The sequence below is a fragment of the Telluribacter humicola genome (assembly GCF_017355935.1).
Taxonomy (GTDB): domain Bacteria; phylum Bacteroidota; class Bacteroidia; order Cytophagales; family Spirosomataceae; genus Telluribacter; species Telluribacter humicola.
In genome coordinates, this window is sequence record NZ_JAFIQT010000001.1 from 2,303,584 (window position 1) to 2,418,926 (window position 115,343).

100 protein-coding genes (2 of these 100 only partly in view) are annotated in these 115,343 nt (G+C 49.3%); 35 read left to right on the forward strand and 65 right to left on the reverse strand.

Annotated elements, in window-relative coordinates; translation table 11 throughout:
• On the reverse strand, positions 1-490 hold the 5' portion of the coding sequence (locus JUB14_RS09845; RefSeq protein WP_207505683.1) for an MgtC/SapB family protein. The gene continues 140 nt to the left of window position 1, outside the view; the window shows 490 of its 630 coding nt (coding positions 1-490); the start codon lies at positions 488-490; its stop codon lies off the left edge, out of view.
• Positions 491-589: 99 nt separating this feature from the next.
• Positions 590-1,879 carry an aminopeptidase P family protein gene (locus JUB14_RS09850; protein WP_207505684.1) on the reverse strand — a complete coding sequence of 430 codons (1,290 nt, stop codon included), beginning with the start codon at positions 1,877-1,879 and terminating at the stop codon, positions 590-592.
• Positions 1,880-2,075: 196 nt separating this feature from the next.
• On the opposite strand from JUB14_RS09850, the gene JUB14_RS09855 reads away from it, so the two are divergent.
• Together JUB14_RS09855 and JUB14_RS09860 are read left to right on the forward strand one after the other, a co-directional pair.
• Positions 2,076-3,602, forward strand: a complete 1,527-nt coding sequence (locus tag JUB14_RS09855) for a S8 family serine peptidase (protein WP_207505685.1) — start codon at positions 2,076-2,078, stop codon at positions 3,600-3,602.
• An 84-nt stretch (positions 3,603-3,686) separates the two neighbouring features.
• Positions 3,687-4,343 (forward strand): HAD family hydrolase, encoded by a 657-nt coding sequence (locus JUB14_RS09860; protein WP_207505686.1) that lies wholly within the window; start codon positions 3,687-3,689, stop codon positions 4,341-4,343.
• A gap of 246 nt (positions 4,344-4,589) precedes the next feature.
• On the opposite strand, the gene JUB14_RS09865 is transcribed toward JUB14_RS09860, so the two are convergent.
• From JUB14_RS09865 to JUB14_RS09935, 15 genes are all read right to left on the reverse strand, one after another.
• A complete protein-coding gene (locus JUB14_RS09865; RefSeq protein WP_207505687.1) occupies positions 4,590-5,501 on the reverse strand; it encodes an NAD(P)/FAD-dependent oxidoreductase in 912 nt (303 codons plus the stop codon).
• A gap of 193 nt (positions 5,502-5,694) precedes the next feature.
• The gene (locus JUB14_RS09870) at positions 5,695-6,117 is read right to left on the reverse strand and encodes a hypothetical protein (protein ID WP_207505688.1); all 423 of its coding nucleotides are present in this window, start codon (positions 6,115-6,117) and stop codon (positions 5,695-5,697) included.
• An 82-nt stretch (positions 6,118-6,199) separates the two neighbouring features.
• Positions 6,200-6,598: a GNAT family N-acetyltransferase gene (locus JUB14_RS09875; protein WP_207505689.1), complete on the reverse strand. Its 399-nt coding sequence runs from the start codon at positions 6,596-6,598 to the stop codon at positions 6,200-6,202.
• A gap of 18 nt (positions 6,599-6,616) precedes the next feature.
• Positions 6,617-7,861 (reverse strand): hypothetical protein, encoded by a 1,245-nt coding sequence (locus tag JUB14_RS09880; RefSeq protein ID WP_207505690.1) that lies wholly within the window; start codon positions 7,859-7,861, stop codon positions 6,617-6,619.
• A gap of 67 nt (positions 7,862-7,928) precedes the next feature.
• Complete coding sequence (locus JUB14_RS09885) at positions 7,929-8,219, reverse strand: hypothetical protein (RefSeq protein WP_207505691.1); 291 nt, start codon at positions 8,217-8,219, stop codon at positions 7,929-7,931.
• A gap of 36 nt (positions 8,220-8,255) precedes the next feature.
• Positions 8,256-11,912, reverse strand: coding sequence for an ABC transporter permease/M1 family aminopeptidase (locus JUB14_RS09890; RefSeq protein WP_207505692.1), 3,657 nt, complete (start codon positions 11,910-11,912; stop codon positions 8,256-8,258).
• Positions 11,909-15,550, reverse strand: coding sequence for an ABC transporter permease/M1 family aminopeptidase (locus JUB14_RS09895; RefSeq protein WP_207505693.1), 3,642 nt, complete (start codon positions 15,548-15,550; stop codon positions 11,909-11,911). The genes JUB14_RS09890 and JUB14_RS09895 overlap by 4 nt, the downstream gene beginning before the upstream one ends.
• A complete protein-coding gene (locus JUB14_RS09900; RefSeq protein ID WP_207505694.1) occupies positions 15,547-16,479 on the reverse strand; it encodes an ABC transporter ATP-binding protein in 933 nt (310 codons plus the stop codon). Before JUB14_RS09900 ends, JUB14_RS09895 begins: the two co-directional genes overlap by 4 nt.
• 81 nt (positions 16,480-16,560) lie before the next feature.
• Positions 16,561-16,890, reverse strand: a complete 330-nt coding sequence (locus tag JUB14_RS09905) for a potassium transporter KefB (protein WP_207505695.1) — start codon at positions 16,888-16,890, stop codon at positions 16,561-16,563.
• A 78-nt stretch (positions 16,891-16,968) separates the two neighbouring features.
• Positions 16,969-17,274 (reverse strand): winged helix-turn-helix domain-containing protein, encoded by a 306-nt coding sequence (locus tag JUB14_RS09910; protein ID WP_310586124.1) that lies wholly within the window; start codon positions 17,272-17,274, stop codon positions 16,969-16,971.
• 54 nt (positions 17,275-17,328) lie between these two features.
• Complete coding sequence (locus tag JUB14_RS09915) at positions 17,329-17,973, reverse strand: hypothetical protein (RefSeq protein WP_207505697.1); 645 nt, start codon at positions 17,971-17,973, stop codon at positions 17,329-17,331.
• 74 nt (positions 17,974-18,047) lie between these two features.
• A complete protein-coding gene (locus tag JUB14_RS09920; RefSeq protein WP_207505698.1) occupies positions 18,048-18,482 on the reverse strand; it encodes a DUF1810 domain-containing protein in 435 nt (144 codons plus the stop codon).
• A 79-nt stretch (positions 18,483-18,561) separates the two neighbouring features.
• Entirely contained in the window at positions 18,562-18,948 is a 387-nt protein-coding gene (locus JUB14_RS09925; RefSeq protein WP_207505699.1) for a ribosomal maturation YjgA family protein, read from the reverse strand.
• Between the two features lie 31 nt (positions 18,949-18,979).
• Complete coding sequence (locus tag JUB14_RS09930) at positions 18,980-19,771, reverse strand: hypothetical protein (RefSeq protein ID WP_207505700.1); 792 nt, start codon at positions 19,769-19,771, stop codon at positions 18,980-18,982.
• A 113-nt stretch (positions 19,772-19,884) separates the two neighbouring features.
• A complete protein-coding gene (locus JUB14_RS09935) occupies positions 19,885-22,092 on the reverse strand; it encodes an FG-GAP repeat domain-containing protein (RefSeq protein ID WP_207505701.1) in 2,208 nt (735 codons plus the stop codon).
• A gap of 314 nt (positions 22,093-22,406) precedes the next feature.
• Here JUB14_RS09935 and JUB14_RS09940 point away from each other — a divergent pair, with 314 nt between their 5' ends.
• Complete coding sequence (locus tag JUB14_RS09940) at positions 22,407-22,886, forward strand: hypothetical protein (protein ID WP_207505702.1); 480 nt, start codon at positions 22,407-22,409, stop codon at positions 22,884-22,886.
• Between the two features lie 190 nt (positions 22,887-23,076).
• On the opposite strand, the gene JUB14_RS09945 is transcribed toward JUB14_RS09940, so the two are convergent.
• The 5 genes from JUB14_RS09945 to JUB14_RS09965 form a co-directional block, all read right to left on the reverse strand.
• Positions 23,077-23,433, reverse strand: coding sequence for a DUF3471 domain-containing protein (locus JUB14_RS09945; protein ID WP_207505703.1), 357 nt, complete (start codon positions 23,431-23,433; stop codon positions 23,077-23,079).
• 39 nt (positions 23,434-23,472) lie between these two features.
• Positions 23,473-25,125 carry a DUF8832 domain-containing protein gene (locus JUB14_RS09950; protein ID WP_207505704.1) on the reverse strand — a complete coding sequence of 551 codons (1,653 nt, stop codon included), beginning with the start codon at positions 25,123-25,125 and terminating at the stop codon, positions 23,473-23,475.
• Positions 25,122-26,345 (reverse strand): hypothetical protein, encoded by a 1,224-nt coding sequence (locus JUB14_RS09955; protein ID WP_229367614.1) that lies wholly within the window; start codon positions 26,343-26,345, stop codon positions 25,122-25,124. Before JUB14_RS09955 ends, JUB14_RS09950 begins: the two co-directional genes overlap by 4 nt.
• 277 nt (positions 26,346-26,622) lie before the next feature.
• A complete protein-coding gene (locus JUB14_RS09960) occupies positions 26,623-27,216 on the reverse strand; it encodes a C40 family peptidase (protein WP_207505705.1) in 594 nt (197 codons plus the stop codon).
• Positions 27,217-27,348: 132 nt separating this feature from the next.
• Positions 27,349-28,185 (reverse strand): M48 family metallopeptidase, encoded by an 837-nt coding sequence (locus JUB14_RS09965; RefSeq protein WP_207505706.1) that lies wholly within the window; start codon positions 28,183-28,185, stop codon positions 27,349-27,351.
• A gap of 175 nt (positions 28,186-28,360) precedes the next feature.
• Here JUB14_RS09965 and JUB14_RS09970 point away from each other — a divergent pair, with 175 nt between their 5' ends.
• The 8 genes from JUB14_RS09970 to JUB14_RS10005 all read left to right on the forward strand — a co-directional run bounded on the left by JUB14_RS09970 (position 28,361) and on the right by JUB14_RS10005 (position 35,134).
• Positions 28,361-28,972, forward strand: a complete 612-nt coding sequence (locus JUB14_RS09970) for a fumarylacetoacetate hydrolase family protein (protein WP_207505707.1) — start codon at positions 28,361-28,363, stop codon at positions 28,970-28,972.
• 156 nt (positions 28,973-29,128) lie between these two features.
• Positions 29,129-30,976, forward strand: coding sequence for a M23 family metallopeptidase (locus tag JUB14_RS09975; protein ID WP_207505708.1), 1,848 nt, complete (start codon positions 29,129-29,131; stop codon positions 30,974-30,976).
• A gap of 2 nt (positions 30,977-30,978) precedes the next feature.
• On the forward strand, positions 30,979-31,431 hold the full coding sequence (bcp, locus tag JUB14_RS09980; RefSeq protein WP_207505709.1) for a thioredoxin-dependent thiol peroxidase: 453 nt from the start codon (positions 30,979-30,981) through the stop codon (positions 31,429-31,431).
• A 72-nt stretch (positions 31,432-31,503) separates the two neighbouring features.
• Positions 31,504-32,361 carry a transketolase gene (locus JUB14_RS09985; protein ID WP_207505710.1) on the forward strand — a complete coding sequence of 286 codons (858 nt, stop codon included), beginning with the start codon at positions 31,504-31,506 and terminating at the stop codon, positions 32,359-32,361.
• A gap of 75 nt (positions 32,362-32,436) precedes the next feature.
• Positions 32,437-33,390 carry a transketolase family protein gene (locus JUB14_RS09990; RefSeq protein ID WP_207505711.1) on the forward strand — a complete coding sequence of 318 codons (954 nt, stop codon included), beginning with the start codon at positions 32,437-32,439 and terminating at the stop codon, positions 33,388-33,390.
• A gap of 211 nt (positions 33,391-33,601) precedes the next feature.
• Positions 33,602-34,144: an RNA polymerase sigma factor gene (locus JUB14_RS09995; RefSeq protein ID WP_207505712.1), complete on the forward strand. Its 543-nt coding sequence runs from the start codon at positions 33,602-33,604 to the stop codon at positions 34,142-34,144.
• Positions 34,145-34,199: 55 nt separating this feature from the next.
• Entirely contained in the window at positions 34,200-34,643 is a 444-nt protein-coding gene (locus JUB14_RS10000; RefSeq protein ID WP_207505713.1) for a hypothetical protein, read from the forward strand.
• Positions 34,644-34,666: 23 nt separating this feature from the next.
• Positions 34,667-35,134 (forward strand): hypothetical protein, encoded by a 468-nt coding sequence (locus tag JUB14_RS10005; protein ID WP_229367615.1) that lies wholly within the window; start codon positions 34,667-34,669, stop codon positions 35,132-35,134.
• Positions 35,135-35,153: 19 nt separating this feature from the next.
• Here the strand turns inward: JUB14_RS10005 and JUB14_RS10010 are convergent, their stop codons facing one another.
• A complete protein-coding gene (locus JUB14_RS10010; protein ID WP_207505714.1) occupies positions 35,154-35,783 on the reverse strand; it encodes a hypothetical protein in 630 nt (209 codons plus the stop codon).
• 176 nt (positions 35,784-35,959) lie between these two features.
• On the opposite strand from JUB14_RS10010, the gene JUB14_RS10015 reads away from it, so the two are divergent.
• Complete coding sequence (locus JUB14_RS10015; protein ID WP_207505715.1) at positions 35,960-39,364, forward strand: methylmalonyl-CoA mutase family protein; 3,405 nt, start codon at positions 35,960-35,962, stop codon at positions 39,362-39,364.
• A gap of 70 nt (positions 39,365-39,434) precedes the next feature.
• Here the strand turns inward: JUB14_RS10015 and JUB14_RS10020 are convergent, their stop codons facing one another.
• The 4 genes from JUB14_RS10020 to hisB form a co-directional block, all read right to left on the reverse strand.
• Positions 39,435-41,012 carry a SulP family inorganic anion transporter gene (locus JUB14_RS10020; RefSeq protein ID WP_207505716.1) on the reverse strand — a complete coding sequence of 526 codons (1,578 nt, stop codon included), beginning with the start codon at positions 41,010-41,012 and terminating at the stop codon, positions 39,435-39,437.
• Between the two features lie 35 nt (positions 41,013-41,047).
• Positions 41,048-41,695 carry a carbonate dehydratase gene (can, locus tag JUB14_RS10025; RefSeq protein WP_207505717.1) on the reverse strand — a complete coding sequence of 216 codons (648 nt, stop codon included), beginning with the start codon at positions 41,693-41,695 and terminating at the stop codon, positions 41,048-41,050.
• Positions 41,696-41,901: 206 nt separating this feature from the next.
• Positions 41,902-42,198, reverse strand: a complete 297-nt coding sequence (locus JUB14_RS10030; RefSeq protein WP_207505718.1) for a hypothetical protein — start codon at positions 42,196-42,198, stop codon at positions 41,902-41,904.
• Between the two features lie 472 nt (positions 42,199-42,670).
• The gene (gene hisB / locus JUB14_RS10035; RefSeq protein ID WP_207505719.1) at positions 42,671-43,795 is read right to left on the reverse strand and encodes a bifunctional histidinol-phosphatase/imidazoleglycerol-phosphate dehydratase HisB; all 1,125 of its coding nucleotides are present in this window, start codon (positions 43,793-43,795) and stop codon (positions 42,671-42,673) included.
• Positions 43,796-44,048: 253 nt separating this feature from the next.
• On the opposite strand from hisB, the gene JUB14_RS10040 reads away from it, so the two are divergent.
• On the forward strand, positions 44,049-45,506 hold the full coding sequence (locus JUB14_RS10040) for a glycoside hydrolase family 28 protein (RefSeq protein ID WP_310586125.1): 1,458 nt from the start codon (positions 44,049-44,051) through the stop codon (positions 45,504-45,506).
• 128 nt (positions 45,507-45,634) lie between these two features.
• On the opposite strand, the gene JUB14_RS10045 is transcribed toward JUB14_RS10040, so the two are convergent.
• From JUB14_RS10045 to JUB14_RS10090, 10 genes are all read right to left on the reverse strand, one after another.
• Complete coding sequence (locus JUB14_RS10045) at positions 45,635-46,114, reverse strand: GyrI-like domain-containing protein (RefSeq protein WP_207505720.1); 480 nt, start codon at positions 46,112-46,114, stop codon at positions 45,635-45,637.
• A gap of 97 nt (positions 46,115-46,211) precedes the next feature.
• A complete protein-coding gene (locus JUB14_RS10050; RefSeq protein ID WP_207505721.1) occupies positions 46,212-46,898 on the reverse strand; it encodes a formylglycine-generating enzyme family protein in 687 nt (228 codons plus the stop codon).
• Between the two features lie 289 nt (positions 46,899-47,187).
• Positions 47,188-47,853, reverse strand: a complete 666-nt coding sequence (locus JUB14_RS10055) for a DUF5412 family protein (RefSeq protein ID WP_207505722.1) — start codon at positions 47,851-47,853, stop codon at positions 47,188-47,190.
• Positions 47,854-47,958: 105 nt separating this feature from the next.
• Positions 47,959-48,705 (reverse strand): energy transducer TonB, encoded by a 747-nt coding sequence (locus JUB14_RS10060; protein ID WP_207505723.1) that lies wholly within the window; start codon positions 48,703-48,705, stop codon positions 47,959-47,961.
• 205 nt (positions 48,706-48,910) lie between these two features.
• Complete coding sequence (locus tag JUB14_RS10065; RefSeq protein ID WP_207505724.1) at positions 48,911-49,249, reverse strand: TfoX/Sxy family protein; 339 nt, start codon at positions 49,247-49,249, stop codon at positions 48,911-48,913.
• A gap of 138 nt (positions 49,250-49,387) precedes the next feature.
• On the reverse strand, positions 49,388-53,476 hold the full coding sequence (locus tag JUB14_RS10070; protein ID WP_207505725.1) for a PIN domain-containing protein: 4,089 nt from the start codon (positions 53,474-53,476) through the stop codon (positions 49,388-49,390).
• Positions 53,469-54,524, reverse strand: a complete 1,056-nt coding sequence (locus JUB14_RS10075) for a ComEC/Rec2 family competence protein (RefSeq protein WP_207505726.1) — start codon at positions 54,522-54,524, stop codon at positions 53,469-53,471. The genes JUB14_RS10070 and JUB14_RS10075 overlap by 8 nt, the downstream gene beginning before the upstream one ends.
• A gap of 115 nt (positions 54,525-54,639) precedes the next feature.
• A complete protein-coding gene (locus tag JUB14_RS10080; RefSeq protein ID WP_207505727.1) occupies positions 54,640-58,035 on the reverse strand; it encodes an amidohydrolase family protein in 3,396 nt (1,131 codons plus the stop codon).
• Between the two features lie 147 nt (positions 58,036-58,182).
• Entirely contained in the window at positions 58,183-58,680 is a 498-nt protein-coding gene (locus JUB14_RS10085) for a GNAT family N-acetyltransferase (protein WP_207505728.1), read from the reverse strand.
• A gap of 10 nt (positions 58,681-58,690) precedes the next feature.
• Positions 58,691-59,905 carry a bifunctional alpha/beta hydrolase/OsmC family protein gene (locus tag JUB14_RS10090; RefSeq protein WP_207505729.1) on the reverse strand — a complete coding sequence of 405 codons (1,215 nt, stop codon included), beginning with the start codon at positions 59,903-59,905 and terminating at the stop codon, positions 58,691-58,693.
• Between the two features lie 476 nt (positions 59,906-60,381).
• Here JUB14_RS10090 and JUB14_RS10095 point away from each other — a divergent pair, with 476 nt between their 5' ends.
• Together JUB14_RS10095 and JUB14_RS10100 are read left to right on the forward strand one after the other, a co-directional pair.
• Complete coding sequence (locus JUB14_RS10095; RefSeq protein ID WP_207505730.1) at positions 60,382-62,583, forward strand: catalase; 2,202 nt, start codon at positions 60,382-60,384, stop codon at positions 62,581-62,583.
• A gap of 242 nt (positions 62,584-62,825) precedes the next feature.
• Positions 62,826-63,287 carry an Hsp20/alpha crystallin family protein gene (locus JUB14_RS10100; RefSeq protein ID WP_207505731.1) on the forward strand — a complete coding sequence of 154 codons (462 nt, stop codon included), beginning with the start codon at positions 62,826-62,828 and terminating at the stop codon, positions 63,285-63,287.
• 66 nt (positions 63,288-63,353) lie between these two features.
• Here JUB14_RS10100 and JUB14_RS10105 read toward each other — a convergent pair whose 3' ends face one another.
• The 3 genes from JUB14_RS10105 to JUB14_RS10115 all read right to left on the reverse strand — a co-directional run bounded on the left by JUB14_RS10105 (position 63,354) and on the right by JUB14_RS10115 (position 66,618).
• Positions 63,354-64,271: a mechanosensitive ion channel family protein gene (locus JUB14_RS10105; protein ID WP_207505732.1), complete on the reverse strand. Its 918-nt coding sequence runs from the start codon at positions 64,269-64,271 to the stop codon at positions 63,354-63,356.
• 133 nt (positions 64,272-64,404) lie between these two features.
• Positions 64,405-65,910: an HsdM family class I SAM-dependent methyltransferase gene (locus JUB14_RS10110; RefSeq protein ID WP_207505733.1), complete on the reverse strand. Its 1,506-nt coding sequence runs from the start codon at positions 65,908-65,910 to the stop codon at positions 64,405-64,407.
• A gap of 48 nt (positions 65,911-65,958) precedes the next feature.
• Positions 65,959-66,618, reverse strand: coding sequence for a hypothetical protein (locus JUB14_RS10115; protein WP_229367616.1), 660 nt, complete (start codon positions 66,616-66,618; stop codon positions 65,959-65,961).
• A 154-nt stretch (positions 66,619-66,772) separates the two neighbouring features.
• Here JUB14_RS10115 and JUB14_RS10120 point away from each other — a divergent pair, with 154 nt between their 5' ends.
• The gene (locus JUB14_RS10120) at positions 66,773-67,696 is read left to right on the forward strand and encodes a sugar phosphate isomerase/epimerase family protein (RefSeq protein ID WP_207505735.1); all 924 of its coding nucleotides are present in this window, start codon (positions 66,773-66,775) and stop codon (positions 67,694-67,696) included.
• A gap of 56 nt (positions 67,697-67,752) precedes the next feature.
• On the opposite strand, the gene JUB14_RS10125 is transcribed toward JUB14_RS10120, so the two are convergent.
• Complete coding sequence (locus tag JUB14_RS10125) at positions 67,753-68,178, reverse strand: hypothetical protein (RefSeq protein ID WP_207505736.1); 426 nt, start codon at positions 68,176-68,178, stop codon at positions 67,753-67,755.
• Positions 68,179-68,398: 220 nt separating this feature from the next.
• On the opposite strand from JUB14_RS10125, the gene JUB14_RS10130 reads away from it, so the two are divergent.
• Complete coding sequence (locus JUB14_RS10130) at positions 68,399-69,487, forward strand: glycoside hydrolase family 113 (RefSeq protein WP_229367617.1); 1,089 nt, start codon at positions 68,399-68,401, stop codon at positions 69,485-69,487.
• Positions 69,488-69,509: 22 nt separating this feature from the next.
• Here the strand turns inward: JUB14_RS10130 and JUB14_RS10135 are convergent, their stop codons facing one another.
• Both JUB14_RS10135 and JUB14_RS10140 read right to left on the reverse strand, forming a co-directional pair.
• Positions 69,510-70,412 carry a bestrophin family protein gene (locus JUB14_RS10135; protein ID WP_207505737.1) on the reverse strand — a complete coding sequence of 301 codons (903 nt, stop codon included), beginning with the start codon at positions 70,410-70,412 and terminating at the stop codon, positions 69,510-69,512.
• Positions 70,409-71,017, reverse strand: a complete 609-nt coding sequence (locus JUB14_RS10140) for a 3'-5' exonuclease (protein ID WP_207505738.1) — start codon at positions 71,015-71,017, stop codon at positions 70,409-70,411. The genes JUB14_RS10135 and JUB14_RS10140 overlap by 4 nt, the downstream gene beginning before the upstream one ends.
• Positions 71,018-71,107: 90 nt before the next feature.
• On the opposite strand from JUB14_RS10140, the gene nspC reads away from it, so the two are divergent.
• From nspC to JUB14_RS10170, 6 genes are all read left to right on the forward strand, one after another.
• Complete coding sequence (gene nspC, locus JUB14_RS10145) at positions 71,108-72,265, forward strand: carboxynorspermidine decarboxylase (protein ID WP_207505739.1); 1,158 nt, start codon at positions 71,108-71,110, stop codon at positions 72,263-72,265.
• A 122-nt stretch (positions 72,266-72,387) separates the two neighbouring features.
• Complete coding sequence (pyrG, locus tag JUB14_RS10150; RefSeq protein WP_207505740.1) at positions 72,388-74,034, forward strand: CTP synthase; 1,647 nt, start codon at positions 72,388-72,390, stop codon at positions 74,032-74,034.
• A gap of 113 nt (positions 74,035-74,147) precedes the next feature.
• A complete protein-coding gene (gene yidC, locus JUB14_RS10155) occupies positions 74,148-75,977 on the forward strand; it encodes a membrane protein insertase YidC (RefSeq protein ID WP_207505741.1) in 1,830 nt (609 codons plus the stop codon).
• Between the two features lie 129 nt (positions 75,978-76,106).
• Complete coding sequence (locus JUB14_RS10160; protein ID WP_207505742.1) at positions 76,107-77,807, forward strand: ABC transporter substrate-binding protein; 1,701 nt, start codon at positions 76,107-76,109, stop codon at positions 77,805-77,807.
• 60 nt (positions 77,808-77,867) lie between these two features.
• Positions 77,868-79,166: a glutamate-1-semialdehyde 2,1-aminomutase gene (hemL, locus tag JUB14_RS10165; RefSeq protein ID WP_207505743.1), complete on the forward strand. Its 1,299-nt coding sequence runs from the start codon at positions 77,868-77,870 to the stop codon at positions 79,164-79,166.
• Positions 79,167-79,318: 152 nt separating this feature from the next.
• Positions 79,319-80,293: a glycosyltransferase family 2 protein gene (locus tag JUB14_RS10170; protein WP_207505744.1), complete on the forward strand. Its 975-nt coding sequence runs from the start codon at positions 79,319-79,321 to the stop codon at positions 80,291-80,293.
• Positions 80,294-80,321: 28 nt separating this feature from the next.
• Here the strand turns inward: JUB14_RS10170 and JUB14_RS10175 are convergent, their stop codons facing one another.
• Together JUB14_RS10175 and JUB14_RS10180 are read right to left on the reverse strand one after the other, a co-directional pair.
• Positions 80,322-81,386: a phosphotransferase gene (locus JUB14_RS10175; protein ID WP_207505745.1), complete on the reverse strand. Its 1,065-nt coding sequence runs from the start codon at positions 81,384-81,386 to the stop codon at positions 80,322-80,324.
• Positions 81,387-81,646: 260 nt separating this feature from the next.
• Entirely contained in the window at positions 81,647-82,414 is a 768-nt protein-coding gene (locus JUB14_RS10180) for a class I SAM-dependent methyltransferase (RefSeq protein WP_207505746.1), read from the reverse strand.
• A gap of 173 nt (positions 82,415-82,587) precedes the next feature.
• Here JUB14_RS10180 and JUB14_RS10185 point away from each other — a divergent pair, with 173 nt between their 5' ends.
• Positions 82,588-82,953, forward strand: a complete 366-nt coding sequence (locus JUB14_RS10185; RefSeq protein ID WP_207505747.1) for a hypothetical protein — start codon at positions 82,588-82,590, stop codon at positions 82,951-82,953.
• Between the two features lie 49 nt (positions 82,954-83,002).
• Here the strand turns inward: JUB14_RS10185 and JUB14_RS10190 are convergent, their stop codons facing one another.
• On the reverse strand, positions 83,003-83,155 hold the full coding sequence (locus JUB14_RS10190; RefSeq protein WP_207505748.1) for a hypothetical protein: 153 nt from the start codon (positions 83,153-83,155) through the stop codon (positions 83,003-83,005).
• Between the two features lie 252 nt (positions 83,156-83,407).
• Here JUB14_RS10190 and hisS point away from each other — a divergent pair, with 252 nt between their 5' ends.
• From hisS to JUB14_RS10220, 6 genes are all read left to right on the forward strand, one after another.
• Positions 83,408-84,769: a histidine--tRNA ligase gene (gene hisS / locus JUB14_RS10195; protein WP_207505749.1), complete on the forward strand. Its 1,362-nt coding sequence runs from the start codon at positions 83,408-83,410 to the stop codon at positions 84,767-84,769.
• 23 nt (positions 84,770-84,792) lie between these two features.
• The gene (gene hisG, locus JUB14_RS10200; RefSeq protein ID WP_207505750.1) at positions 84,793-85,653 is read left to right on the forward strand and encodes an ATP phosphoribosyltransferase; all 861 of its coding nucleotides are present in this window, start codon (positions 84,793-84,795) and stop codon (positions 85,651-85,653) included.
• 61 nt (positions 85,654-85,714) lie between these two features.
• Positions 85,715-86,989: a histidinol dehydrogenase gene (hisD, locus tag JUB14_RS10205; RefSeq protein ID WP_207505751.1), complete on the forward strand. Its 1,275-nt coding sequence runs from the start codon at positions 85,715-85,717 to the stop codon at positions 86,987-86,989.
• 27 nt (positions 86,990-87,016) lie between these two features.
• Positions 87,017-87,469: an RES family NAD+ phosphorylase gene (locus JUB14_RS10210; RefSeq protein ID WP_207505752.1), complete on the forward strand. Its 453-nt coding sequence runs from the start codon at positions 87,017-87,019 to the stop codon at positions 87,467-87,469.
• Positions 87,462-88,535, forward strand: coding sequence for a histidinol-phosphate transaminase (gene hisC / locus JUB14_RS10215; protein WP_207505753.1), 1,074 nt, complete (start codon positions 87,462-87,464; stop codon positions 88,533-88,535). The genes JUB14_RS10210 and hisC overlap by 8 nt, the downstream gene beginning before the upstream one ends.
• 54 nt (positions 88,536-88,589) lie before the next feature.
• Positions 88,590-89,105, forward strand: a complete 516-nt coding sequence (locus JUB14_RS10220) for a hypothetical protein (protein WP_207505754.1) — start codon at positions 88,590-88,592, stop codon at positions 89,103-89,105.
• Positions 89,106-89,180: 75 nt separating this feature from the next.
• Here JUB14_RS10220 and JUB14_RS10225 read toward each other — a convergent pair whose 3' ends face one another.
• The 5 genes from JUB14_RS10225 to JUB14_RS10245 all read right to left on the reverse strand — a co-directional run bounded on the left by JUB14_RS10225 (position 89,181) and on the right by JUB14_RS10245 (position 93,648).
• Positions 89,181-89,669, reverse strand: a complete 489-nt coding sequence (locus tag JUB14_RS10225; RefSeq protein ID WP_207505755.1) for a VOC family protein — start codon at positions 89,667-89,669, stop codon at positions 89,181-89,183.
• A gap of 413 nt (positions 89,670-90,082) precedes the next feature.
• A complete protein-coding gene (locus JUB14_RS10230; protein WP_229367618.1) occupies positions 90,083-90,850 on the reverse strand; it encodes a DUF8692 domain-containing protein in 768 nt (255 codons plus the stop codon).
• A gap of 652 nt (positions 90,851-91,502) precedes the next feature.
• Positions 91,503-92,030, reverse strand: coding sequence for a DUF4385 domain-containing protein (locus tag JUB14_RS10235; RefSeq protein WP_207505756.1), 528 nt, complete (start codon positions 92,028-92,030; stop codon positions 91,503-91,505).
• Positions 92,031-92,140: 110 nt separating this feature from the next.
• Positions 92,141-92,656 (reverse strand): VOC family protein, encoded by a 516-nt coding sequence (locus JUB14_RS10240; protein ID WP_207505757.1) that lies wholly within the window; start codon positions 92,654-92,656, stop codon positions 92,141-92,143.
• Between the two features lie 110 nt (positions 92,657-92,766).
• Positions 92,767-93,648, reverse strand: coding sequence for an MOSC domain-containing protein (locus tag JUB14_RS10245; protein WP_207505758.1), 882 nt, complete (start codon positions 93,646-93,648; stop codon positions 92,767-92,769).
• 399 nt (positions 93,649-94,047) lie between these two features.
• Here JUB14_RS10245 and JUB14_RS10250 point away from each other — a divergent pair, with 399 nt between their 5' ends.
• Positions 94,048-94,419 (forward strand): hypothetical protein, encoded by a 372-nt coding sequence (locus tag JUB14_RS10250; protein ID WP_207505759.1) that lies wholly within the window; start codon positions 94,048-94,050, stop codon positions 94,417-94,419.
• 106 nt (positions 94,420-94,525) lie between these two features.
• Here the strand turns inward: JUB14_RS10250 and JUB14_RS10255 are convergent, their stop codons facing one another.
• The 7 genes from JUB14_RS10255 to bla form a co-directional block, all read right to left on the reverse strand.
• Entirely contained in the window at positions 94,526-95,545 is a 1,020-nt protein-coding gene (locus JUB14_RS10255) for an NAD(P)H-dependent flavin oxidoreductase (RefSeq protein ID WP_207505760.1), read from the reverse strand.
• Between the two features lie 140 nt (positions 95,546-95,685).
• A complete protein-coding gene (locus tag JUB14_RS10260) occupies positions 95,686-96,219 on the reverse strand; it encodes a dihydrofolate reductase family protein (protein ID WP_207505761.1) in 534 nt (177 codons plus the stop codon).
• Between the two features lie 68 nt (positions 96,220-96,287).
• Positions 96,288-97,076, reverse strand: a complete 789-nt coding sequence (locus tag JUB14_RS10265) for a helix-turn-helix domain-containing protein (protein WP_207505762.1) — start codon at positions 97,074-97,076, stop codon at positions 96,288-96,290.
• A 199-nt stretch (positions 97,077-97,275) separates the two neighbouring features.
• Positions 97,276-98,319: a cupin domain-containing protein gene (locus JUB14_RS10270; protein WP_207505763.1), complete on the reverse strand. Its 1,044-nt coding sequence runs from the start codon at positions 98,317-98,319 to the stop codon at positions 97,276-97,278.
• 97 nt (positions 98,320-98,416) lie between these two features.
• Complete coding sequence (locus JUB14_RS10275; RefSeq protein WP_207505764.1) at positions 98,417-98,830, reverse strand: hypothetical protein; 414 nt, start codon at positions 98,828-98,830, stop codon at positions 98,417-98,419.
• A 237-nt stretch (positions 98,831-99,067) separates the two neighbouring features.
• Positions 99,068-100,537, reverse strand: a complete 1,470-nt coding sequence (locus JUB14_RS10280; RefSeq protein ID WP_207505765.1) for a serine hydrolase — start codon at positions 100,535-100,537, stop codon at positions 99,068-99,070.
• 617 nt (positions 100,538-101,154) lie between these two features.
• Positions 101,155-101,895, reverse strand: coding sequence for a subclass B1 metallo-beta-lactamase (gene bla / locus JUB14_RS10285; RefSeq protein WP_207505766.1), 741 nt, complete (start codon positions 101,893-101,895; stop codon positions 101,155-101,157).
• A 267-nt stretch (positions 101,896-102,162) separates the two neighbouring features.
• Here bla and JUB14_RS10290 point away from each other — a divergent pair, with 267 nt between their 5' ends.
• Complete coding sequence (locus tag JUB14_RS10290; RefSeq protein WP_207505767.1) at positions 102,163-103,569, forward strand: alkaline phosphatase PhoX; 1,407 nt, start codon at positions 102,163-102,165, stop codon at positions 103,567-103,569.
• A 32-nt stretch (positions 103,570-103,601) separates the two neighbouring features.
• On the opposite strand, the gene JUB14_RS10295 is transcribed toward JUB14_RS10290, so the two are convergent.
• The 5 genes from JUB14_RS10295 to JUB14_RS10315 form a co-directional block, all read right to left on the reverse strand.
• Positions 103,602-103,949: a nuclear transport factor 2 family protein gene (locus tag JUB14_RS10295; RefSeq protein WP_207505768.1), complete on the reverse strand. Its 348-nt coding sequence runs from the start codon at positions 103,947-103,949 to the stop codon at positions 103,602-103,604.
• A 205-nt stretch (positions 103,950-104,154) separates the two neighbouring features.
• A complete protein-coding gene (locus JUB14_RS10300) occupies positions 104,155-104,904 on the reverse strand; it encodes an SDR family oxidoreductase (protein WP_207505769.1) in 750 nt (249 codons plus the stop codon).
• Positions 104,905-104,986: 82 nt separating this feature from the next.
• Positions 104,987-105,727, reverse strand: a complete 741-nt coding sequence (locus JUB14_RS10305; RefSeq protein ID WP_207505770.1) for an SDR family oxidoreductase — start codon at positions 105,725-105,727, stop codon at positions 104,987-104,989.
• Between the two features lie 96 nt (positions 105,728-105,823).
• Positions 105,824-106,744, reverse strand: coding sequence for a helix-turn-helix domain-containing protein (locus JUB14_RS10310; protein ID WP_310586126.1), 921 nt, complete (start codon positions 106,742-106,744; stop codon positions 105,824-105,826).
• 158 nt (positions 106,745-106,902) lie between these two features.
• The gene (locus JUB14_RS10315; protein ID WP_207505771.1) at positions 106,903-107,298 is read right to left on the reverse strand and encodes a DoxX family protein; all 396 of its coding nucleotides are present in this window, start codon (positions 107,296-107,298) and stop codon (positions 106,903-106,905) included.
• A 47-nt stretch (positions 107,299-107,345) separates the two neighbouring features.
• On the opposite strand from JUB14_RS10315, the gene JUB14_RS10320 reads away from it, so the two are divergent.
• On the forward strand, positions 107,346-107,747 hold the full coding sequence (locus JUB14_RS10320; RefSeq protein WP_374757798.1) for a winged helix-turn-helix transcriptional regulator: 402 nt from the start codon (positions 107,346-107,348) through the stop codon (positions 107,745-107,747).
• Between the two features lie 88 nt (positions 107,748-107,835).
• Here JUB14_RS10320 and JUB14_RS10325 read toward each other — a convergent pair whose 3' ends face one another.
• Positions 107,836-108,471, reverse strand: a complete 636-nt coding sequence (locus JUB14_RS10325; protein WP_207505772.1) for a hypothetical protein — start codon at positions 108,469-108,471, stop codon at positions 107,836-107,838.
• Positions 108,472-108,548: 77 nt separating this feature from the next.
• Positions 108,549-110,105 carry an anti-phage dCTP deaminase gene (locus JUB14_RS10330; protein ID WP_207505773.1) on the reverse strand — a complete coding sequence of 519 codons (1,557 nt, stop codon included), beginning with the start codon at positions 110,103-110,105 and terminating at the stop codon, positions 108,549-108,551.
• 370 nt (positions 110,106-110,475) lie between these two features.
• Here JUB14_RS10330 and JUB14_RS27995 point away from each other — a divergent pair, with 370 nt between their 5' ends.
• Together JUB14_RS27995 and JUB14_RS10340 are read left to right on the forward strand one after the other, a co-directional pair.
• Complete coding sequence (locus JUB14_RS27995; protein WP_207505774.1) at positions 110,476-113,832, forward strand: UvrD-helicase domain-containing protein; 3,357 nt, start codon at positions 110,476-110,478, stop codon at positions 113,830-113,832.
• A gap of 136 nt (positions 113,833-113,968) precedes the next feature.
• A protein-coding gene (locus tag JUB14_RS10340) for a SusC/RagA family TonB-linked outer membrane protein (RefSeq protein WP_207505775.1) crosses the window boundary here: on the forward strand, positions 113,969-115,343 show its 5' portion. The gene runs 1,835 nt beyond the window's last position; 1,375 of the gene's 3,210 nt are visible here — the first part of the coding sequence; the start codon lies at positions 113,969-113,971; its stop codon lies beyond the right edge, outside the window.

Genomic DNA, 115,343 nt, shown 5'->3' on the forward strand with positions numbered 1-115,343 from the left:
GATTATATTCACGGAACAGCTCTTCGTAGCGTTTGAGGGTTTTTTGCTGGTACCTGGTTACGATGCGATAGTTCCGGATCTGATTCCGGTTCTTCATGAAGCTTTGCAGTGGTATCAGGGCAACCAGTGACAGGATGACGAGGGCGAAGGTGAAAAAGGCCATTTCGTAGTAGCCCGCGCCGATGGCCATGCCCATTGCGGCCGTTACCCACACGGCCGCCGCCGTGGTAAGTCCTACTACCTGATTTTGCTCCCTGAATATGATTCCACCGCCAATAAAGCCAATACCCGTGATAACATTGGCGGCTATACGACCGGCATCCAGACTGACTTTGATCGATAGTAGCGTGAATAAGGTGGACCCCAGAGATATCAGGATCATAGTGCGTAGGCCAGCCGATTTGCTCCGGTATTCCCGTTCCAGACCAACTATGGCACCAATGACAAATGCTAATAGAAGTTTTATGAGATCTTCCGGTGACAGATACATAGGTTGAGTTAGGGGATGATAAGTACATAAAGCTCCGGCCAAGTTCCCAATGGTACCTGGCCGGAGTTATATAACTAAAAAAATATACCTATTGCTGTTTTAGCTATTCATCAGCTCTTCAATTTCCTCAGCTTCAATGGGTATATCCGCCATGAGGTCTTTGTTACCGTCGGCGGTGATGAGGATATCATTCTCCAGACGAATACCCAGGCCTTCTTCGCGGATGTAGATACCCGGCTCGCAGGTGAATACCATCCCCGGCTCGAAGCGACGGTACTTGTTGCCTACGTCGTGCACGTCGAGGCCCAGGAAGTGGGAGGTACCGTGCGGGAAGTACTTCTTGTAAGCCGGTAGCTCGGGGTCTTGCTTTGCGATATCTTCTTTGGTGATTAGTCCCAGTCCGATCAGCTCATTCTCCATCACCTTACCTATCTCTACATGATAGTCGTCCCAGATGTTGCCGGGTACCAGCATGGATTTGGCAGCTTTGAATACCCGCAGTACCGCGTCATATACCTGCCGCTGCCGCTCCGTAAAGCGACCATTAACCGGGATGGAACGGGTCAGGTCGGCATTGTAGTTGGCGTACTCGGCCGCTACGTCGAGCAGCAGGATATCACCGTCCTTGCAGGGTTGGTTGTTCTGAAGGTAGTGGAGTACACAGGCGTTGGCCCCCGATGCGATAATGGGCTGGTACGCAAACCCACGCGAACGGCTCCTGACAAACTCGTGCAGCAGTTCGGCCTCTACTTCGTATTCCATTACGCCCGGCTTCACAAACTTCAGCAGGCGATGGAATCCGGCACGGGTAATGTCACAGGCCTCCTGCAGGAGAGCCAGTTCCTGAGGCTGCTTAATGGCACGCAGGTAGTGCATAAGCGGAGCCAGACGGTCCAGCTGGTGGAGGGGGTACTTCTCACGAAACTCCTGAACGTAACGCGCTTCGCGGGTCTGAACGGGGGAGTCGTTGCGGGTATGCTCGTTGGTATTGAGGTACACACGCTCGGCTTCGAAAACAATGTTACGAAATACCTGTTCGAACTGATGGGTCCAGAATATAGTCTGGATCCCTGATACTTCACGGGCTTGCTCCTTGGTCAGTTTTTCACCCTCCCACACGGCTATGTACTCATTGGTTTCACGCAGAAACAGGACCTCCCGCATTTTCTCATCGGGATGCTCAGGGAATAAGACCAGCCTTGTTTCCTCCTGATCTACACCCGTGAGGTAAAACAGGTCAGTACTTTGCCGGAAGCCCATCGAACCGTCGGCATTGGTAGGCATGATGTCATTGGCATTCAGGATGACCATTGACTTGGGTTTCAGGATACTTGCTAATCGGCGACGGTTTTCTACAAAGAGGGTTTTATCAATAGGTAGATAGCGCATGGTAGTTTATTTATGAGGAACACTTTTGACGAATCAATTAATTAATTACGTTTAACTCCCTATAGTCTTGTCGGGTTTCGGATAGATCACCAGAAAAGTGGAATACTACAGCAAGTCAGGCACTATAATTTTACAGCTTAAAGCTATTGATTGACCAAAATTACAAAACATTACCAAACTAATTTTCCCTGATTGTATGAAAGCCAGACTTCTCGGTATACTGCTTTTTCTACCCCTATTCCTTTCTGCCCAACCCAAGTACTGGATATACCTGAAAGACAAGAACGCGGCCGACCAACCAGCCATCTCCGAAACTACCATGCAGAACCGGAAGATGTTGGGGTTGGCCCTATTTGACGAGACGGACCTGCCGGTGCAGGCTGCCTACGAAAAGGAGCTCACTCAGACTTCCGTTACGATCATCAATCGCTCCAAGTGGCTGAATGCCGTGTCGGCTACCCTCACGCCCGAGCAGGCGTTCCGAGTGTCGAAGCTCCCCTTCGTAACCGACGTAGTACCTATGACCTCCGGCTTCTACATAGCCCGTACCCAACCCGTGGATAAAGCGCAACTGGCACCGGTAATGGCGCAGGTACAGTCCGAGGCATTTCTACAATCGGGCTATACCGGCAAGGGGGTGACCATCGGTGTGATCGACGCGGGTTTTTACGGAGCTGATTCGTCCTATGCCCTGCGTGATATTTTTACCGGCAAGCGTATTCTTGGTATTCGTGACTACGTCAAGCGTGACCGCCCGGCTTCACTGCTGTACACGACGGCCGAGTCATTCTCGGATGTACACGGTACCGAAGTAATGGCCGCCATTGGTGGTATGGACAAGAATGACAACATCCAGTACGGTATGGCCATGGATGCCAAGTTTTACCTGGCCCGTACCGACTACTCGTTGCGTGAGTGGCGGGGCGAAGAGGACAACTGGATCGCCGCCATGGAGTGGATGGACAGCCTGGGGGTGCGCCTGATCAATACTTCACTGGGTTACGCCCGCGGATTTTCGGACCCCAAAGAAAATTACGAAACCAAGCAGATGGATGGCAAGACCAGCGCCATCAGCCGTGCGGCCCAGATGGCTTCGGACAAGAAGGGCATGCTGATTATAGTATCGGCCGGTAACGAAGGCGAAGACAAAAACTGGCGTATTATTTCGACTCCCGCGGATGCCAAGGGGGTACTTTCTATCGGGGCTACCAACCAGCGGCTCTGGAACAAGATCGGGTACAGTAGTGTAGGACCGGAGTTTTTGCCGTACCTCAAGCCTAATGTTTCCTGCTTCTCGCTTTATGGTACTTCGCTGTCGGCACCGGTCATTACGGGCTTTGCGGCCTGTCTGATGCAGGCTCACCCCGAGCTGAATAATAAGGAACTGATGGAACTGATTGAGAAGTCGGCGCATCTGTATCCTTATGGCAATAACTACGTGGGCTATGGTGTACCTATGGCTACCCGGGCGCTGGCGCTGGCGAAGGCTCCCTATATGCCCTCTAATGGTACTACCGTCAAAGCCAGCGGAAAGAACATAGATGTGCCGGTCAATACCAGTGAGAATATGGCGGTTGTTTATCGTAAGAAGAATAAGAAGGATGTGATTACTCAGCAGGTGGCCAGGGTGCAGAACGGCGTGGTATCCCTGAAGCGCCAGAACGGTGAGGAGTACACGACCATTGACCTGAAAGATCAGGTGATAGAGGTGGCCTGGGAGTAATCTTCCTGATATCATCTAAATCAATACTTATTTCATCCAATGGGCAGGCTAGACCTGCCCTATTTTTTAGTGTACATTTGTACCATGGAAAACACAATAGCTGTCATATTTGACATGGATGGCGTTATCTGCCATACCAATCCGTACCATTCGAAGGCATTCCGTGAGTTTTTTGCTAAGCGTGACCTGTCACCTACCGATGAGGAGTTTGCCCAACACATGTTTGGCAAAAGCAATAGCTACATATTAAGCCACTTCCTGCAGAGAGAGGTAGTAGGTGAGGAGTTTAAGCAACTGGAAGACGAAAAAGAAAGCCTGTTCCGTACCATCTACGAGCCTCACATAGAGCCCATTGGCGGGTTGCTGGAATTCATTGGTGATCTTAAAAATAACGGCGTCAAAACCGGGGTGGCCACCTCGGCTCCCTATGCCAATCTGGAACTGATCATCACTAAGCTGGACCTGCGAAAGCAGATGGAGTCTATCCTGGCCAGCGAAGACGTAAAGAAGCACAAGCCCGATCCGGAGGTGTACCTGACCTCAGCCCGGAACCTGGGAGTGGAGCCAAAGCAGTGCGTGGTATTTGAAGATTCGTATTCGGGTGTTTCGGCGGCCCTTAATGCGGGTATGAAGGTAGTGGGAGTACTTACCTCCCACACGCGCGAAGAGCTGCCTCCCTGTAACCTATATATTGAGAACTATAACGAGATGTCGTTTGCGAAGGTAAAGGAGCTGTTCTAAGTTCTGCCCGCGCTCCGCTAGCCCTGATTTGCAATCAGGCTCCGCCCGGCAAGAGGCTCTCTTCCAGCGTTTTCAACGTGGAAGAAACTACATCGCGTCGCAGACGCTATATAATGCAACACCCAATTATAAATTGGGGTTAGCTAAGTCCGTTTTCAACACGACAAATAAAGAAGCCCGACTCTATTTCAGACCGGGCTTCTTTATTTTCATACTACTCTTTGTATATCAGTTACTGACTTACAATTAGAACTCCTCGTCAATGAGCTCTTTATTCATGACGGCTCCCGCTTTATTACCCGCGGCCACGGCGGAGGCCACCGACCGCATGGGATACGCGTTATCACCAGCGGCATATATACCCTTTACAGTAGTTCGCTGAAATTCATCTACTTTGATGAGTCCATGATCCGTGAGCTCGCATCCAAGTTCCACCGGAATAGTACTGTGTAGCTCAAAGGGGACCCGGGCGAACAGGGCTGAAACAAAGTAGCTGGTGCCACCCTTCAGTACCAGATTTTGGATAATACCCTGTTCATGTTCTATCTGCAGGATCTCCTCTTCAACAATCTCAACCTCTTTACTTCTCAGCGTCTGGATTTGCTCTTCGGTCAGTGTAGAAGTACCATTGGTAAAAAGTACCAGATCCTGACTCCAGTTACTCAGGAGTTTAACAAATTCATAACCCATGTCTCCGTTGCCCAGCAAGCCGATCTTCTTGTGGCGTACTTCATAGCCATGGCAGTAGGGACAGTGTAGTATCGATATACCCCAGCAGGCGGCGAACCCTTCTATATCAGGCATGAGATCTCTGACACCGGTGGCTAACAGGAGTTTCTTAGCGGTAAAGGATTCACTCTCAGTAATTTCTACTAAGAATTTATCTGCCTCCCGGCTTACCTTATTTACAACCGAGTCGCGAAAGGTAACGGTCGGGTAACTAAGTACCTGACTGATGGCTTTGTCCCGAATGGCCTGTGGTGTTTCTCCATCCTGCGTAATAAAGTTGTGTGAATGTGGGGTCTGGATATTGCAGGGGCTACCGCTATCAATCAGAAGTACCTTGCGTAATGAGCGCCCTAAGGCCATGGCGGCGGAAAGTCCGGCGAAGCTACCACCTACTATTACTACATCATAATCCGTTGTTCTGTCTTTCATTGTTTCTATTGAATTGGTAGATTCAAAAGCATTGAGTTAAACAAATGTAGGTAATATCTCCCCATAAATGCAACGATGTTGCATTTATGGGGAGATATTATTTTTTAGACGCCTGAAGTAGTTCAATTAAATTATCGAATGAAAGAGAGTATTTACTTAATTGTCACTAAATGATTGCTTTGGGAGCAGAAGGTCATAGCCTTTCAAATCTTAGCGTTTTCTGTCCACTACGGTCTTCTTCTCCAAAGTAGTGGTGCTGTAATTCATAGAAGTTGGGGAGCGTGAGTTTCTTCCCGGATATCTCCACCGGATATTCAAATAGAGTAGGCATACTACTGCTGAACATAGACCGGGAGATAAAGATGGAGCCGCCCTTCAGTTCATAGCTATAAAAGCCACTACCTATTTTTGGAATCAGGTACCCGCTGGCGTTGGGAGCCTTGCCTCTTCGTACATTTATTCCATCTTTATTGATAATAAGGGTATCCTGCCGGACGGTGCGCTCCACCCAGGTACCCCGAAGGGAGGCAGGCGTAACCGTATCGGTGGTGCAGCTACTGATTAGTAACAGCCACGCACCCAGCATGAGTATTTTCAGAGGTAAAGAAGTCTTCATCGTTGTAGGTTTAGTTAGGTTATATCTTATAGACTACCTTCCTCCAGATAGGGTTGGAAGCACTACTTAAATAAGTTGTCCCTTAACGGTCCCGGTTGATAATAAAGCTACTTTCCTGCCGGGCAAAGCCTACCTTGGGGTAGTACTCCATAGCAGCCGGTACCGACAGCAGAAGTACCATGGACTGCTCGCCGACCTGCTCTTTGGTCATTTGGATGAGGCGCTTACCAATGCCCATCTTCTGATAAGCGGTACGTACGGCCAGATCCGCCAGGTAGCAGCTCCACACCCAGTCGGTGATGGAGCGTGCTACTCCTACCAACAGCTCACCATCCCAGGCCGTGATGACCAGGTCGGAGTTTTGGTACATCTGCCTGATCCGTTCTTCGTCGTGCGTTGGGCGGGGTAGGGAAGCCTCCTCGTAAAGAAAAATGACCTCTTCGGGAGTTGGTTTGCGGTCGGTATGATACGTTATAGCCATGGTGTTTCTTTTCGTTGCTTATCTGAATCCAAATAAAAACGGAAACAGGAAAGTAACAATAGCCGCCCATAAAAAATAGATGGGTAGATAGGCCGCCATAACCCGACCCACTTCGGCTATATCTCCTCGACGGGTTAACACGCGAAAGAGCTTTAAGGTTACCAGTGCCAGATTCACCAGGATCAGAAGATTACTACCCAGTACTACCGTACGGTTGGGCGTAAAACCCCATTCTGAAATCCGGAACAGGATGGCAGAAATTGCAATGCCGTTGACGATGATGGTCACCGCCGAAAGCAGAAACAGTAGCAGAATTTCGAACCGGTAGACTTCGGAGCGGGTACTTTCGGTGATGGAGAAGAAAATAATAGCCATGACCCCCACGAGCAGAGCATTGAACAGGAGCAGAAACTCCCGGTCGTTGTAGGGGTCTTTCTGGTACATGAGAATAGCGATCAGGTAAGCGACCAGGGTCACCAGCACCAGAGGGCAAAAGATCCGGGCAATGACGGGCGATACCTTATTGACCAGTTGAGGGTTGGTCTGGGTGAGGTAGGTGCCCAGCAGGGGAGCCGCGGGAAGACCAAATATTACCACGTACTGAACGTAGAACTCTTCTATCCTGAGGCCAATCAAGGCGAAAAGATTAATGGTAATCCCGGTCAGTACTCCACCTGCCAGTAAGATCAAACCGGTCATGATAATCAGCTCGCCATTAAAACTGAGGTAGTCGAGTCGTTGGCGGAGGTCGTGGCGGAAGCCACCCGCAAAGGCTACACACAACAGCGACCAGAGGAACAGGGGCATGTGCAGTCGGGACAGGATCAGCGTATCGCTCTTGTCTGTACCCGGAAGCAGGTTAATAAAAACCAGGGCACCGAGCAGTGCTCCAACCAGCAGAAGTAGGCTTTGTGAGTCTGCGTTTCGTTTCCAGACAAAGTAGGCGATCAGGAATGGGAATACGATGAAGCCTACGTTGCGGGTATAAAAGAACTCTTCCGGAATGGACAGGATCTCTGGCAACTTAGCCACGGTACCCGCCATCAGTGACACTACCAGTATGAACAGCAAATCTTTGCCGCCTCCCCACGACAGACCTTCCTCATCGTAGTTTAGGCGTGCGTTCCAGAAATTGGCGTATGGATTTTGGCTCAACTGTGGGTATAGGTCGTTGAACTCCCGCTTAAATATTGGCTTGTTGTTCCGGTACAGTTTTTCCAACTGACGGGGATTGTCCAGGTTGGCAATGATCTCGTTTTTCATAGTAGGTTTAGTCTGGTTAAATGTTTTTATAAGTAGTGATATGTTTGCTGCAAAGCTTACGGTTGGACTACGCTAAGTCCTCCATCATGAGGGCTATCTTATCGGCCAATTCACCCACGCCCAGCGCTGCCCAGATAATAAAAAAGCCCAGAAGGATTTTCAGGAATCCAGGAATTGAAATCCCGGTCTTCTCCCTAATTAGGGCAGCAACAGGTGGAAAATAGATGAATGAAAGAAGCACAATAAAGACTCCAAAGAGGGGATCATTACCCCAAAAAGTATTGATGACGCCGATGGCAAAAAACAGGAAGCCAAATGACCAACTGATGATGTCCGGTATGTTAAGCTGTGACTTCATGTTTCTATCTCTTTAAGTAGTTTAAAATAGAATTTTCTATATATCTACCTTCTGCACGTTATCGCTCATTTCCAGATCAATCAGCAGGTGATTGGGATCAATACCGGCACGGGCGGGCTGTTCAGGTACGTTGAGAATAAATGTCTGCTTACCGGAGCGGATGCGGTGCTTCTGCAGGTGGAGTACTTTTGCCGATGGCTCACCTTCTGCACGCGGGGCATAGACTCCGATTTCAATCCAGTCTTGTATAGGGATGTTTGTCTCCCTGCCTACGCTGTCGACGGTTACCTTCCATGCTTCCACATCCAGCTCTACCTGCCAGGTTCCTGCCGGGGTTTGCTTCGCGGTAGCGTTCTCTGTTTTGAGCTCCCAAAAGGTGTTGGCCGCAAAGAGGTCGTGCACCAGGTAGTGCAGTGAGTCCGGCGTTACCGCCTGCAGCTCCCGATAGAAATCCAGAGTCGTCAACAGGGGTGGTTCGGCGGGGATTTCCTTTAACATGCCCCTAAGCGCGTTGTTGACTCTTTCTTTTCCAATGTAATGCCTCAATGCGAAGAGCGCGAAAGGCCCCTTGCGATAGTTCATGAACCTGTTATTAGACCTGAGCAGGGGAGGAGCCGCCCGCGAGCGGGGTACCTCATACTCCTGCCGCATCTGGGATAGATATTTGAGCAGATGCTCGTAACCCAGTGTTTCTTCCACTACCTGCATAGCCGAGTAGGTAGCGAAGCTTTCTACGAGTAGACCAGTTCCTTCGACTGCAGCAGGAGCCAGACGAAAGCCCCACCACTGGTGCGCCACCTCGTGGGCCATGATGTGGTACGGAAGGTCGAGCCCTCCCGGATCTGGTTTCATCAGAGAGTACCCTTCCGGGTAGTCAATCGTCATCGCCTCAGCGTGCATGCCCCGGCCGGGACCTGGCCGCTCCAGTACCCTAAAGTAGGTGTACGGGTAAGGACCGAACTCCTGCGAGTAGTACGCCAGCGAAACCTGGACGCTCTTCACCATACGTTCCACGTTGGCGTCGTGGGTGGGGTGGTGAAAGATCTGAATGGTTACCGGTTTTGCGGTGCTGTCAGAACCCGCTGTAACGGCTGGAATCCACTGGGCTTCGCGTACCGCATACCTGGCTGAGAAGATGGCATATTCATGGCTAATAGGTGCATTGGTAACGTAGTGGAAGTAACGGCGCTCCTGTCCTGAGCCTGACGAAGGAGCTTCTGTCCAGGTACGGTGAAGGGCTCCGGGAGCCACGGCAATCTGATCCTTAGAGGTACCTACTACTGCTTCAAAATCCATCGGATCAGCGTGACGGGTGTCGAAGCGCGCGGCCTCATCGTAAAGAGAAGGCCGCTCCGGACGCGAAGCGAGTCCATACGTTTGTCGATCACGCTCGTCGCGCAGACGTCGGTTTTCTTGATAGCCGATGACAGGCATCCAGTCATCACTGTCTATATGACTACCATTCGAGACGACCGAGGCATCTACCCCTGCATTGCTGAAGCCACGGGAACCGATACGCATTTGAAAGCTCATTTGCACCGAATCGCCGGGCGCCAGCGGTTTTTGCAGGGAATAGATCCTGTACCCCAGCTCTTCGTCCAGAATGACTGGAGTAGCCGTGCGATTGAATGTAAAGCCTGTGATAGTGAGGTCTGGAACGATAGAAAGATGGATGGAGTCGATGGCGACCTTACTGCGATTTACGAGATAGTACGTGGCTTGCAGATCGGCCGCTCCCTCGTCAGGATATAGCTCAGCCTTTACCTGGGTACGGGCCAGTGCTGGTTGAGCGGTGTGCTCGTACTTCCCGTAGCGCCGCTCGTACTCCGCGCGCATCTCCATCTTCGCCTCATTAGTAGTATATTCATTCAGTATATTGGTATTATAGAAAATGAAGCCACCGGATACGAGTACTAGAGCCAGAGCTGTATACAAAGCCCCTTGATGCTGCGCGAACCGGTGCTGTGCCAGCTGGAGCCGCGTTCGGAATCCACCTTCTTTGCTTCGCACCCAGAATAGGATAGCTATTACAGCCAGTAAGAGGCCCCACGATGCCCAATAGAACTTGAACCACAGCCACGGTCTGATGAAAGGCCCGAAGCCGCTCATGTCACTGTACGACCAGCCCGTGTCCGAGGCAAATACCAGCATTTTGTGCTCAACCCCAAGCATGGAAGCAAAGAGTATGTAACCATACGCGCCTAATGCTACCAGGAGACCCATGTACTTTTGATTCACTACGACATGGATGACAAAGACGAGCAGCGCGAAGAGGAGGTAGTTGGTAAGCTGAATGCCCAAAAGTGCCCTGATGTACACGTCGAGCTCGAACTGGTAATAATCCATGACGAGCTGATTAATGATTCCGGCTACCACCAGGAAGGCCATCCAGGTAGTGATAATGAGTGCCAGTCCTATGTACTTGCCCACGAACAGGACCGACTCGGGTACCGGTGTGGTATCGGAAAGTTCATAAAGTCCTGCCTCGCGCTCCCGCCAGACCAGCTCGCCGGCGTAGAAAATAGTGAGTAAGGGAATGATGATCCACTGGGTCTGGTAGCTGCTCAGCGGTGGGGCCAGTATTCGTAGTACCTCCTGCGTACGGGCAAAGAGCGGAACGCCAAACCACTCCATGTACTCAGTGGCAAAAAGTCCTGTACCGATGGAGAGAATGGCTACAAGGGTGAGTCCAGCCCTACTGCCAGCAATAGCCTTGAATGAGGCCCAGCCAATGGCTACTGTTTGAAGTACATAGGTGGAGAAAACAAAATTGCGCGTGACGTTCGGTATGGTAGTCCGACTGGTGGAATGGTTGCGTATGCGGGATGCTTCTTCTTGTGTCTGTGCGACGGGACGCACAGAAGCTTTACTTTTTCCCAAAAGATCTGACCATGTAGCGCCGGACGTAACGTGGGCCAACTGGAACCTGATGTACGTGAACAGGAGCGCGGCCACCGCAATGCCAAACCATACAATACGGTTCCAAAGCCAGGTACCTTCCAGCAGGATCAGCCGTGTATTATTCTCGATGGGTGTCCAGCCTTCCATCTCTACAATGATGCTGGTGCCGAGGAGGTCCATCAGACTGCCAAGTACTTTCCACTCAAGCGCGTACCGGACCGTAGTACCGCCAAACTGAGAAAATAGGATGATGACCAAGCTGGCGATATAGCTGGCAATAGCCCTACCGCTCAATGTAGCGAACAAAAACTGGATGGCTGTAACTGCTAATACAGTAGGCAAGGCAATGAAGCCAAAATTAGTCAGATAGGAGGCGAGGCGGAATGGGCCCAGCAACTGAGGCTTAGCACCGGGGCCGTAGAAGGAGAGTAGCATTCCGGCGTAAAGGGCCAGCATAATCAGGACATGCAGGGACAGAGCCGCCAGGACTCGAGCCCCCTGGTAGCTCAGCTTGCTTACGGGTAAGGTATAGGTAAGCGGGTGCATACGCGTCTGCCTGTCCCGGGTTGCCGCATCGCCGGTAAAAAGTCCACCAATGACTACCCATATTACACTGCCAAAGACCGTATAGAAAGCAATGGTACCGGGTGCATTCAGGTAGACTCCGTCTTCAAGCCTGACCATTCTCAGGATTAAAAAACCGAACAAGAGGAACACCATAAACAGGAGCCATGTCGAGACATGACTTAATTGATAGCGAAATTCATAGCGAAAGATGGTATGGAACTTCATAGCTTTATCTCCTTCCTGTTATCATCTGTTTTTTCTTCAATGAGCAGTTGGCGGGGGTCGATTACAATCAAGTCGGGCTTGTGAGGTACCTTGAGGGTAAGAGTCTGCTTACCAGAGCGGATGCGGTGCTTTTGACGGTAGAGCGGCTTGCCAGATTCTTTGCCTTGCTCTCTAATCCCTATTTCCACCCAATCATTCGTAGGAATTTCCTTCTCAACGCCCGCGCTGTCTGCCACCAGTTTGCGTGCCTGCAGGTCGAGTGTCACCTCCCAGGAGCCTGCCACTGTTTGCTTCGCCGTAGCTCCATCTATCTTGAACTCCCAGTACGTGTTCACCTCAAACAGGTCGTGCAGGAGGTACTGCAATGAATCTGGCGTTACCGCCTTAAGCTCCCGATAGAGATCCAGGGTTGTAGCCAGGGGAGCCCCCTGCTTTCGATGATTTTCCACCAGACGCCGCAGCGCCCCATTGACCTTTTTCTCGCCTAGGTACTCGCTCAGCGTGTACAGCGCGAAAGGCCCCTTTCGGTAAGACATGTACGGGTCGAGCCCCCGGAGCAGCGGTTCGCCCCGGCGGATCTCCGGGCGTATTTGAGACACTCGCAGGAAATCTAAAAGTCGCTGGCGCTCCTCGTGTCCTCTGGCGTTCTCCACGGCTTTTATCGCATAGTACCAGGCGAGGCTCTCAGACATCACCGGGGCTCCCTCGACGTTAGCATAAGGTACCGTCCACTGGTGAGCCATTTCGTGCGCCACTACGGCGGAAGGGAAATCCAGACTCTCCGGAGTATCCTTGGGGTGCCAGAGGGCAAATCCCTCCGCATAGGTGAGCATACCCCCTTCGGCGTGCATTCCCGTGCCGTTGCCTGCACCCTCAACCACACTTAGGTAACCGCGAGGGTAGGGGCCAAACTCCCTGGTGTAGTATTCGAGGGAGTTTCGGATGCTCCTGACCATTCGGTCCAGGTGTGCTGCGTGCTGTGGGTTATGGAAAATCTGTATGGTTACAGGCAGGCCAGAGCTATCCGGAGCTTTCCATTGCTCCTTAAGTACCGTATAGTTGGCAGAGAAGAAGCCCCACTCACCCCCGGCTGATCCATCAGTGGAGTAATGGAAGTAACGGCGTACTTGTCCTGAGCCTGATTGAGGGGCTTTCGTCCAGGTACGGCGGAGCGCCCCCGGTGCAACGGCTACCTGATCAGAAGCAGTGCCTATTACCGCTTCAAGGGTGCCACCCCCGGTGCCCTTATCCTCTCTGGCTTTGCGATCGTACAGGGAAGCGATCACCGGGCGTGGTTCAAACCCGTACTCCCGCCGGTCGCTGGCGTGGATCAGCTCGCGGCTCTTTTGGTAGCCAATAGCGGGTAGCCAGCTGTTCGTGAAGCGGGTACCGTTCGCGACCACCAAGGCGTCGATTCCGTTCTCGCGGAAGCCACGTGGCTCGACTTTCACCTGGAAAGTAAGCTGCACCGTGTCGCCGGGCATGAGCGGCTTATCCAGCGCATAGGTCCTGTGGTAATATCTCTCGTCAGTGAGTACTTGCTTAGCTGGCCGATCAAACTCAATGCTTACTGTTTCGACTCCGGGCACCGTAGTCACATGGATGGAGTCAATTGCTTTCTTGTTGTGGTTCACCAGGTGGTAGGTACCTATAATGTCAACTGCCCGCCGCTCTGGATAAATTTCGATGTTTAGTTTGGTAGCTGCCAGCTGGGGCTGAGGGGTATCTGAGTACTGCCCATAGCTTTGCTCGTAGGCAGCGGCCCGCTCCTTCATCTCGGACGCGGTGTGGTATTCGTTTAAAACATTGGTGTTGTAGAAAATAAAACCGCCCAGCGTCAGGATGAGCCCTACTGCCAATCCGGCAGTCCAAACCGTCGTGCGTGTGAGCCGCTGCCGCGCCAGCCGGAGTCTCACAGGGAAACTAGTCTCCCTGCCACGTACCCAAAGCAGTCTCGCTGTTACTGCAAGTAGCAGAGCCCATGCTACCCAGTAGCTTTTGAACCACAACCAGGGGCCGATGGAGGGTTCGAAGCCGCGCATCTCTGTATAGGACCATCCCGGACTTGCACCGTAGATGAGCATGTTATGCTCAACACCAAACAAGGAAGCTAGGGCGATAAATACAAAGGCAATGATCGCCACCAGGTGACCAATGTATTTCTGGTTTACCACCACGTGTACCACAAGGCCAAGCAGCGCGAAGAGGAGGTAATCGGTAAGCTGAAGCCCAAACATGATTTTCAGGTACAGTCCGATCTCGAAGTTATGATACCCCATTATCACCTGGGCGACCATGCCAGCCCCAATCTGGAGGGTGAGGAACACGACGAGCAGGAGAGCCAGTCCCAGGAACTTACCCAGGAAAGGAGCCCAGGCTGAGCCGGGCATTGTATCGGTGATTTCTCCCATTCTAGCTTCCCGTTCCCGCCAGACTAGCTCTCCGGCGAAGAAAACAATGAGGAACGGGATGATCACCCAGCGGCTCAGTTCATCGGCCAGAGAGGCTGTTAGTTCGGAGATGACCCGGATGGTAGTAGGTACCAGCGGATTACTTTTGGATTCCATCTGATCGAGTACCACCGGGATAGTGAGGAGCGGGATAAATGCCAGCAGGAAAAGCCCGGCCCAACTCGTCACGATTGATAGGAACGATGCCCACGCGATGGCGAACATCTGATGGGTATCGGTGATAAAATTGGAGCTCCTCTGCACCTGTGGGACGGAGACTGGTTTGATTGCAAGAATGCCGGGAGCGGCAGGTATTGGTGTTTGTACTTTCGCTGTGGCTGACTTAGAAGGAGTGAAAAGCTGCCTTATGCGCCTCCACGAGGTAATGCCCGTGCGATGGGCGAATCTAAAGCTCAGATAGGTGATTATAAGCCCTAGCAGGCCGATGATGATCCACAGGAGACGGTTTGTCAATACAATACCCTCCAACCCGATCAGGCGCCGGTTCTTCTCGATCGGCGTCCACATATGCGCGATATCTTCAACTACGAAACGGATACCGATCGGATCCAGCAAGGTGCCAAGGCCCTTTCCAAAAAGCAGAAAGGAGGCTACAAAGAAGCTCATGAACACGATCAGGAAGCTTCCAAAGTAAGCACCCATGGCACGGCCACTTCTTGCAGCCATAAAAAACTGGATGGCGGTAGCAGCAAAGGCGGTCGGGAGCGCAATGTAGGCGTAGGCCGTAAGAAAGGCTGCCGGTCGAAACGGACCGATCAACTCGGCATCAACGCCGGGCAGGTATACGCCCAGCAGGATACCTGCCTGCACGGCGAGCAGGATCAAAGCATTAAGAACAAGGGCTGCCAGAAAGCGTCCCCCCAAGTACTCAGCCTTACTAATGGAGGTTGTATAAATGAGCGGATACATGCCCGTAGCCACGTCCCGCGCTGCCGCATCTCCGGCGATGGGCGCAGCCAACACCAGCCAGATCAGGCTACCAAAAACGGTGGTCTTCGCAATTCCGAAAGGTGAGTTAAGAAAGAATTCAGAATAGAGTACCTCCGATACAGAGCCATCTCTGGTCATTAAAAAGTCCAGTACGAGTAGGACAATGACGAAGAGCCACGGCCAGGGTCGGCGTACCTGGTAAGCAAATTCAAATCGAAATATCTCCCTGAACTTCATAGGGCGACCTGTGGTTTGCGGTTGCCAATATGACCAGCCATCGTACTGAAGTACACATCTTCCAGATCAGGAGTTACGGGCTCAAAGCCATTACCGGGATCTTCCTCGTTGTAGATATGGACGACCGTACGTCCGCTCAGTAGTTTGGTCGATATGATTTTATGCTCACGCTCCAGCTGGGCTAGTGCACTCTTCTCGACTATCCGGCGCCAGATACGGCTCTGAAGCCCATCTATAGCCTTGAGCGGCTCCGCCTCGAGCAGGATTTCGCCCTTATTAATGATTGCCATTCGGGTACAGAGTTCGCTTACATCTTCAACAATGTGGGTAGAAAGAATTACGACACTGTTTTCACCCAGTTCACTGAGTAGGTTCAGGAAACGCACCCGTTCGGCGGGGTCCAGTCCCGCGGTGGGCTCATCTACGATCATCAGTTTCGGGTTGCCCAGCAGGGCCACCGCTACACCAAAGCGCTGCCGCATTCCCCCTGAGAACCCTCCTAGCTTTTGCCTGCGTACATCCCACAGGTTCGTTTGCCGGAGCAAGGCTTCCACTACCTCCTTTCGCGCTTGCCGTCCGGTAATGCCTTTAAGTATGGCGAAGTAATCGAGCAGATCCTCCGCCCTGGCCTTCGGATACACACCAAACTCCTGCGGCAGGTAGCCCAGTGTCTGGCGCACTTCGTCCTTCTGCTTCAGTACGTCTATGACAGGGCCTGTCGATGGGTCTCCAAGGCGGATGCTGCCTGTGTCCGGCTCCTGTAGGGTAGCCAGAATGCGCATCAGCGTGGACTTCCCGGCCCCGTTAGGCCCCAGTAGACCGTACATACCATTAGGAATAGAGAGGGTCACGTTTTTCAGCGCCTGTACCACACGCGTGGACCGGCCGGTCGGATAGCTCTTGGAGATGTTGGAAATTTGGAGTGTCATAGCGTTGGGTGTTAATAGCTTCGAGTTTGGGGAAAGAGGACTTACGGGTTTGTATAGCTTATAGAAGAAATCAGTAAGTGATTAATCAGGTCCGTTCAGGCCCACGATGAGGGTAGCTGCCAGCAGCAGTATATAGATCAGCAGGCTCAGTACATTGGCCAGGCTCTTTCGCCAGCCACCCTGATACCGCATGAAATCCAACAGGTAGTACACTAATCCTCCCAACGCACCTCCGAAGGGTACCGTGAGGAAGGGGAGTATCATCCAGGTCTTGGGGCCGGGATTTGGCTTGCCCCCAATAATCATGAAGATCAGTAGTAGAGTAGTAGCAATACCCGCTCCCAGTAGCATGCGGGACCGTAGCGGCCTGAGGTGAATGGGGGTGTTGGCAGAGGCGCTTTTGGTTGTCATGGTCATTACCGTTTTATAGCTTAGATACACTTTTGTAAAGTACTTTGAAATTCAAAGTAAGTGGGCAAAAAAAATGGACTACGGATTTCGGTTGTCCAGGATCAGGCGTTCGAGGGCATCCAGGTGGTTCTTAAAAGCTTCTTTACCGGCCAGCGTAGCATGGTAACGGGTATTGGGCTTCCGTCCCACAAACTGCTTCTCTACCCGCAGGTAGGCCGCCTCTTCGAGCGCACGCAGGTGGCTGGCCAGATTACCATCTGTCAGCTGCAGGGTTTCTTTCAGAAAATTAAAATCTACACTTTCCTCTACCATCAGTACCGACATTATTCCAAGCCGTGCCCGGCTCTCAAAATCCTTGTTGATATCTTTTAGGTATTCCTTCACATTCTCCATATAGGGCATCCGTTAGGCCTTACTCTCAAAATAAAATCAGGGTACTTAGTTAAGTACCTGTTGGGGTGACCGTTCGTACTTGTAGTACATGACAATACCGTATACTACATGCAGTATCCCAAAGCCGAAGGTCCAGGCTATAAATCCAAACTCCACGAAGAAGCAGGTAAGTAAGCCTAGTGCCAATTCAAAAAAGCCCAGGGACCGTATGTCGCGGTAGGTGTACTTGCCGCAGTTGATGAGGGCCAGGCCATAAAACACCAGCATCGATGGCGCGATCAGTGGGTAATACTGGTGGTACAGCAGTACCAGACAGAAAACGCCACCGGCCGCTAGCGGTATACTCAGGTTTACGACCACCCGCTGAGCCTGGTTATTCCAGACCGACTGCTTTACCTTATGGGCATTACGAGTAGTAAAGTAAACGGCCGTACTGATAGCCAGTATCAGGACCAACACGGCTACTGAGGCCAGGAACAACCCCGTCTCCTGCTTAGCCACTCCTTTGTACAAGTCCTGGTACTGTAAGTCACGACTACTCAGATGCCACTGAATAGCGGCGGCACCCGCCAGCGCCGACAGACCGGCACCTATACCGGATAGTCCGCTCAGGGAAATAAAGCGGGAGGAACGATCCATTATAGTACGGATCTCACGTAGGGCGGCGAGTTGTTCGTGTTGCTCAGTCATATCAAAGTACTTTGTGATTCAAAGTTAAAATGAATTTTCAGAATGTCAATAGCATCAGACGAAAAAAAGTGCGATTACTTTTCTCCCAACTCACCCAGGATCTGGATAGTTCGGGTGTCTTTCTCCCCGTTGAAGTAGTGGTCTAGTACCTGCCCAAATACCTGATTGTCGCTAACCTGACCAAATAAGGTCATGCAGGATTTTAGTTTAAGATCATCCGGCGTACCCATGATCTCCCGCGCCGACTTGTTCCGGACCGACAGCAGGGCTTCGGATACTTCCAGTAGACGACTACCGAGTGTGGGGTGGGAGAGGTAGGCAGCGGCCTCTTCTCTGGATTTGATGGCGTAGTAGCGGGAGGTTTCGGTTTGCCCTAATCCGAGGACCTGCGGAAAGATAAACCACATCCAGTGGCTCTGCTTTCGCCCATTACGAATTTCCCTCAGGGCATCGGAATATACTTGTTCCTGCGCTTCCAGGAAACGATCTAGGTCATACGTATCAATCATGGTGTAGTAGGTTAGATATACTTATTTGGTTATAAATAAGTATTCCTGAGTGTAGATCCTTTGGGTACGACTGTACCTCTTAATGTAAAGTTACCTTTGGCTGTCGCCAAGGCCTTTCCAGTACCAGCACCAGGGCAGTACCCAGTGTATAGGCCAGCATATCCAGCCACTCAAACTGGTGCCCAAGTACCAACAGAGCCAGCCGATGGTGCTGTATCCCCAGTTGCTCCACCAGATTTCCATATTGCAGGGACTCTACTAGGTACGCGAAGCCTAATGACCCAATGGCAGCCGGCAGTACCGGTACATTGATGAAGCCTCTGACCACGCAATACACCAGGATCACCACTAGAAAATCACCGCCGCAGGGCCGGATGATCGGGTCCTTCAGGTACTTCGCTATTATTACTTCAATGATAAAGAGGGCTATCGCCCACAGGACATACTTCTTCCTGAAAGTAAACATAATAGGACTCACTAAATCTGTGGAGGGGGTACTACTGTTTCAAAACCGGGAGTCCAAGTAAGTACAATTTCTTTGCTTTTCCGACTAGCCGGCCTTTCTCCCAGTAGTAATCGTCGGAGGCTAATCCGTCGAGCAGCAGGTCCAGGTCTTCCAGCGTGTAGGTCCGGGTGTTGGATACAGCACCATCCCAGGCAAAGAAGAGGGGAATGATGGGGATCAGGTACGTAAATACGATCTGCTGCCAGGTCAGCGGCCGGACCAGCGGCGTAATGAAGAAGGGAATCAGGAAGTTGAGCGGAAGCGCAATCCACCACAACCAGATGGGAAAGCTGTTATCGCTGATCTCGAATATACAGATAGGTTGTTTCTGCTCTTTAGCATCTCTCAGTATACCCTTCGCTACCTCCGGCCGCATGTGGTGCATACTGCCGACCATAGTCCGTACCCCTTTCATGGCCGGATTCACATCCGTGGCGTCGACGGGGGTAGTCAGGTACCTGACGGGCTGGTTCGGCTTATTATTGATCTGTTGGGCCAGCTCGAGGTTGGGGTACAGGTCGCTGAGTGTCAGGGTTAGATTCTGTATCCGGTGCTTCTGTCGGATGGTATCCACTACCTCTATCATCGGCCCGCCGCTGCCCGAGCAAAGGTCAACGATAGCCGGTGTAGTAGTATGCTTAAGCGCCCGGTGGATCAGTCCTGCCAGTTCGTCTCCTGATCCAAGCAGGCGGTGCATGACTACGATCAGCCGCGTTAGACTGGTCCGAAGCCAGTGGGGAAACCAGGCGAAATCTTCAAATTCAAATAGGTGTATGCGCTTCATGAGAGGGCTGTGGTAGTTTCTTTTCTGGCAGTAAAGCTATGCAATAGTCACACTACCTGAGTAGCCTGTCGCCCATTTTATTCAATATTAATTTAATATGAAGAGCTCTATATTTAGAAGGTACCATTCCCTTTGTTAAGGGCTATCCAAACGCCCTGATCGCCAAAGCCAATAATATCAGCGGCTCTGTCCGTAGTGAGATTAGCCACGAATCGGGGGTGACGATCTACCCGCCAGCCGCCTTCATTGATGCTGAAGTTCTTAATTACCCGGCGGGCCGGATGAAAGGTACCATCGCCCCTGCTCATAGCTACATAAACCCCATCATCACCAAAGCCTATGATATCGGCTGTTCTGTCGCCCGTCAGATCCACCAGAAAGCGGGGATGACGGTCTACGCGCCAGCCCTGATTGAAGCCAAACTCATTAAGTACCAAGCGGGGAGGCTGGAAGTTGCCATTGCCTGCGCTAACGCAGGTCCATACACCGTCATTGCCGAAACCTACTACATCAGCCCGGCCTTCACCGGTTAGGTCTGCCAGGAAGCGGGGATGCTGGTTGACCCGCCAGCCCTGGTTATAGCCAAAATTATTGATGACACGGCGGGCCGGTTGAAAGTTGCCATTGCCGTTGCCAGTAGCCAGCCAGACGCCATCGTCAAAGAACCCTACAATATCAGTCGGAAAGTCTCCGGTTATCTTAGCCACAAAGCGTGGGTGTTTGTCTACCCGCCAGCCCTGATTGAAGCCAAAGTTTTGAAGTACCAGTTGAGTAGGCTGAAAGGTACCATCGCTGTTGCTGATCGCGATCCATACTCCGTGGTTACCAAAGCCAACGAAGTCATCCCGGAAGTCACCGTTGAGGTCCACCATCAGGCGCGGATGCTTGTCTACCCGCCAACCCTGGTTGTAGCCAAAGTCGTTAATAACCAATCGGGCCGCTTGGAAGGTGCCATTACCCCCGTTGAGAGCCGTCCAGACACCGTCGTCGCCAAAGCCCACAATATCAGCTCTCTCATCACGGGTCAGGTTCGCCATGAGCCTGAGATGCTTATCCACACGCCAGTTGCCAGCCTTATATCCAAAATTGGCCAGTACAAAACGGGGAGGTTGGAAGCTGCCATTTCCATTATTTAGCGATGTCCAAACGCCGTCATCGCCAAAGCCTACTATATCGGAACGTCGGTCTCCGGTCAGATCCGTGACGAACCGGGGGTGTTGATCTACCCGCCATCCCTGCTCATAACCAAAATTATTGATGATAAATCGGGAGGGATCCGTTTCCGACTCCTGCGTGAAGCCACATTTATTGTTACCGGATAATCCAGCTACTCCGTTGAGGTAGCTGCCTGCGTAGAACTCCTGCTCCGGCGTAAGTACCAATGGTGGCGGCGTGAGGCTATCCGGTATCTGGTCGGGTAGGTGCGGGGCCAGTTCCGGGGGCAGGTACCTGGCCAGAAACATCGTCACAAAGTCAGCCGTGGCTTCATCCACCAGCTTACAGGTTCCGCGTGTCCGATCACAGGGAGTTGTTCCTTCGGGTAGGTAGTCCCAGTGCATTCCATTTTCAAAAATAATGCGGTGCTTGGGCGTGTTCAGCTTCTCCCACTGCCCATGGCCAAACATAGTCGTCAGTAAATCAGAACCACCGTGGATAAACAGCATCGGGATGCCCAGGGCATCAATGGGTTTGGGACCACCCGCCTGGATGTCCCAGTTGCCCCACACCCCACTGAGCGATACATAAGCTGACAGATCGTTCTGCAAAGCAAAGCGGCCGGAAAGCAGAGCTCCGTAGGAGTGGCCGATGATTGCCGTAGCCGGGGGGGCCATAAGTACCTCCCGGTACTCCCACGTCTGGCGCATCCAGGTGAGGGTAGCCGCTATCGCGGGTAGGGCCGGGTGATTAGGCGTAGCCGGATCAGTTCCACTTTCGGGTACATCCAGTGCAGCTACCACATAGCCTGCCCGGGCTAACTGAGCGGGCAACCTTAGCCATACCTTATAATGCTCTACCGCGCCGGGACAACTACCGTGTATAAACAGGACAAGGGGATAACGCCCACAGCCCGCCAGGAGAGCCCCCGAGGCGGGAGAGCCATCCAGACTCGGAAAGAAGACCCGCAGGTTGGCCGGTGTACCCTGGTTAGTTGTGTAGTCCCGGTGCCCGTAGAAGACAGGAGTCAGAGCATTGGGTTGCCATCCGATCGGACAGCTGGGAGGCGGGGGAATAGGCCACTTCCTCTTACGTGGTAAGTTCTTGGTGGCCGAGTGGTGGTCTTTGTGGGACCCCTCTTCAGGATGAAGTGTTTGATCAGTCATAGCTTTCCCCTGAGTAAGTGAATACAACGATCGAATACATGATCCAACCAGGCCCTGAGCCAATCCTGCTACTACATAAAAGTGTCCTTTATCAATCTGGATGCCTGTACTACTAGGTTCTATGTCAGTGGCCTGGGCGGTTGTGATTGTCTAATAAAGATACGGAGGTTTTGGATACGGAACCTAAGATTTTAGTGACCGGTACAGGGGGATTGGTTGATGGTAAGTTGCTGTTTTTCATAACTATTTTGCCTTTTCCGGCTTTACATGTATGTAGCCAGGTATGGCTACCAGGACAACCAACCATTTTAGAGATGATGCGGAAAAGAATTATAGATCAGGACCCGGGAAAAGCATCTGCTGCGGAGGGAAAGTGGCTGGATGTAAAAGACCTGGCTCAGGTAGAAGTGACTTCAGAGGATGAAGCCTTTCCTATCGAGGATGCATTTGAGACGTACGATGGTTCATCGGGCTGGCGGGCATCCGAGCCGGGCAAGCAGACCATCCGGGTTATCTTTGATGAACCACAGCGAATACATACCATTCACCTCTACTTTCAGGAGGAGCAACACGCCCGGACCCAGGAGTTTCTGCTACGGTGGTCACCGGATGAGGGGCAACCCCTGCGGGAGAATGTACGGCAGCAGTACAACTTCAGCCCCGACTCCTCTACCGAGGAACAGGAAACCTATACCGTCAACCTGGAAGAGGTAAAGGTAGTGGAGCTCACTATAATTCCGGATGTGGGTGGAGGTAGTGCTAAAGCGTCTGTTAGCAGATTTTTGATTGGCTAAGGAACTATTTCCTCGAGGTACCATAGTAGGTCTGTGGGGACACAGACCACGTATAGAATAGAATACCACTATCCGAAGGTTGTGAAGACACAACCCCCTGATAACGCGCCTGCTAAAACCTGCTAAAATAGAACTTAATAGCTTATTAAGGTATACTACTAACTAGCTCATAGATAGTGGTCGCCTAAAACTACTCTTTTCGTACCGCTTCCATGTCGGTATCCATAATATGGAGTACCAGGCCCACTACCTTGCGGGTGGATGGGTCGCGTTTGAAGGTAACCAGAGAGCCGTACTGGCTGGTAGATTTGAAAACGTCGGGCTTGTCCTGGGGGAGGAGTTTATTGGAACCATGACTATCGGCTTCGCCGTATAAGGCACCATCTGACACCTTTACCACAAAGTTGGTGATGAACTCAGTATTCTTAAACTGATAGGTACCTGCATACTCTTCCGGGGCACTAGTAACCAGGTACTTTGGAGCAGTTGTAAAGGAGAAAGTTCCTAAAACAGCAAGCAGAAACAGGCACGACAGTAGATTTTTCATAGTAGTTAGTAGTAAGTAGTTGTTGATAATACAGGCAATTTACAACGTAGTCGTATCCTTCACCTTCGCATCAAACACCCCCGTGATCACCTGCCCATTCCGCTTGATCTGTAAGAAAATGCGGTACTGGCCATCCTTGGGGAAGGAGTAGGGGAAGGTGATGCGGTTGGTATGCTCTTCGCCATTGTGGGTACTGCCCTTCATTTCCATACCCATTTCTTTCATCAGAAAGGTTTCGCGCTCGGCCGAAGACATGGTCTTGAGGCGGGCCAGGTACCGGTCTATGCTGTCGCGGAATACCTGCGGATTGGGGCGCTTGTAGATACGGGTGGTATCGGCAATGCGGCCTTTGAGCGTCTGCTCGGCGGCCATGGCGAAGGTGCCAACCGGGTGCAGGTGAATGTACACCGAGCCGTCGGATCGGACAATAGCCGCGTGCCCCGGCATACCCAAATAAGGCTCTAGCCTGGCCGGTGTACCATCGGGATTGAATACCTCAAAGGCCAGTTGGTAAGGCTTACCAGCTTCGAAGGTATTGCCTGAAGTACCTTCCCATACTACATAGGAGCCGTCTTTAAGTTTGGTCCTGGTACCTGGCGTACCACACACTACCACGTTTTCATCCAACGGTACCTGTTTTGGATTATTCAATGGGTCGGTTACGACGTAGGTATCTTCCTCGTCGGTGCGTTTGAGCGCGGTAGTAGTAGCAGCCAGTTCGGGTATCTCTACCGTGTCTACGATGGTTTCGGCAAAGCCCGATAGCTGCACAATATCCGCGTAGACCAGGTACTTGCCCGGAGGTAGTTTGGGTACGTAAGCCTGGAAGGTAGTACTGTCGCGGCGCTCGGGGTGAAGGTGCGCGAAGGCATCCAGCCCCGGAGTGCGCACCAGGAAGAGATGCATCAGCTTACCGTGGTCGGGTACGAGGGTACTCAGCATACTGCCCCGGCGCCGGGCAGCCCAGCCGGTAGTATCGATCTGCAGGCTGAATAGGCGCTGACCGTCTTCGTTGATGATTTTTGAAGTACCCTGCAGGGGCTTATAGATCCACTGGCGGTAGTCGGCGGCCCAGCTATCCCACCAGCTGCTACCCCCGTAGAGGATCACGGCACACACCACCGTAGCAATCCCCATGTTCATCCAGCGTTTGCGCTTCTGTGGCGCCGTAAGTACCTGTCCGGGTTTCATGATGCCGTCGCTGACGCTAGCACCAATGGCAGTTACCATCAGTAGTACCAGGAACAGCCCCAGCCCCGTCAGGAGCCAGCCCAGTCCGGCGGGCATGTCGCGCTCGGCAGTGGATACGGCCACGATGGGTACCACCAGTTGCCCTTTGCCCAGCTTGCCATCCAGTTCGATCTGCACGCTGGACGAGCCCCATTCCATCAGCCACACAATACCCTGAAACTGTCCCGGCTGTCCGGCTACGGGTACTATATCGTCGGGGGAGGGAGCCCCTTCGTCACCGGAGCGGAAGTAGATAGGCCGCGCCTGTACCGAAGTGATGCCTTCACTTTCTGAATAGACACTGATTTGAGCCGTACCGGGTATCACATCCGGCGGCTGTACATTGACCAGGACCTTATAAGGCCCGGCCTGTCCCTGAAAAAGTACTCCCGAACTACCTACGTGGGCCTGTGCGGCAACCGCACTCAGGAGCAAACCTACTATGAAAAGAAGCTTTCTCATCGTTGTATCTTATTCATCCAGTTACCCCAAGCCAGACCAATCCGGGAAGATATCAAACTTAATACCAGCGCTATTCCCAGCCCCTGGAGCAGGTCAGGCATGGACTGCAGCGACCATGGGCCAAACTTGTAGCGGTACTCCCAGTTGGGATCGTTGCCAAAGTACCAGTAGTGGCTGCCAAAGAACCAGTTACGTGCGTAGGGTGACTCCATCTGGAATGCACCAAAGTACCATTGTACCACCAGGAATACGGCAAAGAACACCACCCCCACAACCAGGGTCAGCAGCCAGTCATTCATCTTTGTATAGCGCATGAGCAGCCAGTCCATCGCCAGGGCAGGTACGATCAGCAGCAGCGGAAACGCAAACCCCTGGTAGTGGTCGATGTGGTACAGGATAGGGCCCAGTTTGGGTTCGGCCGGGAACAGGGGGATGATCCAGAGGGTGAGGCACAGCATAGCCGTGTAGACTCCCGTGGAGGCCGTGATGGTCCAGCGGTTGGGGATGGCCCGGCCAAAGGCCAGCAGGAAGATTGGGAAGGCCGCGCAGGCAAACTGGTAGTAGCTGGAGTGATGGGAGTTCCATTTATCCATTTGCTCGGAGAGCAGCGTAAACCACATCGACAGCAGGAAACCTGCCGACAGCGCAAACATCCAGTAGATGCGGGTATCGCGTTTGGCACGTTCGTCGGTGGTAAAGTGGGTGTATTGTTTGGTCTGGTTGCGCAGGGCCAGTACCGTAACCATCGCCCCGAACTGCACGCCGATGATACCCAGCGCCAGTACAGTATGCGGAGGGGACAGGATCGTCACGTCTAGGCCGTAGGTATTATGCCACCAGTCGTCGAAGGGAGCGGAGGTAAGCATGGCTATGGCTCCCCAGATACAGAAAATAGCGCCAAGGGAGCTGTAGAAAAAGCCCCAAATCTTAACGCTCTGGGATTTCTGAGTTTCGCTGCCCGCGAAGGTGGTACGCAGTACCTGAAAGCCTGAGAATAATCCGGCTACCACGGCACCCACGTACACCAGGATGTGCGGGGGCGAAAACAACCCGTCGCGACCGATACTCTGGTGCCAGCAAATATCCCAGATAATGCCCGTCATGACGCAGAAGGAAGAAAAGACGACGGCATACACGTACGATGGAATCCCCAGACGGCGCGTGGTGTCGGAGGCCACGGGCTGGGTAGATACCCAGGTAGGGTTTAGTGATTGATCCATGAAGGCAAGGTGGTGTTTAGTGGTAAGTGCTCTAATCCTGATAAAGACAAGCCGAAAAGCATTATCCCCTATGGATTTTGTAAATATAATGTGAATTATAGAACTATAGAAAGGAGAGCTATAGCTAAGTGAAGAGGAGTTGGAAGCGTATGTCTTGATACTCTTCCGAAAGCACACCGGATGCAGTAGGTACCTGATCTTTCAGGTACCTGGTAGTGGCTATATCAGTAATGACGGGATGAAATTGGAATGGCGCAATTAGCTTACAGCTACTGGCTTAAAACGGCCGCATAGCCTTCACAAAGCGATTTTTGAAGTAATTCGAATAGAGATTGTCTTCGCGGACGCCGCGGGAGGTAGAAGCATGGATAAAAAAGACTTCCTGTCGCCCTCTGACCTCTGTCACTATACCCGCATGGGATACATACCCTTCCTTACCGGCATCGGGTACAAAAAACAGCCAGTCGCCGGGCTGAATGTCTTCCACGCGCGCAACCTCCCGGCCAAACTCCGATTGCTGCCACGAAACACGAGGTACCTTGTAGCCTACCTCCGAATACACCGAGCAGATCAAACCAGAACAGTCAATGCCGCGCTTGTCATTGCCTCCCGATCGGTAGGGAGTACCGGTGAAGGTACGGGCTACCCGTACTACTTCGTTGACGCGTTTTTCGTAAGGACCGGAGGGCCGGCTATATGGAGGAGTATTGGCAGGTCTTGGGGCTGGCTTGGCAGGGGCTGGCTTGCGGGCCGTTGAGGTAGTGGCGGGACGTCGGGTGGTCCTGGAAGCCGGGGTTTTGCGAAGCGTTTCGCAGGAGAAAAAAACGAGGGATGCTAGCAGAATAGAAGGTACAACTGTAAATTTTCTCATCGGCGGCTAGGGTGGTTTGTTTCAAAAATAACGAACCCAGCCCCATTTATTGTAACCTTAGACGCATAAAAAAGGCTGCTTTTTCAAGCAGCCCCTTTATTCAGCTTACTAGTTTATTCTAAACTGAGCCTGTTATCTGCGGCCTCCCTGTCCATTGTAGTACTCCATCGCTTTGGGAACCAGTCGGTTCAGGTTACGGATACGAGTACCTTCAGAGGGGTGCGTTGAGAGAAACTCCGGGGTACCTGGTCCCTTGGCTGCCGCCGCCATCCGTTGCCAGAAATCTACTGCCGCCTGCGGATTATATCCGGCCTTAGCCATAAATATCAGTCCCAGATGGTCAGCTTCTGATTCCTGATTCCGGCTGTTAGGTAGTATGTATCCAATGGCAGCAGCGGCCGGTGCTGCCACTCCATACACGCTGTTATAGATCTGCTGAGTTTGCTGTGGCTTGTTAGACATAGCTACCCCAAGTCCTACTTGTCCGGCGGTAAGTACACCTTGCGACAGGAGACCCTGACTCATGCGTTCGGCACCATGGCTGGCAATGGCGTGGGCGATTTCGTGGCCCATTACTACCGCTATACCTTCTTCATTCTGGCAAATGGGAAGTATGCCGGTATAGAACACTACCTTACCACCGGGCATACAAAAGGCGTTGATCTGCGGACTGTTCACTACGTTGTACTCCCACTGAAACCCTTCAATGAGCCCAAGTTGATTATTATCTCTCAGATAGTCTTCTACGGCTCGCTGTATTTTTACCCCTACCTCGCGAACCGACTCCACACTTGCACCTCCTCTTACTACCTGGCTGGTGTCAAGTAGTTGGCGGTAGCTCTGAAAGCTCATGGGAAGTAATTCCTTGCTGCTGACCAGCATGAGTTGGTTTCGACCTGTAAGGGGTACCCGCTGACATCCTGCTACAAAGAGCAGGGAAGCTAAAGCGGCAAAAAAGATTCTTTTCATGTTTTTGAGTGATTATCTGAAAAAAATGGAATGATAGTGGCCAATATTACTTGTAATGGCAATTCTTAAGTCAAGAAAAATAAAAATAATTATGCCACTGTGGGTAATCGTAAGTAGCTTTGCCCATAGGTTAAGCCTGGTAAATTTCACTCCGTATAATCCTAAAAGCATCCCTATGAAAATCATTTGCGTAGGACGTAATTACGCCGAACATATTCAGGAACTGAACAACGAACGACCAGATGCTCCCGTTATATTCATGAAGCCCGATACGGCGTTACTCCGTCCCGGTGAAATATTCTACTATCCCGAGTTTTCGGAGGATGTGCATCATGAGGTGGAGGTAGTCGTGAAGATTAATAAAATGGGCAAGTTTATTGAGGAGAAATTTGCTCATAAGTACTACGACGAGATTGGTATAGGTATTGATTTTACGGCCCGAGATGTTCAGTCAAAGTTGAAAAGCAAGGGGCTGCCCTGGGAGCTTGCCAAAGCATTTAACGGCTCAGCTCCAGTATCGGATTTTGTGTCCAAGGCTGACTATGCCGACCTACAGGACCTCAACTTTAAGCTGGAAGTGAATGGCGAGACGCGGCAGGAGGGTAATACATCTATGATGCTGTATAGGATCGACTACCTGATCTCGTTCGTGTCGCAGTACTTTACCCTCAAGACCGGCGACCTCATCTTTACGGGTACCCCCAAGGGCGTAGCTGCCGTCAAGCCCGGTGACCGTCTGGTGGCTTCTGTTGAAGGAAAAACCATGCTGGAACTGGACGTGAAGTAGTAGTTTAGATAGATTGATAAGACGTAATTTTTCAGGATATATAATAGAAATTGGTTCGTGAGGAGATTTGCTTTTTTAGTAGCACTAGTTTGTTTAGTTCCTTTTACCCTGTTCGCTCAGAACACCCCGAAACAGTCCTATTCCAAGGACTATTTCATGTTCCCAATTATGCCCGGTCAATCCAATAGCCTGGCGGGGGTACTGGGCGATCTGCGGACCAACCATTACCACGGTGGCCTTGACATCCGTACCCAGCAGCGGGAGGGACTATCTGTACACGCGGCAGCCGAAGGGTACGTATACCGCGTAGCCGTGCAGGGGACGGGCTACGGCAATGTTATCTACCTCCGTCACCCCAATGGCCTTACTACCGTATACGGCCACCTTCAGAAGTTTGGGGGTAAGCTCGGCGACTATGTACGCGAGCAACAGTACCAAAAGCAAAGCTTTGCCATTGATCTCTATCCCGAACCGGGACAGTTTACGTATAAGAAAGGTGAAGTAATGGCGCTGTCCGGCAATACGGGTGGTTCGGGAGGTCCGCACCTGCACTTCGAAATCCGGGATTCGCAGAACAACTACCTCAATCCGCTGTTCTTCGGCTTCCGTGAGATTCGGGACAATACCGCCCCCGCCTTCCTGAACCTGGCCCTGCGCCCCATGACCATCGAATCGAGGGTGAACGGGCGCTTTAACCGCCAGACCTATAAGCCGGTTCGGCAAAGCAACGGCAGCTACCGCATCCCCCAGACGATCCGGGCTACGGGTGAAGTAGGGCTGGAGCTACAGGCCTACGACTTCATGACGGGTACGGGTTTTCGCTACGGACTGCACTGCATCGAAGTAAAGCTGGACGGTAAGGAGATCTTTGTGTACAACATGGAGAAGTTTCCGAGCCTCTCTACCCGCGACTACAACAACCTCATCGACTACCGCACCGAACAGGAATCCGGAGCCCGTTTTTACAAGCTCTACAACCCCGACGGAAATATATTCGAGATCTTCAAAACAGATAACTACCAGGGCAAGCTCCAGATCAGGGATACGCTGGTACACGAGGTGAGTATCAAAGTATTCGACTCATTCGAAAATTCATCTCAATTGTTGTTTACGGTACGGGGAGAAACCTCTGGCGAGGAAGTACCGACGGCTACGACCGAAACCAGCCCTCAGGTACTACTGAGCGACGTTCAGGAAAATATTCTGAAGGTAACAGCCCAGGGGTACCGCAGTCCCGAGCCATTTGCCAACTACTTTACTGAGCGCCGTCGGGTGCAGGAAGATCCGGCTTACTATGAGAACGGTTCACCTGTGTTCCTGACCGACCTGCGCACCTACCTTCCTGACTCGGTACAGGTAGGAGGGAGAGTAGCGCCGCTATCGTACAAGGCCAGCATACCTCCGGCTCGGCCCTTTACCTACAAGTCGGATCGCTGGACCATCAAATTTGATACAACAAGCCTGTTCGATACACTGCACCTGGCCATCCGCCAGAACCTCAATACCCTTACCATCAACGAGCCGGAGATTCCCCTCCGCTACTACATAGATGTGACGTACCGTCCCGAAGGGCCCGTCATGAACAAGGAGCGGACCAACGTGTATCGGTACAACCGGGGCGGCTATAGCTTTGTGGGTGGTACCTGGCAGGATGACCGCCTTACCTTCAGCACCCGTGAACTGGGTACCTTTATCCTGCAGACTGACACGACTCCGCCCAGTGTAAAACTGGTAGAGCACAGTAAAAAGCAGATCCGGGCCTACATCAGCGATGGCATGTCGGGTATAGATTCGTTCAGAGCCATGGTCAATGGCGAGTGGGTACTGATGAACTACGAGTACAAGAGCCGCTATATCTGGTCAGAAAAACTGGACGACAGCCAGCCCTTTGAAGGAGAGTTGGTGCTGGAAGTGAAGGACAAAGCAGGAAATAGTACTATCTTGCGCACCGATATTGCTGAACCAGTGGTAAGAAAAGCTCCAACCCGTAAAAGAAGAAGATAGCTATGGCACTTCAACAAGGTGATCCGGCCCCGGCTTTCGAAGCCAAAGATCAGAATGGCAACAACGTAAAACTTTCTGACTTTGCCGGCAAAAAAATAGTCCTGTATTTCTATCCCAAAGATGACACCCCCGGCTGTACCGCCCAGGCCTGTAGCCTGCGTGATAACTACGAAGCCATGCTGTCGCGTGGGTATGCTGTGCTCGGTGTAAGCGTGGACGACGAGAAGTCGCACCGCAAGTTCGCCGATAAGTATAATCTGCCTTTTCCGCTGCTGGCCGATACGGACCACAAGCTGGTGGAAGACTATGGTGTATGGGTTGAAAAAAATATGTACGGCCGCACCTACATGGGCATAGCCCGTACCACTTTTGTCATTGATGAAAAGGGTACTATAGAGGAAATCATACAGAAAGTAGATACTAAAAATCACGCTACCCAGATCCTGGGGGAGTAACCTCAGCGAATCAATACCCACGGCCCACTCATACTCTAATCCTACTATTTATTAACTTTCTTTTTTGACGAAATGGAAATTGAACAACTAGAAAAAGTAGCCTCACAGGTTCGTCGTGACATCGTCCGGATGGTACACGGTTGTCAGTCAGGCCATCCCGGCGGATCGCTGGGTTGTGCTGATCTGCTCGTAGGTCTTTATTTTGATCACATGCTGATCAAAGAAGAAGACGGTAAGGCTGTCTTTGATATGAACGGTACGGGCGAAGACCTCTTCTTCCTTTCCAATGGACATATCTCTCCGGTATGGTATAGTGTGCTGGCTCGTAAGGGGTACTTCCCGGTAGAAGAAATGGCTACTTTCCGTAAGCTGGATTCACGCCTGCAGGGTCACCCTACTACCCACGAAGATCTGCCCGGTATTCGTATCGCCTCCGGTTCGTTAGGACAGGGCCTATCGGTAGCTATCGGTGCGGCTATGGCCAAGAAACTAAATGGTGATGATCGTTTTGTGTACTGTCTGATGGGGGATGGTGAGCAGCAGGAAGGCCAGGTTTGGGAAGCAGCTACGTTTGCTCCTCACCACATGGTCGACAACCTCATTGCCTTCATTGACCTGAACGGCCAGCAGATCGACGGTCCTACCGTAAAGGTAATGAACAACCGCGATCTGGGTGCCAAGTACGAAGCCTTTGGCTGGGAGGTAATGGAAGTGAAAGAGGGTAACGATATGGCCTCGGTAATCAAAGGTCTGAAAGAAGCCAAGAGCAAGGCCGGTCACGGTAAGCCCGTGATGGTACTGCTGAATACCGGTATGGGTTACGGCGTAGACTTCATGATGGGTAGCCACAAGTGGCACGGTGTAGCTCCTAACGATGAGCAGCTGGCTGCCGCGCTGGCCCAACTGGAAGAGAGCCTGGGTGACTATTAATCTATACTCAAATAAGCTTCCGGCTCTCCTGGGAGCCGTGGTATCGAATACCTTACTATCCAAAGACTGTTCATAATGAAAAAATATACATTTACCGAAAAGAAAGATACCCGTTCGGGATTCGGAGCCGGCATGCAGGTGCTGGGTCAGCAAAATCCTGATGTAGTTGCCCTTTGTGCCGACCTGGTTGGCTCCCTGAAACTGGATGCGTTCATCAAAGAAAACCCTGAGCGCTTTATTCAGTGTGGTATTTCCGAAGCAAACATGATCGGAGTGTCGGCTGGTCTGACCATAGGCGGCAAGATCCCTTTCGCGACTACCTTTGCAAACTTCGCTACGGGTCGCGTATACGACCAGATCCGTCAGAGTGTAGCTTACTCGGGCAAAAACGTGAAGATCTGTGCTTCGCACGCCGGTCTGACCCTGGGTGAAGACGGAGCTACCCACCAGATCCTGGAAGACCTTGGCATGATGAAGATGCTGCCCGGTATGACGGTGATCAACCCATGTGACTTCAACCAGACCAAGGCGGCTACCATCGCCATTGCCGAGTATGATGGCCCGGTGTACCTGCGTTTCGGACGCCCGGTAGTACCTATCTTTACCGATCCTGACCAGAAGTTTGAAATCGGTAAGGCCTGGATGGTAAGCGAAGGTACCGACGTAAGTATCTTTGCTACAGGTCACCTGGTATGGGAAGCCATTCAGGCGGGTGAGCAGCTGGAAGCCGAAGGCATCAGCGCCGAGATCATCAATATACATACCATTAAGCCTTTGGACGAAGAAGCGATCCTAAAGTCAGTAGCCAAGACCGGTTGTGCTGTGACTGCTGAGGAGCATAACCGCATTGGTGGACTGGGTGACAGCGTGGCACAGGTATTGATTAAAAACCAGCTGGTACCTCAGGAATACATAGCCGTTGACGATAGCTTCGGCGAGAGTGGTACCCCCGCTCAACTAATGGAAAAGTACGGTCTGACGGCCAAAGATATCGTCGCTGCCGCCAAGCGGGCTATCGCACGCAAATAGAAAGCAATGGTAGGTGGTGGATGCGAGTAGCCGGCAGACAACCGTCTTTTAAACAAGAGGGATGAAAAGCGAGTTGGTATAATTTATATCCCGGATTACCTGGTTCAGGTCTTCAAAAATCTGATGTCGGTACCGACCAGGGTAGTTATACCAATATTCAATTCACCACCTACTATTTACTTTCAACCAGATAGCTCAGCTTGCTGATAGAATGTCCGACGAAGAGTTATTAGAATTATATAGAGATCCGGATACGCGTAGAAACGCGTTTAACCAGTTGGTACGTAAGTACCAGCAAAAAGTATATTGGTTGGTACGGAAGATGGTCGTTGACCACGATGATGCCAACGACATTACCCAGGAAGTATTCATTAAAGCCTGGACGGCCCTCGAAAATTTCCGGGGCGATGCCAAACTCTACACCTGGCTGTATCGCATTGCCAGCAACGAAGCCATCAACTTTCTGAATAAAAAGCGCCGCCGCTTCTTTGTACCTATACATGACGTAGAAGGCGAGCTGAGCGAAAAACTGGAATCTGATCCGGTGGTGAGCGGCGACGAAGTGCAGTTGAAACTGCAGAAAGCTATTCTTAAACTACCTGAAAAGCAGCGCCTGGTATTTAACCTTAAGTACTACGAAGACCTGCCTTACGAAGAAATTTCTGAGATCACGGGTACATCCGTAGGAGCCCTGAAAGCCTCCTACCACTGGGCCGTGAAAAAAATAGAAGACTTTTTGAACGGTACCGATTAAACTTTTGGATACCTTACTATGTCTTACCTATAAAGAAAGCAATTAAAGTAAAGTCATGAATAACAATCGGATACGACTGGAAGATGTGGAACGTAAAGTCCCTTTCGAAGTACCGGAAGGATACTTCGACCGACTGCCCTCGGAAATACAGGCACGTATACCTGTACACCAGGAGCACGCCAAGCCTTTAATCAGCTGGTCGTGGCAGCGTTCGGTAGGATTGGCAGCGGCATTGAGTCTGCTTTTGGTACTTGTGTGGGTAACGTACCCGGAAACCCAGGGACCATTGGGACAGGAGCCGCTTAGCCAGGTAAGCGATGAGGCCATCATTCAGTACCTCGAAGAGCAGAACATAAGCTACTATGACCTAAGTGAGCATCAGGTAGTACAGGGAGCTTTCGCGACAGACTCCACGGTCATGCACTATCTGGACGGACTGGATGAAGAGGTGATTCGTCAGCAAATAATTGATAACACACCCGTACTAGAGACTATTTAACCCACAACAACTAAATCGAAACAATGAAATCATCAAGCCTAAATACGATTTGGGGCCGATTCTTTCTGATAGGATTTGTTCTCCTGGCTACTGCTACGTCTTCCTGGGCACAGCGCCCTGACAGGGAAGAGATGCAGCGTATTCAGGATGCCAAGATAGCCATCATAACCAATCGACTGAGTCTGAGCCCGGAGCAGGCCACCGGATTCTGGCCTGTTTATAACGAGTACTCGCAGAAGCGCCGCGACATTCACCGCCAGCAGCGGAAAATCATCGTGGAGAAAAGGCAGTCCGGTACTACCGATGAGGCTGTACTGGCCAACCTCAAGGAAGTACAGGACCTGAAGCAGAAAGAACTGGATCTGGAAAAAGATTACCAGTCCAGGTTCCTGAAAGTTATTTCAGCAAGTCAGCTGGGCGAGCTTTACAAAGCCGAACGGACCTTTAATGACATGCTGCTGCAGCGCCTTAAAAAGAACGGCGACGACTAACCGGTTATATAGGTAATACCTACCATTTTACCCGACTGGGAGCCGACATCGCCCTTTGCTGCAGATTGCGCATCAGTTCAGGAAGGCGATAGTTTAACTTAAAGAATTCAAGGGAATCGACGACAATACGCTGCGGCAGTGTTGTCGTTTCCTGCTTTAAGACCGGGATCAGTATTTCGTGCTGTACGGAGGCCTGGTTGTCGGCATTGGTTGACAGACACAGGGCGTGCAGGCATTCAATATCTTCCTTCTCATTCCGCCCCACAAACATGATCATATTCATTGCAATGGGGGTATCCTCATTCTGCATAGTTATATTGATCTGCAGAGTAGTGTTGAGGATATAGGTGGCTATGCCCGAGTAGAGGTTCTTAAAAGAACGGATTACTACCTTCCCGTCGGGCTGGATATTCACAACATCCTTGTACACGACATTCTTGGTGCTGTCGAGCCAGTAGCGCTCGTACTTGCCTTTGAGGTGCCTGATATCCTTCTTCTCTTCAACGGAGTAATCGATGGCTGCTCCATCTATCAGCTCGTCAATATCTACAAAAGTGGGTAATTCTGTTTCAAATGTTTCAAGTAAGCTTCTTTTGCGAGCTTTCTTCTTGAGCTGTTTTATTTTAGGGTTAAAGTCAATCTTGTTCATAAGGTGATAGAGAGGTAAATAGTGGTGTACTTTTGAGGGAGCAATAAACGTGCTTAAATCAATAGTTAAATAACAATTTGACTAAAATCATACGTTTATATTCTTTCCAAGATAAAGAATCTTTTTATTAGATAATAAGTATTCTATCGACTCTAATTTTATTACAAATAAGATATATGGATCCTACCCAAACTATACCCTATACACCTACATTCCCTATCCGTGTGGTGACGGCCGGAAGCCTGTTTGATGGGCACGACGCGGCCATCAATATCATGCGGCGCCTGATGCAGGCTTCAGGGGTAGAGGTGATACATCTGGGCCATAACCGGTCGGTACAGGAAATCGTTGAAACAGCTATACAGGAAGACGTACAGGGGATAGCCGTTACCAGTTACCAGGGCGGGCATGTGGAGTTTTTTAAGTACATGTACGACCTGCTGCAGGAGCGGGATGCCGGTCATATCAAGCTCTTTGGCGGGGGAGGAGGTACTATACTTCCTGCCGAAATAGAGGAACTACACGCCCATGGGATCACACGGATCTATTCACCCGACGATGGCCGCAGCATGGGCCTGCAAGGGATGATCAATGACCTGGTACAACAGTGTGACTTCCCGACCCGCCTCTGGGAGCTGAACGGTCAGCTCAAAAGGCTACCTGAGACCAAAGATACAAAGCTCATCGCCCGACTAATTTCCGAAGCCGAGAATGGTTCACCGGAGTTCAGTAGGATCAGCAACAGCCTGCTGGCTGCCTGTCAGGTTCCCGTCATTGGAATCACCGGAACCGGTGGGGCCGGCAAATCGTCACTGGTGGATGAGTTAATCCGGCGCTTTCTGATGGATTTTAGTGACAAAACCGTAGCCATCATTTCCGTTGATCCGACCAAGCGCCGTTCGGGCGGAGCTCTGCTGGGGGATCGTATCCGGATGAACTCGCTGAACCCGGAGTTTCACGGGGGGCGGGTGTACATGCGCTCGCTGGCAACGCGCGGAGGCAACCGGAGCCTGAGCCGACACGTACGTGATGCCATTGATGTCTGTAAACTGGCCCACTTTGATCTGATCCTGCTGGAGTCATCAGGTATAGGTCAGTCCGATACCGAGATCACCGAATACGCGGACCTTTGTCTGTACGTGATGACAGCCGAGTACGGAGCCGCTACGCAACTGGAAAAGATCGATATGCTGGACTTCGCGGACCTGATCGCTATCAACAAATTCGATAAGCGTGGATCGCTGGATGCCTTGCGTGATGTACGAAAGCAGTACCGGCGCAACCATACCGTGTGGGAAGGAAACGACGAAGAGCTTCCCATATACGGTACAGTAGCTGCACAGTTCAACGACAGCGGGATGAATGCCCTGTACCGGAAACTCATGGAGCTGGTAGCCAAAAAGGCCGGGCAGGAAGGCTGGCTAGAGGGTAGAATGGTAGGCGATAGTACATCAGCATCTGCCACCTCATACAGTCAGGCTTCGATCATCGCACCGGACCGGGTCAGGTATCTGGCCGAAATCGTAGAGAACGCCCGCAGCTATCAGCAATTTGTCGAAGAGCAGACCACCCTGGCCCGGCAACTGTATCAGCTGGACGGATCGCTGAAGATCATAGAAAAAACGGGAAAGGATGATATACTGGCGGAACTACAAAAAGTGCGGACAGAGCTGGAAAATCGCCTGCACCACGAATGCGGCCGGCTACTCCAGGAATGGCCTGCTATGGTCACTAAATATAAACAGGACAAATACCAATACCATGTGCGGGATAAAGTCATTGAGCAGGACCTGTACGTACAGACACTTTCGAAGCTACGGGTACCTAAGGTAGCGCTGCCCCGCTACACCGACTGGGGCGACCTGCTGCGCTGGCTACTGACTGAGAATGTACCTGGGGAGTTTCCGTATACGGCTGGAGTGTTTCCCCTGAAACGGGCCAGCGAAGATCCTACCCGTATGTTTGCGGGCGAGGGCGGCCCGGAGCGCACCAACCGACGCTTCCATTACGTATCCAAAGAAATGCCCGCTAAGCGCCTGTCTACGGCCTTTGATTCGGTCACACTCTATGGTGAAGATCCCGACTACCGCCCTGACATATACGGTAAAGTAGGTAACTCGGGTGTGAGTATCTGTACTCTGGATGATGCCAAGAAACTGTACAGTGGCTTTAACCTGTGCGATCCGGCTACGTCGGTATCCATGACCATCAACGGTCCGGCTCCGATGCTACTGGGATTCTTCCTGAATGCTGCCATCGATCAGCAGTGCGAGTTGTATATCAATGAGCGGGGTGGGAAAGAGCAGGGTATACGGGAAGGCTGGCTCCAACCCTTCGAGGTACCTGAGTCAGCGCAGTATCGGGGTAATATACCCGACGGGAATAATGGCCTGGGGCTAATGCTGCTGGGAACTACCGGAGACAAGGTACTACCCGCCGAAGTATATCAGAAAATCAAAGCTAATACACTGAAACAGGTACGGGGTACTGTACAGGCCGACATACTGAAAGAAGACCAGGCCCAGAATACCTGCATATTCTCTACCGAGTTTGCCCTGCGGATGATGGGAGATATTCAGGAGTACTTTATCCAGCAGCAGGTCCGTAACTTCTATTCGGTATCTATTTCAGGTTATCATATAGCCGAAGCTGGAGCCAATCCTATCTCGCAGCTAGCCTTCACGCTGTCCAACGGCTTTACATTTGTCGAGTACTATCTGTCGCGGGGTATGCACATCGACGACTTTGCACCTAATCTTTCCTTTTTCTTCTCCAACGGCATGGACCCTGAGTATACCGTACTGGGGCGCGTAGCGCGGCGAATATGGGCCAAAGCCATGAGGCATAAGTACAAGGGCAATGACCGCAGCCAGAAGCTGAAGTACCACATCCAGACCTCCGGGCGTAGTCTGCACGCGCAGGAGATTGCCTTCAATGACATACGTACTACGCTGCAGGCCCTGCTGGCTATCTACGACAACTGCAATTCACTCCATACCAACGCCTACGACGAAGCCATCACTACGCCTACCGAAGAGAGCGTAAGACGGGCCATGGCCATACAGCTTATCATCAACAAGGAGTTTGGCCTGACCAAAAACGAAAATCCCCTGCAGGGCTCTTTCATCGTGGAAGAAATGACGGATCTGGTTGAGGAGGCGGTGTACCAGGAGTTCCTGAGCCTCAATGAGCGGGGAGGGGTACTCGGGGCTATGGAGCGGATGTACCAGCGTGGCAAGATTCAGGATGAATCTATGTACTACGAAATGCAGAAGCATACCGGAGCACTACCCATCATTGGAGTTAATACGTTCCTGGATCCGGAGGGATCGCCTACCATTACCCCCCGGGAGGTGATACGGGCTTCGGAGGAGGAAAAGCAGTATGCCGTGACATCACGTAAAGCATTCCAGGAGCGGAATCGGGAGGAGGCAGAGGCAACGCTGAAAGAGCTCCAACGGATAGCCCTGGCCAATGGCAATGTGTTCAAAGGGCTGATGGAAGCCACTAAGGTATGTACATTGGGTCAGCTTTCATCGGCCCTGTATCAGGTAGGTGGTCAGTACCGACGGAACATGTAAGACCAGAGAGTCTATAAAACAAAAGAGCCACAGCACAAAGCTGTGGCTCTTTTGTTTTATGCTTATACTATTAATGAGCTTCTACCTTTGATACCTCGGGTATAGCTATCGTTTCAACTGTGATGTTCTTGAGAGGTGCTGTATGCTTCTTGAAGTTTTCAATGATCTCGAGTACATCATAATCGATCGCTACCGATTTAGAGCCATCAATGATGATGGTTGAGTTTTCGGGAAGATCCTCCAGCGTATGGTTAATACTTCCTTTGTTCAGGAAGGTTACCTCTTCTGAAAGGATTAGCTTCACCACATTTCCATTGGATTGCTCCTCTTTTACATAATGGTGCGAGTGCTCGTAATTCTTACGAAGGATAAAGTAGATGGCCACTGCCATTCCGATCGCGATTCCTTTGAGCAGGTCGGTGCTGAGGATCGCGATTACCGTCACGATAAACGGAATAAACTGATTCCAGCCTAGCTTATACATACCCTGGTACAGGCTGAACTTGGATAGCTTGTAACCTACTATCAGCAGAATAGCCGCCAGCGAAGCCAATGGAATGTAGTTCAGGATAGTAGGGATAAACATAGCCGAAAGTAACAGGATACAGCCATGTATGATCGTTGAAGCCTTGGTCCTACCACCTGAGGCGATATTTGCCGAGCTTCGTACGATTACCTGCGTAATAGGCAGACCACCGATCAATCCGGACACCAGGTTACCAATACCCTGCGCTTTTAGCTCACGGTTAGTAGGGGTAGAGCGCTTGAAGGGGTCCAGTTTATCCGTCGCTTCTACACACAGCAGAGTTTCGATACTGGCAACAATGGCCAGCGTGAAGGCTACTGCATATACATCTGGGTTAGAAAGCGCCGATAAGTCAGGAAACTTGAAAAAGCTCAGGAACTCACTGGCACTTCCGGCTACCGGCAGCTGTACCATGTGCTTTCCGGTAAGTGCCCACTCAGGCATGGAAGTGATAAAGAACAGGTTGATCAGAATACCCAGAACTACTACAAACAAGGCACCAGGTACGAACTTGAACAGTTGGATACGCTTCATGAAAGGCTGCTCAAACAGGAGCAGCAGACCCAGTGAGATAGCTGAAATAATGATAGCCCCTGTACTGTTGTACCTGAACGCGTAGTAGATCTCGGTGAAGGTATTATGTCCATCCAGCTGAGTGAAGGCTTCGTCTCCGATAAAGTCTTCGTCGTAGCCAAGTGCATGAGGAATCTCTTTCAGGATCAGCGTGATACCAATTGCAGCCAGCATGCCTTTGATGACCGATGAAGGGAAATAGTACCCAAATACACCAGCCTTCAGGAATCCGGCAACTAATTGAATAATACCGGCCAGACAAACCGCGGTCAGGAAAGCTTCAAAGCTGCCAAGCGAACTGATCGCATTGACAACGATAACGACCAGACCCGCAGCCGGACCGGACACACCCAGCGGTGACCCACTAAATGAGCCCACTACTATACCCCCGATTATACCGGCTATGACACCGGAAAACAATAAATCAGGCCGTCCGGTTGAGGCAAGTGCAATACCCAGACACAGGGGCAAGGCAACAAGATAAACTACCAGACCGGCGGGTAAGTCTGATTTAATGTTGGCGAAAAAGCCTTTATTATTATCTAACATATCGCTAGTCTTTTTTAAAATAGTATTGGGGAATGTTAGTTTAACACTCCCGTGTCAAACTTATAGACGCTGTCGATTTCAGTGTTATCTCTGACAGTCACGTTCAGGTCTTTCAGTAAGCCATTGGCTATATCATACACCAGGCCGTGCAGGTGTAGGAACTGGCCACGGGCCCAGGCATTCTGAACGATGGATGTCTTGGACAAGTCATATACCTGCTCATGTACATTCAACTCAACCAGTCTGTCCGTTTTTGTTTTCTGGTCTTCGATAGCTTCCAGCTCATCTTTGTGCAGGCGGTATACATCCTTGATATGGCGCAGCCAGTTATCAATCAGTCCTACCTGCTTGTTACCTAATGCTGCGGCTACTCCACCGCAACCATAGTGTCCACATACGATAATGTGTCTTACGCCCAGTACATTTACCGAGTAGTCAAGTACGCTTAGCATGTTCATATCGGTATGTATGACCATGTTGGCGATATTACGGTGCACAAAAATATCACCGGGTAGTGTACCGGTGATCTCGTTGGCCGGAACCCGACTGTCCGAGCAGCCAATCCATAAGAACTGAGGACTCTGACCCTTGGCCAATGTTTCAAAGAAACCAGGGTTATCACGGTTCATATCTTCAACCCACTTCTTGTTCTGTTCGAATAGTTTTTCGTATGCTAAAGCCATTGCTATAATAAGTTAGGATTATGAGATGTAATTAGTATATGTAACAACAGGATGTAAAGAGATCCTGTTGAATGATATTGATTCTAAAATGAGGTAAATGAAAGCATTGGCAATAACTACCAAAAGCTACTTACGGTTTTATACGCACACAAAAAACCAATGCATACAGCATTTGTTGATCAGCGCAAATAAAATATAGAAGGAAATTATACTCGTTCCGGTGGAGGGGAGAACTGATTGGAATGTATTGATGCAATCAGTTTGGATCTGAAGTAGTAGGTTATCTGAATGGGAGCAGGCGTAGAGTTCCTATGAAAGAAGACTTCAAAGCTGGAAAAATGCTTGTCTAAATAGCTGGCTTCCTTTGCCTCCTCCTGTCCGTTTTCACACTCACCCGTGCATTCTATGGCTGTTTCATCACCGACAAAAAAAGTATCTATAACATTGGTCGCACTACCAATGAAATAGATGGTTGCCAGTATGAAGAACAGTCGCTTTAGCAAAGTGTTTCTTTGTTTAGGTTAATGGCTTTACCTTAGTCTAACGCTAACATACCTGCCGGTAGTTCATTACTAAGCTCCAATTTACCTGTTTGATCGGGTTTGATTCCTTATTTCTATAAAACAGGTTCATGTCAAAAATACTCAAAAATGTACTATAAAAGTAGTTTTGACATACATATTTCTGTGTAAAGAATTGAAAGCTACTGATTATAAGTGAAGAAGCCTGAGTTATAGGACCTCAATAAAAAAGGGGACGTCAATAGGTCCCCTTTTTGTTGAAATCTTATCGCTTGTAGCCTCTTTCGTGATTTTCGAGCCAGCGCCCAACTACAAATGCTGTCCCTAACAGAACAACGAAGAATAATATGGTGAGTATGTCCGTCAACATATGTCTGAATATTTTAGATTTCCGGTAAAGACTGCTGCAAAAATAAAGAGGGAATTGAATCTTCCCGAATCTTATTACAAAAAATTATAAAACTCCCTTGGTGGAAGGTAGTACATCCAGTGCTTTCATATCACGACGAACGGCCATCTTGATCGCCTTGGCAAAGGCCTTGAAGATGGATTCTATCTTGTGGTGTTCGTTCTGACCCTCTACCTTGATGTTCAGGTTAGACAGTGACGTATCCGTAAAGCTCTTGAAAAAGTGGTGGAACATCTCGGTAGGCATGTCGCCAATCTTCTCCCGCTTAAACTCCGCCTCCCACACCAGCCAGGGACGTCCCGAAAAGTCAATAGCTACCTGAGCCAGCGCTTCATCCATCGGCAGCAGGAAGCCATAGCGGTAGATTCCCCGCTTATCGCCCAGGGCCTGTCGATACGCTTCGCCCAGAGCCAGCCCGGTATCTTCGATGGTATGGTGCTCATCGATGTGCAGATCACCGTCTACCTTGATGGTCAGGTCTGCACCCGAGTGGCGGGCCAGCTGGTCAAGCATGTGGTCAAAGAAGCCTAGTCCGGTATGGATGTCGGAGCGGCCGCTGCCATCCAGGTTCAGTTGGATTCTAATCTTAGTCTCTTTGGTATTGCGCTCTACCGAGGCGGTACGGGAGGGTAGCTTCAGATGTTCAAAGATCAGGTCCCAGTTGTCCGTTACCAGCGCGGTAACCTGCTTCTGCTCGTCGCTTAGGCCCTCGGTAGGTACCTTGGGTGCGATCAGGATAGCCTTACTTCCCAGGTTCACCGCCAGTTGTACATCCGTAAAGCGGTCACCGATCACGTAGCTGTTGGCCAGGTCGTACTCCTCGCTGAAGTACTGCGTCAGCAGTCCGGTAGCGGGCTTGCGGGTAGATGCGTTTTCGTGGGGGAAAGAACGGTCGATATGAACGGCTGCAAACTGAATACCCTCTCCTTCAAGCGTCTTCATCATCTTGTTATGGGCCGGCCAGAAGGTATCTTCGGGGAAGGAGTCTGTACCCAACCCATCCTGATTGGTTACCATCACGAGCTCGTAGTCGGTTTCTTCAGCAATGCGGCGGAGGTTAGACAGGGCCTTGGGCAGGTACTCGAGTTTTTCGAGAGAGTCAACCTGAAAATCGGTAGGGGGTTCGACGATAATCGTACCGTCGCGGTCAATGAATAGTACTTTTTTCATGTAGGGGAACCGGTCAATGGCAGACGCCTTTGCATCTGTGCTGCAAAGTTGGGGAATTGGGAGGGAAAAGCGAAAGGAGGCAAGTGAAAAGTGAGAATTGAATAATGAAAAGTGGGCAGTATAGGGCGATGAGAGAGAATATATCTGCAAGGAGAGGGGGGAGTTGTACCTATTCTTCGTCTAAGTTTCCACGGAGCCTGGTTCCCACAATTCCTGAACACTCAGCCTCCCGATCTGTTTAACTACACGGTATATGACCAAAAATAAACTTTTTCACGCTCTCCTGATCCTACTGGGGGCTGCCATGTGCATAGCAAGTTGCAAGACAAGTACCTCTACCACACGAATGAAAGCCGAAACCGACCCCTGGCAGGAGCTACCTGCCCTGCTTGCGCAGATCCGAAAACCTGATTTTCGACAGAAAGACTACCCCATTACCCAATACGGCGCGATAGGCGATGGTACTACCGATTGTACCGACTCCTTCCGAAAAGCCATCGAAGCCTGCCACCGCGAAGGCGGCGGACGAGTGGTAGTACCTGCCGGTAATTTTTATACCGGGCCTATTCACCTAAAGAGCAACGTCAACCTGCACGTCGTGAAAGAGGCTACGATTTCCTTCTCGACCCGCCCCGACGATTACCTGCCGCTGGTATTTACCCGCTGGGAAGGAGTGGAGATGATGGGCTACTCGCCGCTGATCTACGCCTTTGAGCAAAAGAATATAGCCATAACCGGTGAAGGTACCCTCGATGGCCGCGCCAATGCTACCAACTGGTGGCCCTGGAAAGGCAATGCGCACTACGGGTTCAAGAAAGGGCAGCCTAGTCAGGTGGACCCGGACAAGCGCAAGGCACTATTCGATTTGGCCGAGCGGGGCGTACCTGTGCAGGACCGGAAGTTTGGCACCGGGTCGTACCTGCGCCCGCAGTTTGTGCAGCCCTACCGATGCGAAAACGTCCTGATTGAAGGCGTTACCTTTATCAACTCGCCTATGTGGATACTGAACCCCGTGCTATGTACCAATGTGACGATCGAAAAGGTGACCGTAACCAGCGACGGCCCCAATAACGACGGCTGTGACCCCGAGTCCTGCAAGAATGTACTGATCAAAGACTGCTACTTCAATACTGGTGATGACTGTATCGCTATCAAGTCGGGCCGGAACGCCGATGGCCGACGTCTCAATGTACCTAGTGAGAATATCATCGTTCAGAACTGCACTATGGCCAGCGGCCACGGCGGTGTGGTGATCGGTAGTGAAATATCGGGTGGTGTCCGCAATGTCTTTGCCGAAGATTGCAAGAAGAACAGTCCCGAGCTGGACCGCGTGCTCCGCATAAAGACCAACACCGCCCGCGGAGGTATTATCGAGAATATCTACATGAGGAACATCGAGGTAGGGCAGGTGAAGGAGCAGACCATCATCGCTACCATGTACTACGAAGACACCGGCAATCACATGCCTATCATCCGCAATATTGACGTACGCAACATGACCGTAAAGAAAGGCGGCAAAACGGGCGTACTGCTGGAAGGTTACCCCGAGTCCCCCATCCAGAATGTCCGCCTCACCAATGTAATTATCGAAGGTGTCGAGCAGCCTTATAAGTTCTCCCACGTCAAGGACATTCATGCGACCAATCTTACTATCAACGGCGAGAAAGTACAGTTGGCGGAGGCAGCGAAGAAGGTAGGGGAGTTAAACTAATCCACAACTTGTATCTTAACCAAGGCCTGTGGAGACACAGGTCTTTTGTTTTGTAGGTTAATTTGTTAGGTCTGTGGGGAAACAGACCAACGTGGCGTGGAGAAGCAAAACTCTTTATAAAGCCAATGCTATTGCCTAGGCTTAATGGGTATCCAGATATCTTCTTCCGAGGCAGGATCATTATTCTTGTACTTGTCACCCAGTACCTCAAAGTGGGGGCGGTGGTCTAGCTGGTACTCAGAGGCTGGTAGCCAGGTGGTATAGATGTACTGGTACACGCTGGTGTCAGTACTAAGGCCTTTGTAATGAAAAACAGCATAAAGGCCAGTGGGTAATATGAATGTTTCCATATCATCAGGTACGGCCTCAAAGTCGGTCACCTCTACGGCCGCCCACTTATCAAATTCCTTATCGGGACTGAAAGACTTGAAATAGCCAGGTTCATATTCCTGTATGGAGTACAGCTCCGAGCTGATCTGGTTGTGTACGTCCTTTCGTCGGGGCAGGAAGCCTCGCCATAGTTCACCAGTACGGTTGTCAGTTAGAGACATTCTTAGCCTATTACCTACTAGTTTCTTTTCGGTTAGGGGTACAATGGATGGTTCCATGCTTGTGGTGGTCTGGTAGTAGACAGGTACTAGTAATGGGTTTGAAGTATCAGCATGCGGCATACCTGATGGTTACCTAAAAGGTACAGCACCTGGGCTAACTACTATTTCTGGCGATTCTGAACCCTAGGTCGTCGATCCGGAACGAAATAGGATGACTTCGTCTTCTGGTGGTTGCCATCACACTGCGTTCTTCGTCGTACCAGCCGCCCCCTCTGAAAACCCGGTACGAGCCATACACTTCTTCATCATATATGTCTGAGCACCATTCCCAAACATTGCCCAGCATGTCATAGAGTCCCCAGGCGTTAGGTTGTTTCTGGCCCACGTCCTGAGTTTGCTGGCTGGAGTTGGCTTTGTACCAGGCTATCTGGTCCAGTTCACCGTAGGTGATGGCGCGGGTACCGGCCTGGCAGGCATACTGCCATTCGGCCTCGGTAGGGAGCCGGAATCCATTCGCGGTTGGGTCAAAAGTGATTTTGTCCTCGTTAGGCAGTAGGGTATAGCAGGGGGTGAGCTCCGTAAGGCTGGATAATGTATTGCAAAACACCACAGCATCCTTCCAGCTGACCGTCTCTACCGGGCGGTGGCTACCTTTGAAACTGCTGGGGCTTTCATAGGTAATCTTATGATAAAATTCCTGAGTCACCGGGTACTTCGCTAGGAAAAATGCACGTACCTGAGCCGTCCACTTGGTTTTGGTGCGGTCGTCTCTCATTTCCACGTACCCTTCCGGTATTTCCACCATCAAATCTCTGATGGCCGGCAGATCTATGGGGGGCATACTATTGGTTTTCAATCGTATTCTTCTGGTTTGTTGTATGTTTTGAGCAGGGGGATTTGTCCATTAGGGATACCCTGGATGAATACCACGAGCCTGATCCATCCCGTAGCTTCTTCCGAATGAGTACCTCTGTTTCATGCTGGATAACACATTTTAGAGCTATGGTGTCTGAGGAGGTATTAGGTAATAAAACTTTCAATATAGGTAATCGATTATACACCAGGGAATAGTACTGGCGTAACGGCGACGTTACTCCATGAGTGGTGGATCAAGAGGATTGGTAATAGTTTTATTCCATTGCGTCCCCAAAGAAAATAGAGCAGTCTGTATTATTGATTTTTACTGATTGCGCGTCAATCCATTGAATAGTCGGTTCATCACTCCACCTGCCTACATAGAGGCGCCTTTTCCACTGGACTTGCCCGCCAAAGGTACGCATAACACTTACTTCGGTACTTCCTCCGGTTGCCCCTGCGTCATGTTTTTCAATTGTCAGCAGAAACTTCCCATCAGGCGAAGGTAGGGTTTGAGTTATGCTGGTTGCTCCGAAGCCTGTAAAGATCAGAGAAAGCAATAGAAATAAGATGCAAGGGGCTAATGATAGAATTGATAAGAAGCGGACAGCCACCCTTGTGTATTTATTATCTCTGTACTTTGAAACGGCAGGGATAATAAAGAGGAGTAATACCGTTAGTAGTATCAGACTAATCGTATCCCACAGCAGAAACAAGGAGGAGAAGGCGATACCCAGGATGCTAAGAACGTCGGATTTTGTGATGGTTTTGCTTTTTGAATAGAAGTGTCCGGCCAGGAGCGAGAACAGGAGTAATATAATAGTATGGAGCACGATAGCTATATCGGACAGCAGCAAAAAGCCAATCTGACGGAATAGGATAGTAACCATCAGGATGGTGAGCAACCAAAGCGGTGCCTTTTTACTAGTGATATTTAACATAAAGGAAAAAGTATCAGCTCGGAAACTACAAGGGCATAGTGGCTCCTGAAGGTAGCTAAGGCTTGCAGCGAGGAATAGTAGGGTACTATATGATAGTTAGAATTCTTATTGTAATGAGAAATTAACCGGAAGATTAAACTTTACCTGTACAGCTTTTTGATCTCTTGCTCCTGGTTTCCATTGGGGCATAGACTTAACCACTCGCAAGGCTTCCTTTGAAAAAGCATCATGCGGAGATTCACGTATAGCTACATCTTGTAAGGAACCATCGGTATCGATAACAAAGGTTACTACGACTCTGCCCATGATATTTTTCTTTCCAAGCGATTTTGGGTACTTGATATTGGCAGATAAGTAGTTATACATAGCGGGAATACCTCCGGGAAATTCCGGCTTTTCTACAATACTCTCACTGCCATCCTCCTTGTAGTACCTTTCTTCTAGCAGGCTTCCAATGTTGTTGTACTTCCTGTAAATATCAATCTGTCCATTTTCGTAGTAAACGATCGCTTCATTAATCGGTCGGCCAGCCAAAAACGTCTTTTTGGCTTCCAACTGTCCGCTCGGATAGTACTCTTCAAAAATACCGTGTGGTTTCCTAAGACCTTCTTCCAGATATCTGCCTTGCTTACAGACCTGCCCAGTTTTGTAGTAGTCAATCACATGCCAGTACTTATTTTCATAATTGTAGACCACTCTTTTGTATTCAGCCTTAGAACTATCAGCGATTTGCTTCCAGTCACTATCATACCATTCGCTGTGGTAAACGAAATGAAGGGTATCGGTTTGACAAAGGGCATTAAATGAAACGCAAAGGAGGCAACAAAAGCACAGGGTACTGATTCGATTCATACTATTGATGAGGAGGGCTGATTGATTGGCTAAAAAAGGAATTAAGTACTATTCTTCATATTAGATGACTAGTACTCGCTCAATAACGCAAGGAACGTGCCAATTGAGCTTCCGTTAGCTAACAGATCAGGCTATGAAGCCATTGTGGCTTGGTTGAAGAACTAGTAGAAAGGAGATAGTGGTCTGAGGATGAGGTAGTGAGGTACTATTTCTTTTTGGATTTTTTAGCCCGGCTGTTGTAGTCAAAGGCCAGGTCCATCCAGTATACCAGGTCTGTTCTGGATTTGATGGCTTCCTGATCCACCAGAATCCATCCTTTCATAGACCGACCCGTAGAATCCATGGGGCGACAGCCATTCCTTTCAATGACTTCCTCGTACAAGACTGGATCAATCCGGCACAGGAGACTGTCCCCCATGACTCCGACACACATTTTCTCCTTGTACATGAATATCAGGCCCCCCATCATTTCCTTTTCTTCTACACTGGTAAGGGAAGCTAGTTGCTCACGTACTCTGTCAGCTATGATCTTGTTGTAGGGCATTTTAACATTATTTTAATGACATCAGGTTGAAGAAGTTGGTTAGAAATACTCGGGTTGATAACTAAGATGAACGAGGATAATTTAAAAGTGAATAATGATAAAAAAGCTAGTAGCAGTTCTTGTGCTATTTATAACAAGCTATTGGTCACTAAGATTTAAAGTTTCTAATGTATGAAGTAGATCCTCCTTAACAAAGTCTCCATATTCGCCTAATAAGTTGAATTCAATATCAATTTTAGATAATATAGTTTTGATGGTCCTTTCGTTAATATACTGGGAGCCAGATAAAGTAGTTTGTAGTAGTATCCTAGATATACGACGCTTGTAATCTATTAATAAATTATCGGCATATAAACATTTTAAGAATGTAATTGCACTTAATAAGTTTATAGAGCTAGGGTTATAGTTCGGGGAGTAACTTAATATAGCTTTCAAGTAATCACTATTATGTGATACAATCATTTTATTATTAGAAAATGCTGTATATAGTTGTAATCCTGTTATTGTAAGACCTCTCATATTTAGCCTAACAAGATCTAGCCAAATAGAGTCATTATATTTACTATTATGTATATTGTAAAAATATGTTTCAGTTGTAATTGGTATAAGTAAATTATGTTGAAGCTTTGTATAGAAAAAAGCATCATCGGTAATTAACACACGTTGAGGACGCATTGCTAATAACATTGAATCGGTAAAGCTAGACGTAAACATATTTTTATCAGAAAATATTGGTTCTGAATTACTGTCATCCCTTTGCCAATCCCAAGTTAACCTATCTGGAACATAGTCAGTTTGGCAAAACTGATTTATCCATTCATATAAGCCTATCCAAAATCTGATTCTACGAGTATGTAAGTCCTCTGGATGGAAATATGGAACAATTTGTTCACCTATAATATTAAATGATAATTTACTTTCTTGTTGATTTTGAACTTTTTCCAGCTCAAAGAAAATATAGTCAAAAGTATATTGAGATATTATAAACTTTTTGCTGTTATATAGGTTTGTTTCATTTTTTGAAATATGATAGATTGTTAATAATGAAGAGAAATCTAAGACAAATTCAGTTTCTTTACTTATCCAATTGTCAGGTAAACGTTTCTCTAGTAGGCTTTTAGGGAATATAGGGAAGCCATCATGATAATTGGATGTAGAATACTCCCACGCCGCGACAGGACTGCCACCAAATCCATGTTGTGTTAACTCAGTAAAGCCAATACTATAATCCGCAAATTTACGTTTAGCTTCTTCAATATATAGTTTTCGCTTCGCTTCTTGTGGAGCAAAAACATCTATTAACTGATTAAGTAATGCTTCTGGAGGTGCATCAGATGTCGTTGTGAAGGATTGAATTGGCATGCCTGTAAAAGGCTTTGTTGCGATTTCTTCTGCAATCAGTGCCGACTGGCCTTGATACTTGTCTAATATTTGTTCTATTTTATACGTGATTCGTGAATTTACTACAGGTTTAACTAGCTGAAACGTGTCATTTACTTTTAACCCTATTATTCTTTTTGCAATTTGATTGTGCTTTACCTCTTCTGGTGTTAATTCTATCAATTGACTCTGTTGGTCACCTACGATACGTACAACCATATGTATTTGAGCAACCTGAGGTAGAGGGGCCTCATAAATGGACTTATATTGCGTTGTTAATGAAAAGTATGCAGTTTTAACAATTGGGTTCGACCAGTTCTCCTTTAAAACCTGATAACATGCCTCTTGAGCTATGTTTACCTTATTATTAACAAAGTATATGTGGGCGATACTAAAACGGACATTATAAGATAATTTTGCAGTTAATATGCGATCATCCAATAGGGGGTTTAAGTTGTCTATATCTCTTAATCGATATAGAGCCCGAACTCGATCAACCCAAAAAGAGATGACATCAGGAAAGTGTGTCATACCATACTCTGCAACCTCAGCTTGTTTTGAATAATAGTTTAATCGCCTATATAAATCTATTTCACGAAATGTCAAATCAAGGTTAGGTGTGAAATGCTGTCGCCAAAAAGCTAATCTAGCGAATAGCTCATCAAAATCTTTATGCTCTTCAAATAATGTTATTATATAAGCCTTTAACTCATCTGACTCTTCTGTGCCATTACCTATTAAATCTCGCCAAAGCTCTTTCGCTGTACTCCATTCTTTTAAATCAGAATAAATAGCTGCTAAGGCTTTTTGTAGCTGATTTTCTAACTTGTTCCAGAACGGCTTTACATTGTCTGCAGCTCTTTTAGCATCGATATGATATTCTGTGGATGCGCTTAGACAGAATGCTTCTATGAGTGGTTTTATATAACCGAATTCGAATGTCTTTCCCTCGGAAATCCAACTGTATATGTCTTTTGGGTTCTCTCCTTTGATAATAAAGCATTGAATAATATGTAAACAGTTCTTAGCTTCATGTTGCTTGATCACACTGATTAATGATAAATAATTACGAAATGATTGAATCATTTCATCTTTTTGATTTAACATCTCATGAGCTATGCCAATTATCAAATGTACTTCCGCGATATCTTTGTATGAAACTTTTTCGACAGTATTTAAAACTAGTTGAGGTTTTTTGCTTTGTATGAAAATTGTAAGGATTTCAATAATCCGGTCGGGTAGGACTTCCGCAATTGGTAGTAGATCGTCTTGCGTTTTGTCTATATGTGATTTTTCTCCTGTAAATATTTTATATAGTTCATTTATTAATAAATCTTCTTCGCATGGATCACTTGTGAGGTAATATTTGCCGATTAGTTCAAAATATCTAGCTGATCTAAACGATTCTTTTTTATGAAATTCAGTCTTGGATGTATAACTTATTATTTTTGAAAGTATACTTATGGAATACTGAAATAGAGTACTAAACTTAATGTTTGTGTTTTTATGAGAGCTTATTTCGTGTGAGTTTTCTATAAAAGAATGATGTAATGCTGTTAATGCAAGGTAAGTCCAGTAATATATATTTAAGCGGTTAAAGCTAAATACATTAGGCATGTTATGTAGATCATCACGAAAAATGTTGAATAGGTCATTAGCAGATACGTTTGGGTTAGTTTTAGATAATGCGATGATTTTGCCAACTTTATATTGTTCTGAGGAAGTAACGCTATCGGGGGGAGATAGATCGGGATTAAGCTGATTTATAACAAGCCAAGCACGGGCATTCTCTTCATCATCATTTAATATACTTTCTGCAATTTCATAAGCTTTAGTCATATTTTTCCCATAATAGTATGCTACCGCTGCTCGTTCTTTATATTTAATTTTTTCTTTATCTAATAAATATGCTTTTATAAATATATTATAGCACTCATCACTTGAATCTAGATCGCCTACTGCCAAAGCTTTTATGAAGTAAGATCTTGCAAGTAATGGGTTTCTATAAGCTGTGAGTAGACTGGATCCCTCTAAACTTTCTATTGCAGATTCTACTAGTGTTAAAGCTTGTCTTGGTTGAAGGTCTTTCCAAAAGTTTTCTGCTTTTGTTAAATTTAGCTTTATTAGTTCTATAAATGATGGTTCTATGCTGTTGTTGCTGCTTAAAGTCTTTAAGGGAGTTTCTAGTATCGGTAAAGATCTGTGTCCATGCTGATTTAATAAATAATTAATTCTAGAAAGATCCTGAGCTGTATATTTATTGAATATAGGATCATACTTAATTATGATTCCATGCAGGTCAAAATTGCCATTTTCCTCTTTAACAAGACCACTGCCTGAAAAGCCAGTAACGTTTTCTAACGCTGATGTGTCATGGTCTTCGGGTCTGACTATAGTATTAAGAGATACAGTTGCCCCACTAGAAAGAGAGGATTCGACTACAATCTCTTCGGGACTAAAAGATTTGTTTGCATTGGGGAAACCTCTAAAAGTTAATCTTGTTAATTTAGGAGTACTAGATATTAGAGAGCAGTCGGTTAGTGAGAATGGTATAAGTCTTAGTTCTATTGGTAAAATTGCTATATCATATTTGTTTTCAACACTTGCTTCAAGGTAGAAGCGCTCTATTACAGATAGTGATGTTGTAAAACTACAACTGTCGTAGTCATAGAAGTCGATTGATATTGGCTGGTCCTTAGAATATTTTATAATACAATGGCGTGCAGTTAGAACATAACAGCGCTCTGGATTATCAGCCTTTAATATAAAACCGCTTCCAACAGGTTTTTTATTTACCGAAAGTCGAACACAATGATTAGATAAACTATCTCGGGTAGAGCTACTCATTTGTTGAAAAGGTTAAAGTAATACCACCAGTGTCTATTTCTGGGAAATGGCATATGATATTGAAAAGTTTATATTCGTCATCTGTGAATATTACGTCAAATGCCGTGCTTTGATATGTAAAGTAAAAGTGGATGAAACTATTTGGGTGTCTATTATGACATGAAATTACTATACGGGATAATGCTTCTTTGTGAGGAAATTTGTGCTTGTTAGCTGAATTTGTACTTATCAAGAAATGTTGACAATCTATAATATCCATAATATCATCGTTTGTATTACCTTTCGATCCATGTTGCGATATCTTTACAAGATTTAAACTGATGGGGTTTGTTGGTGAATAACCTAAACTGTGTAAGGAATTTTTTAACACATCAGGATGTGAGTCACCAGTAAAAAGAGCTTTGAAAGTGCCTATGTTTAATATAAAAGCTATGCTGCTTCTATTGCTTAATGATGAATCTTTTTCAAAATTTTTCTTAGCTAACTCAATTATCGGAACATCATAGTCTGTTTCTAAAGTACCAACTGAGCCTTCGTTAGGGGTATTAATACTTTTTTCTTCTTTGCTCCATTCTTCAATAAAGCAGTCAAATTGTTCATTGTCTGGAGATATAACTGTAAGAATAGCTTCACTTATTGTGTGGACTTGGGTTGCCATAATTGGCCCTTCATTTACTATTCCACTACTCAACAGTAAATCTCTAAGCCAAATCCCCTGTTTTATACTAATATCATTAGAATCATTACCTACACTATAAGGTATTGGTGAATAGTTGAACCATACTTCTTTAAAAGAAGATAATCCATACTCTTTCAATAATCGCTTAACCCCTCCTATGTGGTCCCCATCTGTATGCGTGAGTACTAAAAGATCTAAATTATTATCTTTAGATTGCAGGTCATCTATAATTAGCTTAATTGTACGATTAAAAGTATCAGCGTATCCAGTATCTATTAATATACTATGTTCCTTGTTATTTACATCAGTAAAATTCACAAATATACAATCACCACATCTAACAGGTAATGCTGTAATAGTACATATCATCTCAATAAGATCGTTTTTTGTAATTTGATTGAATCAGTCCAAACATTAATAGAAACTACTCTTATACACAAAAGGCTAGCCATTTGGCTAGCCCTTAATATACAAAAAGTTTTGGTTAATTCAGCCCCGGTACGTTGCCCGGCTGCTTGGCTTTCCACTCGGTGTTGTCGAGGGCTTGCTTGCGGGGGTAGATTTCGTTGAGCGAATCTCCTTCGTATAGGCGGCCATCCTTCATGACGTACTTGATGCTGTTGGTGTTCCGGATGTTTTCCAGCGGGTTTTTGTCCAGGATCACCAGGTCGGCCAGTTTACCGCCTTCGATAGATCCCAGATCTTTATCCAGACCCAGCGCCGTAGCGCCCGTCAGGGTAGCTACCCGCAGAGCATCGTGCGCTTTCATACCACCCGACTGGATCGACCACAGCTCCCAGTGGTAGCCCAGTCCCTGTAGCTGTCCGTGGCTACCTACGCCCGAGAGTCCACCGGCTTCCACCAGTTTCTTCATCGACTCGGCATGCTTCTTGAACACATGTTCTTCATCCATAAACCAGGCACCCCGACGACGCGCTTTCTCGGCCAGTTCTTCGTAGGGCGTAAAGCGCTGCATCTTCGGATCATTGTAGGGCTTTTCGGTGGCGTAGTAGTAGTTTTCGGCCCAGGGTCCGCCGTACGATACCAGCAGGGTAGGCGTAACGGCCATCTTGGCGTCAGCGATGGATTTGATCACATCATTGTACAGCGGATAGATGGGTATGGAGTGCTCGTGACCGGGGTACCCATCAATGAGCTGCGTCATGTTCAGTTTGAAATCCAGACCGCCCTCGGTAGTAGGCATCAGCTTCTGTTCCTTAGCGGCCATAATGATCCACTGGCGGTGCTGACGGTTACCGACGAGGTACATCTTGATGGTCTTGGTGTTGTAGTACTTGCTGTACTGCTGCAGTACCTTGCGGGTATGATCGAGGTCTTTGAGATTATAGGTCCAGAAGCCTACACCCGGTCCGGTCGAGTACACGCGCGGACCAACAATCTGGCCCGACTCCACGAGGTCGCTGTACGTAAGTACATCTGTAGTGGCAGTCTGCGGGTCGCGGGTAGTGGTCACACCGTAGGCCAGGTTAGCGGCGTAGATCCACACCTGGTTTTTGTGCAGACCCCAGTTGGGCCACATGTGGGCGTGGGTATCCACGAAGCCCGGTACGATGGTCTTACCGGCTACGTCTACAACCTGCGCTCCCTTGGGTACTGCCAGGCTACCGCTGGCACCTACGGCCTTGATGCGGTTGTTTTCGATCAGAATATCGCCGTTCTCGATCACTTCGTCACCTTTCATGGTAATGATGCGGGCGCCTTTGAGCAGAGCCGTTCCGGTAGGCTGATCCTTAGGGAACTTCACCGTTACCTCAAACTCCTGTGCTACGTAGTGCGGGTCTGGGTCCTCTTTGGCTTTTTCGGCCTTGGCGGTAGAGTCCTTAGGAGCCTTGGCTTTCTCACGCAGAGCTATCTTGAGGCTGTCGTCGTAGGTGTCGGCCTTGGTGAGATCATAGATGAAGTAGTTGCGTCCGAGCGAGTAGTACACCTGCTTGCCATCGGACGACCAGGCCGGAAACTCACCACCCAGCTCCGTAATCTTACGAGCCGGGAAAGCCGAGCTCTTCGGATCTGATACCGAGATAGTAGGCGTTTTACCGGCTTTAGGTACATTCACCACGTATACCTCGTTGGTAATCTTGGCGACTACCTTGTTTCCTTCCGGAGCCATCAGGATGATAGAAGGGGTACTGGGTTTGGTCGTTTCGGGGGCATCGTTGAGGTGGTCAGGGAGCATACAGTGGGTACCTTCCTGAAACGAAGTACCGAAGGTAGTGATCCCGGTCAGTTTCAGGTGGGTCTTCTCGTCGGTACCGTCCCAGCGGATGGATACCAGTCCTTCGTCGCTGTTGAGGTAGATGCGGTCTTCGGACTTGGTAAAATGCGGGAGGCGGCGGCCGTAAGCTTTTTCAATCGCGGTCACGTCACCGCCGTTGGCAGGTATCCAGGCTATATCTTCGGTGTCGCCGGCTGCGCCCGCTGATACCGAGTTTTTGTAGTTGTCGCTGCTACCGCGCATAAATACAATGCGGTCCTGCTTATACGACCAGGCCGGATTGGTATAGACGGCAGGTACTTTGGTCAGGCGCTGGGGCTGGGTGCTTTTGCCACCCACGGCTACCTTGTACAGGTGTCCGCCCTCTTCGCTTTTCCAGGTGGTGAATACAATAGAACCTCCATCGGGTGACCAGGCAGGCTGTGCTTCGGTGAATGTAAAGTTGGTCAGGCGACGGGGCGTACCCTTGGGCAGATCCATCACGTAGAGGCGGTTCAGGACGGTGAAGGCTAGCTTCTTGCCATCGGGGGAAGGTACCGCGTCACGGATCTGGGTAGCTACCAATTCTTTTACGTCCTCGATGGGGTACTTAAAGGATAGCTGCGGTCCCAGTTCCAGCTTTACATCGGCCTGGAAGGGTATCTCGGTAGCATTGCCACCATTGACCGGGATGCTGTAAATCTTTCCACCATAGGAGGCTATCACCGCCTTATTATCGGGTGTGAAGCACATGGCAGGTAATACACCCATGGGGGCGATAGACTCCTGCTCGTCGCGCTGTACGGGGTAGGCCAGCCAGCGCTCGTCACCCGACTGCAGGTCGCGGATCAGCAGACCGGTTTTATCTTCAAAGCGGGTACCGTATACCATCCACTTGCCATCCCTGGACAAGGTAGGGGTAAAGGCCGAGCCGTAGCGGGAGGTGATGGTGCGCATCTTGCCATTCTCGCGGTCATACACGCCGATCTGGTACTGGGGAAGCTGGGCGTTGTAGTTCCAGCCTCCTGTTCGCTCTGAGTAGTAGATGTAGCGGCCATCCGGACTCACCGCCGGGTCGATGGCTTTAAGCTTTTCGGGCTTCTCGATCATCTCAATACCCGCGCCACCATTACGGTGGTAGAGGTATAGCTTGATATTACGACGGCCACGTGCCCCTACAATATACTCCCCGTCGGGCGTCCAGGTAGCGGCAAAGAAGTTCTGATCTTTGTCCTTGGTGACCTGCACGGTATCCTGCTTCTCGCGGTCGATCCACCAGATATTTTCGGCACCGCTGCGGTCCGAGGTGAACAGGATTTTCTTGCCATCGGGGCTGAAACGCGGGTGCGTATCGAAGGCCATGCCGGAGGTTACCTTGGTAGCTTTGCCGCCGGTGATAGGTAGGGTGTAGATATCACCTAAAAGATCGAATAGGACTGTCTTACCATCCGGACTTACGTCCAGCGACATCCAGGTACCTTCGCGGGCGGTGAATTCGATGGAACGTTCGGCTTTGAGGGGGAGCGGGGCTTCTTTGCCCTTCGGCTTAGCCACCGAATCTGCCTTGGCGGTATCCGCTTTGGCGGGCATAGTGAGAGGAGGTGATGTATGGCCAAAGGCAGGGGCTACCGCCAGCAGGCTGTACATCAGTACGCTTCTTAGCATGTCAGATTTGTTAATGAATTGAAAAGAAAGGTGTTTCGGGAAATTTGCTTCATCTGGTTCTGAAGTAAAAAGCAAATATACTTCGGCTATCCAGAATAAAACAAAAGAAGCGGCTGACTTACAGCCCATTTTTAGGAGTAGATGCAGCTATTTTACAACATAACGGCACACGGTAGTCCGGCGGGAGCCGGTAGGGCGGATGAACGGGTCATCGAAGGTGGCTACTACTTCAAAACCCGTCTTTTCAAGGAGCCTTTTAGAAAAAGGATTCTCCTCGTGCCGCTTGGCGTAGATGTGCCGGATACCCTCACCGGCTAGAACTCTAATGACCTCCTCCATGAGCTGTACCCCGATGCCGCGACCTGTCAGGCTGCGATGTACCACTCCTTCGGCCACGTAGCCATGAATAATATCGGGTGAATCTTCAAACTCCGGATAAAAGGTACCTATTTCATACGTCATGATTCCCACTACTTCTCCCGCTTCCTGCGCTACGATACCCCGCACCGAACTATCGTCTATGGCGGCCAGATGCGCTTTTACTTCCTCCTCGGGGAGGTGGTTCCATTCATTGGCACCATGGTCAAGGATCAGGCCTTGCAGAGCTGGTATATCGTTGGAAGTGGCAGGCCGGAGCTGGAGCATGTATAGGTACTTACTTACGTAGGGTGGTTTTTATGACGATCTTGTTGTGCAGGGTCTTGTGTACCGGGCACATATTAGCGATTTCGAGCAGACGGGCCCGCTGTGTATCGTCCAGGTTACCTACCAGTTCTATATCTCTTGTGAACTGGTCGATCTTCTGCGTGTTGTTTACTTCGGTATGGGCCGAGTCTTCGGCGTGTACCTTCCCGTGGTCCAAGTGTACCAGTACTTCCTGCAGGTCCCACTTCTTGCGGTTGGCGTACATTTTCAGGGTAATAGCTGTACAGGCACCCAGTCCGGCTGAAAGCAACTCATAAGGGCTGGGACCTAAATCGTTTCCGCCCAGACTGGTAGGTTCGTCAGCGATGAGTGTATGATGGCGGGTCTGGATCTGGGTGGTGTAGTCATCACCAGCAATCTGGGCTACTACCTGCGATTCTGAGTCTGCCCGTTCAACGGGTTTGAAATCTATGTACCGCTTGGCCCAGCTACTTAGTACGTCCCCTACGTAGTGGGAGTCCTCTTCGTCGGAGAGCAAATGGTCCGCCCGGTCCAGCGACAGGAAGCTCTTGGGATGGCGGGCTGCCTTATAGAGTTCGGCCGCGTTGCGGATGTGAACGATCCGGTCCTGCGGGGAGTGCGCGATCAGGAGGGGCTTCCTCATCTTTTTTACAATAGAAGAAAGATCCTTGAGATCGAGCGAATCTACAAAGTGTTTTTTAATGGTAAACGGCCGCCCCCCGATCGACACCTCGGCGTAGCCTTCGGCCTCGATGGTACTCAGGTCATCTTTGAAGAGGTGCGTCACGTGCGAAATTGTGGAGGGAGCACCAATGGTAGCGATGGCCTTGATAGATTCCATTTTAGAACCCGCTACGATCGCCGCCGCTCCGCCCAGCGAGTGGCCAACCAGCAGGCTGGGAGCTTGGTAGTTTTTTTCCAGGTACTCACCTACCACGATCAGGTCTTCTATATTGTGCGAGAAATTCGTCTCTGAAAAGTCTCCTCCACTTTCACCCAGCCCTGTAAAGTCAAAGCGCACTACCGCGAATCCCCGGCTGGTAAGGGCCAGGCAGATATTCCGTACAGCATGCAGGTCTTTACTACAGGTAAAACAGTGGGCAAAAATAGCGTAGGAGTGGGGGCTGCCGGATGCAGGCAGTTCCAGACGAGCCGACAGCGGTTCGCCCTCTTTATTTTGTATGAATAGCTTGACAGACTTCATAATCCAAAGGGAGGTTCGTATACTTTTATTGTATATCAACCCGATCACTCCCCATTGGTTATGAATCTTCGCATAAAGTACTTACAGAGTAGTGGTGGTATCCAGGTCTCAGTTTAATAGTGGCAGCAGGAGAGACTCCTTTTGGGACGAATTAATATTTTTCTAATGCTTTTTAGCCACCTATTGGTATTACCCCACTTTGAAGAGTGGGTGTAGAAATATTTTCATAGGGAGGGACATAAATTCCCTGAGGCATCCATTTCAATAAATGCCTATTTAAACCTTATTAAACAACTGTCGAAGCCGGTAGGCTTCCTCCAAATTGCCCTTTAAAGTACTTCTGCCTGCTCCGGGGCAGGTTAACTCCTGTTTTCCTGTTTCTGCTGCTAACAGTGTTCGGGTTGAAATTTTAGGGGTTTATGCTGCTTACTCCATTTCACTGTTCAAGTCATTCTACACCTATCTTATCTAAGACAATGGAAGAAAACAAAAAACACAATGCCCAGTCGGACGTCAACGTGAATGAAAACACTAAAAACGAGCAGCTGGAGCATTTCAGGGAAGACCCCAAAGATCAGTACATGACTACGGATCAGGGGGTGCGAATTAGCCATACCGATGATTCCCTTAAGGCTGGTTCGCGTGGACCAACCCTCATGGAAGACTTCCATTTTCGTGAAAAAATGACTCACCTCGACCACGAGTCCATCCCGGAACGGGTGGTACATGCCAGAGGTTCGGGAGCACACGGGTACTTTCAGCCCTACGATGACACGCTGAAAGAATTCACCAAGGCTAAGTTCCTGACTAACCCAAATACCAGGACACCCGTTTTTGTGAGGTTCTCGACCGTAGTAGGTTCCAGGGGATCAGCGGATACCGTTCGTGATGTGCGGGGTTTTGCTGCCAAGTTTTATACCGAAGAGGGCAACTACGATCTGGTAGGTAATAATATCCCGGTTTTCTTTATTCAGGATGCCAACAAATTTGCGGATCTGGTGCACTCCATCAAGCCTGACCCCGACAACGAAATGCCCCAGGCCTCGGCGGCTCATGATACTTTCTGGGACTTTATATCGCTCATGCCGGAGAGTATGCACATGATCATGTGGGTCCTTTCCGATCGGGCTATTCCGCGCAGCTTTCGGATGATGGATGGCTTTGGCGTACATACCTTCCGACTGATCAATGAGGCCGGTAAGGCCAGCTTTGTGAAGTTCCACTGGCGCTCGACCCTTGGTGCCCACTCACTGGTATGGGACGAGGCCCAAAAGCTGGGAGGTAAGGACCCTGACTGGCTGCGACGTGACCTTTGGAATGCCATCGATATGGGCGATTATCCTGAGTTTGAGCTATGCGTGCAGATAGTACCCGAAGAGGATGAATTCAAATATGATTTTGACCTGCTGGATGCGACCAAGATAATCCCCGAAGAACTGGTACCGCTGCGGCCGGTAGGGAAGATGGTACTGAACCGCAACCCGGACAACTTCTTCGCCGAAACCGAGCAGGTGGCTTTCCACCCCGGTAACCTGGTACCCGGTATTGATGTGACCAATGACCCGCTCTTACAGGGCCGCCTCTTTTCGTACCTAGATACTCAGCTCAACCGATTCAATAGCTCTAACTTCACCGAAGTACCCATCAACCGGCCGGTGTGCCCGGTACACAACCACCATGGCGCAGGCTTTATGCGGCAGACTGTCAATAAAGGCAAGGTCAACTACTGGCCCAACTCGCTGGGAGGAGGCGAGCCAAAGATGGCATCCGAGAGTGAAGGTGGCTATGTACACTACATGGAGAAAATAGATGGTCATAAGATCCGGGCCCGTAGCGAGAGCTTCAACGACCATTACAGCCAGGCTACCCTGTTCTGGAACTCCATGACCGAGCCCGAGAAGAAGCATATCGTACAGGCGGCTCACTTTGAGCTGGGTAAGGTAGAGTCCAAGGAGATTCGGGTACGTATGCTGGGACACTTCTCGAAGATTTCAAATGAATTTGCCGAGCGAGTTGCCAAAGGAATTGGTGTGGATATACCCAAAAATTTTGATCAGAAGTCGACCGGCAACTACGAAGACAACGAAGCGTCAAAGCAGATGAAGAAAGGAAAGTCGGTAAAGACGTCGGATCGGGTCAGCATGGAAAAGAACAAGATCGAAACGGCGAAGTCACGACAGGTGGCTATACTGCTGGAAGATGGCTTTAAGTACGACGAAGTGATGCAGGTGAAACGAGCCCTGATGGAAGCCGGTGCCCGCGTCAAATTCGTATCTAAGTTTCATGGTAAGCGTAAGGCCACCAATGGCGATGAGATCGAAACGGACAAGAGCCACATCACCACTGCCTCTATCATGTACGATGCCCTCTACATCCCCGACGGAAAGGAGAGTAACGAAGCCATGTTAAATGAGGGGGACGCCATCCATTTCATCAACGAAGCCTTCAAGCACGGCAAGGCCATCGCTACGTCCGGAAATGGCATCTACCTGTTACAGAAAGCGGTGGTACTGGGGGTAGACTTTGCCGACAAGGAAGGTACTAAGATCGTTACAAGTAAAGGCGTCGTAACCGCAGGGAACGAGGCACGAGCGATGGACTTTGTGGCATCCTTCATTGATGCAATTAAGAAACACCGGCACTGGGACCGCGAAGAAAAAACGATGGTACCCGCCTGATGAGGTAGCTTGGTAGCAAGCTAAAAATCAGGGAAGCCTCTGACCCAACACCGGGTCAGAGGCTCTTTTTTGTATGAAGATCAACTGAATTATTCAGTAGCTAAGTGACAGAATGTAAGCAGGTTAATGTCAATTTGACAGCTCTCTTGCCATTTTGTAGCCTTTGGGAGGTAGTGGTATATAGTTTGCTTTTAGTCTATCGAAAAGTTAAACATGTCAAACCTTTAAAAATGGAGGTAGCTATGTCACTTACAAAGTTCAATGGAAATGGAACTCTTCCAAGTCTGCTGGATGAATTTGTTGGCAAAGACATGGAAGGACTACACAGCTGGAGCTGGCCCGCGATGAGCCGTTCGCGTGTAGGTAGTGTGGTGCCTTCGGTGAATATCCGGGAAGACAACGACAACTTCTATCTGGAAGTAGCCGCACCCGGCATGAAGAAGAAGGACTTCAACGTAGTTCTGGACAATGGTCGGCTGACCATCTATAGCGAGAAACGTGAAGAGAATGAAGAGAAGGATGAGCAGAAGCGCTTCATGAAGCGGGAGTTCAGCTATCACGCTTTCTCGCGGTCGTTCTGGCTGCCGGACACCTGTGAGCAGGAACGCATAGAAGCCCGCTATACCGATGGGATACTGCACCTGACCGTACCAAAGAAGGAGGAGGCGAAACCCAAAGCGCCCCGACAAATCAAAATAACATAATGGATATAAAGAAAGAGGTTGGCAGTGGTGCCAACCTCTTTCTTTGTTTGTACATATTCGACTGTTTTAACGGTCGTTGTTCTGTCCATCCTTATTGAATAAAGTAACCGGGAAGTCTTTCTCTTTGCCATATAGCTTTATCTCGCGGATATCGGCTGGCAGGCTGTAACCTTCTTTTTCCAGCGTTACTTTTACATCCCTGATCACTTCACCCTTAGTAATAAGTGCCGCTCGTCGGAAGTCATCAGTTTCTACCCAAAAATACACTTTCAGATTCACGGTACTGGCAGCCAGTTCATCCTCCGCCACAAAATTTTCGTGTACGTCGTCATGGACAACATGCTTATGGGTATCCAGGATACGCTGGATAATTTCCTTCGCTCCGTTGATATCATCTTCGTAGGCGATACCAACCACAAAGTCCCAGCGAAAAAAGCCATCTTCCGTGTAGTTGGTCACCGGGTCGGTAAGTACATCCGAGTTAGGAATATATACATCCTGTCCATTAAAAGTCTTGATATGAGTGTATCTGAACTGCAGGGTCTTTACCTTACCCATGATTTCACCTACCTTAATGGTATCATTAACATTGAAGGGGCGGTTAAATGCCAGTATGATACCGGCTATGAAGTTCTCCCCAATGTCCTTAAAGGCAAAGCCCAGTACTACGGCCGAGGCTCCGGCGGTAGCCAGTATACCACCTGCGATGCCACTCAGACCCGCCGTCTGGAGGGCCAGCATGAAACAGATAACGATCAGGATGGTCTTGATGGTGTTGCCCACGAAGGTACTCATGAGAGGGTCCTCAGTACGGGCTTGCATGCGGCTACGGGTAAATCGTCCAATGGCACCGGCAATTATTATTCCCAGCACTATGATCAGAACGGCCAGGCCAATACGGGGAATGGCGGCTATAAGTGCGTCCCAGTAGCCATCCAGGGCAGCGTAGAATTTATCCCAGTTGGTTTCAATAGCTTCTTCCATCGTCAATACTTCTTAGTGTGGTTATATCCTTTTTAAAGCAGCTGTAGTGGTAAAAGGTTTAACTTTTATCCTTACAACTGCTTTATGAGATACTATTTTTGACGCTTAGAAGTAGCCGTTATCCTATCGAAAGCTAGGGCAGTTTGGGATGCAGCCGCGCCAGTTCAGTGGCGGGTACTATAAAATTTTCCACGATTTTCTTGCTGTATCCCTTCCAGCCCCCACGGAAGTCACGTCCGGCTATGGTCATGTAATCGGCCATCAGGGGCGAGTTCAGAATCCTGGCCAGCGTGGCTCCATCTCCCTCAAATTTGATATAGTAGCCCGAGTACACCGTACAGTCGGGATTGGGATACCAGACAAAGTTGGGCTCCCGGTTCATGGGCGAGAATATAATCTTAGGACCAAAGGAATGGTCGAGGCTCTGGGAGCGTCCAAAGGCGTACCAGGCTATGAGGTTGGGCTTGCCATTGTCGCGGCGGTCCAGGGTAGGTCGGTTTCGGAGCAGGTACTTGTATGCATAGGGGTAGTACGCTTTCAGCTCAGCTTCCGGTATGATTTCATTCTTGCCGTAGGTATCTTCCCGGTAGGGAAACAGGATGTACTCCCGGATAGGATCATCTGTTCCTTTCAGGCGGGATGCTTTTACTACAGGCTTCAGGATGGATCTCTCAATCTTAAACCGTTCCCCTTTCTTACTAGTAGCCTCTACCACTTCCTTGTCCATGTTGTCTACCTTGAGCAGGTATATGCTATCACAAAGGGTAGTCAGGCCGACCGAAATTTTACACAATTCACCCAACCGGGTACCCATGATATGTTTCTGAGGAACGACCGATAGCTGCCACAGATCGCATTGCTTCAGCTCATCAAATGATATAGACCGGCCTCGGTACTCAAATCGCTCGTTGCTCAGCTCATACCTGAATTGCTGCTGTTGCCGGGTGCCAAATACGGTAATGGCCGCGTAAGTACCTGCACTCTCAAATACCCGTACGGAACCATAGTTGGTAATGAGCCGCAGGTTTTGGTGATCGGTGAAGTACTGCCGGAGCGGGCGGGCCGTATCGGACGTAAAGTACGAGTTGGGTGTGATGTAACCACAAATCCCATCCGGGGCCAGCAGGCGCGCCGCCAATTCAAAAAAGGCCACGTAAGCATCGGTAGAGCCGGACCGGCAAAAGGTGTACTGTTGCTGAAGCCAGGCCCGCTGCTGAGCGGGCAGGTGTTGAATGCGTATGTAAGGCGGATTACCAACTATAATATCAAATTGCTGACGACTGTATACCTGATCAAAGGCATTGAGCTGGTACAGTTGCCACTTGATCCGTAGACCAAGTGGTACAACCAGTTCGTCCAGCGCTTCGCGGCACAGAGCCAGCGCTTCCGCGTCTATATCCCAGCCGTATACTTTATGCAGATTATCCGACAGCGAGTGAGCCGGGGAATATTGAATGATACGTTGTACAACGGCAACCAGAAAGCGCCCGTCACCGCAGGCCGGATCCAGGATGGTTTTGCCGGTTACGGCTTCGGCTTTGAAATGGACCTCATCCAGTATTTTCTCAACGATGTGCGCAGGGGTATATATTTGACCAAGTAGTTTTTTCTTCTGGTATGTGCGCACTAAGGATGCCATGAGGTCGGTAACTGGTAATTAAAAATGGTAAATAAATAATAGTCAATCTTATTCTTTTGTTTTTAGCAGCGTACACTTTCGGAAACCCGGCCACTGCTTGATCCGCTCAGTGAGCAGGGGTGAACTAATGTCTCCAAACAGGATTTCGTAGGTATCTTCCTCAAAGCGAAAGGTAGTACGGTCGGCCCGGAGGCGTTCGGTCCCGGCCGGGTACAGCCTACCCAGCTCTCTTTCCTCCACGGCCTTTTTATCTATAAATCCCAAAAGTGAGGCTATTGTGCCCCGCCGCTCGGATTGATGAAATGACAAGCAAAAATAGTGCGAAGTACGCGAGCCCGGCTTTTGAAGTTGCGAGGAGGGAATATTTAGTACATAATCGGCTCCTAATCGCCCCGTCTGCCGCTTCATGGCTTTCACGTCCAGGCTGAAGATACTATCTTCTGACTGAAGTACAAAATCCTGCCCCCAGTCCTGCCCGTTGACCGCTCCAAAGGCTCTCTGAGGCCGGGTAAGCCGGTAGATATCTGCAAATACTACTTCACCGAGGCTACCCGTGTAGCGCAGCATCCGCGTATGGATGGGCTTGCTGGCGTGGGCGTCCCAGACATTGGCTACTTGGTGGTGGCGCAGCGAGTACTCCACCAGCTTTCGGGCGTAGGCTTTCTGCTCATCCGTGACCTGGATCTGTATGTAATACTCATTTCTCAACGGCAAAGGTAGGTGTTCCCAGTTGGCTTATAGTACTAACCAACGCAATAAAGGTTAAGTTTAGGGCAGGAAATCCGGCCGCCGATCTACTTTTAGAGAAAGATGTATTACTTTGAACCGGACTATTAACCGGATTTACTAACTCATAACACGTATGCTCAAATTAGGATTTGTAAGTGCTATTCTGGCCGATTTTGGTTTTGAACATGTCATCAGTTTTGCGGCCAACCACGGATTTTCGTGCGTAGAGGTCATGTGCTGGCCCAGTGGCAATGCCGACAACCGCCGCTACGCCGGAGTAACCCATATAGATGTAGATAATCTGACCGATCAGAAGGTATCTGATATCCGCTACACGCTCAAAGAAGCCAAAGTGACCATATCGGGCCTGGGGTACTATCCCAACCCGCTTGACCCCGATCAGGCCAAGGCTGAGTTCTACGTTGAGCACATCAAGCACGTAATCCGGGGAGCGGCCCGTCTGGGGGTACCCGTAGTCAATACCTTCATCGGGCGTGATCCGGCCAAAAATATCCAGGACAACCTCAAGCAGTTTGCAGACGTATGGCCGGGGATCGTGAAAGTGGCTGAGGAGAATAACATTAAGATAGGCATCGAGAACTGCCCCATGTTCTTTACCAACGACGAGTGGCCCGGCGGCAAGAACCTGGCCATTAGTCCCGCTGTGTGGGATCGGATGTTCGAGATTATACCCAGTCGGGCTTTTGGGCTTAACTATGACCCGTCGCACATGATATGGCAGATGATGGATGAGATCAAGCCCATCTACCAGTACAAGGACCGCCTGCACCACATTCACCTCAAAGATGTAAAACTATACCGTGACAAGCTGGACCGGGTGGGTATCCTGGCTAATCCGCTGGAGTACCATTCGCCGAAGCTGCCGGGACTGGGCGATGTCAACTGGCGGGGTTTCTTCGCCGCCCTTACCGATGTACGCTACCGCGGACCGGTGGTGATCGAAGTAGAGGACAAGGCATACGAAGGGAATATAGAAGATGTGAAGAGCGCGATCCTGACTAGCCGCAACTACCTGCGGCAGTTTCTGGGGGAGTAAACTAAAAGAGGGAAGCCACTGGCTTCCCTCTTTTGATAATTAATGCGTGCTGTACACTAGTTACCGGTCTGGCTTTGCTTGCCAGCTTTGGGTAGGTCAGCTACGCTGTTTTTGGTATTAGAAGGCTTGGAAACAGGATTTGTTTTATAGTTGCCCGGTGAATTCAGCGGGTTGATCTGCGAATCATCCTTTGTGCCATCCACGGGTACTACCAGGGAAGCCGGACGATTGGCGTACTTAGGCGTGTGACGAACCTTACCGCGCTGGCGAGCCGTAGTAACCCGCTCAACCAGTCCAACGCTGGGTACCTCTACAGTAGTTCGGTCATCGTTAAGTTGTTTGGCCTTCTGGGCTTTATTGGGATGCTTATAGTTATGAACCGACACACCCGGATCAACCTGTACCTTGCTCTGAGCAAAGGCACTAGTAGTTACCAGAGCAAATACTGCGGCAAATACTACTTTGAATGATGTACTTTTCATATATTTTTATGAATATTTCGTTAAAAAATAGGCATATTTTTGCCCGTCTACATGATAAGTATAAATGTAAAAGATTTGTTCCAACTGGTATTTTTACAATTTTTGGCAGAATTAGTATAAATTATTTAGCGATTTTAGCAGAAACTAGTAATACCGTTGCTTAGGCAATTGATTTTACGACACTTTTTGAGAAATTATTGCCATATAGTCAGAAACCACTATGATTTTTAACGGAAAGATACTTTTAGACTTTTTTTTTCGGATTTATACACATGTATGTAGTTATAAGTGGCTACTGCTGCTGCTCCTCTTTCCGGGCCTGTTTAGCGGATGTAGTCACTTCACAACGGGAACTCCTTATAAGTACTCGGGTGAAAAGATAAAGGGGGTGTCGCTGGTAGCCCCCAGGGAACCGGTGACGGATAGTGTATTCATACCGGTACGGAACGTGAATGCTGAGTGGGTATCGGTAATGCCGTATGGATTTGTGGAGGAAGGGAAGCCCAACTTCCACTACGCGGGTAAGAGCGGCGAGTGGAAATGGTGGGGTGAAACTCCGCAGGGAACGGCCGAAACCATCCGGATGGCGCACCAGCACGGGCTCAAAGTGATGCTCAAGCCACACGTCTGGATAGGCCGGGGCGGGTTTACGGGACACCTGACTTTTACCACCGAAGCGGACTGGCTGGTTTTTGAAAAAGAGTACGGTGAGTACCTGTTAGAATTTGCGAGGGTAGCTGATTCTTCCGATGTAGAGATCTACTGCATCGCTACCGAAATGCAGAACTTCGTCGCCAAGCGGCCCCAGTTCTGGCACCGGATCATCAAAGAGATCAAAGGGATCTACAAAGGCCAGCTTACCTACGCCGAAAACTGGGATACCTATCAGGATGTACCTTTCTGGGATGAACTGGACTATATAGGGGTGGATGCGTACTTTCCGCTGTCTGAAAAACAGCACCCTTCGGTAGCAGAATTAAAGAAAGGCTGGCAATCCCATCTTAAAGCCCTGTCGGCCTACGCCGGTGAGCACCAGAAGCCGGTACTGTTTACCGAATATGGCTACCGCAGTGCCGACTTTACGGCACATAAACCTTGGGAAACCAACCCGGATCACCCCGAAAACGAACAGGTGCAGGTAGATGCGTACCGGGCCTTTTTTGAAGAGGTATGGAGCCGCGATTGGCTGGCCGGAGGATTTGTGTGGAAGTGGTTTCCGGGACTGGAAAAAGGCCGGAAGGCGCGTGACTGGTACTCGCCCCAACACCGCCCCGCCGAACAAACCCTGGCTGATTTTTACAAAAACTAACTTGCTAAGGCTGGCCTGATGGCTAGACCGGATACGCTACTTCGGTGTTGAAGATATCTTTGACTGCTTTACGAATATTAATACAGATGGTATCAGTAGGCAAGTCATTGGAATCCTCTCCGAAAGGGTCTTCAATTTCTTCGGCAATCACCTCCAGGCTACCCAGTATATAGAATACGAATACTACAAACGGTACAACCAGGTAATTGAGGTTAAAGACGTACCCCAGAGGCAGGGTCACGCAGTAGGTAAAGATGAATTTTTTCAGAAACGAGCTGTATGAAAAGGGGATGGGGGTATTCTTGATTCGCTCGCAGGCTCCGCTGATGTTGGTAAGGGACTGAAGCTCATCATTCAGTAGCAGCATGTGTTCGGGGAGCAGGATGCCCCGGCGCTGGAGTTCAAATACTTTGGAGATAATAAGCCCTGCTATCTGATTAGGTACGTGCTCCTCCTTACGCAGGTAATCCGTAGAAAATAGAGAGGCTGATTCTAGTTCCTCGCCCAGGTACTTGCCCCGCAGATGATTTTTGAGGGAGAAGGCGAAATTAGGGATCATAGTACGGAAGAACTCCCGGTATTCAGTATGTTCAGGATCGAGCAGGCCGTTGATCTTCAGGGCCAGGTTGCGGCTACTATTGACCAGGCCTCCCCACTGCTTGCGCCCTTCCCACCAACGATCGTAGGCCGTATTAGTACGGAACACCAGCAGCATGGATATTACAAATCCGAGCAGGGAATGCATCAGGGAGATATTCTTCAGATCAGAGGTAGATTCCAGCTCCCAGTAGTCTACGATCAGATATGCTATCAGGGTAGAGTAAGCCGCTATAGCCAACAACAGGGGAGCCAGCTTACGAACAGTATCCGCCTTATGTAAGCCAAATATAAAGCCCCACCATTCCTTCGGATTGTAGTTGATCATATCAGTTTTACTTTATCCACCAGTTTAAAGAACTCCCTGAAGCAGCGGGCGGTCAGTTGGGCGTCCTCCAGAGCATTATGGGTGTCTTCTTCCCGGTCAAAGCCAAAGTACTTGGCCACGACGCCCAGGCTCAGGTTTCGGGGAACCGACTGCCCGTTCTTTTCCAGGATCATAAAAAACAGGTACGATACCGTATGCAGGTCAACCAGCTTGTTGGAGTAGGGCCACTTCAATTTTTCCTGCCGGTAGGCGTAGCGTAGGAAGTTGATATCATAGATCACACTCTGACCGCAGACTACTACATCCGATAAATTGGGAGAGCTGTGTCCGGGCGAAGCTTTTCGTCCCAGCTTCTTTTGCACCCACACCTCAAACTCAGGTAGTACATCATAGATCATGGGAGCATCTTCAAGGTCATCGAGTGAAAGCCCGTGTACTTCTTCGGATTTGGCCGTGAATGCTTCCTCGTTCTCCGGGTATACATTTTGCAGGTAGGTACCCAGCGAGTTCCAGTGGTCGTCGAAGAGTTCGGCACCGATTTGTATAATCTCGTTCCAGCCGGGATCGGGGCCGGTCATTTCTATGTCAAGTACAAGGAAAGGCATGGAGGGGTGAATTTGTTGAGTGACTATTGCGTTACTTTGCAGACAAATCTAAGACATCCGATTACACATTTCTATAAAATAGATATAAAAATGCCCATTGACTTTACCAGGGTGCCATCACCTTGCTACGTACTGGAAGAGCAGCTTCTGCGCAATAACCTCCAACTCATCGACAGCGTACAAAAAGCCGCGGGATGCAAGATCATCCTGGCTCTAAAAGGCTTTTCGATGTTCAGCGCATTCCCCATCGTGAAGGAGTACCTGAGCGGGGCTACGGCTAGCTCGCTGAATGAGGTAAAACTAATTAATGACTACTTCGGCTACCGTTCGCATACCTACGCGCCCGCCTACCTCGACCATGAGTTTGGGGAGGTGATGGAGCGGAGCAGTCATATTACCTTCAACTCGATGGGGCAGTGGGAGCGGTTCCGGGAGCGGGTAGAGGCTTTCAATGCACAAAACCCCGACCGCCTGATTTCCTGCGGCATCCGGGTCAATCCGCAGTACTCCGAGGTAGCTACCGATATGTACAACCCCTGCGTACCGGGATCGCGCCTGGGCGTCACGCGCAACCAGCTACCCGATCAGCTGCCGGAGGGAATAGAAGGTATCCACTTCCATACCCTTTGTGAGAATGACTCTACTACCCTGGAGCGCACCCTGGAAGCTCTTGAAGCACGCTTCGGCGACCTGCTCCACCAGGCAAAGTGGCTTAATATGGGGGGAGGGCACCTGATGACCCGTGAGGGCTATAACATCGAGTTGCTGATCGAACTGGTGAAGCGCATTCGAGAGAAATATAATTTAGATGTAATTCTGGAACCGGGCTCGGCCATCGCCTGGCGAACCGGAGTACTTGTGAGTAGCGTGTTGGATATTCTGGATAGCCAGGGGATACAGGTAGCCATACTGGATACATCCTTTGCGGCCCACATGCCTGATACGCTGGAGATGCCCTATAAGCCTTACATCCATGGAGCCTATCATGAACCGCAGGCCGGCAAGCCTACCTACCGTCTGGGCGGTATGACCTGTCTGGCTGGTGACTTCATGGGCGACTACTCCTTCGACCAGCCCCTGCAGATTGGCGACCTGATCGTATTCGAAGATATGATCCACTATACGATGGTGAAGACTACAACTTTTAACGGAGTCAATTTGCCTGCGATCGGGATCTGGAAGAAGGATGAGAGCTTTCAACTAGTGCGCTCGTACGGATACGAGAGCTTCAAAGACAGATTATCCTGAGCAAGGAAAAGTTCCGCTGTATAGGGATTTTTAAAATAATTTATTTTTAGGCGGAAGGGCAGGAACTCTTCCGCCTTTTTGTATCTTTGTATCCCGTAATCATAGTAAAATAGCATAGTCTTATGGCTTCTACAGGGCAAAAGACCGCTAAGTACATTTTTGTTACGGGCGGCGTTACTTCATCACTTGGCAAAGGCATCATAGCCTCCTCACTGGCCAAACTTTTACAATCCAGAGGACTATCAGTCACCATTCAGAAATTTGATCCCTATATTAATGTGGATCCCGGTACGCTTAATCCGTATGAGCACGGCGAGTGTTATGTAACGGACGATGGTGCCGAGACTGACCTTGACCTGGGGCACTACGAGCGTTACCTGAACGTACGTACTTCGCAGGCTAACAACATTACGACCGGACGTATCTATTACAACGTTATCATGCGGGAGCGCCGGGGCGATTTCCTTGGCAAGACCGTTCAGGTAGTACCGCATATCACGGATGAGATCAAAAACAACATGCTGCTGCTGGGGCAGACGGGCGAGTATGACGTAGTAATCACCGAGATAGGTGGTTGTGTGGGTGATATAGAGTCTCTTCCCTTTATTGAAGCAGTACGCCAGATCAAGTTTGAACTGGGCGAAAACGATACACTGGTCATTCACCTGACCCTGATCCCTTACCTCAGCTCAGCTGGTGAGCTAAAGACCAAGCCTACCCAGCACTCGGTAAAGGAGCTGCAGGAGTCAGGCGTGCAGCCGGATATATTGGTATGCCGGACCGAGCACCCACTTCCGATGGATCTTCGTAAGAAAATAGCCTTGTTCTGTAACGTACAGACCAGCTCGGTGATCGAAGCGATGGATGCGGAAACTATCTACGATGTACCCATCCTGATGCGTAAAGAGCGGTTGGATCAGCGGGCCCTGTACATGCTGGACATCTACAACGATCAGGATGCCGACCTCGACGCCTGGAAGAACTTCCTGTCCCGACTGAAGAATCCATCGGATTCTGTACGTATTGGTCTGGTCGGTAAGTACGTGGAGCTGCACGATGCGTATAAGTCTATCGTGGAGTCATTTATCCATGCCGGTGCTGAGAACGAGTGTAAAGTACATATCGAATGGATTCATTCGGAGTCACTCACCCCTGAAAACGCGGAGGATAAACTACGTGACCTGGATGGTGTGCTGGTAGCTCCGGGCTTTGGTGAGCGTGGTATCGAGGGTAAGATCTCAGCCATTCGCTTTGTTCGTGAAAATGGTATCCCGTTCTTTGGTATATGCCTGGGTATGCAGATGGCCGTGATCGAGTACGCACGTAACGTACTGGGTCTGGAAGGAGCCCACTCGGTAGAGATGAATCCTGATACGCCGCATCCGGTTATCAACCTGATGGCCGATCAGAAGGATATCACCAACAAAGGAGGTACCATGCGTCTGGGAGCCTATGCCTGCCGCATCAAAAAAGACACGCTGGCTCACAAGATATACGGTCGTCTGAATATTAGCGAGCGTCACCGCCACCGCTATGAGTTTAACAATGACTATCTACAGCAGTTTGAGAAAGGGGGAATGCTGGCAACCGGTATCAACCCCGAGAACAATCTGGTAGAGATGGTAGAGATACCGGGGCATCCTTACTTCATGGGTGTACAGTTCCACCCTGAGCTTAAGAGTACCGTGATGAATCCGCATCCGCTATTTGTGCATTTTGTAAAATCGGCTTTGGCCTATTCATTACAAAAGCGGGCGGTTATGCATTGATTTAACCATTCATCCTCTGTTAGGAACCCAATCCCAAAAATCTTCATTACCTTTGCAGTCCCGTATCGTGTACATGATACGGGACTTACTTTTACTACTTTTTAAAGTTTAGAATGGAAAGAAATCAGGTAATTGGCTTAGTACTTATCCTACTAATGCTGGTAGGTTACCAACTGCTGGTTCCAAAGCCCGTTGAACCAGATCCGGTAGCTCAACAACAAACTACAACCCCCTCCACTACAACTCCGGCGGCCGCCGCTACGCAACCCGACTCTAATCAGATCAAGGCACAGTATGGTGATTTTGCATCAGCAGCTCAGGGGCAGGCTCAGGACGTAGTGATTGAGACGAACGATGTACGTGTAACCTTCTCTAACCAGGGAGGTGTCATAAAAGAGTTGCTTCTGAAAAAGTACAAAACGTACGATCAGGAACCTCTCTACCTCATATCGAGCAACCATAACGAATTCAGCCTGGAGCTGCCTACCCAGCGGGGTAACATAGATCTAACTGATCTGTACTTTACTACCAGTGCTACCAACCGCACTCTGGCTGAGAACGATTCGGCGGTTATTACCTACCGGATGGCTCTGTCTGACAACCAGTTTGTGGAGCAGACCTATGTAGTACGTGGTACCGGGTATGTGATCGATTATGGTATCCGTGCTAACGGTGTGGGTACAACCGGCAAGCCTGTACAGTTTGGCTGGCGCAATGATATGCTCCAGTTTGAGAACAACATGGACGAAAACCGCAAGGCGGTAACAATTAACTACTATACCGATGAACTGAACAGCCTGAGCCAGAGCCCCGAAGGAAATACGGAGGCTGTAGCCGAGCAACCAGTACAGTGGTTTACGATGAAACATAAGTACTTCCTGACCGGACTGATCGCCAATCAGCAGCCCCTGCAGAATGTAACGATGAAATCGCTGGTTAATGCGGCTGATTCAAACGTTGTAAAGACCATGGAAGTACTAGCCAGTATACCCGCAGCGACACTGCAGCAGGGAACCAGCTTTAAGTACTTCATGGGGCCAAACGACTACCACATAGTAAGTGAAGTAGCAGCCGAAAACTTCGATGAGAACGTATACCTGGGATATGCTTTCCTTAAGCCTATCAACAAGTACTTCCTGGTACCGTTGTTCAACTTCCTGGAAGGGTTTATCTCTAACTACGGTATCCTGATCATCTGTCTGGTACTGATCGTGAAGCTGATCCTGACGCCTCTTACCTATAAGTCGTATGTAAGTATGGCCAAGATGCGGGTGCTGGCGCCGGATCTGGAAGAGATTCGTAAGCAGAATCCCGATGATATGGCCAAGCAGCAGCAGGAGCAAATGAAGCTGTACCAGCAGGTAGGTGTAAGTCCTCTGAGTGGCTGTATCCCTGTACTGGCTACGATGCCTATCCTGTTCTCGCTGTTCTTCCTGTTTCCGAACCTAATTGAGCTCCGTCAGGAATCATTCCTCTGGGCCAAAGACCTTTCGACGTATGACTCAGTCATGCAACTGCCGTTCCGGATTCCGTTCTACGGTGATCACGTGAGTTTGTTCACCATCCTGATGACCATATCGAGTATTGCCTACGCGTACTACAACAATCAGATGACACCTACCCAGCCGGGACCGGTCAACATGAAGTTCATGAGCTACGTGATGCCCCTGATGTTCATGTTTGTGCTGAATTCATTCCCCGCTGGTCTGACGTTCTACTACTTTGTATCCAACGTGGTGACCATTGCTCAGCAGCTTACAATCCGGAAGTTTGTGGATGAAGCCAAGATCAAACGGATTCTGGACGAAAATCGCATTAAGAACGCTGATAAGCCTAAGAAGCAGTCTAAGTTTCAGCAGTACCTCGAAAAGTCTCTACAACAGGCCGAAGAGGCAAAAAAGAAGCAAGCCGATCTGGAAAAGCGTCCAGGAAAGCGTAAGTAATATGCTTATTACGCAACACTGAATGTATATGGTAAGGGTAGCGTTTCCGGTCGTGGAGCGTTACCCTTATTTATTGGTAAGCATGATTTTTGTATTTTAATTTACTGATCTAAACTAATCCACATATTTATGAAAAAAATACTCTTACTACTGATCCTATGGGGCCTGTACGGAACGAGTATTTCCAATGCGCAACTCTTTGACCAGAGCGAAAAGAAATACAGGGAAGCAGTCAGCTACTTCAAACAGGGCAGGTATGAGCAGGCTATGAGCCGGTTTTCGCCCCTGACTACCCAGACTAACTCCGCCTACGGACCTTATAGCCACTACTACTATGCACTGGCTGCCTACCGGCTAAAAAAATACAATGATGGCTATCTGATGCTCCGGCAGTTGCTCAGTCGCTACCCCAACTGGGAAAAAACGGATGATGCCTACTACCTGATGGGAGCGCTTAATATGGCGATGGGCAACTACGACAAAGGCCTCGAAAACCTTCAGCTCATCAATGATCCGGCTCTGAACAAGGATGTGCAGGGGTTAAAGCAACAATATCTTGCACAGATCAAAGACCTGAACCTGCTGAAAAACCTGCAGAGGCAATACCCTACGGACAAGGAAGTAGCGGTAGCCCTGGTAAGACTTATCCAGAAAACATCTACCGACCGGGCCGATCTGGAACTGTCGGATCGGCTGACCAACCGATTTGGTGGGGATGTGGCCACAGTGAGCAATACGCCCCCCAGCCGTACTCCCGGTCCAAAGACTACCCGCAACTGGGATAAAGGCTTCTACAATGTAGCGGTGATGCTTCCCTTCCGGCTGGAAGAGTATCAGTCGTCGCGCCGGTCGCGTTCCAACCAGTTCGCCTACGATTACTACCAGGGTATGCTGCTGGCCAGAAAGCAGCTAAAAGACGAAGGCATACTGATCAATCTGCAGTCCTACGACATCAGCAACGAAGAAGCTGCAATGCGGGACCTGGTCAATAACAACCAGTTTCGTCAGTCGGATCTTTTGATTGGTCCTCTATATCCAAAGACTTACGAAATAGCTTCACAGTTTGCGACGGATCAGGATGTAGTGCTGTTCAACCCGCTTTCAACGGATGGAAGTCTGCTTAGCAACAGCAACAATACTTACCTGGCTCGCCCATCCGTGGAGTACCAGATGAAGCAGGCAGCCCAACTAGCCAGCCGGCTGAATCCGCGACTCCTGGCGGCCATCTACTACGGAGGGAGCGCCAAAGACTCGGCGATGGCTGCGGCCTATGCCGAAGAGATGAAAACCCGTGGCGGAAAAGTACTTGAAATGGTACGTATCAATGATCAGAAAGATTACATTGACTCGCGTATGTCTCAGTTCGTAAATGAGCAGCCTACGCATATAATACTGGCTTCTACTGATCCGCAGACCGGACCCGCGTTGTTTTCGGTTCTGAATAGCCGCAAGCTCAATGCCGTGCCGGTAATCGCTACAGGTACCAGTTTTGACTTTCAAAAGTCACGTCCTCACAACTACGGTGGCCGGCTCTACCTGATCGAAACGGACTATATTGATCTGTTCAAAGAAGGAGTACGTAATTTCCGGCTGTCCTACTACGAGCAGACCGAGACACTACCCTCGGTGTACTCGTACCTGGGCTATGACCAGATGCTGTTCCTGGGGCGTATGATGGCCCAGTACAAGGACCGTCTGGCGGAGGGGCTGAAGAGACGTCAGCAGGAAGAAGGCTACCTGCTCTCAGGCTTTGATTTTACAAAATCACGTGAGAATCAGATTCCACCGATCCTGCGGCACGAAGGCTCCCGCTGGGTACCGGTGAGGTAAGCATACAAGTAAGACAAGAAATCTTTTACATCAATTATATAGGCCATAACACCTCCTATAATGAATAATATAGAAAGTCAGCAATTATTTAAAAAAGCTCAGCAGTACATCCCCGGCGGGGTAAATTCACCCGTAAGAGCCTTCAAGGCCGTAGGAGGCTCACCTTTGTTTATTAAATCAGCTAAGGGAGCTTACCTGTACGATGAGGACGGTAATCGCTACCTGGAGCTGATCAATTCCTGGGGACCAATGATCCTGGGGCATGCGCACGAGTTGGTCGAAAAGGCCGTGTCAGACGCCGTCCGCCACTCCTTCTCATTCGGAGCACCTACCCGTAAGGAAGTAGAAATTGCCGAACTGATCGTGAGTATGGTACCATCGGTGGAGAAGGTACGTATGGTAAACTCGGGAACCGAAGCTACTATGTCAGCTGTTCGGGTAGCCCGTGGTTTTACCGGACGGGATAAGATCATCAAGTTTGAAGGATGCTACCACGGCCACGGCGACAGCTTCCTGATCGCGGCTGGAAGTGGCGCTGTTACTTTTGGTACACCCGACAGTCCGGGAGTGACCAAAGGAGTAGCCAACGATACGCTGACTGCACCTTATAATGACCTGGCTGCCGTTCAGCAACTCGTTGATGCCAATAAGGGAGCCATTGCTGCTATTATACTCGAACCTGTAGTAGGGAATATGGGATGTGTGCTGCCCGCCGATGGCTTCCTAAAGGGGCTACGCAGTATTTGTGACAAGGAAGGTATAGTACTTATATTCGACGAAGTAATGACAGGCTTCCGCCTGGCCAAAGGGGGAGCTCAGGAGCGCTTTGGCGTGATACCTGACATGACTACCCTCGGTAAGATCATTGGCGGCGGTATGCCCGTAGGTGCCTATGGTGGTCGTAAAGAAATCATGGACTGCGTATCTCCGGCCGGACCGGTGTACCAGGCCGGTACGCTTTCGGGGAATCCTATTGCGATGTCGGCGGGTCTGGCTATGCTGCACTACCTTAACGATAACCATGATGTATATACCAGACTGGAAACCATTGGTAATAAGATTGTAGGAGGCTTCAGAGATTCGCTGAACAAACTGGGCCTAAATTATACCATCAACCACATCGGGTCCATGTTCACGCTTTTCTTTACTGATCAGACCGTGACGGACTTTCCTGGAGCTAAAAGCTCAGATCTGCCCCTTTTTGGCCGGTACTTCCACGCTATGCTGGAGCGGGGGGTGTATATAGCTCCTTCTCAGTTTGAGAGTCTGTTTCTGTCGGTGGCGCTGGAAAATCCACACATAGATAAGATCATCAAAGCCAATGAAGAAGCCATGAAAGAAATTATCGCTCAAGGATAGTATTCATACACAATTAGTAATACCAGACCGCCCTCTGTTTGCAGGAGGGCGGTTTTTTTATTTACCTTGCTTCCCTTTTAAGAATCAGGTAAGCTCCGGTAGCTACCAGCTCGTCCCCAATCGGGTTGATGAGCCTTTTCTAATGTTTTTTCATGCGTAAGTATTCTATAATAATACCAGTATATAACCGTCCGGATGAGCTGGAAGAGCTTCTGGACAGCCTGACCCGACAGACTTACACCCACTTTGAAGTCATAGTTGTGGAAGATGGATCGGCAAAGAAATCCGATCAGGTGGTGGAGCGGTATCAGGACCGCCTATCTCTTAAGTATTTTGAAATAGAAAACCGGGGGCAGGGCTTTGCCCGTAACTTTGGCTTTGAAAAAGCCTGCGGAGACTACTTCATTGTATTTGACTCCGATACGATCATTCCGCCCTGCTACATGGAGGTAGTCAATAAACGTCTTAGCGAAGACTTCCTGGATGCCTATGGCGGGCCGGATGCGGCGGATGAAAACTTCTCGGACCTGCAGAAAGCCATTAGCTACTCCATGACTTCGGTATTCACTACGGGGGGCATACGGGGTAAGAAAAACAACGCCGGTGGGGCCTTTCAACCGCGAAGTTTCAATATGGGTATCTCGAGGAGAGTATATCGGGAAACTGGTGGATTCGCTAAGCGGGATATGGGGGAAGATATTGAGCTGGGTATTCGTCTGAAGAATCACAACTACCGCATGGGACTTATACCTGAGGCCTTTGTATACCACAAGCGCCGCGGCAACTTCACTGACTTCTACCGTCAGGTCCATTCCTTTGGACGCACGCGTTTTGTCTTGGATAAACTTCACCCCGCTCTGGAACTGATAAAGCCGGTACACGCCTTTCCATCGGCATTTGTGCTGTTTTGTCTGCTCATTCCGGTCTGGTACTTCGTATTTGAGCCCTTTTTTTGGTTGTCGCTGGCGGGGCTGGCTCTGTTTATAGTATTGATTCTACTGGATGCTACCGTCCGTACCAAAAGCCTAAAGGTAGGATTGCTCAGTATAGTGGCCGCTTTTGTGCAGCTATTTGGGTATGGGTTAGGCTTTATACAGGAAGGTACCAGAAAGCTACTAAGGAAATAGTACCTGCAACCGGTTGACCGGTAGCTGATTATTTACCAGCTACCGGTGAAGGTATCGCTACATCACGCTCGTAGTGAATATAATGTTCCAGTAGAGTCTGGAGCTGATCGGCATAGGTATCGGTTAGTTGAGCATACTGTGCTGCTGAGGTTTCGTCCACGTGCATCGCATCTGCCCGTGCCTTTAGTATCTCTACTTTTAGGCGGGTGCAGGCCCGGTGCAGGCAGTAGTACTTGAACAGGATGACATCCTCCTGTGTATGGATCACTTGGAACTGCTCGTTGTAAGCCTCCATAAAGGCTTTACGAAGTTGCGGCTGCTGATATAGGTCCATATCAATACAGAGAAAGGCAATCTCGTTCAGAACGTCAATACGGCGGTAGGCCTCATCATATTCCAAACAGTCGAATATAACAGGATTATCTTCGTACATGAATATATTCCCCGAGTGGAGATCGCCGTGCCCGTCCCGCTGGAAGCCCTGCTCCATACGCTCCAACATTCGCCGCGCAAAATGATCAATCACCCAGTGAGCCAGTCGGGTCCATTCCTGTACCTTTGACTGCCACTCCGTCCCCAGATGAATAGACATCCAGTCTCTCTGCTCAAGGATCTCCAGAAAATCAGCTTTTTTCCGTTCTATATCAACAGGAGCATGGGTAGGAGGAGAGGCCATATGAAAGCCAGCCAGCTTAATTGCTAACTTCTGTACTGAGGGAACAGTTACGTGCCCATAGGCTAGCTGATGATTCAGCAAATATTCATTGTCCAGCCGCTTCATTACCACAGCATAGTCTACTACTTCACCCTCACTGCCTATACACACTGATCCTTCCTTATTGACTATGGGTGATACGGCCAGGTACACATCCGGAGATAAGCGTTGGTTAAGGGCTAATTCGCGCCGGCAAAGGTCATGACGTACCTCCTGGTCGGTGAAGTCCAGAAACTGGTACCGTACCGGTTTCTTAATTTTGTAGGCTAGCGAGTCGGTGAGTAATACCCAGGAAATGTGCGTTTCCAACTGCTCTACGGGCATGGTAGTCTCCTTTGCCAACCAATTCTTCAGTTGATCTATCTGATGGGCTTGCATAGCTGTCAACGTTAAAGGTTTACCTACTTTTCAGGGTATTAGGGTAGAGAGTCAACACGATACTAAGCTCATTCGCTCACTTAATCCGGGTGCTTACCAACTGGTACTACTGCTGGTAGACGAACACCTAAGTATTAGTGTGAAACTAGTACTTAGATCAAACTCTCTAATGATCTACAGATGAAAAATCAAAAGACCGTGCCAATCAGTGACACGGTCTTTTGTTGAAGCAGAATAATCTTTTATAAGATGTTAAGCTGTTACTTTTTTTCGCAGAAGTAAACTATCTCACCGGCCGGAAGCGCAAAGCGCTTTACTTCCTCTTTGGACAGTTCGTCCATTACAAAGCGATCCTCCTTTACCATAAAGCCACCTTTCTCCAGCTCACGTCCATAGTCACGGCCAAACAGGCGGAGGTGGTCATTCTGCCAGAAGTGCTTCTCCCGTTCGCGCGGGTCCGTAATGCTAGGATCTTCGTAGGTAGTAGCCCGCGAAAAGTCCTGGGGTGACTGGATGATTGCCCAACCACCGGGGCGTAGTACACGATGGAGTTCGCTCATGGCCCTGACGTAGTCATCTACGTGCTCCATCACGTGGTTACAGATAGCTACATCAAAGGTATTGGCTTCAAAAGGGATGGAGTGAATATCCATTTTGACCTTAGCCAGCGGTGATTCTATATCGGCTGTGATGTAGTCCAGATTCTTCATAGACTCAAACCGGTTGATAAAGCAGTACTCGGGAGCTACGTGCAGTACCTTCAGGTTATCACGGAAGAAATTAGTCTTACGCTTCAGGTATAGGTACATGAGGCGGTGACGCTCCAGGGCCAGGCAGTTGGGACACAGGGCATTGTCACGGCCGGAACGACCGTAGGGCAGGAACTCACGATACTGATGGTCACAAACGGGGCATTCGACGTTACGACCGGTGTAAAACACACCAAATGCCCGGGCCGCCCAATGGCCTACCAGTTGAAGATATGGGCGGGGAACATGCCGTAGCACCAGGCTAAATAGTGATTTCATGGAAGAAGATCAGGGAAACGAAACTTGTAATATGAATAAAAGGTCTGAATCAGACTGCAAATGTACAGGATGCACCGGAAATAGTACTTTACAGCCCCCGAAAAGACATTGAATTATTCAAATATGATAATAAATATGATTATTTTTGAGATAGGAATAAATTAGACTTTGCCATGATAGTACCCAAAGCTGAAGCTAAGCCCCCCGGCAAGAGGCTTCTTAAGAAAATGTCGGCCCACACCAAGTGGCTTTTGCTGTCAACGTTCAGCCTGATGCTGATCGGCTATGGGCTGTGTGTATTCAGCGAAGCCGCGAATCTTAAGCATACAGGCGAGCCGACGGTGAAGTGGGTGTTGCTGGGTACCTACAGTCTTGTACTTATCAATAGTGGAATTGCTTTGTTTGGACAAGCAGTCCGAATTAGGGTAATGATTGATGTCCGCCAGACCATTCGACGCAATAACCGTAAGCTGGAGAAGCAGATGGATGTAAGAAGGAAGACCCGTAAAAAATCCAAAAGCCCTACCAAAACGAATTGACAGGGCCTTTTTGAATACGTGTATCGCTTGGGGATTAACCCGTTCGTGCTTACTTCTTATTAGCTTCGAACTCGGCCTTGATAGCCTCTACGTCCACGTTCTTGATCTCAGGGTGACGTAGTAGATTCTTGATACGAGCCACACGATTCTTAGAGGTGGCTTTATTTCTACGTCCCTTACGTTTCAATTCCGTTACTCCCATTGTCTTATAATAGTTTTGTTAAAGAGGCGCAAAAATAGCGTTTATTTACGAAAAAAGTAAAAAATAAGACCTAAAAATTGCAGTGGCTGCCCTACCTTTGTGGTAGAGTAGCGGGGCTTTCTGACTCTGCACTCACTAATTTACCCAATAGTTTAACGTAGTGATTTTTATACCGATAGTTCTGCCGGCTATATCAGATCTGCGATCTGAGGCCATAGGCGGTACATATCTGGATACAGTGAATATTAAAATATGAGTAAACCATCCCTTGCCCGCGGAACGCGCGACTTTGGTCCCGACCAGATGGTAAAGCGCACATTTATCTTTGATACCATCCGGCGTACGTTCCAGCGGTATGGCTTCCAGCCCCTTGAAACCCCTGCTATCGAAAACCTGTCGGTACTGATGGGAAAGTACGGGGATGAGGGGGATCAGCTTCTTTTCAAGATCCTCAACTCTGGCAACTACAACGAAAAGCTCACCGGGCAGGACTGGCAGCTGGATCCTAAACAGCTCACTACTAAGATTTCAGAAAAAGGACTTCGTTACGATCTGACGGTACCCTTCGCCCGATACGTAGTTATGAACCGAGGTACCCTTACCATGCCCTTCAAGCGGTACCAGCTGCAGCCCGTGTGGCGGGCCGACCGTCCGCAGAAAGGCCGTTACCGTGAGTTTTACCAGTGCGATGCTGATGTAGTAGGTACCGACTCGCTGCTGTGCGAAGCCGAAATCGTGATGATGCTGCATACCATTCTCCATGAATTAGGTATCACAGATTTTACCATCAAAATCAACAACCGCAAGATCCTGACCGGTATTGCCGAGGCCATCGGAGCTGCGGGGCAGGAGGGACCCTTATGCGTAGCCGTTGATAAGCTGGATAAGATTGGGAAAGATAAGGTACTGGCCGAGCTACACGAGCGGGGATTCAGCGAAGAGAATACTTTTAGTCTGGAGCCCATGTTTGACCTGGCATCCGAAGCAGCTCCCTTTGCTCAACTGCGCGAGTGGCTGGCCGGATCAGAAACGGCTCTGAAAGGGATCGATGAGCTGGAACAGGTGTGGCGCATGGTAGAAGGCTTTGGCCTGCAGAATGCCCGCACCCAACTGGACGTAACTCTGGCGCGTGGTCTGTCGTATTATACGGGAGCTATCTTTGAAGTGAAGGTTAATAATGTTCAAATAGGCAGCATCAGCGGTGGCGGTCGCTACGATAACCTGACTGGTACCTTCGGAGTACCGGGACTATCAGGCGTAGGAATATCACTGGGCGTAGATCGTATCTACGATGTGATGGAAGAGCTGGACCTGTTCCCCAAAGACCAGACCATCACGACCCGTGTCATGCTGACTAACTTCGATGCTCAGGCTGCCAACTATGGTCTGGGTGTACTTTATAGGTTACGTCAGGCCGGGCTGAATGCCGAAATGTACCCCGATTCAGTGAAGCTGAAAAAGCAGCTCGACTACGCTGACCGGAAGCAGATCCCCTTCGTGATTCTGATCGGATCTGAGGAGATGGCATCGGGACGTCTGACCTTGAAAAACATGCGGACCGGTGAGCAGCAGACCGGAACCCTGGAAGAACTTACAGCAATCATACAAGCATAGAGAGTACTATATACATCTAATCCATGAATGAAATACTACGCATAGCGGTACAGAAGTCTGGTCGGCTCAGTGAGGATTCTCTCAAACTGATCAAAGAGTGCGGCATCCGGTTTGATAACGGAGCCGGCAAACTAAAAACAGCCGCTACCAACTTCCCGGCAGAGTTCCTGTTTCTGCGCGACGATGATATACCTGGTTATGTAGCGGACGGAGTTGCTCATCTGGGAATCGTTGGCGAAAATGTAGCTGATGAGACCAACCGCGATGTAGATACTGTACATAAACTGGGCTTTTCGAAGTGCCGGTTGTCGATAGGTATACCAAGAGGCGTAGAATATGGGGGGGTACAGGACCTGGAAGGCAAGAGTATAGCTACTTCGTATCCGCGCCTGCTGGGTAACTACCTGGCTGAACATGGCGTAACTGCTCAGATCCACGAGATCAGTGGTTCGGTAGAAATAGCCCCAAGTATCGGACTGGCCGATGCCGTGTGTGATATAGTAAGCTCGGGTAGTACCCTACTGAGCAATGGACTGAAAGAGGTGGAGGTTATCTACCGCTCCGAGGCGGTGATGATCGCGAGTCGTACCCTGACAGCCGGTCAGAAAGATTTGCTGGACCAGCTACTGTTCCGTATCAAGTCGGTACAACAGGCCAAGAACAACAAGTATATCCTGCTCAATTGCCCCACTTCGGCCGTAGACGAGATCACCAAGTACCTGCCCGGTATGCGGGCTCCGTCGGTACTGCCATTGGCCACCGAAGGCTGGTGCTCCCTGCATTCGGTTATTACTGAGAACGATTTCTGGGAAAACATCGAGAAGATACGTCAGGCAGGAGCCGAAGGAATACTGGTCATTCCTATCGAGAAAATGATCCAGTAAATATTGTTTGGATGAGATCCTTGAGAGGATCTGTTATTCCTAACCATTAGTATTTCAGAGTATGAAAATCATAAGTTTTCCTGAACGCAGCCAGTGGCCGGAGTTACTGGCTCGCCCCGAACACGAATCGGGTAATATCGAAAAAGTAGTAGAGCCTATACTGCAGCAGGTTAAGGAAAAGGGTGATGCCGCCCTTCGTGAACTGGCTCAAAAGTTTGATAAGGTAGAGTTACAGGATCTGGCGTTTGCTCCCGAGGCATTCGATCAGGCCGAAGCCAGGCTGGATGATACGCTGAAAGGGGCTATTCAGCAAGCATACAGCAACATTCGCCGTTTCCACGAGGCCCAGTACCAACCCATCGAAAAGGTTGAAACCATGCCGGGCGTTACCTGCTGGCGACGCAGCGTCGGAATCGAGAAGGTAGGTATCTATATTCCGGGAGGAACGGCTCCGCTGTTCAGTACAGTACTGATGCTGGGTATACCGGCTCAGCTGGCTGGTTGCCGTGATATCGTACTATGTACCCCCAGTGACCATCCGGCTATCTTGTACGCGGCCAAGCTGGTAGGTGTGACCAAAGCTTTCCAGATTGGAGGGGCTCAGGCCATTGCCGCCATGGCATATGGTACCGAGTCTGTACCCAGAGTATATAAGATATTTGGACCGGGCAACCAGTACGTAGTGGCGGCCAAGATGCTGGTCAGTAAGGAGGGCGTAGCCATCGATATGCCGGCCGGTCCGTCCGAAGTGGCTGTGTATGCCGACGATACTGCCCAACCCGCTTTTGTCGCGGCTGATCTCCTGTCACAGGCCGAGCATGGTACCGATAGCCAGGTACTACTGGTAACTACCAGCAAGAAGCTCGTCAACTGCGTGAATATGGCGCTGACTACCCAGCTTGAGGAGCTGCCACGCCGTGACATAGCCCGTAAGGCCATCGAAAACAGCAAAGCCATCCTGGTTGACAATGAGGATGAAGCCATTGATCTGCTTAATGAGTACGCTGCCGAGCACCTGATCCTGAGCATCAGGAATGCGGAGGAGGTATCAGAGCGCGTGATCAATGCGGGTTCGATTTTTTTAGGTCACTATACACCCGAGTCATGCGGGGACTATGCCTCCGGTACCAACCATACCTTGCCAACCAACGGGTTTGCAAGAGCGTACAGTGGCGTATCGCTGGATAGTTTTGTAAAGAAAATAACGGTACAACATATCACTCAAGAAGGTATCCGTGCCATTGGACCTACCGTAGAAGCCATGGCGGAGGCCGAATCACTGCACGCTCATAAGCGAGCCGTGAGTATCAGGCTGAAGGCTCTGGACGAAATGTAGTAGCACCAATGGCCGCAATTGCAGCCTATGGAGCTATACAGAATTACACGGTATCGTCACCGGGATGACCTGACGGGAACGGAAGCATTTAAGAGCGGAGGGCGCTGGAATACCGAGGGCAGGCATGCCCTCTACTCCGCCTCGTGCCGGTCGCTGGCGTTATTAGAAAAACTGGTACATCTGGAAGAAACACCTCCGCCCAGTGACTATGTGATGGTAGTGATACACGTGCCCGACGAAGTGACCTACCGCCAGTTGGAAGACTTACCAGCAGACTGGCCCAGTCAGCGCTCCTGGACCGAAGATGCCGGCAACCGGTGGCTGGATGAAAATAAGTCACTTCTTCTGAAAGTACCCTCGGTTGTTGTACCTTTGGAATACAACTATATCATTAATCCCCTACACGAGGATATGAAATCAGTTAAAATAGTTGGCATAGAGCCCTTCACTATTGACGAACGTTTGTGTATCTATGAATAACAAGTTTAGCCTCAGTACTATCATCAGACCACATATTCAGACCCTCACACCCTATTCGTCCGCTCGGGATGAGTATACGGGCAAAGAGGGAATATTTCTGGATGCTAATGAAAATCCGTATGGTTCGGTAGTACAGGACGCATATAACCGCTATCCTGATCCGTATCAGTCGGCGATCAAGGAGAAGCTGGCTCCCATCAAAGGAGTGAGGCAAAGTCAGATATTTCTGGGCAACGGAAGCGACGAACCCATTGACCTGCTGGTACGGGCTACCTGTACACCAGGTAAGGACTCCATTCTGATAATGCCACCTACCTACGGTATGTACGAGGTAAGTGCTTCTATCAATGATGTACCCCTGATCAAAGTACCTCTGACTCCCGACTTCCAGATAGATACCGATGCGGTACTGGCGGCCATTACACCTGATACTAAGATCATATGGGTATGTTCGCCCAATAATCCCTCCGGTAACCTGGTTCAGGCATTAGCTATTCAGACACTACTTGAGCAGTTTGATGGGCTGGTAGTAGTCGATGAAGCCTACATAGATTTTGCTGATACCGAATCATGGACGCAGCAACTGGATCAATACCCAAATCTTGTAGTATTGCAGACGTTCTCCAAAGCCTGGGGACTGGCTTCGCTGCGACTGGGAATGTGCTTTGCTTCGGAAGAACTGATCAGGATCCTGAATAAGATCAAGCCGCCCTATAATATCAGTGGACCTACCCAACAGCTACTTCTGAATGCGCTGAACGAAGAAGAGGCCAAGAACCAGATGGTAGCGGATATCATGCGGGAACGCGATAACCTGCATGCGATGCTGAACGATCTTTCGTTAGTAAAGAAGATCTATCCGTCGGATGCTAACTTCCTGTTGGTGCAGTTTGAAGAGGCCAGGTCTGTGATGGATTACCTGCTGAGCGAAAAGATCATTGTGCGCGACCGGTCACGTGTTATATTATGTGACGGATGCCTGCGTATTACAGTAGGTACCAACGATGAAAATGTGGCCGTGGTAGGCGCACTCAAAAAATACCAGCAGAATACGGTAGTGGCGTAGTGGTGAAGTGAGGAATGAATGTCTTAGTGTAAACAGTACTGAACCAAACAGATCATGAAAAAAGTATTATTTACCCTCATAGGCCTATTTATTATCAACCTGGCACACGCTCAGTATGACAACTGGGCCGTTGGATTCAAGCTGGGCGAACCTACGGGACTGAACATACGTAAGTACTTCAATAATATCAATGCCTTTGACGTCACTATAGGTACTTACGGAGGCATCGTAGGTAATAACCGGGACTACCGCCAGGGATTCTACCGAAACGCCGGACTTTCGGTACAGGCTCATTACCTGTGGCATTACCCCCTGCTCAACTCCGAACTAGTACACATCTACTATGGTTTTGGGGGACAAGTCAACAGCCGTCGGTACTATCCCAACCGCCTGAGTGGAGGTTATGAGAATACCATTTCATTGGGTGGCTCCGGTATTGGAGGTCTCGAGTACTATCTCCCCGATGGCCGCCTGTCGGTCTTTCTGGAAGGGGGAGCTTATGCCGAAGTACTTCCCAGGCCCCTGTTCATCAGCCCGAATATATCCGGAGGAATACGATTAAATCTCTGACAATATTCAATATAGATTACAAAAAAGCACAAAGTCAAACTTTGTGCTTTTTTGTATGTACTAGCCTGATACCAGTTAAGGCTGGTACATTTCCTGTCCATGATAAGCAAGGGATATGGCTTCAATATCGATCTTACCCATCTGCATCATAGCATTCATAGCTCTTTTTGCCTTTTCTGCGTCTTCGCTATGTAAGTACTTACCCAGAGCTGCCGGTATGATTTGCCATGACATCCCAAATTTATCTTTGAGCCAGCCGCACCGGCCCTTTTCTCCCCCATACGACAGCTTGTCCCACAGTTCATCTACTTCCTGCTGTGTGTCACAGTGTACAAAGAGCGATGTACCATTTGAAAAGCTGAAGTAAGGCCCGCCGTTTAGTGCCATAAACCCTTGCCCTTCCAGCTGGAAAATGATAGACATAACAGTCCCTTCTGGCAAGTGGCCACCTTCTCCATAGCGAATGGTCTTCGTGATATTAGAATTTTTGAACAGGAAGGTGTACAGGTTTACCGCTTCCTCTGCCTGGTCGTTAAAGGTCAGAAATGTTGTAATCTTTTGCATAGTAGTTAAGTCAAGGATTAAGTATATACAAATGTAGGAGTTACGTCGCTGATTGATAGGGTGTAAAAGAGCCACTTTGCGGGTGGATTGCGACATAATCAGTGAATAAAACACGAAGTTTTACTCCTAAACGCCTAGGTAGATAGCCCGAAGTCTTTCAGGCTGCTGGGAAGTTAATGTAGTGAGGTTTGTGGAAGATTGAGAATACTAAATAGAGTTGTAGTCCAGCTAGTTGTATGGTTTACCTCATTAAAGTTGAATAATTTTCGGACAGGGCTATTATAGCAAAAACCAAACGTATGCCCCAGGTGCAGCATCACGTTTGGTTTTGACTCATAAGCCCGGAAGAGCTGGCTATACCTAATCTTACACCGTAGGCTTTACCTACCGGTGCAGGCGTTGATATCGTGTATTCAAGCTAATTGCTTCTCTAGCTTAGTGGTATTCTTTGTATAACTCGGGGCCACGTAAGTATTGAGATAGTGAAGCAGTGCGTAAATAAAGGTGGTTACACCCGCCATTTCCATCAACTCTTCAAGGCAGTACAGCAACTGATTATAAAAATGGTCAATGCTGTACATTTTATAAAAGTACCCCTCAAACATCTCAAGACCAGCCGCGCCTTCCACGAATAATGCGGCTGACAGGAAGAATAAGTTTCTGGTGATCACTGGCAGAGATATAACAAACCGGAACATGTAAGCCGCAACTGCTAAAAAGAGCATAAAGTAGGGAATGATCCAGGCCCAGTGAAGCAGACCCGCGAAATCATTGGTGATAAAAGGTCTTACTTGATTAGAAGAAGCTTCATGGATTTGTAGATTTTCGTCCAGAGCAAGAAAGAAGAAAATTACGCTTAGAATGAGCCATTGCTTTTTCTCTTTACCGTAATGGTTGATGAGTTGTGTCTGCTTATAAATGAAGTACAAAATCAGACTTGCTGAAAGCATTAATAGCGTGGAGAAGAACGCAGGAAAGTTATTTTCACCATTGAAATCAAAGTACTTATTGAGAATCCTTACCGGCAGGGTGTCATAAAAAGGAGAGTTCTGCGCAATGATGTTAATGATATTGGCTATCAGGAGAAGGGCTATAGCCAGTACCAGATACTTCACAACTCTTCCAGGATTAATTGAGACCGTGTGAGAGACCGCGTTCGTTGAATTTAAAGTTTTTTCCATAGGACTTTACATGTTGGGGTGTAAGAAAAAAATGTTAGCTACTCAGTCTGCTTCCTACTGCTTAAAGCATGGATATCTACTGACAGTATGGTGTAAATTGATGTAAGCTTTAGTATGGTGCATAGTGATGAATTTGATGATTAAAGTCCTTGGTATTGAATTACATTCATCAAATAAGTTAACAAAAAGGTAACAGAAGTATACAAAAAAATGAGCAGACGGTATATTACGTAAATGGGTGAAGAACGTTGAAAACGAGGTAGTTGTCGTATGAAGAAACAATGATAACTGCGTAATTGGCTAGTGTACAAAAAGTTACATCTGGCATTGTCAGCATTAAGCCTATTTATGATGTCACTTTATGACTCTTAAAAGAAGCAGGTACCTGATCGGGGTGCACCAGGATTGATACTAACTATACTGACCTGCTGAAGAGGTAACCGGTAAAGCCAGAGTGGTTGGCGGAGCTGCCCTTGTCGTACAAATGAATATGAGTAAGCAGGAGGATGTACAGCACCCGGCGGATGCAATCCTTAAGCAGTATGTTGATGTTGGTATATAGAATAGTATGGAAGGAGTAGGAGGGATCGTTCGCTTCGCCAGTGATAAATGACTAGTAGGCGGTACTGCGGTATTAACGGAGTTGAGAGTACTACTTGTAGTATTTCTTCCTGAACTCCGCTTTTTGTTTTTGGTAGTCAGGATGATCTTTAGCTTTAAACCAATAAGTCTTGAATACTTCCGCGGCTCTTGCCTTCTCATTGGTAAGGGCATCTTCTTCCTGTTTCAGCAAGGGATTGCCTTTGTTCTTACTACCTGAAGAGTAAGGATACTCCAGGCCATCGGTTTTGTCCTCTTCACCGATGCTGTACTTGCGGCCACTTTTATGGTTGGCGTAGCGCCGGGCTCTCGTAAAACCCATCTGCAGGTACTTACGGGCCATATCAGCCCCTACAAAGTCATTATCTTTGAGGTACTGTTCAAAGAGTTCATAGATTTTCAGGGCCGACTCCCGGGCCACCTCCTCGGTCCTGAACTTCCAGTAGGGGAGTATCTCCGACTTATACGGCTGCACCATCAGTACTCCCTGTTCACCCACGCCTATTCGATACAACTCCGGGTGCTGCCTGAAATCGGTAGTAGTAAAGTCCAGGGTATAGTTGAAGGCGTTTTTCGGCATATAGATGTACCAGTTGATCAGTAAAGGCCCTTGTTGCCTTTATAACAAATTAAGGTCGGTAGTGTTAAGCTCAGACTAGCTATATGTGAATGATACTTACCTGTATTAGATCAGGCCGATTCGCTTCTCAGTTGCTCCACAAAATCAATCCCTGCCTCCGTCACGCCAATGATCTCAGTCATTACTCCCAGTTCTTTGCTGGTATCAAAGTAGGCGACACGAGCGAAGGGAAGAGTAAGACTCTGTACTTTGGAATAGCCTTTGTCCTTGAATTCAGAGATGGCCTCTTCCAGTTGGCTATCAGGAACAATAAAAGCCACATGCTGAACCCCGCCCTGAGGATGTTTATCCAGGTACTCCCGAAATATACTTGGCCCGGACACTGGCTGAATCAACTCGATCACAGACTCACCCGAATAAGCCATAGACAGGTGAAAAACATGATTGTCCGTCTTACCACGATAGGTACCTTCAAGGTCTTCCGATTGTAGATTTTCCAGCCTTACAAAATGCGATATGCCCAGTATAGTACGAAAGTGGTTTTCTGTGGCCTGTATATCCGGAACCACCCAGGTAATCTGTCCAAAGTACTTGCCAAATGAGGTAGTGACTGCTTGCAGCTCCATCGAATATAATTTAAGGTAATGTACTTTATTAACTCTCAAGTAAACCATCTACCGGTGTTGATCGTGGGTAAGCAGTTGGATACCTGATAAAGTAGGGAGTGGTTATAATTTTAGCCGATCTCCACAGTATCATTGACCCGTACTACCCCCTCTTTCAGAATAATGGCATACACACCGGCGCAGGGATATAATCCTTCTCCCATAATGGGTAACCGGTTATGGTCAACCAGGGTTTTTAGTACATGCGTATCTTTTGGTAATCCCTCCTGAGCGAGGGTAGTCATGACACAGCGCGGGTCGGGCATGGTGACCATGAGTCTGACGTTGTTCTGTATGGTGATGGACTTGTCCAACCAATCGTTTTCTATAAAGCCGCTTTCAGTGGTTTTTATGATGATATTCATCCGGAACCTTCTCTCGTCAAACCGGGTCTCCGGGCGTAGTTCCTGCAGGCGGGAGAGGGTAGAGGTAGTCATGACCGAGGCCGGAAATACATCCATGAAAGAACCGGCCGACACGGGCGAAGGGGCTCCCATTTCGTTGAACAGAGCCCAACCCAGCTTCTGCTCCACATAAGTATCGCGCTGACCGAACGGATTTAGATGTTCCACATCCGGGTGATACTGATCTATTGTATAGTCTTCAGGAGCCATACGGGCCAGCGTAACAGCCTTACCAAAATATTCCGAAAGCACCTGGTCTACCTCGGACAAATCGCTTCGTAATTGAGTACCATTGGGCAGGGTAATCTCTACGGGAGGAATCTCCTGCCCGGGTTGCGGCGGGCTTACAAAGCGAGCTTTGCACATCAGCAGGTCCGGAAATTGCCGCACGCTTTTCGCCGTCACGACCTTTCCGCTTTCTTTCTCGACGAGGGCATAGGCCCGGTCGCCCAGTACCCCATTTTTATCTAACTCTACCTGATCCAGTTGCTCACCCTGAAATGATTTGACCGGGAAACGCCAAAGAGATTCTATGGTACCTACCTGCATAGTCGTATGTTATAGTGGAAGTGAAAGGATGATGTGTCGGAAAGAAAATTGCCCCAAATTAGGGTGGATTCTGTGTTATAGGTTTCAACCAAAAGTAGCCATTATCTATATCCTCTCATCGGCATCCAGAAGTATTTTTATCAAATGGTAGCAGGATGAGGGCAGGGCGTATTTGGCTGGCGTTGGTGGTGTTGTTAGGGAAGCCTGAGTTCTGGACACTGTTTACTTTAAAAATTTCTATAAAAAATTTAAGGGCAGATACGTCTGATACACAAGCTTCTATGTCTATGACTTCTTCTGTTGAGCTACTATGTTCAGAATAGCCATTAAACCATTGCGGCTGATAGTCCTCTAACCAACAAAACACAAAGCATCTATTAGCCACTACATCTGTTAGCCATGAAAAAGACCCTTATTCTATTCGCCCTGTACGTAGTTGCCAGCCTGGGTGTCTCTGCCCAAAGCATGAATGCCAGATCTAACCGTACCCTGCCCAGTGATCGTCAGGCCATAGCTCAGATCCAGCAACTGGACCAGGAAGTACGTACCAAGATTGCCCGCGGCCTCGACAGAGAAATGATCAGCACAACCGAAGCTATGCGCATGCTTAACGAGTACCAGCGTATTCAGCAGCGCGAGCGCCAGTACCTCGCCAACGGCAGGCTCAACAACCGCGAAACCCGTGACCTCATGTATGACCTCGAAACGCTGTCGCGCCGTATTACAGTTGACAGCTATGACGATCGGTCAGGCCGGGTAGGAAGACGCTAATACCATAAGCCACACATCTGTTTTCCACTAAGAAGGGACCCCAAAGTGGGTCCCTTCTTTTTTAGTATTTATAAGAATATATATTTCGACTCAACGCTAGTCAGACTTACTTTACCGCAACAGAGGAAATAGTCTGGGCGGCTTCCTCCATCATGGTTGTGATGATGCTCTCAACTGGTTGAATATCCTGCACCAGCCCTACGCCCTGTCCAGCCAGGAGTGCCATTTCTTCCAGGTCACCTTCGGTGGTTGGCATAGGTACAAAGCTGGAGAATCGTTTCAGCGTCTGCTCCTGTCCGAATAGTGAGGTTTTGCCAATCACAGGTTCGTTTTCTGTAGTAGCAGGTACCAGATGCTCCCTGCCCTGGAACTCCGTGACAACGCTGTTTTTCAGGACGCGCATCGGATTGAAGTCAACCATTTCCGGCCCGAAGATGGAGGTCAGGCAGGTGTCGATGCCGGTGGCTTCGGTCAGGCGGCTTTTGTAATCAGGGTGGATAAATGCCTCATGGCTGGCTAACAGACGCGTACCTACCCATACGCCTACGGCACCCAGACAGAGGGCCGCCGCTACCTGCCTGCCCGTGGTGATACCACCAGCTGCCAGTACCGGTGTGGGTTTGACGGCTTCCACTACCTCAGGTACCAGCACGAAGGTAGGCAAGGTGCCGTAGTTATGACCTCCCGCTTCGGCGCCCTGCGCTATGATCAGGTCAATACCATCCTCGACCGCTTTGCGGGCGTCCGCTACCGAACCAACCTGCTCCCATACTTTTATATGAGCTTCATGCAGCCTGTCAATGTACTCCTTGGGAGGATGTCCCCAGTGAAAGGAGACAATCGGTACCTGCTCTTCTACGCACACCTGAATCTTTTCCTCGTCGGTCAGGAACGTAATGAAGTTGACATGAAAGGGGCGATCCGTTGCTTTTTTTACCTCACGAATCAGAAACCGGACTGCTTCGGCGGGCAGCGGTCCCATAGCAATGGCGCCGATACCGCCGGCCTTGCATACGGCAATAGCCAGGTCGGGTGAGGTGCCGGCAAAGGCCATTCCGGCCGATGCAAAGGGATAGATAACGTTATACGTTTCGGTAAGGCGGGTAGTAATAGTAGTCTTAGACATAGGGTTTAAAGTTAATTTAGCCTTCAAGTATACTACTAACTACTACCCTGGCCTTAGCCAGATTGTATGGACAGTCTGAAATGAGCCATGAAGGGTTATAATCCCCCTTTGGAATGAACAGGCTCCTATTTATAACAAACTTAGTCTACTATCTCCAGTCTGTAATGGAGCTGTGTAAGCCCTGTATCAAAGGCCTTTGCTGAAACCAGCTCAAACTTCTGCTCGGGTCTGCCATCTTTGAATAACCGTGTACCACTGCCGACCAGCGTAGGGACGATGGAAATAATCAGCTCGTCAATGAGTCCGTCCATTAGTAGTTCGTTGACCACTTCGGCGCCCCCGTCACAGAATATATGCTTGCCCTCTTCCCCTTTCAGGCGCAGTACCAGGTCTTTGAGTGGGCCGGTATAGAAGGTGGTATTACCGAGGGAGGGACGTTTGGTGCGGGTGATGATATAGGCGGCTTTGTCCGCGTGCGGGAACTCCGGTACCTTGTTCATAACCCAGTCGTAGGTCTTACGGCCCATGATCACGGTATCTACGCTGGTGATGAAGTCGGCGTAGCCGTAGTCTTCATCCGGTTGTTGTACCCGCGCCAGAAAACTCAGATCATCGTTGGGTTGGGCAATGTAGCCATCCAGGCTGGTGGCGATGTAGAGGATTACCTTTCTCATACTCTTCCTTTTTAGTGTTAGTGCACCGTAAAGATGGAAGGTCTGTAAAGGAAGAAATTGTACAAAATTTACGCGAGTACCTGTAAGCTCTTCCGGTACTCGCGGGGCGACATGCCACAGAAAGATCGGAAGACCCGGATAAAGTGAGCCTGGTCGTAGAAACCCAGTTCCAGCCCTATTTCCGTCAGGCTTTTAGTTGGGTGTAGCCTGATCTGTCGGAGCGCCCGATTCACCACCCTCAGATGAAAGTACTTAACCGGGCTGATGCCGATGGTGGTATTGAAGTAGTCAATCAGAGTCTTGGACGACAGGCCGAGTCCGTGGGCCAGTTGCCTCATCTTACCTTTCTCAAATCCGGTTAGGTCTAATTGCTCGACCTGTTGCAGTACCTGCCTTTTGACTGGCTTCGCCTGGTAGGAGGGGAGTAGGTACCTCTCCAGGCTGGACAGCAACTCCCGGGGCGGAAGCTTCTGGGCATTCTCTCTGACGAATGATTCCAGCGAATTATTGAGGATAGTGCGGGTGTCAATAGAATAGTTGGACAGGTCCTGCGCGTTGATCCCGAAGGTCTGATACAAGCCCCAGGGCTTAAACAGGATACCTACCGTCAGGTGCTTCCCCTGGGTTAGTACGCGCAGAGGCCTTGTATATATGCCACTCACCCACGAATCCCTCTGCGAGGTATCGCTACTCATCGGATCACTGACATCAAAAACGTCACCCAGATTAAAAAACACCTCCTGATGTAGCAGTGGCATAGCCCAGCTACGGGTCTCAAAGCTTTCAGCCCAGTTGATATAGATGCAATCTACGGCTTCGGCCAGTTGGGTTTTGGGTACGTATATCTCAGATAACATGAACTATATAGAGTAGCAGTTCTGGCAGGTAAAGATACCAGGCAATACTCTTTCGTAAATCAATGATTTGACGAGAGGTTTATGTCCAGTATGAAGTGCTACTGTACAGTCACGGGCGACTGGTCACTATTGACACTAGGACAAAAGCATCTGACTAAGGCAGCATCAGTGAAAGGTCATCCTCCTTCTAATACTTACCCTATTTCTTGGCAGTGAGCTTGCCGGATAACCAGAACGAGAATGATACCATAGCGGCCTGAATGGGATGCATGGAACCATCGGGTGGCGGAGACACAAAATACAGATCCAGCTTGTCATAGTTTTTGAGTACCCGGTCAATGCGTGCAGGTCCGGGCTTGGTGGGTACCTGGTGCGAATAGTAGGGAGTCCCCAGCGCATCAAAAAAAGGCTCGAACAGACCGGGAGTCAGAAAACCAATAAATTTGGTGTTGGGGCTATCCAGTCGGTAGGTATGTTTGGTATTAGCCGGTATATGCAGGAAGTCTCTGGGATTGAGAGCTACGGCCTGCCCTTCGTTCCACATGGTCATGCTGCCTTCCAGACAGTAGAAGCATTCGGTGTGCCGCTTGTGGTAGTGCTGGATAATGGCGTTGCCCTTAGGACCATCCGTCATCAGCACCAGAAACTGACCATCCGTGTTGTTCTGCCGGGCCAGAAAGCTAAACAACTGGTCTTCCACAACGAAGTGTTCGCCGCCTCCATTTCGGATCACGTACGGCTTGGTACCATCGGGGCGGTCCATATTCTCCACTTCCTGTATGTGTTGGGCCGGCGTGAAGCTCTCCACCAGTTCAAAGTCCACTTGATCAGGTACCTCGTAGAGGGGCTCCATTTGGAATGACTGGTTAATGGATAGCTGGGTATACAACGAAACCACTCCACCAGGCCCCGTCAGGCATAGCAGCCGGGTGTTAGGTTCAATGGTGCGGTAGGTATGCGCAACGCCACGGGGTATATGTCCGTAGTCGCCCTTTTTGAGGTGGTAGGTCTTGTCTTTGAAAGAAAGCAGCAATTCTCCCGACAATACATAAATGCCCTTGTGGGTGTGTCGGTGCAGGTGGGCCGGGAAGGTGAAGGTACCTGATGCATATACCTCTACTATTTCAAGCAGTTCGTTGGTTTGTTCAGGTGAAGCAATGACCGAAAGCTCTGCGCCACCAAAATATAGTTTTTTCCCTTCGCCTGCTCTCAACAGAAAAGCGGGTGCTGCTTGTACATCCATAGTATATGCAGTTAGATAGCACTATAAGAATGTATTAAGCAGGATTTACTTACAGGTTTCTGATGGTTCAGTTACTCAGTGGAGCGGGGGAGAAGGGTTAAGCCGTTTTCCTTAACTCCACCAAAGCATGTATGATCATGTATATTCCTATCCCTGCCAGAACCGCATACAGGAAATAGGGATCTGTGACATTAATATCCGGCAGTACTGCTATATTCTGTTCCGCATTGAAATGCACCGCAATGCTGTCTGCTTTGGCTGTTCTCCTGAAGTGCCGGTTGGGGCTGGTTACGGTATACTTTTTCCCTTCGTGCCAGACATATATTTCGTTAGGCATGCGCACAGTACCCAACCCGTTATACCTGCCGATGATGGGCATCTTTACCAAGGGGCTGTGCTGCTGAACATAAGCTATTTTTTGATCAAGGCTGTACATGCCGTAAGTAACAAGGAGAAAAAAGATTCCTCCGGATACCATAAAAATGGTGCGGGTCCATTTTGCAATCTTCATACGCAATTTTTAGAAAGTTGAGGACTTGCCGTTATGTATTCTATAAATTAATGGAGTATCTGGATTGTTGCGCGACAGATAGGTAGATGAAGTCAGGCAACTCCCAACCGCCAGTTTTGCTTTGGTAGAGTAGGACTTTCCCTGCTTTCGGTTTCTTTTGATTTAGTCAAAGTACCTCCTTACCCCAGCCTGTTGGGCCCGGGTACAATAGTAGAGTCATGAGCCGGATAGTGGTTTTTACCTGATGCGTCGGGCTGTTCGGGCGTGTCCGTTCTGGTGCATGATGATTGAACTGATTTTATCAATACTATCTCTTACGAATTCAATCTGCGCATCAAAAGCCTTCAGGAAAAACTTATCTTGAGCTTCGGCAAACAGGTCGAATGCAGGCTGATTGGTAGCCTTGGCTTTCAGGCCGTGCCCCTCCCGCCGGATATTGACTTTAAAGTCAGGAGTCAGCTCGTACTCGCCTACGTAGGTATCCAGGATCTCGTCAGGTACCTGTACCACCCGTCTGATCACGGGTTTATAAAATTCTTTCCAGCCGTACACCGTAGCGATGCTATTGACGATTTCTTCCAGGATCTGGCCATTGTCCGAGTTGACCATCACCACCGCGCCGTTGCCGCCTTCCAGGCTGCCCAGGTACAAGCACCGGAAGCCTTCGTTGGCACCGCCGTGTGTAAAATACCGGTCAGGACCGGCCGTCTTGTTAAATACCCCCAGCCCCGCTTCCTGCATTACGGGCGTGAGCATGGTCCGGGCCATTTCCTGCGTAAGTACCTTATCTGACTTCCCCGCGTAAGCCCGTTGTATCTCGATGATATAGCGGCTGAGCTCAGTCGGATTGGTCCAGAGGGAGGCAGCGGCCTGCTCGGGGTACTGGTGGTACTTACCCTCTACGGGTGTGCCGTTGCCCCGATAGCCCGTCGCCAGCAGGGTGACCCGGTTGGCCGGTGGCGGTATGGTATAGAAGCTGTTCGTCATTCCCAGCGGATCCAGTACCCGCTGTTGGGCATACCGGTCGTAAGGCAGACCCGTCAGGTCCATTACCACCAGTTGTGTAATAGTAGTACCGCCGCCCGAGTACTGCGTCTTGGTGCCCGCCTCAAAAAGCGACCGGATGGGCTGGCTGTTGGCCGGTTTATCCCCGTTAAGTACCTGGATCACCGTCGGGACCGGCTGCCCCGCCGAGTAGCCCCTGAACCCGTGGACCGATGTACCGGCCGTGTGGCTCAGCAGATGCCGAAGCGTTATGGGCTTTTTATTCTTGCTGCTGTCGTACGGAAACTTCCAGCTCCGGAGGTAGGTATTAATATCCTGGTCCAGATCGGCCTTCCGGTCCTGTACCAGCCTCAGTACCCCCACCGCGTTCAGCGACTTGCTGATTGAGGCCGCCTGAAACAGGGTCTGGGCTGTTACGGGTGTGTTACTCTCCTGGTCAGCGAGGCCGTAGCCCCGCGCCCATTCAAGCTGGTGGTCTTTGATGACTGCAATACTCACCCCCGGAATCCTGAGCTGCTTCATGCGTTCCTGCAGTACCAGTGGTTTATCGTCGATCCGGACGGCCTCTCCCAGGTTTTGTTCCACCTGTTTGATCCGGGCCTCTACCTCAGGGCTGTACGATGGATTTGACTGGGGCATGAGCGGCATACTGCCGGATAAAAGCAGTCCCAGAAAGAGCATAGGTACCTTACATGTTTTCATAAAATAGCGAATGAATTGTTGAACGAATGTAACAGTACTATATAATCACAGCGGGCTACCGGGTATCAGGTTCTAAACCCTGACTGGTAAGGGCCCGGCTTAACCTAGCAATAATCAGAAACAGCAGGGTAGTAGATGGACATACAAATAGCGACTCTGTTTACATGGGAATAAACAGAGTCGTTAGAATGCGGGTAAGTACAGCAATAATTCTTAAGAAGTACACCAGTATGTGATGAGCGGCTTTGGAAGTACTATAGGGCGACTTGGCTATTCTTTACGGGCGCCAGCTGCAACTTCAACAGCTGGTAGGTGTAAACGTAGCCTTAAGGTGAATCAACTATTGGGCTTTTTACCCAACATCACTAACCGATAAATGAAAATCCCGATAGCGAATACCAATACCCCAACCTGCAAATAAAAATTGCCTTTATCTCCATCGGGATGCTTACTGGCCAGCCGGAGCTCATTGGAGATGTAAATAATAAATAGAAACGGGATTATCAGATTAAAGTACTTTCTCATAGGTGGCATGTCAGGGTGGATAGACCTGGTCAAGTTAGAAAGATACCCTGACTTTCCCAATCGCCCGGTGCCAGTGGCATTGCTTAGTCAGATTATTCTGGTCTGAAAAGACCGATGGTATAGTCAAGCAGTTCGGTGCCGCCGGGTTTGCCGTGACCGGGTATCACTTTCTTTATTTCCGGGTACTTTTGTTTCAGCTTTGTTACCGTGGCGGACCACTCGTTTGTATTAGCGTCTCCGAGGTATCCCTTGGTAGCTCCGGTCTCTTTGATCAGGCAGCCGCCAAAGAGTACCTTCTCCGCCGGATAATACGCTACTACATTGTCACGCGTATGTCCCTCGCCGAAGTACTCTACCACCACTTTCTTCGAGCCTACTTTGAGTTCCTGAACCGTATCAAAGCCATGCTGGGGTACGGGCAGGCTATTGGCCTTGGTCAGTTCGATGGTGCGCTGGCTGGCGTAGGAGGGGACCTGCTGCTTGTGAAACTCGTCCAGTCCGCCAAGGCAGTCGTCATGGAAGTGGGTAGGTACTACGGCCTTGATTTGGCAGTGGAGCCCATCCTGCACCCATTTGATCAGTTCTTGGGTAGCCTTCGCGTTGCTGGGCGTATCAAAGACCAGCGCTTCCTTATTATTCACGACTACCATGCCGTTGCACTCCACTTTGCCGAAGCTCTGAGTCTGTAGGTACGAGATATGCTGGTACACATGGTCGGCCACTTTCTGTACAACCAGATTTTCTGATTGGTACACCGGTTTGTCCTGACCGGAAGATGTACCTATGAAACCAAAAAACAGGAAGGGCAGGATGAGGTACGCTAATAGAGGCATCGGATAAAGAGATTTGATTAGTTGTAGGTTATTGGATTATGTTGTAGTCTTGCTTTCAGTTCAGTACAAAATTCTTCTGTTTGAGCTAAAACCTCAGAAATATACTAAGAATCTATTTTCTATCCTTTACATAATCCATATAGCTTTTACTGTGCGTATGAATGACTTTTGTATCAGGATTGTTATACATTTAGCTCCTCTGCTTAAGCATTCCAATAGTTCCTGGAAGTAGCCATGAAAGTATAGGTTGATTTATATTTTTACCTGATGGAAAATAGTTCTTTTCATAGTCGGCGGGACTTTCTTAAATTCTCCGCCAGTGCCTCCTTAGGTTTTGCAGGGCTCTTTTCCTGCGTCCGCGATATTGACACCGTAGTACCTACTCCCATCCCAACCCGACCCGTAGGGTATGGACCCCTGCTGCCCGATCCGGCTGGTTTGCTCAATCTGCCCAAGGGCTTTTCCTACCAGATCATATCGCGACAGGGCGAAACCATGAGCGACGGGCTACTAGTACCGGGGCTGCCGGACGGAATGGGTACCTTCCGGGGCGGCAACGGCAAAACTATTCTAGTCCGTAACCACGAAATGAGTCCGGACCCGATTTGGGGGAGTCCGTATGGGTTGGATGGCGCGTTGGCCTCTAAGATAGATCGTTCCCTTCTGTACGATGCGGGGAGTGGAGGCAGACCAGATCTGGGCGGCACCACTACGCTAATCTATAACCCGGCTACGGGCAAGGTAGAAACGCAGTTTTTGAGTCTGGCTGGTACCGCCCGCAACTGTGCCGGAGGACCTACTCCCTGGAACACCTGGCTCACCTGCGAGGAGACCACCAAGCGGGCCGGCTTTGATGGTAGTCAGAAAGACCATGGCTTTGTGTTCGAAGTACCCGCCACCGACTACGTCAAACTCCATGCGGCGGTTCCCATTAAGGCCATGGGGCGCATGAATCATGAGGCCGTGGCCGTAGACCCGCGTTCGGGTATTGTGTACCTGACCGAAGATGTCCCTGATGGCCTTATTTACCGCTATATACCCAAGGTACCCGGACAACTGCATAAGGGAGGTGCCCTGCAGGCGCTCATGATCAGGGACCAGAGCAGTGCGGATACCCGCAACTGGCCCTCACTGAAAACCTCTGCCTTTCCGGCCCGGCAACTTTTTGAGGTGGCGTGGGTGGATCTGGAAGAGGTCGAGTCGCCCGACGATAACCTACGCTATCAGGGCTATGACAAAGGCGCCGCCCGCTTTGCCCGGGCAGAAGGTATGTGGTTTGGTAACAATGAGGTATTCTTTGCCTGTACCAATGGGGGCAAAAGCCAACTGGGACAGGTATTCAGGTACATACCCAGCGCCCAGGAGGGAAAGCCTCAGGAAAAGACCTCTCCCGGTAAACTTGAGCTCTTCATTGAGTCCAACAGCATTGAGTTATTGCAGAACTGTGATAACCTGACCGTAGCACCCTGGGGCGATGTGATACTTTGTGAAGACAATGACCACCCGTTTCTGGTCGGCGTTACACCCAAAGGAGAACTCTACCGACTGGCCGAAAACGTAGCCCACAAGACCGAATTAGCCGGGGGTGTTTTCTCACCGACAGGCGAAACGTACTTCTTTAACATGCAGGGAGCAGGTCTCACTATCGCTATTACCGGCCCCTGGCACAAATAAGGGTAGAGGGGAGTAGGTAGAGGTCTTTTGATTTATAGCTTAATAACAAAAGCCTTTAGCTCTGCCATCTTCCCGTCGCGAATCCGCCAGACGTCACAGTAGGAGTAATCAGCCTCTTTTCCGTTTTCGTCCTTCATGCTGATTGTGCCGAGGGCCGTCACATAATCACCTCCGGCAATCAGGTTTTCGACGTTGAACTTGGGTGGCTCCACATAAGCCGTTGCCATCCATTGCCGAACCGCTTCCTTTCCTCGCAGGGTGATGTCTCCAATAAATGTCCATTCCGTATCGTCGGTGCAGAAAGCCAGAAACCCTTCATGGTCGCCTTCAATGATCGCCGCGTTTGCCTTTTCTAGTATGGCTTTAATACTCTCAGTCATAGGTATCATGTACGTTTAGGTTGCTATCAGGAGAGCGCTGGGGTAGCATAGAGGTACTATCCGTGGCAATGGGCACAAAATAAAAAAAGGAGGCAGTCTATTCCAAACCACCTCTTATTTCTGTTTAGAATACCTGAGCTATCACCTATATAACCAGTGCTCCTTATTCCACTAGTACCTTCCGGTAAAGGCACTCTACCGCCTCTCAAAATGACTTTTGTGCCGTGGGCCGTACTACGATCTCATTGACATCCACATCATCCGGCTGTTCTATGGCATAAGCGGTGGCCCGTGCAATGGCATCGGCAGAGATGGTATCTACCCTGAACTGTTCGATCGCCAGCTTTTTCAATTGCGGATCTGAGATGCTATCAGCCAATTCGGATTCGGTGGCACCCGGAGCAATAAGACCAACCCGGATATGTTGGCTCACTTCCTGCCTGAGTCCATCGGTAATGGCACGTACCGCAAACTTGGTAGCACTGTATACGGTCGATGTAGGACCCACCCACCGGTCGCCCACGGAGGTAATGTTAATAAACTGGCCGCGGTCCTTTTTCTCAAATACCGGCAGGGCCGCGGCTATGCCGTACAGCACGCCTTTTACATTGACGTCAACCATACGTTCCCATTCCTTTACTTTATACTGATTGAGGTAGGAGAGGGGCATCACACCGGCATTGTTAATCCATACATCCAGATCCTGATAAGTATCCAGCGCAAACTGTACAAACTCTTTTACATGGTCAGGACTAGTTACATCCAACGAGGTGAATGCGGCCTCGCCACCACTATTTTGGATTTCTTTTACCACCTGTTCCAGTTTATGGGTTCTTCTGGCTCCTAGTACCACTTTTGCCCCTTTGGCGGCCAGGTGCCTGGCGATTGCTTCACCAATACCGCTGCTTGCTCCTGTAATGGCTACTACTTTTCCTTTGATTCGTTGATTTTCCATTTGAGTATATGTCATGATTGTTTATTCAGATAATGCCAGTCATTCACCAGCCAGGGTTATTACCCTGATATTTATATACTCCTTACGCCATAGCACCGTTGGCTCCGATGTTCTGGGCGGAGATCCACTTGGCCTCATCACTGGCAAGGAACACCACCACCTGGGCGATATCCTGTGGCTCGCCGATGCGGTTGAAAGCGGAGAGCGAGGCCAGGCGGGCAACCGTTTCTGCTGATTTGCCTTCCAGGAATAATTCGGTACGGGTAGGACCGGGAGACACGACATTGACATTAATACCCCGGCTCCCCATCTCTTTGGCAAAGATGCGGGTGAGTTGTTCCACCGCTGCTTTGGAGGCAGCGTATGCCCCGTAGGTGGGCAACATGAGGCGGGTGACGGAGGTGGAGAAGTTGATAATACTACCGTGGTCAGCCAGTCGGGTGGCGGCTTCCCGTAGGGTATTGAATACCCCCTTGATGTTTACATCCAGGATCCGGGTCAGGTCCTCCTCCGTGGTGTCCTGGATAAGTTTGTAGAGGATGACTCCGGCATTATTTACCAGGGTGTCGACCTTACCGTACTGGGCGATGGCCTGATCAAAAAGGGCGGCTACTTGATCGGGTTTACTTACATCGGCCTGGACGGCTAAGGCTTCCCTGCCCTGCTCCCTGATCTCCTGTACTACCAGTTCGGCGGCGGCCTTGTTGCCGGCGTAGTTTACGACCACCTGCGCTCCGGCCTTCGCCAGCGCTTTGGCTATCTCTGCCCCGATACCCCGTGATGAACCGGTGACGAGCGCTACTTTTCCAGTGAGATTATTCATGACTTTGTATCTTTTTGTTTCGATACAAAGATGGCCGATCCATACCTCCTCGGGCGTACAAGGATTACAGCAAGACGTACAAATATCTAAGGTAGACTACTGAAGGAGCTGTTTTCGGTAGTCTGCCGGGCTCAGGGAGGTGTGTTTTTTGAAGTAGTTGCTGAAATGCGGAGCTTCCAGAAAACCCAGCCGGTTGGCGATCTCCTTCACTGAAAGGTCCTGGTCCTGCAGTAGTACCCTGGCTTCGGTGACCAGCTTATCGGCAATCCAGGTACTGATGCTTTTGCCGGTTTTACTCTTGATCACCTGGGATAGGTACGTGGGGTGCAGCAGCTGCCGGTCGGCAAAGTCCTGTACCCTCATTTGCTGTTGTACTTTCCCGCTGAGCAGTTCCCGGATGTGGTTTTCCAGGTTGAGCTTGAACTCTTTCACGATCCGGGAGCTGCGGGTACCCTCCACAATGGGGTTATAGTCCTGAAAGAAGTACTCTTTGATCTTCAGCAGGAGCACGACCATCAGGGTACCAATGAGCTGGTTTTTATACGGCGAACCTCCCAGATGCTCCCGGTGGATCTGCCGGTATAGTTGCTCCAGTACCTCAAACTGCTCATCACTAAGTACCCGGGGCTCTACCGTCTCGGTCAGCAGAAACGAAAATTCCCGGTACACATCCGAATGTACGTATTCTTTTAGGTACGATTCGTTGAAGGTGATCAGGCAAGCCTCTGTAATGCTATGCCATTCAAAGATCCGGAAGTTACCGGGGTTCGTAAAGTACACGGTGCCCGGCTGGATAGGGAACTGCAAGTCGTCGATGGTATAGTTGCCAAAGGCCTCCTGGATAAATAGGAAGCTAAAGAAGTTGGGGCGGAAGGATACTGATCTGAAAGGCAGCTGTTTAAAGATATCCTGCAGATAGTTGATCGTAAAGCCCGAACTGTCACCAATATCAGGCAGCTCCATGAGCTCGTACAGCTCATGCAGATCTTTTACTATGATGTCCTTTTGCTGTGCCACTTGGATATGATTACCTGTACTAATTAAGTACACTATTATTCAGCTCAACCCATTACTTTACAAAGCGATTTTTAATCAAGAGTTGGTGCCGGAGTATTTTTCCTGCAAAATATACTAGTTTGCGCTTATTCCATTGCTGCCAAGGGTGTAACTGTCCGCTATTGGTATTTGGCTGTTATGGGTGCTTTTGTTTGTCTGCACCAGGCTACAAATACAGCGAGTAGAGCCACGAAAATGTTAAAGCCGATGTCTTTTGCTTCACCTCTTGCAATATGAAAAGCACTTGCTGCTGTCATTAAAACAACAATTCCGTACGCTGCATAAATAGTCAGTTTAGGTAGAGTACGAAGTAAAGCGGGTAACACAATGCCAACGCCTGCTACTAAATCAACGATACCTGTAAGTAAAACAAGGGTACCACTGTCCTTAATCCAGGGAAATGGTAACTGTTCGGATTGGAATAGTTTCATCAGTCCAGCCCAGATAAATACGAGTGCTATAAGTCCTTGTGCCATCCAAAGGACAATGTTCATTGTTTTTTGTGCTGCTGCCATATTCTATTTTTAGTAAGGCAGCAATTTAAAGTACCTTTGCTATCCAAATGATATTGCTTCCCGTTTGGATAGCGCTATCCAAACGGGAAGTATTGATAAAAGCGAAAGAAATGTTGTCAAAAGCAGGTTGCCCCAAAACAATGCTGTCAATACAAGACGCACTGGAAGCCGTTGAAGGAAGATGGAAGTTGCTTATTCTGTTTGCGTTGTCTGAAAAGCCAAAGCGATTTAAGCAGATAGCAAAAGAAGTGAGCGGAATAACAGATAAAACGCTGTCAAAGGAATTGAAAAGCCTGGAAGTCAATAAACTTATCCGTAGAGATGTGTACGACACTTTCCCGCCAACCGTCGAATATACCATAACCCCACACGGTTTATCGCTTGAAAAGGTCCTGGACGAACTTCACTTCTGGGGTTTGGCTCATCGTAAAGAGGTCATTGAAAATTGAAGTAAAGTCAGCTGAAGCTAGTTTTATACAATACTACTACTGTCCACAATTCCAATAACTTATAACCTTATCCCTGTCGATAACCTATTTAAGCCAGACTTTTAACTTCGCGTTGGCTCTGTAGTAGTGTGCCAATTTGGTCACCCAACTTTTCGGCGTCATCATAACCCATCTGGTACAGGGGACCGCTTGTGCCGAGCAGCATAAACTGATGATCTCCAACGGTTGCCAGTATAGGGCTTCCGGCTTGGAAGTCTTTAAGACCGGTGAGGGTACGGAAGTACTTAATAGGTTCATTGCTATGTACATACACCAGGCTAGGACGGATGGACTCGAGCAGGGAACGGAAAATCTCTGTTTTACGATCGGTAGAAGCTAATCCTGCGGCTGTTTTAGCAGGCTTTGAGCAGATGTTGGTTTCGAGGCAGGATAGATTTGGGATACGATTAACGATCCGTTCTATACGGGCCCTTACACCAATAGGTTCTTGCAAACCACGCTTTAATCGATAATCTTCCATGAAAGTACATTTATCGAAACCTTCAGTATCGCTCCAATACGACCAGAATGGCTTGTCCATCTCCGTAGCAGGATTGAAGCCAACTATAAATACTTCACAGGATAAAGGTGAACCATTGCAGACAAAGGGCCTAGACTTAGAGTCGGTCATGAGTGGCTGTAATTGCTCGCGGAACTGTTGTAGAGAGAGGTTTGGGTTGGGCATGAGAAAGTTGAGGAAAGAGTAGTTGTAATGGAAAGAATGTATGTTGGTGAAATCACCAACATACGGCTAATAATATATTAATTCTGAGCCTTAATCAACTGGTCAAATATATCTGTAGCTTTAATTTCTCTATCAAGATAACTGATTGGAAAGAGTTGAACTCTTGGTTTGGAAGTTTTCGGGTCCCAGTTTAGTAACTTTCCTTCTTTGTCTTTTCGTTTTATTGTTCTTCCTGATCCAAGGTTCATAGAGAATAAATCAAAAAACTTTCTGGGGCCGATTCCAATAAAGGGCTCGAAAAATGTGAATTCTTCCTTATTGTTGCTCTTTATGCCTATTCGAATAGATTCCGAGTGGAAGTCTAAGGCTTTTGACTTTGGGTATGGCTCTATATAAACTACTTTTTCAATACCGGCTGCAATTATATGCTTTGCGCAGTTGTGACATGGAAACGTTGTGCAATATAAGGTTCCGCTTTTTGTAGAAGTATTATTTCGTGAACATACCATAAGGACTTCCATCTCGGCATGTACAGCCCTTCCGAATTCAATTAAGTCTTTAAGTCTACTTGAATGTAAGATTTCTCGAAGCGTATCTTTTTCAATGTCTGCTAAGCTTGCTTTTTCTAATATCTCATCTATGATAGCTAGCCTCTCTATGACGTTTGAATCTTCACCTCTTGTATAATCACGTCCTTGTTCAACATCTTTATATTCATTAGTTTCAGTGTCAATGTATGGCCAGTATAGCCCACCACCAAATTTTGGTGCATCATTTGCTCCAGTTGCGATAATTTCATCTCCTTTTGTAAGGACAGCACCTACTTGCCTAGATAAATCTGCTGATCTTAAAGATGATGTAAAAGCCATAAACATTGCAAACTCTTCAAACAAAGGAGTAATAGTCGGTTTTCCAAATATAATATCCAAGAATCTAAATATTGAAGCCTTCAATTTATCTCTATTGGAATCAACTTGTACAAAGAAGTCAGATAAGTGATAAGTGTCGCTTGTATGTTGCCCATGCCCACCAATAGAATCATTCTCATCTCTTTGAATTAAGTTCTTGGCTTCTTCCGAAGTCATTGATAACTCTTTCATTAAATAGTTGGTGCGATTGATGAAATCAGAAAAGACCCCAACAAGGTAAAATCCTTGTCCATAAACTTCTCTTAACAGCTTAACTTCGTCAGGGTGCTTCAAAGAGTCAATTATATATGCTTTTCTGAATTTACCTTTTTCTCTTTTTGAATTTATAATTTTAGAAGCGCCTAGCGCAAGTATAGAGTTGTCTTTATAATTTTCACGTGCTTGGTTACCAATATTCATGAAGTGATTGATACGGTTGTAGTGACCACTTTCATTTAGTATGGAAAATATAGGTAACCCCTCGATGACATTAGTTGATATTCTAATTTCTTCGACTTCGTAATTGAAGTAATTTATAAGCCTATCTTTAATTCGTGTTTTAACTTCTTTATATTCAACTCCAATGGCTCCTACCAGTCCAATAATGATTTCAGAATCGTTATATTCATCAGAAATCATATTTGTTTTATTAATTTGTATTGATGGATTTTTATCTATTGGTAGTTTTAAATCCTCTGTATTGCCTGAAGTAGATTTTAGTTCCATAATATTATTAATCGAATGATGGATTTGGAAGTAGTAATTGCATTACCTTATAATCGTTGAGCTAAATAGCACTTGTGTTTTATACTCTTTTATAGGAGCACAATGTAATAAATAAACCTTAGGTTGAAATGTATATATATAAAATATTTATCTAACGGTATATTGTTTTTATTATAGATGGTTTACGAAGCTTTTGCAATATAAACATCACATTTGTGGCTAACTGTGATGTCTTGGTAACAATAGCGATAAGTATTTTTTAAAAGACTTATACACTAATTCTTTGTTTTGGGACACCCTCTGAAAGCTTTTAGTTTAATTTGATTACCCTTAACTTTAACCCTCCGTACCATTCAACCCCAGATTCTCCGTGTTTAAGATATATAGTTCATCCGCCGGGTCGGGCAAGACCTACACCCTTACCAAGGAGTACATCAAGCTGGCCCTGCACAGCAACAGCGATACCTATTTCCGTCAGATCCTGGCCGTTACCTTTACCAATGCCGCCGCCAACGAAATGAAGGACCGTATCCTGAGCATGCTGCGGCTGTTCGGGACGGAGGAAGGGAAGCGCCACCCCATGATGCGGGACATCGTGACGGAGCTGTACGGGGAGGCCATCCAAGGGGGCGAAGGTACTTTCGAGGAAGGCTGTGAGCTGATCGGGCTACGGGCGCAGCGGGTGTTCGTGAAGCTCTTGCACCGCTACTCCGACTTCTCGGTGATGACCATCGATAAGTTTACGCAGCGGCTGGTGAGCAGCTTTACGGATGAGCTGGGTATACCGTTTGGTTTTGAGACCGAGGTAGATAGCGACCTGCTGGCTTCGGCCGTGGACCGGCTGCTGGCACGCATCGGACAGGAGGGGGAGGATACCCTGACGCGCATTGTCGAAACCTACTACCGCGAGAGCGCCGAGGACGGCAAGAGCTGGGGCTCGCTGCCCGCCCAGATCCGGGAAGCCGCCGGTGACCTGTTGAGCGAGAAGAGCTACCTGGCCATGCTGAAGGTACAGGACCTGACCATGGAAGACTGGGTGGCGATCCGTAACCAGCTCAAGGAGTCACTGAATACGATCATCAAAGACAGCTACTGTAAGGTTATTGCCCGCGAAGCCATCGCTCTGATCCAGCAGAATGGGTTAGATAGCGGCGACTTTGCCGGGGGGAAGAATGGCCTCATCGGGCATTTTAATAAATTCAAGCCGGAGGATGAGGAGCCGGTAGAATGGTGGAAGCTGGAAGCGACCGCTACCGTGGTGAAGAATCTGGATGAGCAGAAATGGTACGGCAGCAAAGCCTCCAAGACTACGCAGGCCAGGATAGATGAACTGAGTCATAAGCTGAAGGAGCTGTATGAGTGCATACAGGCGCACCAGGTCAAGCACCGCGAGCGGTACTTCCTGTTTAAGCAGCTCGAAAAGCACCTCTACAACCTGTCGCTGCTGGGCGAGATCCGGAAGGAGTTTGACTCACTGCTCCGGCAGAACAACCAGGTACATATCTCGGAGTTTAACCGCCGCGTGCTCGAGATCGTAGCGCGCGAGCCGGTTCCCTTTATATTCGAGAGGCTGGGGGAGAAGTACAACCACATCCTGGTGGATGAGTTTCAGGATACCTCGAAGCTACAGTTTGCCAACCTGCTGCCCCTGATTGACAACGCCCTGGCGTCCGGGTACATGAATCTGGTCGTGGGGGACGCCAAGCAATCCATCTACCGTTTCCGCGGGGGCGACATGGACCTGATCCTGCACCTGTCGCAAAACCAGGCCATGGAGCTGGCCTCCCTACTTGGGGATAATCCATTTGCCCACGAGCGCCTGCTGGGCATAGACCGCTTCCTGCACAAAAGCTCCCTGCGCGAAAACCGCCGGAGCTACCGCGAGGTCACCGAGTTTAACAACTGGTTCTTTGGGTACCTGTCGAAGACCCTGGGACAGAGCGAGCGGATGGTGAGCGCGGTATTTGATGAGGAATTCCAGCAGAAGATACTACCCGAAGTAAAGAGCGGGGGGCACGTACAGGTGGAGTTTGTGACCATGAAGGACGAGGACGACGCCACCACTGAGGGGGGACAGGAACTGGATGCTATGGTAGCGCGTACCCTGCAGCTGATCGAAGAGCTACGGGAGCAGGGCTACCACTGGCGCGACATCGCTATCCTGTGCCGCAAGAAAAAAGAAGCCGCCAACCTGGCCAGCGCCCTGAAGGAGCGGGGCTTCCCGCTCATATCTGAAGACTCGCTGTCGCTGGCCTTTGCGCGCCCGGTCAACCTGCTGGTGGCCTTTATGCAGGTACTACACACGCCCGACAACCGCCTGGCCCGCTACGAGGCGGCCTACCTGTTTCACCGCGTCATAGCCCGCGAGGTACCGTCGGCAACCCAGCACGAGCTGATCCGCAGCATGTGCGGCGAGAAGGGGTTGGCCTCCTTCCTGGCCTACTTTGGGCAGGAGGGTGTGGAGCTGAATGCCTTCCGGCTGCGCCAGCTGAGCGTGTACGAACTGTGCGAGCAGCTCATCACGGCCTTCCGCCTGTTCGATACCAAAACCGACTCGGAATACCTGTTCCGGTTCCTGGATGTGGTACTGGAGTTTGGTACCCGCCGCAGCAACCACCTGGCCGATTTTCTGAACTACTGGGAGGGAGCGAAAAACAAGCTGTCGATCACCATACCGGCCAACGCCGACGCCCTGCGCATCACCACCATCCACCGCTCCAAGGGGCTGGAGTACCCGGTCGTAATCATTCCCTACACCAACTGGAGCTACCGGTCGAACCCGTTCCTGGATCGTCTGTGGGTGGATCTGGACCGGCTGGATCACCAGGAGCTGTGCCTGATGCCGTCGGGCGAAGGGGAGGAGCAGTTACCCAAGCGGTTGCTCAGCTCCGTGGTGTCGGTGGTGAGCGATCTGGCGAAAACGCCGCTGGCTGAGCAGTACAAAGAGGAAGGTACCCGTACCCTGCTCGAAAACCTGAACCTGCTGTACGTGGCCTTTACGCGGCCGGTGCAGCGCATGTACATCCTGGCGCAGTACGATACCAACTGGGACAAAGGCAAGACCTCCGATCGGGTCAGCTCCTGGCTGTACAACTACCTCAATCGCCCGGACGCCCAGCCGGGCTGGCAGGAAGGGCAGTCGGTGTACGTGCTGTCGGAGGGGGCGGGTGAGTGCCGCCACGCCCACGGGAGCCAAAGTGCCATCCCGCACCGCCTGAGCCACATTATCAGTACCGACCGGACCAAGTCGCTGCGGCTGCGCCGCCTGGCCGACCGCATATTTGATACGGAGACCTTTGAGAAAAAGAACGACTGGCTGCAGAAATTGAAACACGCCCTGTCGTACCTGCAGACGCCCGACGAACTCCCCGCGGTACTGCGTAAGCTGACCACGGAGGGAATCATAGAGTCGGTAGATGCTGAGTACCTGCGCCGCTCCCTACAGGAAGTACTGGATATGGATCAACTACGCGAGTGCTTTGACAGGGAGGCCACGGTACTGATGCGCCGCGAACTACTCCTGCCGGGTGGCCGCATGCTCTGCGCCGACCGCGCCGTAACCCTGCCCGATGGTACCTGCGTACTCGCCAACTTTGTGGCTGGTGCCGGTAATACTGATGCCCGCCGTCAGATGCGCAAACTGGTACAGGCCTACCAGGACATGGGACAAACCCAGGTAAAGGGGGTAGTGGTAACGCTGGAAAACAAGGAGGTGGAGTGGGTGTAGGTACAAAAGGTGACTAAACTAAAAGGGTAATCAAATTGTAGTAGGGCAAGGTGTGCATACATCCAAAGATCCGGAAGCGGCGTAAGTCTGTCAAATTCCAAGTATAACCCCACTTTTTACTTTGCCTTATTACTACATGAGAAAACTGCTACTTGCTGTCGTCCTGACGGTTTTGTACCTCCCCCTATGGGCTCAGCAGCTAACCGGACAGGTCCGGGACCAGGCTACTGATCAGCCACTGGCGGGAGTAAGCGTTCAGGTCAGATCTACCCAATCGGGTACCCTCACCGATGCCAACGGAAATTTTAGCCTTTCCAACCTGAGTCCGAACAGCGTGCTGGTGTTTTCATTTATTGGCTACCGCAGCCAGGAAGTAACCTACACCGGACAATCCACCCTGACGGTAACCCTCCAGGAGGGGGTATCGCTGAATGAGGTAGTAGTAACGGCGCTGGGGCTGGAGCGTAGTTCCAGAAGCCTGGGCTACGCGATCCAGAAGGTGGAGGGGCGACAGATCAACGACGTCAAGGCTCCTAACTTCCTGGACAACCTGGCAGGTAAGGTAGCGGGCGTTACCATCACCGGGGGCTCCACGGGCGTAGGCTCTTCCTCACGCATCACCATCCGGGGCGAATCCTCCTTTACCAGTAATAATCCGCTCTTTGTCGTAGATGGTATACCCATTAATAACTCCACCATCGTCAACGTGGTGAACGACGACGCCAACGGTTTTCAGGAAATAGATTTCGGCAATGGCGCTATGGAGATCAATCCGGATGATATAGCCTCGGTGTCGGTGCTGAAAGGTCCCGGCGCGGCCGCCCTCTACGGAACGCGGGCCTCCAACGGGGTTATTCTGATTAATACTAAAGACGGATCGCGTACGGAAGGATTAGGCATAAGCTTTAACAGTACCTTCTTTGCCGAACGCCCCTTTCAGTTGCCCCGCTTTCAGAACCTCTACGGACAGGGCAACAGTGGTGCCTTCAAGTATGTTGATGGTCTGAGTGGGGGAATCAATGATAATATTTCGTACAGCTACGGCCCCCGTATGGAAGGGCAACATATCCCCCAGTACGATAGTCCGGTACAGCTTCCCGATGGCCGTACGGTACGCGGCGGCGACATCTATGTACACGGAGGATTGCCCATTACGCCCACGCCCTTTGTATCGCATCCCGACAACCTGAAGAACTTCTACGAAACCGGTCACACCGCTATCAATAACCTGGCCATTGCGGGAGGATACACCAAGGGCAATTACCGCCTTTCCTACACGGACCTGAACAGCGAGTCGACCATACCGGGGGTGAATCTTAAGCGGAAGACTCTGGCGGCGCGGCTGCTGTTTGAGCCGGTGAAGCGGATCAGGGTAAGCTCTTCCATCAACTACATCAACTCCAACAGCGACAACCGGCCCGCCACCAAGTACGGCTCCGAAAATATCAACTACGCCCTAAGCGCGTGGCTGGGCCGCCAGACTAACGTGGAGCCCATGAAGCAGTACTGGC

What these genes read in the sequence shown, in the direction of transcription:
- JUB14_RS10220 (WP_207505754.1), top strand. Translation starts at nt 88,590, where the DNA reads ATGAAAAAAGTATTATTTACCCTCATAGGCCTATTTATTATCAACCTG.
- JUB14_RS10160 (WP_207505742.1), top strand. Translation starts at nt 76,107, where the DNA reads ATGAAAAAAATACTCTTACTACTGATCCTATGGGGCCTGTACGGAACG.
- JUB14_RS10070 (WP_207505725.1), bottom strand. Translation starts at nt 53,476, where the DNA reads ATGAGTAGCTCTACCCGAGATAGTTTATCTAATCATTGTGTTCGACTT.
- JUB14_RS10305 (WP_207505770.1), bottom strand. Translation starts at nt 105,727, where the DNA reads ATGAATAATCTCACTGGAAAAGTAGCGCTCGTCACCGGTTCATCACGG.
- JUB14_RS10330 (WP_207505773.1), bottom strand. Translation starts at nt 110,105, where the DNA reads ATGGAACTAAAATCTACTTCAGGCAATACAGAGGATTTAAAACTACCA.
- JUB14_RS10270 (WP_207505763.1), bottom strand. Translation starts at nt 98,319, where the DNA reads ATGGATGTACAAGCAGCACCCGCTTTTCTGTTGAGAGCAGGCGAAGGG.
- JUB14_RS10320 (WP_374757798.1), top strand. Translation starts at nt 107,346, where the DNA reads ATGATATTGCTTCCCGTTTGGATAGCGCTATCCAAACGGGAAGTATTG.
- JUB14_RS09970 (WP_207505707.1), top strand. Translation starts at nt 28,361, where the DNA reads ATGAAAATCATTTGCGTAGGACGTAATTACGCCGAACATATTCAGGAA.
- JUB14_RS10135 (WP_207505737.1), bottom strand. Translation starts at nt 70,412, where the DNA reads ATGATCAACTACAATCCGAAGGAATGGTGGGGCTTTATATTTGGCTTA.
- JUB14_RS09885 (WP_207505691.1), bottom strand. Translation starts at nt 8,219, where the DNA reads ATGAAGTCACAGCTTAACATACCGGACATCATCAGTTGGTCATTTGGC.
- JUB14_RS10130 (WP_229367617.1), top strand. Translation starts at nt 68,399, where the DNA reads ATGATTTTTAACGGAAAGATACTTTTAGACTTTTTTTTTCGGATTTAT.
- JUB14_RS10290 (WP_207505767.1), top strand. Translation starts at nt 102,163, where the DNA reads ATGGAAAATAGTTCTTTTCATAGTCGGCGGGACTTTCTTAAATTCTCC.
- JUB14_RS09870 (WP_207505688.1), bottom strand. Translation starts at nt 6,117, where the DNA reads ATGAAGACTTCTTTACCTCTGAAAATACTCATGCTGGGTGCGTGGCTG.
- JUB14_RS10055 (WP_207505722.1), bottom strand. Translation starts at nt 47,853, where the DNA reads ATGTTAAATATCACTAGTAAAAAGGCACCGCTTTGGTTGCTCACCATC.
- JUB14_RS10315 (WP_207505771.1), bottom strand. Translation starts at nt 107,298, where the DNA reads ATGGCAGCAGCACAAAAAACAATGAACATTGTCCTTTGGATGGCACAA.
- JUB14_RS10210 (WP_207505752.1), top strand. Translation starts at nt 87,017, where the DNA reads ATGGAGCTATACAGAATTACACGGTATCGTCACCGGGATGACCTGACG.
- can (WP_207505717.1), bottom strand. Translation starts at nt 41,695, where the DNA reads ATGGCTTTAGCATACGAAAAACTATTCGAACAGAACAAGAAGTGGGTT.
- JUB14_RS09995 (WP_207505712.1), top strand. Translation starts at nt 33,602, where the DNA reads ATGTCCGACGAAGAGTTATTAGAATTATATAGAGATCCGGATACGCGT.
- pyrG (WP_207505740.1), top strand. Translation starts at nt 72,388, where the DNA reads ATGGCTTCTACAGGGCAAAAGACCGCTAAGTACATTTTTGTTACGGGC.
- JUB14_RS09950 (WP_207505704.1), bottom strand. Translation starts at nt 25,125, where the DNA reads ATGAGAAAGCTTCTTTTCATAGTAGGTTTGCTCCTGAGTGCGGTTGCC.
- JUB14_RS09940 (WP_207505702.1), top strand. Translation starts at nt 22,407, where the DNA reads ATGATGCGGAAAAGAATTATAGATCAGGACCCGGGAAAAGCATCTGCT.
- hisB (WP_207505719.1), bottom strand. Translation starts at nt 43,795, where the DNA reads ATGAAAAAAGTACTATTCATTGACCGCGACGGTACGATTATCGTCGAA.
- JUB14_RS10190 (WP_207505748.1), bottom strand. Translation starts at nt 83,155, where the DNA reads ATGGGAGTAACGGAATTGAAACGTAAGGGACGTAGAAATAAAGCCACC.
- JUB14_RS10045 (WP_207505720.1), bottom strand. Translation starts at nt 46,114, where the DNA reads ATGGAACCATCCATTGTACCCCTAACCGAAAAGAAACTAGTAGGTAAT.
- JUB14_RS10110 (WP_207505733.1), bottom strand. Translation starts at nt 65,910, where the DNA reads ATGGCATCCTTAGTGCGCACATACCAGAAGAAAAAACTACTTGGTCAA.
- JUB14_RS09935 (WP_207505701.1), bottom strand. Translation starts at nt 22,092, where the DNA reads ATGACTGATCAAACACTTCATCCTGAAGAGGGGTCCCACAAAGACCAC.
- JUB14_RS10280 (WP_207505765.1), bottom strand. Translation starts at nt 100,537, where the DNA reads ATGAAAACATGTAAGGTACCTATGCTCTTTCTGGGACTGCTTTTATCC.
- JUB14_RS09975 (WP_207505708.1), top strand. Translation starts at nt 29,129, where the DNA reads ATGTTCCCAATTATGCCCGGTCAATCCAATAGCCTGGCGGGGGTACTG.
- JUB14_RS09945 (WP_207505703.1), bottom strand. Translation starts at nt 23,433, where the DNA reads ATGAAAAATCTACTGTCGTGCCTGTTTCTGCTTGCTGTTTTAGGAACT.
- JUB14_RS10015 (WP_207505715.1), top strand. Translation starts at nt 35,960, where the DNA reads ATGGATCCTACCCAAACTATACCCTATACACCTACATTCCCTATCCGT.
- JUB14_RS10105 (WP_207505732.1), bottom strand. Translation starts at nt 64,271, where the DNA reads ATGGAAGAAGCTATTGAAACCAACTGGGATAAATTCTACGCTGCCCTG.
- JUB14_RS09905 (WP_207505695.1), bottom strand. Translation starts at nt 16,890, where the DNA reads ATGACAACCAAAAGCGCCTCTGCCAACACCCCCATTCACCTCAGGCCG.
- JUB14_RS09990 (WP_207505711.1), top strand. Translation starts at nt 32,437, where the DNA reads ATGAAAAAATATACATTTACCGAAAAGAAAGATACCCGTTCGGGATTC.
- JUB14_RS10250 (WP_207505759.1), top strand. Translation starts at nt 94,048, where the DNA reads ATGAAAAAGACCCTTATTCTATTCGCCCTGTACGTAGTTGCCAGCCTG.
- JUB14_RS09860 (WP_207505686.1), top strand. Translation starts at nt 3,687, where the DNA reads ATGGAAAACACAATAGCTGTCATATTTGACATGGATGGCGTTATCTGC.
- JUB14_RS10295 (WP_207505768.1), bottom strand. Translation starts at nt 103,949, where the DNA reads ATGACTGAGAGTATTAAAGCCATACTAGAAAAGGCAAACGCGGCGATC.
- JUB14_RS09865 (WP_207505687.1), bottom strand. Translation starts at nt 5,501, where the DNA reads ATGAAAGACAGAACAACGGATTATGATGTAGTAATAGTAGGTGGTAGC.
- JUB14_RS09985 (WP_207505710.1), top strand. Translation starts at nt 31,504, where the DNA reads ATGGAAATTGAACAACTAGAAAAAGTAGCCTCACAGGTTCGTCGTGAC.
- JUB14_RS09930 (WP_207505700.1), bottom strand. Translation starts at nt 19,771, where the DNA reads ATGAAGCGCATACACCTATTTGAATTTGAAGATTTCGCCTGGTTTCCC.
- JUB14_RS10060 (WP_207505723.1), bottom strand. Translation starts at nt 48,705, where the DNA reads ATGAATCGAATCAGTACCCTGTGCTTTTGTTGCCTCCTTTGCGTTTCA.
- JUB14_RS10230 (WP_229367618.1), bottom strand. Translation starts at nt 90,850, where the DNA reads ATGGAAAAAACTTTAAATTCAACGAACGCGGTCTCTCACACGGTCTCA.
- hisS (WP_207505749.1), top strand. Translation starts at nt 83,408, where the DNA reads ATGAGTAAACCATCCCTTGCCCGCGGAACGCGCGACTTTGGTCCCGAC.
- JUB14_RS09890 (WP_207505692.1), bottom strand. Translation starts at nt 11,912, where the DNA reads ATGAAGTTCCATACCATCTTTCGCTATGAATTTCGCTATCAATTAAGT.
- hemL (WP_207505743.1), top strand. Translation starts at nt 77,868, where the DNA reads ATGAATAATATAGAAAGTCAGCAATTATTTAAAAAAGCTCAGCAGTAC.
- JUB14_RS10075 (WP_207505726.1), bottom strand. Translation starts at nt 54,524, where the DNA reads ATGATATGTACTATTACAGCATTACCTGTTAGATGTGGTGATTGTATA.
- JUB14_RS10235 (WP_207505756.1), bottom strand. Translation starts at nt 92,030, where the DNA reads ATGCCGAAAAACGCCTTCAACTATACCCTGGACTTTACTACTACCGAT.
- JUB14_RS10040 (WP_310586125.1), top strand. Translation starts at nt 44,049, where the DNA reads ATGACCAAAAATAAACTTTTTCACGCTCTCCTGATCCTACTGGGGGCT.
- JUB14_RS10325 (WP_207505772.1), bottom strand. Translation starts at nt 108,471, where the DNA reads ATGCCCAACCCAAACCTCTCTCTACAACAGTTCCGCGAGCAATTACAG.
- JUB14_RS09920 (WP_207505698.1), bottom strand. Translation starts at nt 18,482, where the DNA reads ATGATTGATACGTATGACCTAGATCGTTTCCTGGAAGCGCAGGAACAA.
- JUB14_RS09925 (WP_207505699.1), bottom strand. Translation starts at nt 18,948, where the DNA reads ATGTTTACTTTCAGGAAGAAGTATGTCCTGTGGGCGATAGCCCTCTTT.
- JUB14_RS09900 (WP_207505694.1), bottom strand. Translation starts at nt 16,479, where the DNA reads ATGACACTCCAAATTTCCAACATCTCCAAGAGCTATCCGACCGGCCGG.
- JUB14_RS09965 (WP_207505706.1), bottom strand. Translation starts at nt 28,185, where the DNA reads ATGAAAAGAATCTTTTTTGCCGCTTTAGCTTCCCTGCTCTTTGTAGCA.
- JUB14_RS10175 (WP_207505745.1), bottom strand. Translation starts at nt 81,386, where the DNA reads ATGCAAGCCCATCAGATAGATCAACTGAAGAATTGGTTGGCAAAGGAG.
- JUB14_RS10010 (WP_207505714.1), bottom strand. Translation starts at nt 35,783, where the DNA reads ATGAACAAGATTGACTTTAACCCTAAAATAAAACAGCTCAAGAAGAAA.
- JUB14_RS09915 (WP_207505697.1), bottom strand. Translation starts at nt 17,973, where the DNA reads ATGACTGAGCAACACGAACAACTCGCCGCCCTACGTGAGATCCGTACT.
- JUB14_RS09895 (WP_207505693.1), bottom strand. Translation starts at nt 15,550, where the DNA reads ATGAAGTTCAGGGAGATATTTCGATTTGAATTTGCTTACCAGGTACGC.
- JUB14_RS09955 (WP_229367614.1), bottom strand. Translation starts at nt 26,345, where the DNA reads ATGGATCAATCACTAAACCCTACCTGGGTATCTACCCAGCCCGTGGCC.
- JUB14_RS10000 (WP_207505713.1), top strand. Translation starts at nt 34,200, where the DNA reads ATGAATAACAATCGGATACGACTGGAAGATGTGGAACGTAAAGTCCCT.
- hisC (WP_207505753.1), top strand. Translation starts at nt 87,462, where the DNA reads ATGAATAACAAGTTTAGCCTCAGTACTATCATCAGACCACATATTCAG.
- JUB14_RS10095 (WP_207505730.1), top strand. Translation starts at nt 60,382, where the DNA reads ATGGAAGAAAACAAAAAACACAATGCCCAGTCGGACGTCAACGTGAAT.
- JUB14_RS10265 (WP_207505762.1), bottom strand. Translation starts at nt 97,076, where the DNA reads ATGTTATCTGAGATATACGTACCCAAAACCCAACTGGCCGAAGCCGTA.
- JUB14_RS09880 (WP_207505690.1), bottom strand. Translation starts at nt 7,861, where the DNA reads ATGAAAAACGAGATCATTGCCAACCTGGACAATCCCCGTCAGTTGGAA.
- JUB14_RS10085 (WP_207505728.1), bottom strand. Translation starts at nt 58,680, where the DNA reads ATGCTCCAGCTCCGGCCTGCCACTTCCAACGATATACCAGCTCTGCAA.
- JUB14_RS10240 (WP_207505757.1), bottom strand. Translation starts at nt 92,656, where the DNA reads ATGGAGCTGCAAGCAGTCACTACCTCATTTGGCAAGTACTTTGGACAG.
- hisD (WP_207505751.1), top strand. Translation starts at nt 85,715, where the DNA reads ATGAAAATCATAAGTTTTCCTGAACGCAGCCAGTGGCCGGAGTTACTG.
- JUB14_RS09850 (WP_207505684.1), bottom strand. Translation starts at nt 1,879, where the DNA reads ATGCGCTATCTACCTATTGATAAAACCCTCTTTGTAGAAAACCGTCGC.
- nspC (WP_207505739.1), top strand. Translation starts at nt 71,108, where the DNA reads ATGCCCATTGACTTTACCAGGGTGCCATCACCTTGCTACGTACTGGAA.
- JUB14_RS10185 (WP_207505747.1), top strand. Translation starts at nt 82,588, where the DNA reads ATGATAGTACCCAAAGCTGAAGCTAAGCCCCCCGGCAAGAGGCTTCTT.
- JUB14_RS10245 (WP_207505758.1), bottom strand. Translation starts at nt 93,648, where the DNA reads ATGCAGGTAGGTACCATAGAATCTCTTTGGCGTTTCCCGGTCAAATCA.
- JUB14_RS10125 (WP_207505736.1), bottom strand. Translation starts at nt 68,178, where the DNA reads ATGAAAAGTACATCATTCAAAGTAGTATTTGCCGCAGTATTTGCTCTG.
- bcp (WP_207505709.1), top strand. Translation starts at nt 30,979, where the DNA reads ATGGCACTTCAACAAGGTGATCCGGCCCCGGCTTTCGAAGCCAAAGAT.
- JUB14_RS10255 (WP_207505760.1), bottom strand. Translation starts at nt 95,545, where the DNA reads ATGTCTAAGACTACTATTACTACCCGCCTTACCGAAACGTATAACGTT.
- JUB14_RS10120 (WP_207505735.1), top strand. Translation starts at nt 66,773, where the DNA reads ATGCTCAAATTAGGATTTGTAAGTGCTATTCTGGCCGATTTTGGTTTT.
- hisG (WP_207505750.1), top strand. Translation starts at nt 84,793, where the DNA reads ATGAATGAAATACTACGCATAGCGGTACAGAAGTCTGGTCGGCTCAGT.
- JUB14_RS10005 (WP_229367615.1), top strand. Translation starts at nt 34,667, where the DNA reads ATGAAATCATCAAGCCTAAATACGATTTGGGGCCGATTCTTTCTGATA.
- JUB14_RS10090 (WP_207505729.1), bottom strand. Translation starts at nt 59,905, where the DNA reads ATGAAGTCTGTCAAGCTATTCATACAAAATAAAGAGGGCGAACCGCTG.
- JUB14_RS10170 (WP_207505744.1), top strand. Translation starts at nt 79,319, where the DNA reads ATGCGTAAGTATTCTATAATAATACCAGTATATAACCGTCCGGATGAG.
- JUB14_RS09875 (WP_207505689.1), bottom strand. Translation starts at nt 6,598, where the DNA reads ATGGCTATAACGTATCATACCGACCGCAAACCAACTCCCGAAGAGGTC.
- JUB14_RS10300 (WP_207505769.1), bottom strand. Translation starts at nt 104,904, where the DNA reads ATGGAAAATCAACGAATCAAAGGAAAAGTAGTAGCCATTACAGGAGCA.
- JUB14_RS10180 (WP_207505746.1), bottom strand. Translation starts at nt 82,414, where the DNA reads ATGAAATCACTATTTAGCCTGGTGCTACGGCATGTTCCCCGCCCATAT.
- JUB14_RS10020 (WP_207505716.1), bottom strand. Translation starts at nt 41,012, where the DNA reads ATGTTAGATAATAATAAAGGCTTTTTCGCCAACATTAAATCAGACTTA.
- JUB14_RS10050 (WP_207505721.1), bottom strand. Translation starts at nt 46,898, where the DNA reads ATGCCCCCCATAGATCTGCCGGCCATCAGAGATTTGATGGTGGAAATA.
- JUB14_RS10065 (WP_207505724.1), bottom strand. Translation starts at nt 49,249, where the DNA reads ATGCCCTACAACAAGATCATAGCTGACAGAGTACGTGAGCAACTAGCT.
- bla (WP_207505766.1), bottom strand. Translation starts at nt 101,895, where the DNA reads ATGCCTCTATTAGCGTACCTCATCCTGCCCTTCCTGTTTTTTGGTTTC.
- JUB14_RS09855 (WP_207505685.1), top strand. Translation starts at nt 2,076, where the DNA reads ATGAAAGCCAGACTTCTCGGTATACTGCTTTTTCTACCCCTATTCCTT.
- JUB14_RS10100 (WP_207505731.1), top strand. Translation starts at nt 62,826, where the DNA reads ATGTCACTTACAAAGTTCAATGGAAATGGAACTCTTCCAAGTCTGCTG.
- JUB14_RS10275 (WP_207505764.1), bottom strand. Translation starts at nt 98,830, where the DNA reads ATGAAGATTGCAAAATGGACCCGCACCATTTTTATGGTATCCGGAGGA.
- JUB14_RS09960 (WP_207505705.1), bottom strand. Translation starts at nt 27,216, where the DNA reads ATGAGAAAATTTACAGTTGTACCTTCTATTCTGCTAGCATCCCTCGTT.
- yidC (WP_207505741.1), top strand. Translation starts at nt 74,148, where the DNA reads ATGGAAAGAAATCAGGTAATTGGCTTAGTACTTATCCTACTAATGCTG.
- JUB14_RS10260 (WP_207505761.1), bottom strand. Translation starts at nt 96,219, where the DNA reads ATGAGAAAGGTAATCCTCTACATCGCCACCAGCCTGGATGGCTACATT.
- JUB14_RS10140 (WP_207505738.1), bottom strand. Translation starts at nt 71,017, where the DNA reads ATGCCTTTCCTTGTACTTGACATAGAAATGACCGGCCCCGATCCCGGC.
- JUB14_RS10225 (WP_207505755.1), bottom strand. Translation starts at nt 89,669, where the DNA reads ATGCAAAAGATTACAACATTTCTGACCTTTAACGACCAGGCAGAGGAA.
- JUB14_RS10080 (WP_207505727.1), bottom strand. Translation starts at nt 58,035, where the DNA reads ATGCTAAGAAGCGTACTGATGTACAGCCTGCTGGCGGTAGCCCCTGCC.